At 65.3% G+C, this 113,364-nt stretch carries 101 protein-coding genes and 2 tRNA genes (2 of these 103 cut by a window edge); 54 read left to right on the top strand and 49 right to left on the bottom strand.

The window, feature by feature from the left end; all coding sequences use genetic code 11:
• Positions 1 to 32, top strand: the 3' portion of a protein-coding gene (ybaL, locus tag IHE46_RS01955; RefSeq protein ID WP_192162914.1) for a YbaL family putative K(+) efflux transporter. 1,651 nt of this gene lie to the left of the window's left edge; 32 of the gene's 1,683 nt are visible here — the last part of the coding sequence; the start codon falls outside the window, past its left edge; its stop codon occupies positions 30 to 32.
• A gap of 3 nt (positions 33 to 35) precedes the next feature.
• Here ybaL and IHE46_RS01950 read toward each other — a convergent pair whose 3' ends face one another.
• The gene (locus IHE46_RS01950) at positions 36 to 293 is read right to left on the bottom strand and encodes a hypothetical protein (RefSeq protein WP_192162913.1); all 258 of its coding nucleotides are present in this window, start codon (positions 291 to 293) and stop codon (positions 36 to 38) included.
• A 274-nt stretch (positions 294 to 567) separates the two neighbouring features.
• Between IHE46_RS01950 and IHE46_RS01945 the strand changes: the two genes are divergently transcribed.
• A complete protein-coding gene (locus IHE46_RS01945) occupies positions 568 to 1,758 on the top strand; it encodes an alginate export family protein (RefSeq protein ID WP_192162912.1) in 1,191 nt (396 codons plus the stop codon).
• A 256-nt stretch (positions 1,759 to 2,014) separates the two neighbouring features.
• On the top strand, positions 2,015 to 3,583 hold the full coding sequence (locus tag IHE46_RS01940) for an MASE1 domain-containing protein (protein WP_192162911.1): 1,569 nt from the start codon (positions 2,015 to 2,017) through the stop codon (positions 3,581 to 3,583).
• 20 nt (positions 3,584 to 3,603) lie between these two features.
• Here IHE46_RS01940 and IHE46_RS01935 read toward each other — a convergent pair whose 3' ends face one another.
• From IHE46_RS01935 to ftsY, 6 genes are all read right to left on the bottom strand, one after another.
• On the bottom strand, positions 3,604 to 4,389 hold the full coding sequence (locus IHE46_RS01935) for a hypothetical protein (protein ID WP_192162910.1): 786 nt from the start codon (positions 4,387 to 4,389) through the stop codon (positions 3,604 to 3,606).
• Positions 4,390 to 4,786: 397 nt separating this feature from the next.
• Positions 4,787 to 4,862 (bottom strand) — tRNA-Phe (locus IHE46_RS01930).
• A gap of 83 nt (positions 4,863 to 4,945) precedes the next feature.
• The gene (locus IHE46_RS01925; RefSeq protein ID WP_192162909.1) at positions 4,946 to 5,224 is read right to left on the bottom strand and encodes an oxidative damage protection protein; all 279 of its coding nucleotides are present in this window, start codon (positions 5,222 to 5,224) and stop codon (positions 4,946 to 4,948) included.
• Entirely contained in the window at positions 5,221 to 6,282 is a 1,062-nt protein-coding gene (mutY, locus tag IHE46_RS01920; protein ID WP_192162908.1) for an A/G-specific adenine glycosylase, read from the bottom strand. The genes IHE46_RS01925 and mutY overlap by 4 nt, the downstream gene beginning before the upstream one ends.
• The gene (locus IHE46_RS01915; RefSeq protein WP_192162907.1) at positions 6,279 to 7,355 is read right to left on the bottom strand and encodes an AsmA family protein; all 1,077 of its coding nucleotides are present in this window, start codon (positions 7,353 to 7,355) and stop codon (positions 6,279 to 6,281) included. The genes mutY and IHE46_RS01915 overlap by 4 nt, the downstream gene beginning before the upstream one ends.
• A gap of 12 nt (positions 7,356 to 7,367) precedes the next feature.
• Entirely contained in the window at positions 7,368 to 8,429 is a 1,062-nt protein-coding gene (gene ftsY, locus IHE46_RS01910) for a signal recognition particle-docking protein FtsY (protein ID WP_192162906.1), read from the bottom strand.
• Positions 8,430 to 8,506: 77 nt separating this feature from the next.
• On the opposite strand from ftsY, the gene rsmD reads away from it, so the two are divergent.
• From rsmD to bla, 8 genes are all read left to right on the top strand, one after another.
• Complete coding sequence (gene rsmD, locus IHE46_RS01905; RefSeq protein WP_192162905.1) at positions 8,507 to 9,067, top strand: 16S rRNA (guanine(966)-N(2))-methyltransferase RsmD; 561 nt, start codon at positions 8,507 to 8,509, stop codon at positions 9,065 to 9,067.
• Positions 9,068 to 9,094: 27 nt separating this feature from the next.
• The gene (coaD, locus tag IHE46_RS01900) at positions 9,095 to 9,652 is read left to right on the top strand and encodes a pantetheine-phosphate adenylyltransferase (protein WP_192162904.1); all 558 of its coding nucleotides are present in this window, start codon (positions 9,095 to 9,097) and stop codon (positions 9,650 to 9,652) included.
• On the top strand, positions 9,645 to 10,148 hold the full coding sequence (locus IHE46_RS01895) for a hypothetical protein (protein WP_192162903.1): 504 nt from the start codon (positions 9,645 to 9,647) through the stop codon (positions 10,146 to 10,148). The genes coaD and IHE46_RS01895 overlap by 8 nt, the downstream gene beginning before the upstream one ends.
• A 63-nt stretch (positions 10,149 to 10,211) precedes the next feature.
• Positions 10,212 to 10,472 (top strand): YfhL family 4Fe-4S dicluster ferredoxin, encoded by a 261-nt coding sequence (locus IHE46_RS01890; RefSeq protein ID WP_192163126.1) that lies wholly within the window; start codon positions 10,212 to 10,214, stop codon positions 10,470 to 10,472.
• On the top strand, positions 10,469 to 12,187 hold the full coding sequence (gene ggt / locus IHE46_RS01885; protein WP_192162902.1) for a gamma-glutamyltransferase: 1,719 nt from the start codon (positions 10,469 to 10,471) through the stop codon (positions 12,185 to 12,187). Before IHE46_RS01890 ends, ggt begins: the two co-directional genes overlap by 4 nt.
• 81 nt (positions 12,188 to 12,268) lie before the next feature.
• Entirely contained in the window at positions 12,269 to 13,135 is an 867-nt protein-coding gene (locus IHE46_RS01880) for an MBL fold metallo-hydrolase (protein ID WP_192162901.1), read from the top strand.
• Positions 13,135 to 14,166 (top strand): TMEM43 family protein, encoded by a 1,032-nt coding sequence (locus IHE46_RS01875; protein WP_192162900.1) that lies wholly within the window; start codon positions 13,135 to 13,137, stop codon positions 14,164 to 14,166. The genes IHE46_RS01880 and IHE46_RS01875 overlap by 1 nt, the downstream gene beginning before the upstream one ends.
• 86 nt (positions 14,167 to 14,252) lie before the next feature.
• Positions 14,253 to 15,149, top strand: coding sequence for a subclass B3 metallo-beta-lactamase (gene bla / locus IHE46_RS01870; RefSeq protein WP_192162899.1), 897 nt, complete (start codon positions 14,253 to 14,255; stop codon positions 15,147 to 15,149).
• Between the two features lies 1 nt (position 15,150).
• On the opposite strand, the gene IHE46_RS01865 is transcribed toward bla, so the two are convergent.
• Positions 15,151 to 15,558, bottom strand: coding sequence for a group III truncated hemoglobin (locus IHE46_RS01865; protein WP_192162898.1), 408 nt, complete (start codon positions 15,556 to 15,558; stop codon positions 15,151 to 15,153).
• Between the two features lie 268 nt (positions 15,559 to 15,826).
• On the bottom strand, positions 15,827 to 16,828 hold the full coding sequence (gene gap / locus IHE46_RS01860; RefSeq protein WP_192162897.1) for a type I glyceraldehyde-3-phosphate dehydrogenase: 1,002 nt from the start codon (positions 16,826 to 16,828) through the stop codon (positions 15,827 to 15,829).
• Between the two features lie 136 nt (positions 16,829 to 16,964).
• Between gap and IHE46_RS01855 the strand changes: the two genes are divergently transcribed.
• The 5 genes from IHE46_RS01855 (at position 16,965) to IHE46_RS01835 (ending at position 22,038) form a co-directional block, all read left to right on the top strand.
• Positions 16,965 to 17,843, top strand: a complete 879-nt coding sequence (locus IHE46_RS01855) for an MBL fold metallo-hydrolase (protein ID WP_192162896.1) — start codon at positions 16,965 to 16,967, stop codon at positions 17,841 to 17,843.
• A 164-nt stretch (positions 17,844 to 18,007) separates the two neighbouring features.
• Entirely contained in the window at positions 18,008 to 18,826 is an 819-nt protein-coding gene (locus IHE46_RS01850; protein ID WP_192162895.1) for a S1/P1 nuclease, read from the top strand.
• Positions 18,827 to 18,937: 111 nt separating this feature from the next.
• Positions 18,938 to 20,410: a pyruvate kinase gene (gene pyk, locus IHE46_RS01845; RefSeq protein ID WP_192162894.1), complete on the top strand. Its 1,473-nt coding sequence runs from the start codon at positions 18,938 to 18,940 to the stop codon at positions 20,408 to 20,410.
• A 72-nt stretch (positions 20,411 to 20,482) separates the two neighbouring features.
• A complete protein-coding gene (locus IHE46_RS01840) occupies positions 20,483 to 20,926 on the top strand; it encodes an energy transducer TonB (RefSeq protein ID WP_192162893.1) in 444 nt (147 codons plus the stop codon).
• 107 nt (positions 20,927 to 21,033) lie between these two features.
• Positions 21,034 to 22,038, top strand: coding sequence for a class I fructose-bisphosphate aldolase (locus tag IHE46_RS01835; RefSeq protein WP_192162892.1), 1,005 nt, complete (start codon positions 21,034 to 21,036; stop codon positions 22,036 to 22,038).
• A gap of 117 nt (positions 22,039 to 22,155) precedes the next feature.
• Here the strand turns inward: IHE46_RS01835 and IHE46_RS01830 are convergent, their stop codons facing one another.
• Positions 22,156 to 22,752, bottom strand: coding sequence for a porin family protein (locus IHE46_RS01830; protein WP_192162891.1), 597 nt, complete (start codon positions 22,750 to 22,752; stop codon positions 22,156 to 22,158).
• Positions 22,753 to 22,990: 238 nt separating this feature from the next.
• Positions 22,991 to 23,713, bottom strand: a complete 723-nt coding sequence (locus tag IHE46_RS01825; protein ID WP_192162890.1) for a porin family protein — start codon at positions 23,711 to 23,713, stop codon at positions 22,991 to 22,993.
• A gap of 237 nt (positions 23,714 to 23,950) precedes the next feature.
• Here IHE46_RS01825 and tkt point away from each other — a divergent pair, with 237 nt between their 5' ends.
• Positions 23,951 to 25,951, top strand: a complete 2,001-nt coding sequence (gene tkt / locus IHE46_RS01820; protein WP_192162889.1) for a transketolase — start codon at positions 23,951 to 23,953, stop codon at positions 25,949 to 25,951.
• A gap of 67 nt (positions 25,952 to 26,018) precedes the next feature.
• Here tkt and IHE46_RS01815 read toward each other — a convergent pair whose 3' ends face one another.
• Positions 26,019 to 26,654, bottom strand: a complete 636-nt coding sequence (locus tag IHE46_RS01815) for an HAD hydrolase-like protein (RefSeq protein WP_192162888.1) — start codon at positions 26,652 to 26,654, stop codon at positions 26,019 to 26,021.
• Entirely contained in the window at positions 26,651 to 27,832 is a 1,182-nt protein-coding gene (locus tag IHE46_RS01810) for a phosphoglycerate kinase (protein ID WP_192162887.1), read from the bottom strand. The genes IHE46_RS01815 and IHE46_RS01810 overlap by 4 nt, the downstream gene beginning before the upstream one ends.
• A gap of 115 nt (positions 27,833 to 27,947) precedes the next feature.
• On the opposite strand from IHE46_RS01810, the gene maiA reads away from it, so the two are divergent.
• On the top strand, positions 27,948 to 28,610 hold the full coding sequence (maiA, locus tag IHE46_RS01805; RefSeq protein ID WP_192162886.1) for a maleylacetoacetate isomerase: 663 nt from the start codon (positions 27,948 to 27,950) through the stop codon (positions 28,608 to 28,610).
• A 106-nt stretch (positions 28,611 to 28,716) separates the two neighbouring features.
• Here the strand turns inward: maiA and IHE46_RS01800 are convergent, their stop codons facing one another.
• A complete protein-coding gene (locus IHE46_RS01800) occupies positions 28,717 to 29,841 on the bottom strand; it encodes a PilT/PilU family type 4a pilus ATPase (protein WP_192162885.1) in 1,125 nt (374 codons plus the stop codon).
• 122 nt (positions 29,842 to 29,963) lie between these two features.
• Between IHE46_RS01800 and IHE46_RS01795 the strand changes: the two genes are divergently transcribed.
• The 5 genes from IHE46_RS01795 to glmS all read left to right on the top strand — a co-directional run bounded on the left by IHE46_RS01795 (position 29,964) and on the right by glmS (position 35,276).
• Positions 29,964 to 30,572 carry a DUF4398 domain-containing protein gene (locus IHE46_RS01795; protein WP_225562717.1) on the top strand — a complete coding sequence of 203 codons (609 nt, stop codon included), beginning with the start codon at positions 29,964 to 29,966 and terminating at the stop codon, positions 30,570 to 30,572.
• Positions 30,569 to 31,183 carry a hypothetical protein gene (locus IHE46_RS01790; protein ID WP_192162883.1) on the top strand — a complete coding sequence of 205 codons (615 nt, stop codon included), beginning with the start codon at positions 30,569 to 30,571 and terminating at the stop codon, positions 31,181 to 31,183. Before IHE46_RS01795 ends, IHE46_RS01790 begins: the two co-directional genes overlap by 4 nt.
• Positions 31,184 to 31,617: 434 nt before the next feature.
• Positions 31,618 to 31,845: a YdcH family protein gene (locus tag IHE46_RS01785; protein WP_192162882.1), complete on the top strand. Its 228-nt coding sequence runs from the start codon at positions 31,618 to 31,620 to the stop codon at positions 31,843 to 31,845.
• 141 nt (positions 31,846 to 31,986) lie between these two features.
• Positions 31,987 to 33,357 (top strand): pyridoxal-phosphate dependent enzyme, encoded by a 1,371-nt coding sequence (locus tag IHE46_RS01780; protein WP_192162881.1) that lies wholly within the window; start codon positions 31,987 to 31,989, stop codon positions 33,355 to 33,357.
• An 89-nt stretch (positions 33,358 to 33,446) separates the two neighbouring features.
• On the top strand, positions 33,447 to 35,276 hold the full coding sequence (gene glmS / locus IHE46_RS01775) for a glutamine--fructose-6-phosphate transaminase (isomerizing) (RefSeq protein ID WP_192162880.1): 1,830 nt from the start codon (positions 33,447 to 33,449) through the stop codon (positions 35,274 to 35,276).
• Positions 35,277 to 35,406: 130 nt separating this feature from the next.
• Here the strand turns inward: glmS and cyoD are convergent, their stop codons facing one another.
• The 4 genes from cyoD to cyoA all read right to left on the bottom strand — a co-directional run bounded on the left by cyoD (position 35,407) and on the right by cyoA (position 39,454).
• Positions 35,407 to 35,793 carry a cytochrome o ubiquinol oxidase subunit IV gene (gene cyoD / locus IHE46_RS01770; protein WP_192162879.1) on the bottom strand — a complete coding sequence of 129 codons (387 nt, stop codon included), beginning with the start codon at positions 35,791 to 35,793 and terminating at the stop codon, positions 35,407 to 35,409.
• The gene (gene cyoC, locus IHE46_RS01765; protein ID WP_225562757.1) at positions 35,790 to 36,398 is read right to left on the bottom strand and encodes a cytochrome o ubiquinol oxidase subunit III; all 609 of its coding nucleotides are present in this window, start codon (positions 36,396 to 36,398) and stop codon (positions 35,790 to 35,792) included. Before cyoC ends, cyoD begins: the two co-directional genes overlap by 4 nt.
• Before the next feature lie 5 nt (positions 36,399 to 36,403).
• On the bottom strand, positions 36,404 to 38,392 hold the full coding sequence (gene cyoB / locus IHE46_RS01760; RefSeq protein WP_225562756.1) for a cytochrome o ubiquinol oxidase subunit I: 1,989 nt from the start codon (positions 38,390 to 38,392) through the stop codon (positions 36,404 to 36,406).
• Between the two features lie 75 nt (positions 38,393 to 38,467).
• Positions 38,468 to 39,454, bottom strand: a complete 987-nt coding sequence (cyoA, locus tag IHE46_RS01755) for a ubiquinol oxidase subunit II (RefSeq protein ID WP_192162876.1) — start codon at positions 39,452 to 39,454, stop codon at positions 38,468 to 38,470.
• A 237-nt stretch (positions 39,455 to 39,691) separates the two neighbouring features.
• Between cyoA and IHE46_RS01750 the strand changes: the two genes are divergently transcribed.
• Both IHE46_RS01750 and IHE46_RS01745 read left to right on the top strand, forming a co-directional pair.
• Positions 39,692 to 41,017: an MFS transporter gene (locus tag IHE46_RS01750; protein WP_225562716.1), complete on the top strand. Its 1,326-nt coding sequence runs from the start codon at positions 39,692 to 39,694 to the stop codon at positions 41,015 to 41,017.
• A gap of 57 nt (positions 41,018 to 41,074) precedes the next feature.
• Positions 41,075 to 41,851, top strand: coding sequence for an SURF1 family protein (locus IHE46_RS01745; RefSeq protein WP_192162875.1), 777 nt, complete (start codon positions 41,075 to 41,077; stop codon positions 41,849 to 41,851).
• Between the two features lie 47 nt (positions 41,852 to 41,898).
• Here the strand turns inward: IHE46_RS01745 and IHE46_RS01740 are convergent, their stop codons facing one another.
• From IHE46_RS01740 to rfbB, 5 genes are read right to left on the bottom strand one after another with little or no spacing between them, the layout of a single operon-like run.
• Entirely contained in the window at positions 41,899 to 43,311 is a 1,413-nt protein-coding gene (locus IHE46_RS01740) for a mannose-1-phosphate guanylyltransferase/mannose-6-phosphate isomerase (RefSeq protein ID WP_192162874.1), read from the bottom strand.
• A 60-nt stretch (positions 43,312 to 43,371) separates the two neighbouring features.
• Positions 43,372 to 44,307: a dTDP-4-dehydrorhamnose reductase gene (gene rfbD / locus IHE46_RS01735; protein ID WP_192162873.1), complete on the bottom strand. Its 936-nt coding sequence runs from the start codon at positions 44,305 to 44,307 to the stop codon at positions 43,372 to 43,374.
• The gene (rfbC, locus tag IHE46_RS01730; RefSeq protein WP_192162872.1) at positions 44,304 to 44,861 is read right to left on the bottom strand and encodes a dTDP-4-dehydrorhamnose 3,5-epimerase; all 558 of its coding nucleotides are present in this window, start codon (positions 44,859 to 44,861) and stop codon (positions 44,304 to 44,306) included. The genes rfbD and rfbC overlap by 4 nt, the downstream gene beginning before the upstream one ends.
• Entirely contained in the window at positions 44,858 to 45,742 is an 885-nt protein-coding gene (gene rfbA / locus IHE46_RS01725) for a glucose-1-phosphate thymidylyltransferase RfbA (protein ID WP_192162871.1), read from the bottom strand. Before rfbA ends, rfbC begins: the two co-directional genes overlap by 4 nt.
• Positions 45,739 to 46,788, bottom strand: coding sequence for a dTDP-glucose 4,6-dehydratase (rfbB, locus tag IHE46_RS01720; RefSeq protein WP_192162870.1), 1,050 nt, complete (start codon positions 46,786 to 46,788; stop codon positions 45,739 to 45,741). Before rfbB ends, rfbA begins: the two co-directional genes overlap by 4 nt.
• Before the next feature lie 322 nt (positions 46,789 to 47,110).
• On the opposite strand from rfbB, the gene IHE46_RS01715 reads away from it, so the two are divergent.
• The 9 genes from IHE46_RS01715 to IHE46_RS01675 all read left to right on the top strand — a co-directional run bounded on the left by IHE46_RS01715 (position 47,111) and on the right by IHE46_RS01675 (position 61,606).
• Complete coding sequence (locus tag IHE46_RS01715; RefSeq protein ID WP_192162869.1) at positions 47,111 to 48,076, top strand: glycosyltransferase family 2 protein; 966 nt, start codon at positions 47,111 to 47,113, stop codon at positions 48,074 to 48,076.
• Between the two features lie 122 nt (positions 48,077 to 48,198).
• The gene (locus IHE46_RS01710) at positions 48,199 to 50,406 is read left to right on the top strand and encodes a YfhO family protein (RefSeq protein WP_192162868.1); all 2,208 of its coding nucleotides are present in this window, start codon (positions 48,199 to 48,201) and stop codon (positions 50,404 to 50,406) included.
• Positions 50,407 to 50,717: 311 nt separating this feature from the next.
• Positions 50,718 to 51,884 (top strand): PLP-dependent aspartate aminotransferase family protein, encoded by a 1,167-nt coding sequence (locus IHE46_RS01705; protein WP_192162867.1) that lies wholly within the window; start codon positions 50,718 to 50,720, stop codon positions 51,882 to 51,884.
• Between the two features lie 18 nt (positions 51,885 to 51,902).
• Entirely contained in the window at positions 51,903 to 52,739 is an 837-nt protein-coding gene (locus tag IHE46_RS01700) for an ABC transporter permease (RefSeq protein WP_343229972.1), read from the top strand.
• The gene (locus tag IHE46_RS01695) at positions 52,729 to 54,144 is read left to right on the top strand and encodes an ABC transporter ATP-binding protein (protein ID WP_192162866.1); all 1,416 of its coding nucleotides are present in this window, start codon (positions 52,729 to 52,731) and stop codon (positions 54,142 to 54,144) included. Before IHE46_RS01700 ends, IHE46_RS01695 begins: the two co-directional genes overlap by 11 nt.
• A complete protein-coding gene (locus IHE46_RS01690; protein ID WP_192162865.1) occupies positions 54,141 to 57,233 on the top strand; it encodes a sulfotransferase in 3,093 nt (1,030 codons plus the stop codon). The genes IHE46_RS01695 and IHE46_RS01690 overlap by 4 nt, the downstream gene beginning before the upstream one ends.
• 86 nt (positions 57,234 to 57,319) lie before the next feature.
• Positions 57,320 to 57,739, top strand: a complete 420-nt coding sequence (locus IHE46_RS01685; RefSeq protein WP_192162864.1) for a hypothetical protein — start codon at positions 57,320 to 57,322, stop codon at positions 57,737 to 57,739.
• Between the two features lie 167 nt (positions 57,740 to 57,906).
• Positions 57,907 to 59,367: a hypothetical protein gene (locus tag IHE46_RS01680; protein WP_192162863.1), complete on the top strand. Its 1,461-nt coding sequence runs from the start codon at positions 57,907 to 57,909 to the stop codon at positions 59,365 to 59,367.
• A gap of 31 nt (positions 59,368 to 59,398) precedes the next feature.
• Positions 59,399 to 61,606 (top strand): LTA synthase family protein, encoded by a 2,208-nt coding sequence (locus IHE46_RS01675; protein ID WP_192162862.1) that lies wholly within the window; start codon positions 59,399 to 59,401, stop codon positions 61,604 to 61,606.
• Between the two features lie 39 nt (positions 61,607 to 61,645).
• On the opposite strand, the gene IHE46_RS01670 is transcribed toward IHE46_RS01675, so the two are convergent.
• The 4 genes from IHE46_RS01670 to IHE46_RS01655 all read right to left on the bottom strand — a co-directional run bounded on the left by IHE46_RS01670 (position 61,646) and on the right by IHE46_RS01655 (position 67,253).
• Positions 61,646 to 62,590 carry an FAD-binding protein gene (locus IHE46_RS01670; RefSeq protein ID WP_192162861.1) on the bottom strand — a complete coding sequence of 315 codons (945 nt, stop codon included), beginning with the start codon at positions 62,588 to 62,590 and terminating at the stop codon, positions 61,646 to 61,648.
• Positions 62,591 to 62,670: 80 nt separating this feature from the next.
• Positions 62,671 to 63,417 carry an electron transfer flavoprotein subunit beta/FixA family protein gene (locus tag IHE46_RS01665; RefSeq protein ID WP_192162860.1) on the bottom strand — a complete coding sequence of 249 codons (747 nt, stop codon included), beginning with the start codon at positions 63,415 to 63,417 and terminating at the stop codon, positions 62,671 to 62,673.
• A 106-nt stretch (positions 63,418 to 63,523) separates the two neighbouring features.
• Positions 63,524 to 65,614: a glycosyltransferase gene (locus tag IHE46_RS01660; RefSeq protein ID WP_225562715.1), complete on the bottom strand. Its 2,091-nt coding sequence runs from the start codon at positions 65,612 to 65,614 to the stop codon at positions 63,524 to 63,526.
• A 34-nt stretch (positions 65,615 to 65,648) separates the two neighbouring features.
• Positions 65,649 to 67,253 carry an electron transfer flavoprotein-ubiquinone oxidoreductase gene (locus tag IHE46_RS01655; RefSeq protein ID WP_192162859.1) on the bottom strand — a complete coding sequence of 535 codons (1,605 nt, stop codon included), beginning with the start codon at positions 67,251 to 67,253 and terminating at the stop codon, positions 65,649 to 65,651.
• A 210-nt stretch (positions 67,254 to 67,463) separates the two neighbouring features.
• Here IHE46_RS01655 and IHE46_RS01650 point away from each other — a divergent pair, with 210 nt between their 5' ends.
• From IHE46_RS01650 to IHE46_RS01615, 8 genes are all read left to right on the top strand, one after another.
• Positions 67,464 to 68,861, top strand: coding sequence for an amidase (locus IHE46_RS01650; RefSeq protein WP_192162858.1), 1,398 nt, complete (start codon positions 67,464 to 67,466; stop codon positions 68,859 to 68,861).
• 145 nt (positions 68,862 to 69,006) lie between these two features.
• On the top strand, positions 69,007 to 69,924 hold the full coding sequence (gene cysD, locus IHE46_RS01645) for a sulfate adenylyltransferase subunit CysD (RefSeq protein ID WP_192162857.1): 918 nt from the start codon (positions 69,007 to 69,009) through the stop codon (positions 69,922 to 69,924).
• Positions 69,924 to 71,804 carry an adenylyl-sulfate kinase gene (cysC, locus tag IHE46_RS01640; protein ID WP_192162856.1) on the top strand — a complete coding sequence of 627 codons (1,881 nt, stop codon included), beginning with the start codon at positions 69,924 to 69,926 and terminating at the stop codon, positions 71,802 to 71,804. The genes cysD and cysC overlap by 1 nt, the downstream gene beginning before the upstream one ends.
• 3 nt (positions 71,805 to 71,807) lie before the next feature.
• On the top strand, positions 71,808 to 72,425 hold the full coding sequence (locus tag IHE46_RS01635; protein WP_192162855.1) for an alpha-ketoglutarate-dependent dioxygenase AlkB: 618 nt from the start codon (positions 71,808 to 71,810) through the stop codon (positions 72,423 to 72,425).
• Between the two features lie 72 nt (positions 72,426 to 72,497).
• The gene (gene gcvT, locus IHE46_RS01630) at positions 72,498 to 73,598 is read left to right on the top strand and encodes a glycine cleavage system aminomethyltransferase GcvT (RefSeq protein ID WP_192162854.1); all 1,101 of its coding nucleotides are present in this window, start codon (positions 72,498 to 72,500) and stop codon (positions 73,596 to 73,598) included.
• A gap of 71 nt (positions 73,599 to 73,669) precedes the next feature.
• Positions 73,670 to 74,065: a glycine cleavage system protein GcvH gene (gene gcvH / locus IHE46_RS01625; RefSeq protein ID WP_192162853.1), complete on the top strand. Its 396-nt coding sequence runs from the start codon at positions 73,670 to 73,672 to the stop codon at positions 74,063 to 74,065.
• Between the two features lie 581 nt (positions 74,066 to 74,646).
• Positions 74,647 to 75,150: a met regulon transcriptional regulator MetJ gene (gene metJ, locus IHE46_RS17130; RefSeq protein ID WP_192162852.1), complete on the top strand. Its 504-nt coding sequence runs from the start codon at positions 74,647 to 74,649 to the stop codon at positions 75,148 to 75,150.
• A gap of 316 nt (positions 75,151 to 75,466) precedes the next feature.
• Complete coding sequence (locus IHE46_RS01615) at positions 75,467 to 76,501, top strand: energy transducer TonB (protein ID WP_192162851.1); 1,035 nt, start codon at positions 75,467 to 75,469, stop codon at positions 76,499 to 76,501.
• Positions 76,502 to 76,570: 69 nt separating this feature from the next.
• On the opposite strand, the gene IHE46_RS01610 is transcribed toward IHE46_RS01615, so the two are convergent.
• On the bottom strand, positions 76,571 to 77,917 hold the full coding sequence (locus IHE46_RS01610; RefSeq protein ID WP_192162850.1) for a serine hydrolase domain-containing protein: 1,347 nt from the start codon (positions 77,915 to 77,917) through the stop codon (positions 76,571 to 76,573).
• Between the two features lie 283 nt (positions 77,918 to 78,200).
• Between IHE46_RS01610 and IHE46_RS01605 the strand changes: the two genes are divergently transcribed.
• On the top strand, positions 78,201 to 79,412 hold the full coding sequence (locus IHE46_RS01605; protein WP_225562755.1) for an MFS transporter: 1,212 nt from the start codon (positions 78,201 to 78,203) through the stop codon (positions 79,410 to 79,412).
• Positions 79,413 to 79,454: 42 nt separating this feature from the next.
• On the opposite strand, the gene IHE46_RS01600 is transcribed toward IHE46_RS01605, so the two are convergent.
• Together IHE46_RS01600 and mtgA are read right to left on the bottom strand one after the other, a co-directional pair.
• Positions 79,455 to 79,883: a CBS domain-containing protein gene (locus IHE46_RS01600; RefSeq protein ID WP_192162849.1), complete on the bottom strand. Its 429-nt coding sequence runs from the start codon at positions 79,881 to 79,883 to the stop codon at positions 79,455 to 79,457.
• A 94-nt stretch (positions 79,884 to 79,977) separates the two neighbouring features.
• Positions 79,978 to 80,688 (bottom strand): monofunctional biosynthetic peptidoglycan transglycosylase, encoded by a 711-nt coding sequence (gene mtgA / locus IHE46_RS01595; RefSeq protein WP_192162848.1) that lies wholly within the window; start codon positions 80,686 to 80,688, stop codon positions 79,978 to 79,980.
• 98 nt (positions 80,689 to 80,786) lie between these two features.
• Here mtgA and IHE46_RS01590 point away from each other — a divergent pair, with 98 nt between their 5' ends.
• A complete protein-coding gene (locus tag IHE46_RS01590) occupies positions 80,787 to 81,683 on the top strand; it encodes an Hsp33 family molecular chaperone HslO (RefSeq protein WP_192162847.1) in 897 nt (298 codons plus the stop codon).
• A 70-nt stretch (positions 81,684 to 81,753) separates the two neighbouring features.
• Here IHE46_RS01590 and IHE46_RS01585 read toward each other — a convergent pair whose 3' ends face one another.
• Positions 81,754 to 84,645 carry an EAL domain-containing protein gene (locus tag IHE46_RS01585; protein ID WP_192162846.1) on the bottom strand — a complete coding sequence of 964 codons (2,892 nt, stop codon included), beginning with the start codon at positions 84,643 to 84,645 and terminating at the stop codon, positions 81,754 to 81,756.
• Between the two features lie 230 nt (positions 84,646 to 84,875).
• Between IHE46_RS01585 and IHE46_RS01580 the strand changes: the two genes are divergently transcribed.
• Positions 84,876 to 85,790 carry a hypothetical protein gene (locus IHE46_RS01580; RefSeq protein WP_192162845.1) on the top strand — a complete coding sequence of 305 codons (915 nt, stop codon included), beginning with the start codon at positions 84,876 to 84,878 and terminating at the stop codon, positions 85,788 to 85,790.
• A gap of 317 nt (positions 85,791 to 86,107) precedes the next feature.
• Here IHE46_RS01580 and IHE46_RS01575 read toward each other — a convergent pair whose 3' ends face one another.
• From IHE46_RS01575 to IHE46_RS01555, 5 genes are all read right to left on the bottom strand, one after another.
• A complete protein-coding gene (locus tag IHE46_RS01575) occupies positions 86,108 to 87,013 on the bottom strand; it encodes a DUF4097 family beta strand repeat-containing protein (RefSeq protein WP_192163121.1) in 906 nt (301 codons plus the stop codon).
• 33 nt (positions 87,014 to 87,046) lie between these two features.
• Positions 87,047 to 87,490: a hypothetical protein gene (locus tag IHE46_RS01570; RefSeq protein ID WP_192162844.1), complete on the bottom strand. Its 444-nt coding sequence runs from the start codon at positions 87,488 to 87,490 to the stop codon at positions 87,047 to 87,049.
• Positions 87,487 to 88,035 carry a sigma-70 family RNA polymerase sigma factor gene (locus IHE46_RS01565; RefSeq protein WP_192163120.1) on the bottom strand — a complete coding sequence of 183 codons (549 nt, stop codon included), beginning with the start codon at positions 88,033 to 88,035 and terminating at the stop codon, positions 87,487 to 87,489. Before IHE46_RS01565 ends, IHE46_RS01570 begins: the two co-directional genes overlap by 4 nt.
• Positions 88,036 to 88,149: 114 nt before the next feature.
• Entirely contained in the window at positions 88,150 to 89,922 is a 1,773-nt protein-coding gene (locus IHE46_RS01560; RefSeq protein WP_192162843.1) for a phosphoenolpyruvate carboxykinase (GTP), read from the bottom strand.
• Between the two features lie 126 nt (positions 89,923 to 90,048).
• The gene (locus IHE46_RS01555) at positions 90,049 to 90,627 is read right to left on the bottom strand and encodes a TetR/AcrR family transcriptional regulator (RefSeq protein ID WP_192163119.1); all 579 of its coding nucleotides are present in this window, start codon (positions 90,625 to 90,627) and stop codon (positions 90,049 to 90,051) included.
• 105 nt (positions 90,628 to 90,732) lie between these two features.
• Between IHE46_RS01555 and IHE46_RS01550 the strand changes: the two genes are divergently transcribed.
• The 3 genes from IHE46_RS01550 to IHE46_RS01540 all read left to right on the top strand — a co-directional run bounded on the left by IHE46_RS01550 (position 90,733) and on the right by IHE46_RS01540 (position 94,649).
• A complete protein-coding gene (locus tag IHE46_RS01550) occupies positions 90,733 to 91,614 on the top strand; it encodes an alpha/beta hydrolase (RefSeq protein ID WP_192163118.1) in 882 nt (293 codons plus the stop codon).
• A 19-nt stretch (positions 91,615 to 91,633) separates the two neighbouring features.
• A complete protein-coding gene (locus tag IHE46_RS01545; RefSeq protein ID WP_192162842.1) occupies positions 91,634 to 94,108 on the top strand; it encodes an acyl-CoA dehydrogenase in 2,475 nt (824 codons plus the stop codon).
• Positions 94,109 to 94,178: 70 nt separating this feature from the next.
• Positions 94,179 to 94,649: a hotdog fold domain-containing protein gene (locus tag IHE46_RS01540; RefSeq protein WP_192162841.1), complete on the top strand. Its 471-nt coding sequence runs from the start codon at positions 94,179 to 94,181 to the stop codon at positions 94,647 to 94,649.
• Positions 94,650 to 94,653: 4 nt separating this feature from the next.
• Here IHE46_RS01540 and IHE46_RS01535 read toward each other — a convergent pair whose 3' ends face one another.
• From IHE46_RS01535 to IHE46_RS01505, 7 genes are all read right to left on the bottom strand, one after another.
• The gene (locus IHE46_RS01535; RefSeq protein ID WP_192162840.1) at positions 94,654 to 95,661 is read right to left on the bottom strand and encodes a diguanylate cyclase; all 1,008 of its coding nucleotides are present in this window, start codon (positions 95,659 to 95,661) and stop codon (positions 94,654 to 94,656) included.
• Positions 95,658 to 96,227: a chemotaxis protein CheB gene (locus IHE46_RS01530; RefSeq protein WP_192162839.1), complete on the bottom strand. Its 570-nt coding sequence runs from the start codon at positions 96,225 to 96,227 to the stop codon at positions 95,658 to 95,660. The genes IHE46_RS01535 and IHE46_RS01530 overlap by 4 nt, the downstream gene beginning before the upstream one ends.
• Entirely contained in the window at positions 96,224 to 97,081 is an 858-nt protein-coding gene (locus tag IHE46_RS01525) for a CheR family methyltransferase (RefSeq protein WP_192162838.1), read from the bottom strand. The genes IHE46_RS01530 and IHE46_RS01525 overlap by 4 nt, the downstream gene beginning before the upstream one ends.
• A gap of 2 nt (positions 97,082 to 97,083) precedes the next feature.
• A complete protein-coding gene (locus IHE46_RS01520) occupies positions 97,084 to 100,701 on the bottom strand; it encodes a response regulator (RefSeq protein WP_192162837.1) in 3,618 nt (1,205 codons plus the stop codon).
• Positions 100,702 to 100,819: 118 nt separating this feature from the next.
• A complete protein-coding gene (locus IHE46_RS01515) occupies positions 100,820 to 101,722 on the bottom strand; it encodes a type II CAAX endopeptidase family protein (RefSeq protein ID WP_192162836.1) in 903 nt (300 codons plus the stop codon).
• 87 nt (positions 101,723 to 101,809) lie between these two features.
• A complete protein-coding gene (locus IHE46_RS01510) occupies positions 101,810 to 103,411 on the bottom strand; it encodes a peptide chain release factor 3 (RefSeq protein WP_192162835.1) in 1,602 nt (533 codons plus the stop codon).
• Positions 103,412 to 103,562: 151 nt separating this feature from the next.
• On the bottom strand, positions 103,563 to 104,063 hold the full coding sequence (locus IHE46_RS01505) for a hypothetical protein (protein WP_192162834.1): 501 nt from the start codon (positions 104,061 to 104,063) through the stop codon (positions 103,563 to 103,565).
• 446 nt (positions 104,064 to 104,509) lie between these two features.
• On the opposite strand from IHE46_RS01505, the gene IHE46_RS01500 reads away from it, so the two are divergent.
• Positions 104,510 to 105,322, top strand: a complete 813-nt coding sequence (locus tag IHE46_RS01500) for a glucose 1-dehydrogenase (RefSeq protein WP_192162833.1) — start codon at positions 104,510 to 104,512, stop codon at positions 105,320 to 105,322.
• 30 nt (positions 105,323 to 105,352) lie between these two features.
• On the opposite strand, the gene dinG is transcribed toward IHE46_RS01500, so the two are convergent.
• Both dinG and crp read right to left on the bottom strand, forming a co-directional pair.
• The gene (gene dinG / locus IHE46_RS01495) at positions 105,353 to 107,449 is read right to left on the bottom strand and encodes an ATP-dependent DNA helicase DinG (RefSeq protein ID WP_192162832.1); all 2,097 of its coding nucleotides are present in this window, start codon (positions 107,447 to 107,449) and stop codon (positions 105,353 to 105,355) included.
• A gap of 44 nt (positions 107,450 to 107,493) precedes the next feature.
• Complete coding sequence (gene crp / locus IHE46_RS01490) at positions 107,494 to 108,189, bottom strand: cAMP-activated global transcriptional regulator CRP (protein WP_192162831.1); 696 nt, start codon at positions 108,187 to 108,189, stop codon at positions 107,494 to 107,496.
• A 249-nt stretch (positions 108,190 to 108,438) separates the two neighbouring features.
• Here crp and speD point away from each other — a divergent pair, with 249 nt between their 5' ends.
• Together speD and IHE46_RS01480 are read left to right on the top strand one after the other, a co-directional pair.
• Positions 108,439 to 109,224 (top strand): adenosylmethionine decarboxylase, encoded by a 786-nt coding sequence (gene speD, locus IHE46_RS01485; protein WP_192162830.1) that lies wholly within the window; start codon positions 108,439 to 108,441, stop codon positions 109,222 to 109,224.
• A 37-nt stretch (positions 109,225 to 109,261) separates the two neighbouring features.
• On the top strand, positions 109,262 to 109,591 hold the full coding sequence (locus IHE46_RS01480) for a low molecular weight protein tyrosine phosphatase family protein (RefSeq protein WP_192162829.1): 330 nt from the start codon (positions 109,262 to 109,264) through the stop codon (positions 109,589 to 109,591).
• Positions 109,592 to 109,601: 10 nt separating this feature from the next.
• On the opposite strand, the gene coq7 is transcribed toward IHE46_RS01480, so the two are convergent.
• Together coq7 and IHE46_RS01470 are read right to left on the bottom strand one after the other, a co-directional pair.
• Positions 109,602 to 110,243 (bottom strand): 2-polyprenyl-3-methyl-6-methoxy-1,4-benzoquinone monooxygenase, encoded by a 642-nt coding sequence (coq7, locus tag IHE46_RS01475; protein ID WP_192162828.1) that lies wholly within the window; start codon positions 110,241 to 110,243, stop codon positions 109,602 to 109,604.
• Positions 110,240 to 111,427, bottom strand: a complete 1,188-nt coding sequence (locus tag IHE46_RS01470; RefSeq protein ID WP_225562713.1) for a (Fe-S)-binding protein — start codon at positions 111,425 to 111,427, stop codon at positions 110,240 to 110,242. Before IHE46_RS01470 ends, coq7 begins: the two co-directional genes overlap by 4 nt.
• Positions 111,428 to 111,570: 143 nt before the next feature.
• On the opposite strand from IHE46_RS01470, the gene rplM reads away from it, so the two are divergent.
• From rplM to IHE46_RS01455, 3 genes are all read left to right on the top strand, one after another.
• Positions 111,571 to 111,999 (top strand): 50S ribosomal protein L13, encoded by a 429-nt coding sequence (gene rplM / locus IHE46_RS01465; RefSeq protein WP_192107329.1) that lies wholly within the window; start codon positions 111,571 to 111,573, stop codon positions 111,997 to 111,999.
• 9 nt (positions 112,000 to 112,008) lie between these two features.
• Complete coding sequence (rpsI, locus tag IHE46_RS01460; protein WP_192162826.1) at positions 112,009 to 112,401, top strand: 30S ribosomal protein S9; 393 nt, start codon at positions 112,009 to 112,011, stop codon at positions 112,399 to 112,401.
• Between the two features lie 54 nt (positions 112,402 to 112,455).
• A tRNA-Gln gene (locus tag IHE46_RS01455) sits at positions 112,456 to 112,529 on the top strand.
• 127 nt (positions 112,530 to 112,656) lie between these two features.
• Here the strand turns inward: IHE46_RS01455 and IHE46_RS01450 are convergent.
• Both IHE46_RS01450 and IHE46_RS01445 read right to left on the bottom strand, forming a co-directional pair.
• Entirely contained in the window at positions 112,657 to 113,064 is a 408-nt protein-coding gene (locus IHE46_RS01450) for a hypothetical protein (RefSeq protein WP_192162825.1), read from the bottom strand.
• Positions 113,061 to 113,364, bottom strand: the 3' portion of a protein-coding gene (locus IHE46_RS01445; protein WP_225562712.1) for an Mpo1-like protein. The gene runs 188 nt beyond the window's last position; the window shows 304 of its 492 coding nt (coding positions 189-492); its start codon lies off the right edge, out of view; the stop codon is at positions 113,061 to 113,063. The genes IHE46_RS01450 and IHE46_RS01445 overlap by 4 nt, the downstream gene beginning before the upstream one ends.

Genomic DNA, 113,364 nt, shown 5'->3' with positions numbered 1-113,364 from the left:
CCGCCGATGGAGCCGAAGCGGTTGCGGCCTGAGCTTCAACCGGTCTGCAGCCAACCCTCGTCGTTGATGCTGGCGTGCTCCAGCCGCGCCGGCGGCCCGGCCAGGTAGCGCCACTCGTCCAAGGCAGCCGGCAACCGCGCACGCGGGCAACTCGCCTGCAGATAGGCCAGCGCCGCGGCGGCATCGTCGTGCCGCGCCAGTTCGCAACCCTCCAGCAGGCTGCGCCAGCGTCCTCCATGCCGCACGATGCGAAACAGGCCGAATTTCGAGGGTGCAACGTATTGCGCAGGCATGGGTGCAGCACTCGCGGACAGTGCGCGGGAGTTTCGCCGGCGTGCGTGGCTCGCCGATGATCCGCGGGTGGCAGAGCGGTGACAGCGTGAACAGTCGTTCATCCGAGGCCGTTCATGGGACGCATCGCGCCACCCGAATCGCAGTCCCGACACTGCGATTCGCGCCCGACACGCCTGGATAAGCGGGTGTCATATCGACATGGCGAGGATTCATTTTTTTGGTCGCCCATTTGTCCCAACACTCGGAACTCCCTTTCACGAGGAGTGATTCTGAATGCGAAGACGCATCCTGTGGCTGCTCGCCGGCCTGCTGCTTGCGCCGCTCGCCCATGCCGACGACGGTACGCCCTACATCGACCTGCGTTACCGCGACAGCACCCTGCACCAGGCCAACATGGCGAATACCGGCCATGCCCATACCCTGCGCCTGCAATTGGGCTACCTGTGGGCATTCGCGCCCGGTTTCGCCGCGTACGCCGAAGGCACGACGGTGCATCCCTTGTTCGGACGCCAGTACAACGACACCACGGGCCGGCGTACGCCTTATCCGGCCGAACCCGATCCGCGTTCCACCGAAGTCAGCAGTGCATGGGTCGGCTATGCGAACGACGCGTTCGGCATCCGCGCCGGCAGGCAATACCTGAATCTCGACGACCGGCGCTTCTTCAGCTCCAACCCCTGGCGCCAGAACCCGCAATCGTTCGACGGCGTCACCGGTTACATAAGGCCGACCCCTACCACCACGATAGGCTGGGGCTGGGTAGGCCAGGTCAACCGCACCGTGGGCGCGGATTTTCCGGACATCGACCAGCGTCGCTGGAAACTCGACGGCAAGCTGCTGCACGTGACCCAGGCGCTACCGCTGGGCAGCCTGACCGGGTACGCCTATTTCATGAAGAACCTCACCCAGACAGCCGATTCCGTGCGTACCGAAGGCGCGCGCTGGGTCGGCAGCGCGCCTGCCGGGCAGACGAAGTTGAGCTGGACGGCGGAGGCCGCCCGCCAGTACGACTATGCCAACAACCCTGCGCGCTTCAGCCTGCCCTATCACCTCTACGAACTCGACTACGGCTTGCCCGCCATCTCCGCGCGTGCGGGCGAGGAACTGCTGGGCGGCAACGGCCGCAACGCTTTCAACATCGCCTACGGCGCGGGGCACAGCTTCGACGGCTGGGTCGGCGTGTTCAGCATCCCGCCGCACGGCTTGCGGGACCGCTACGTGGGCATCCATGGCCAGTTGCCGTGGCAGCGGCTGGGCTGGCAAGTCACCCAGCACGACTTCCAGCCCGCCAGCGGCAGCGGCGCGCGCTACGGTTACGAAACCGACGTCGGTCTGCTGGCCAGCATCAGCCCCCATCTCGGTCTGGAGCTGCAATACGGCGACTATCGCGCCGACGGCTTCACCGTGAACCAGCGCAAGCTGTGGCTGCTGGTGGAGTACCGCTACGGGAAGCAGGCGACTTAAGCGTCCGGTTTGCGCGGCATTTCCGCCAACAGGCGCTCGCGTAAAGAATTTCGATCCATCCCTCCACGCCCAATCTGACACGTGAGGTACCTCACAGTGTCACAAGCCCGGGTTCGCCCGGGAGCAGGCCGTAACCCAGCGCCGCGATTTTCAGGCTACGATTACAGGTGACTGTTTCGTGTCTGTCTTGCAGAGGCGGCTGTGTGATCTAGCTTTTGGGGGGAGCGTCATGCGCGGTGGGTCATGGTTGGGGACCATGTTGCGGCAAGCTCTGGTAGGCGGTGCCTACCTGGGGGCGCTGTACCTGTTTCGCGCGGTTTCAGTCCAACACTGGTTCATCCTGACCGGGCTTCACCTCGCGGTGTTGATGCTCGTGCCGTACCGCTACTGGCCGGCGCTGTTCATTGCGGATACCGGGCGCCTGGCCTTCATCAGCTACACCTGCTTCGATCGATACGGGGCGTGCTGGGCCTTGCTCAACACGATTCCCTCGCTGGCTTACGAGGCTCCCGTGGTGTGGTGGTTCCGGGAGCACCGGCAGCTGTTCCCGTCCAAAGGGACGGTCAACATGCCGGCCTTCGTCCTGTGCGCGTTGATCATTGCCATCATTTCGACGGTCGAAACGATCGTCGAACTGCAGTTCGCGTCGCTCCCGCCGGGCTATGTCATTCACTACGGCGAGGTGACGGCACGCATGGTGCTGGGCAACTTCATGGGCGTGCTCACGGTGGCGCCCATTGCACTGGTGATCTACCAGAGCTTCGCGGCCGCCAACTTCCGGTGGCGGCACTGGCTGCATGGGCTGCTGGGAAGCCGCTTCCTGCTGGAGAGCATGTTGGGAGTGCTCCCGCTCGTGGCATTCCTGGTCTGGCTGGGCCTGCGCGATCCCCAGATCCGCGCCATGGCACAGATGGCCATGTTCGTGCCGGTGATCTTCATGGCGTTCCGGTACGGTTGGCAGGGGGCGGCGGTGGCCGGCACCCTGGCCAGCCTGGGCATCGTGACGTTGATGCCCGCCACCAACGACCGCATCACCATGCAGGCCGAGACCCTGGTGGCCATGGCCGTTTCGACCATGCTGCTGGTGGGCGCGCGCATGGCTGCCCTGAACCGGTGGGTCGAGCAGGAGCGTTTCGATTCGCGCATGGCCATGGCGCTGGCGCAGCGCAATGCGGCCCTGGGCGAGGCCCAGCTGCAGATCACGGCGCAGGCCTTGAATCAATTCCGCAGCCTCTCGCATGGCATCTTCAACAAGATGCCCAAGAAGGAGCGTCAGACGCTGCACGTGGTGGACGGTTCGGGCTACCGCCGGGACGTCGAACAGGCCCAGGAACAGCTTTTTCTGCTGACGGACAGTCTGGATCCTTCCATGCTGCACGAGCGCGGCCTGGCCGGGGCTTTGAGCCAGGGCGCGCTGGCGCGGACGCTCCACGAGGGCGGCATCAAGTACTGGTGCGATTTGCGAGGGCCGGCGAGCGTTCTCTCGCAGACCATGAATCTGGCGGTTTACCGCGTGGTGTGCGAGGCCGTCGCGGAGGCTTGCATCAAGCATGAGCCTTCGGATGTCCTAGTGAAGGTCCGCTGCGGCGCCCGGGGACGTCCCTGGGTAGTGGTGATGATCGACGCCCGGCGGAACCTGGAGCGGACGATGCATGTCGACTGGCTGGCGTTGCGGCAGCGCCTGCGGATCAGCACCACCGGGCTGGGTCGCAAGGCGATCGAGGATCGTGCCGCCACGTTTGACGGCCAGGTGCGCGAACGCGTCATCCACGACGGCTGGCGGATGCTGGTTTCGTTCCTGGAGCCGAACCACCCCCGCGATTGACGCGGGGGTGGCTGCGAACCTTACTGGCCGGTGATGCCCTTCATGCTGCAGTCGACCGGGTCGTCGCACGGCTGGCTGGCTGCCGCGGGGGTCATGGTGCCACCAGTCATCGGCGCGGCCGTCACCGCCGTGGAGCGGTTGTTGTAGACCGTGGCGGGCGCAGCGGCGGAGGCGGCGTTCGACTGGCCGGTAACCCCCTTCATGCTGCAGTCGACCGGGTCGTCGCACGGCTGGCTGGTTGCCGCGGGGGTCATGGTGCCACCACTCATCGGTGCGGCCGTCATCGCCGTGGCGCGGTTGTTGTAGACCGTGGCGGGCGTAGTGGCGGAGATGGCGTTCGACTGGCCGGTAACCCCCTTCATGCTGCAGTCGACCGGGTCGTTGCACGGCTGGTTGGCTGCCGCGGCACTGAGGGCCATGGTGCCGTCAGTCATCGGCGTGGCCGTCACCGCGGTGGTGCCGTCGTTGTAGACCGTGGCGGGTGCGGCGGCGGGTGTGGCGTCCGTGGTCACGGCGGCCGGCTGGCTGGGCGTGGCGACCTGTTGAGCATAACGCCCGATCGGCAGCGTGATGAACTGGCCGCCGGCGGTGCCTACACTGCCGAGCACGTTGCCGTTCAGATCGTTGACCTGGATGTATTTGACGCCTCCAAGGGCAAATACGTAGACATGGAAGTTCGGGCTGGTGCTGACGTCGCTTGCATTCGGCCAGGACTGGCCGAGACCGGTGGCGGGCGTGGCCGCCAGGGCGGTGCCGGTGGCGATGGCGATGGACACGGCGAAGACTGCACGGGTGATCATGCGCATGATGAATTCCTCAAGTTGGTGAAAGAGCAACTCTTGCTCGAAATCAAGAATCCCCTTGGGGAAGCAGGCGCGGCACGAGCGGCTAACCATCCAGGATGAATGGTTCGTCGGCAGAAGCTTCCCTTGATCGCCACCCCGAGGGGGTCGGGCATCTGATCGCCTGATCGGCGCCCAGAACGCCGCCAGATCCGCATGAATCTGGCGCTTCAAATAGTACGATGAATGATGTTTCCTTGCGGTGCGTGCGGCAGGCCGCACACGGCGGAAACACGGGTTCTCGGTGCCATGGTTTTCGCGAGAATCGCGACGGCTGCGGTATGGCTGTGCCAGTACTGCAAGCAGGATGCCATCAACGAAAAAGCCCACTCGAGCGAGTGGGCTTTTTCGTTGGAATCGATGGTGGCCGGGGACGGAATCGAACCGCCGACACGGGGATTTTCAATCCCCTGCTCTACCAACTGAGCTACCCGGCCGAATTTGGGTCACTGCGGATGGGCCGTGAAGGGCGCCGTGCACCGCGTGGAGCCGTGCATTAGACCGAATGCACGGCTTGCCGTCAAGACTCGGAGCCGGGCAGGGTGTAGCCGACGGCCTGGTCCACGTCGCCGCCGAACAGGTATTTCTCCATCTGTTCGGCGAGGTATTTGCGCGCGTTCGGATCCAGCGGGTTGAGCCGGTTTTCGTTGATGAGCATGGTCTGGTGTGCCAGCCATTGCTGCCACGCCGGCTTGCTGATGCCGGCGTAGATGCGCTGGCCCAGCGGGCCGGGCCAGGGTGCGAAGTCGAGGCCTTCGGCGTCGATGCCGAGTTTGGCGCAATGGATGATGCGGCTCATGGGGCGGGTCCTTCGAGATTCTGCAGCAGCTTGCGCACGGGGGCGGGCAGGCCGAGCGCGGCGAGTTCGCCGGCATCGCACCAGCGCAGACCGGAATTATCGGCGATGCCGGGCACGGCTGTCGCACCGTCGAACAACAGGGGTTCGATGCGCAGCCGGTAATGGCTGAACACATGTACGAAAGGTGCGAGTGCCTGCGCATCGTCGATGCGTGCGTGCTGCCGCGCGTGCCGCCATGCGGCAGTCATGCCGGCGGCTTCGGGCAGGCTCCACAGGCCGGGCCATACGCCTTGCAGGCCGCGCCGTTCCAGCAGTACGCGGCCCAGTGTGTCGCGCAGTATCAGCATCACGGTTTCGCGCGTGGGCGCGGCCTTCGCCGGCTTCGGCGATGGCAATTGCGCGACGAGGCCATCGCGCAGGGCGACGCAATCCGCAGCCAGCGGGCACGCCTCGCAGCGCGGCCTGGCGCGCGTGCACACGGTGGCGCCCAGATCCATGATGGCTTGCGTGTAGTCGGCTGCGCGCAGGGCTGGCGTGTGTGCGTCGGCGTGTTGCCAGAGCTGCTTTTCCACCGCACTCCCGCCGGGATGGCCGTGGATGCCGTGGTAGCGCGTCAGCACGCGTTTCACGTTGCCGTCGAGGATGGGAAAGCACAGGCCATGCGCCTGCGCGAGTATCGCGCCTGCGGTGGAGCGGCCGATGCCTGGCAGCGCGGCCAGTGCGTCGAAATCGCGCGGCAGTTCACTGCCATGGCGTTCCACGCAGAGTTGCGCGGCGCGATGCAGGAAACGCGCACGGCGGTAGTAGCCCAGGCCGGCCCACAGCGCGAGCACCTGGTCTTCCGGCGCGGCGGCGAGGTCGCGCAGGGTGGGCAGCGCGGCGACGAAGCGCTCGAAGTAGCCGATCACGGTGACCACCTGCGTCTGCTGCAGCATGATCTCGGACAACCACACGCGATAGGCGTCGCGTTGGCCATGGTCCAGCGTGGCCTGCCAGGGCAGGTCGTGGCGGCCATGGTCGTCGAACCAGGCCAGCAGCGCATCGGCGAAGCGGTTCACTTGGCGGTGCCGTCGGCGTCGGGCTTGATCGCCGCGGTGCCGGCCGCGGCGGGGGCGCTGGCGCCGGTCTGCACGCTGAGGCCGGTGATGCCCAGGCTGCCGATCTGCAGCTTGGACACGCGCAACGTACCGTTGCCGGGCGGGAGTTCGGGTTGGGATGCCGTCTGCGGGTCGGGCGGTGTATTCAGCGTGCCCCACCAGTGCGCCAATGCCAGCGGCGGCAGGCTCAGGTCGGCGTGGTTGTCCTGGCCGTCCAGCTTGAGGTGCAGCAGCAGCGGATTGGTCTGGTCGGCGGGCGTGAGCGTGAGCGTGATGTCGTGGCTGCCGGCGTCGGCCTGGTCGAGTTTGCCGCCGAGTTGGGCTTCCGCGTTGGCCGCGCCGCGCCAGCGGGCATCGCCGCGCAGCGCAAGCGTGCTGTCGCCGCCTTGCGACAGGTGCAGCTGGACGTCGTTCAACTGCAGCGTGTTGCCCTGCATGTGCGGCGTGGCGGTGAGCCGCAACTGCAGCGGCGTGCCGGTGGCCGTGACGGCCGACATGTCGAGCGGGAACTGGCGATCGGGCACCAGCGTGCCCACGGTCAGCGTGACGTTGTTGAGCAGCGACTGGTCGCCGTGCACCACGCTGCCGCGCGTGATGCGGATGCCGGTGTCGATGCGTGGAATCGCCGGGGCGGCATCCGCCGGCTGCGACGGCTGGGCGGCCAGCCAGTTCTGCAGGGCGGCCAGGTCCACGCGCGGTTCGTCGACTTCCATCTGCGTGATGGCGACGGGGCCGCCGAGCAGGGTGCTCCACGGCAGCACCAGGCGGCCACGCGAGGCCAGCAGGATGGGGTCGTCCGAGCCTTCGGCAATCAGCGTGATGCCGCGCAGTTCCAGTGCGGGACGCGGAAACACGGTCGGACTGGCAGGGCTGCCCAGGCTCAGTTCGAGGCCGGCTTCATGTGCCTGCTGCTGCAGCATCACGGTGAAGCGGTCGGGCTGCAGCAGCAGGTAGACCGAGACGGCCATGGCCGACAGCACGACGAGCGCCAGCGCGCTCGCGGCCACCAGCAGGCGGCGCAGTCCGCGTGTCACGTCGGCTCCGCGTCAACCATGGCCGGCCGCGGGCAGCAGGCCGTCGACGAAGGCGGCGGCATCGAAGGTCCGCAGGTCGGTGGCGGTTTCGCCCAGGCCCACGAAGCGGATCGGCAGGCCGAACTCGCGCGCCAGCGCGAACACCACGCCACCCTTGGCGGTGCCATCGAGCTTGGTGACCACCAGGCCGGTGACGCCGACGATCTGGCGGAACTGGCGAACCTGGTTCACCGCGTTCTGGCCGGTGGTGCCGTCGATCACCATCAGCACCTCGTGCGGCGCCTCGGGGTCGAGCTTCTTCAGCACGCGGGCGATCTTGCCCAGCTCGTCCATCAGGCCGCCCTGGGTGTGCAGGCGGCCGGCGGTATCGGCGACCAGCACGTCGGCGCCGCGCGAACGCGCCGCCTGCAGCGCGTCGAAGATCACGCTGGCGGCGTCGGCGTCCTGGCCCTGCGAGATCACCGGCACGGCATTGCGCTCGCCCCAGGTCTTGAGCTGCTCCACGGCAGCGGCGCGGAAAGTGTCGCCCGCGGCCAACAGCACGTTGCGGCCTTCGTCGCGCCACCTGCGTGCGAGTTTGCCGATGGTCGTGGTCTTGCCCACGCCGTTGATGCCCACGGTGAGCACCACGAAGGGTTTGCGGCCGGAAGGATCCAGCGGCTGCTGCACCGGCTTGAGCAGCGCCACCAGTGCCTCGCGCAGTGCGTTGCGCAACTCGGCGGCGTCGGCGAACTCGCGCTTGTGCATGCGCCTGCGCAGGTCTTCCACCAGCGCGGTGCTGGCTTCCACGCCCACGTCGGCGGTGATCAGCGTGGTTTCCAGTTCGTCGAGCAGGTCGTCGTCGAGCTGGGGATTGCGGTTGAACAGCGAGCCCAGGCCGCGGCCCAGTGCGCTCCCGGCAAGACGCTCGCGCCAGCTGCGCTTGGCCGAAGCGGCTTCGGCCGGTTCGCTGGCGGCGATTTCGGCAGGCGCTTCGATCGGGGCGGCGGCTTCCGGGGGAGCGTCCGCCGCCGGCGCTTCGGGCGCGGCGACAGGCGGGGTTTCGGCGGGTTTCTTCTTCCAGAAATTGAGCATTGCGGGGGCGATTCAAAGACAATGGGCGGCATGCTAACACCCCCATCCGTACCGGCCGCTGAGCCGGGGCAGGCCGCGTGAGCGGCCGTATCCGCATCGTCGGCGGCAGCCTGCGCAACTCGCGGCTGGATGTCCCCGGGCTGCCGGGCCTGCGGCCCACGCCGGAGCGGGTGCGCGAAACGCTGTTCAACTGGCTGGCGCCGATGATCGAGGGCGCGCGCGTGTTGGACCTGTGCGCCGGCACGGGCGCGCTGGGCATCGAGGCGCTGTCGCGCGGCGCGGCGTCCGCCTGCTTCGTCGAGCCGGAAGCGCGGGCGGCGCGGGCAGTGCGCGACAACCTGCGGCGGCTGAAGGCCATGGGTGGCGAGGTGGCGGCGACGGATGCGCAGGGGTTCCTGCGCGGCACGGCGCGTCCGTTCGACCTGGCTTTCCTCGATCCGCCGTTCGCGCTCAACTTGTGGGGCGCCTTGGCGCAGGGCCTGGAGCAGGGCGGTTGGCTGGCCGCCCAGGCGTGGGTCTATGTGGAGTCGCCGCGCGATGTGGCGCCAACCCTGCCGGCGAGCTGGTCGCTGCACCGCGAGGGCCATGCCGGCGAGGTGCGCTTTGCGCTCTATCGGCGTGCGCTTCCGTTAAGCTAGGCCCGTTTCCGCAATCGCCGCGTCGCCGTGAACAAATCCTTCGGCAATCCCCGCCTGGCCGTCTATCCGGGCACGTTCGATCCGATCACCAACGGCCATGCCGACCTGGTGGCGCGTGCCGCGCCGCTGTTCGATCGCGTGGTGGTGGCGGTGGCCGAAAGCTCCAGCAAGGGGCCGGGCTTCAGCCTCAACGAGCGCATCGCGCTGGCGCGGCTGGCGCTGGCCGACCTGCGCAACGTCGAGGTGCGCGGCTTCGACAGCCTGCTGGCCGATTTCGTGGTGGAGATCGACGCGGGCGTGATCATCCGCGGTTTGCGCGCGGTGTCGGACTTCGAATACGAATTCCAGCTGGCCAGCATGAACCGGCATCTGATCCCGCGTGCGGAGACGCTGTTTCTCACGCCGGCGGAACAATACAGTTTCATTTCCTCGTCGCTGGTGCGCGAGATCGGCCGCCTTGGCGGCGATATCTCCGGTTTCGTGCATCCGGCGGTGCAACAGGCCATGCGTCAGCGCTGGCACAAGGGCCGCAGCGTCGGCCTCCCCAAGCAACCTGAAACAGAAGAAGGTGACCATCATGCGTAAGTTCGCTCTCATCGCCGCCATCGCGCTGACCGCCGGCATCGCCCTGGGCGGCTGCTCGCAGGGCTCCGACCAGGACCAGCAGGCCGCGCCGCAGGCCGCTGCCGCGACCAAGCCCACCAACATCAGCGATACCAAGGGCTGGGATACCTACCTGGGCCAGCTGGTGCAGAAGAACCTGCAGGGCATGGCCGCGCAGCAGCCCTATGCCTACCTGGTGACCCCGGGCCAGACCGACGATGACAAGGCGCAGAACGATCGTCAGCTGAAGAACGTGCAGGACACGGTGGCCCGCGGCGTCACCCCGGGCAACCTGCTGGCCTTCGCCGGCCCGGTGTCCGCCACCACCGCCGACCTGCTGGTGGCCGCGTTCAAGGATGCCCAGCCGGGTACCTTCAAGGACGTGATCGTGCTGTTCATCGGCGACAAGGCCGACGAGCAGCGCGTCGAGGACGCGGTCAAGCCGACTGGCGCCACCGTCCGTTTCGTGCAGATGTGATCGAACGGCCGGCCGTGCGACGGAGGCGCCATGCCTTCGCCGCACGCCGCGCCGCGTGAAACGATGTCTCTCAAGATCCTCGATACCTGCGTCAACTGCGACGTCTGCGAACCCGTCTGCCCGAACAAGGCGATCTCGCTGGGCGAGGAGTTCTACGTGATCGACCCCGCGCTGTGCACGGAATGCGTCGGTCACCATGACGAACCCCAATGCATCGAGGTGTGCCCGGTCGAATGCATCATCGTCGACCCTGCGCACACCGAGTCGCGCGACGCGCTCGAACTCAAGTACCGCCACCTCATGAGTCAGGAGCCCGGCGCATGAACTTCTCCCTGCGCAGCCGCGCCTTGCTGCTCGGCCTGTTGCTGGCCGGCGGCGGCGCGGCCATGGCGGCCGATGGCGCGCCCAAGGCCTCGCCATCCACCGCGATGGCGCAACGCCCCGGTCATGCCGGCATCGCCAGCGCCAACTTCATGGCCACCAACGCCGGTTTCGAAGTGCTGGCCAAGGGCGGCAACGCGTTCGACGCGGCGGTGGCGGTGGCTTCCACGCTGTCGGTGGTGGAGCCGGAGAGTTCGGGCATCGGCGGCGGCTTCATGGCCACGCTGCACATCGCCAAGGGCAACCGCAACGTGTTCATCGATGCGCGCGAAATGGCGCCGATGGCGGTGAACCCGAAAGATTACCTAAACCCCGACGGCACGCCGAACCGCGACACGGCGCTGAAGGGGCCGCTCTCCGCCGGCATTCCGGGCGAACCCGCGGGCCTGGCGCTGTTGGCCAAGCGCTACGGCAAGCTGCCGTTGAGCGTGTCGCTGGCGCCGGCCATCCGCATCGCGCGCGATGGCTTCAAGCCGGACCCGCGCCTGCTGGGTTCGATCAAGGAAGAGCAGAAGAACCTGGAACGCTGGCCCGCTTCCGCCGCCAAGTTCCTGCCGAACGGCCAGCCGCCCGCGACTGGCGAGATCTGGCGTGACCCGGACCAGGCGCATACCTGGGAGCTGATCGCCGAGCAGGGCGACGCGGGCTTCTACCGGGGCGAAACGGCGCAGAAGCTGGTCGATGCGGTGCATGCCGCCGGCGGCAACTGGACGCTGCAGGACCTGGCGAACTACCGCGCCAAGGAACGCACGCCCATCACCGTCGACTACCGGGGCTACCAGATCGTCACCGCGCCGCCGCCGTCCTCCGGCGGCGTGGCGATCGCCGAGATCCTCAACATCCTGCGCGGCTACGACCTCGCGCAGATGGACCAGGCGCACCGCGTGCACTACATCGTCGAGGCGATGCGCCGCGCGTTCCGCGACCACAACGACTACCTCGGCGATCCCGACTTCGTGAAGATGCCGCTGGACATGCTGCTGTCGCCGTACTACGCCGACGGCCTGCGCCAGAGCATCCTGCCCGACCAGGCCACGCCCTCGTCCATGCTGCCGCACGGCCCGGCGCAGGATCCGGGCATGCACACCACGCATTTCTCGATCATCGACAAGGACGGCAACATGGTGGGGATCACCTCCACCGTGAACTACATCCTCGGCTCCACCTTCGTCGCCAAGGGCACCGGCGTGCTGCTCAACGACGAGATGGACGACTTCGCCCTGGTGCCGAACAAGCCCAATGTCTATGGCCTGCTGGGCAGCAAGGCGAACGCGCCGGAGGGCGGCAAGCGCATGCTGTCCTCGATGTCGCCCAGCATCGTGATCGGCAAGGATCGCAGCGCGGTGATCGGTTCGCCCGGCGGCTCCACCATCATCACGCAGGTGCTGGAAGGCATCCTGCATTTCATCGACGGCCAGAGCGCCCAGCAGATCGCGGCGGACAAGCGCTTCCACCATCAGTTCCTGCCCGACGTGGTCGACGTGGAGGACGGCGTGTTCGACGCCGCCACCAGCGACTCGCTGCGGAAGATGGGCTACACGCTGAAGCCGCGCGAAGCCTGGGGCTTCATGAACGTGGTGACCTGGGACCATCGCGACAACAAGCTCGATGCCGCCAGCGATCCGCGCCGGCCGTCGGGTCTGGGCAAGGTGGAGTAACCCTTCGACATCCCGGCGCAAGCCGGGTCGGTGACTGAATCGTCACGGAGAAATCGCGACGATGCTCAGGTGGAGTCGGTAATGGAATTCTTCTCGATCCCAGGCAACTCGCAGAAGCTCGACGGCGGCGCGATGTTCGGCAACGCGCCCAAGGCGATGTGGTCGCGCTGGATCGCGCCCGATGAGCAGAACCGCATCCCGCTGGCCTGCCGCTGCCTGCTGGTGAAGGGCGTGACGGTGGACGGCGTGCCCGGCCGCAACGTGCTGTTCGAGACCGGCATCGGCGCGTTCTTCGAGCCGGCGCTGCGCGAACGCTATGGCGTGGTGGAGGAGCGTCACGTGCTGCTCGATTCGCTGGCTGCCGTGGGTCTTTCGCACGAGGACGTCCACGCCGTGGTGCTGTCGCACCTGCATTTCGACCATGCCGGCGGTTTGCTCGCCGCGTGGCAGGAAGGTCAGCCGCCGCGACTGCTGTTCCCCAATGCCACCTTCGTGGCGGGTGCGGCGCATTGGCAGCGCGCACTGAAGCCGCATCCGCGCGACCGCGCCTCGTTCATCCCGGAACTCACGCAGTTGCTGGTGGACAGCGGCCGGCTGGAATTGGTGGATGGCGAGTATTCGAAATCGCTGGGCGATGCCGTGCGTTTCAGCTATTCGGACGGCCATACACCAGGCCTGATGCTGGCGGAAATCGGCGGCGTGGTGTTCTGCGCCGACCTGATCCCCGGCCGGTCGTGGGTGCATCTGCCGATCACCATGGGCTACGACCGCTACCCCGAGAAGCTGATCGACGAGAAGCGCGTCTTCCTCGACGACAAGCTGGCACGCGACGTACGGCTGTTCTTCACCCACGACCACGCCTGCGCCTCGGCCCGCGTGGTGCGCGACGAGCGTGGCCGCTACGGTTGCGCGGACGAACGAACCGAATTGAGCGGGAGCCTGACCTGATGCGTACCGACACCTTGCCGCGCGGCCCGCTGCTCATCGTCGCCGGCGTGGTGTTGCTGGTTCTTGGCGTGGCGCTGGCGGTGAACACGGAGCGCAGCCTGGTGAGCTACCAGGCTGCGTTGCAGCAGCACGGTGGTGCGGTGCTGGATCTCGGTGCCGACGCGGAGCCGAACGCGGACCTGCAGGGCAAGACGGTGCGCATCAGCGGCACGCCGCGCGTGGTCGAGTCGCCTTATGACGCCGACTTCAACCAGCAGGCCGCCACGCCGGTGCTGACGCGCCACGTGCAGATGTTCCAGTGGCACGAGTTGCGCCTGGGCGGCAGCGTGACCTACGAATTGGACTGGGCGGACACGCCGCAGGACTCGAGCCGCTTCGCGCAACCGGCGGGACACGCCAATCCCGGGCCGTTCCCCATTGCCGGCAAGCGCTTCGATGCCGGCAGGGTGGAGCTGGACGGTTACAGACTGGATCCCGCTCTGGTGGATGCATTGCCGAGCAGCGAGCCGGTTGCGCCGAACATCAAGTCGCTGCCGTCCAACCTCGCCGCCAGCTTTGCCCTGCACGACGATGCCTTGGTGACCAGCTCCACACCGGCCGCTCCGCGCCTCGGCGATCTGCGCATCAGCTGGAGCGCGGTACCGCTGCAGGAAGTCACGGTGATCGCCCGCGTCGACGGCGACCGCCTGGTGGTGCCGCCGGAGACGGCCGACGGCAAAGGCTATGAAGTGGACGTGGGCAACAGCGCGCTGGTGGACATGCGTCCCGACATGGCGGAACGGCCCGCGATGGTCTGGCTGCGTCGCGTGTTTGCCGTGCTGCTGGCGGCTTTGGGTGCGGGCCTGTTGCTTGGACGCGGCGCGGCACGGATCGATGCGGCGTCCGCGCTTGGCGGCAGCCTGTTGGCGGTCGGCGTGCTTGCCGCTATCCCATGGTTGGGCAGCGGCACGTTGCCCGTCGTTGTATGGCTTGTCATCGCACTGCTCGGCTTCGGCCTGCTGCTGTGGCGCCGCCGCGCCCGGCATCGCTGAGCGCCATCCGCGAAATGCCAGCATTGCGCCCGCGGCGAGTCAGCTGCGGCGGCGATGCTGCGCAACCGTCGCCAAGGAGAGCCCCCATGCATTTGCGATTGCCCGTTGCCACCGCGCTGGCGTTTGGCCTGGCCCTGCCCGCGGCGCATGCCGGGCAGCCCGGGCCATCCGCGGACGGCATTCCACACAGCCAGTGGAATGCGCCGCAGAAGCCGTTTCGCATCTACGGCAACGTCTGGTACGTGGGGCCGTATGGACTGACGTCGTTGCTGGTGGATACCGGGCAAGGGCTGGCGCTGTTCGATGGAGACCTGGCGGAATCCGCGCCGGTGATCGAGGCGCACATCCGCCAGCTCAGTTTCCGCGTGCGCGATGTGAAGTGGATACTCAACTCGCACCCGCATGCCGACCACGCCGGCGGCATCGCCGCGCTGCAGGCGGCCACCGGTGCGCAGGTGCTGACCAGTATGGCCGGTGCGCGCGAACTCGCCCTGGGCGGTGCCGACCCCAGCGATCCGCAATTCGGTGCCATGCCCTATTTCCAGCCGGTGAAGCAGGTGCGGGTGGTGCGCGACGGCGAGGTCGTGCACTTGGGCAACGTGGCGATCACGGCGCACTACACGCCCGGCCACACGGCGGGCAGCACCTCGTGGACATGGGTTTCCTGCGAGCGCCGCCGCTGCCTGCGCATGGCCTATGCCGACAGCCTCAGCGCCTTCAGCGCGCCGGGTTATCGCTTCACCGACCATCCCGCCTACGTCGCCAATTTCCGCAAGGGCATCGCCGCCGTTGCCGCGCTGCCTTGCGACATCCTGCTCACGCCGCATCCCGACGCCAGCGGCTTCTGGGAAAAAGTGGCCCGGCGCAAATCGCCGACGGACGCGGCGCCGCTGATCGACCCGCAAGCCTGCCGAGACTATGCCGCCACCGCGACGCAGAACCTCGACGCGCGACTGGCGGAAGAGCACGCCAAGGCGCAGTGATTCAAGGCTTCGCGTTCACTACCGGAATGCCCAGCGGCCGCACGTCCAGCCGCTCGGGCAGGCCCATGCCCATGCGCAGGCTGCGGCCGATGCGGTCGGCAAAGTCCTGCATCCGCGCGGCATCGTCTTCGTCCAGCACTTCGCAGGTGGTTTCGCGCCACAGCTCCAGCCAGCGGGCGAAGTGGACGGCGCGGATCGCGGTCTGGCCGCGATGCACCGCCATCGGATTGCCGCGGTAACTCTGGGCGCCGAGCGCCACCGAGCACCAGAAACGGGTCAGCAGCGCCTTGTGTTCCGGCCAGTCATGCACGGCGGCATTGAAGATCGGGCCGATGGACGCGTCGGCACGCACCTTGTCGTAGAAGCAGTCGACCAGGGTGGCGATGCGGGTTTCGTCGAGCGTAGTCATGGCTTGCTTGTCTTCTGCTGGGGCAGCTCTGCGCCCCGTACGGGCATTTTCGCAAATGTGCGCATCAGGGTGACCACGGCCAGGCGCCTGCGGCAATCTGTCCGTGGGTGGCATGCCGGCTTGGCGGTCGTGGTTTCGGTGCCGACCGCTTGGGAGTGAAAGCAAAAAGCCCGCTGGCGCGGGCTTTTTGCTTGAGGGCACGGTCGCCATGAAGGGCGGTCGGTCCGGCTCCCGCGATCAAGGCCGATCGCAAGGGCGCCGCGTTGGCTTACTTCGCCACCACGCGCACCATTTCCAGGCACTTGTTGCTGTAGCCCCACTCGTTGTCGTACCAGCTCACCAGTTTCACGAAGGTGCTGTCCAGCGCGATACCGGCGTCGGCGTCGAACACCGAGGTGCAGGTTTCGCCGCGGAAATCGGTGGCGACCACCTTGTCTTCGGTGTAGCCCAGCACGCCCTTCAGCGCGCCCTGCGACTGCGCCTTCATTTCCGCGCAGATTTCCGCGTAGGTGGCGGGCTTTTCCAGTTCGCAGGTGAGGTCGACTACGGACACGTCCGAGGTCGGCACGCGGAAGCTCATGCCGGTGAGCTTCTTGTTGAGCTCGGGGATCACCACGCCCACGGCCTTGGCCGCGCCGGTGCTGGACGGGATGATGTTCTCGAGGATGCCGCGGCCGCCGCGCCAGTCCTTGTTGCTCGGGCCGTCCACGGTCTTCTGCGTGGCGGTGGCGGCGTGCACGGTGGTCATCAGGCCGCGCTTGATGCCCCACTTGTCGTTCATCACCTTGGCGATGGGCGCGAGGCAGTTGGTGGTGCAGCTGGCGTTGGAGATGATCGCCTCGCCCTTGTAGCTCTTGTCGTTCACGCCGTACACGAACATCGGCGTGTCGTCCTTCGACGGGGCGGACAGGATCACCTTCTTCGCGCCGGCGTCCAGGTGCTTCTGCGCGGTGACCTTGTCGAGGAACAGGCCGGTGGACTCGATCACCACGTCGGCCTGCACTTCGTTCCATTTCAGCGCGGCGGGATCGCGCTCCTGGGTGAGGCGGATCGTCTTGCCGTTGACCACCAGCTGGCCGCCCTCGATCGCCACGTCGCCCTTGAAGCGGCCGTGCACGGAGTCGTAGCGCAGCATGTAGGCGAGGTAGTCCGGTTCCAGCAGGTCGTTGATCGCGACGATCTCGATGTCCTTGCCGAAGTTCTGCACCGCAGCGCGCAGCACGTTGCGACCGATGCGGCCGAAGCCGTTGATGCCGACCTTGATGGCCATGGGACAGCGTCCTCCGATTACAGGGAAAGGCGGCCGCGCGGCGCGGCCGGAAAACCGCGATTTTAGCGGGAAACCGGCACGGCTGCCTGCGCCGCGGCGGCTATCATCGGCGCATGCATTCCACGGGTGCCCTGCCATGCCTGCCAATGTCGCCTCCTTCTTCCATGCGGCCACCAGCACCTGGACGCACGTGGCCAGCGATCCCGCGGCCCGCGAGGCGGTGGTGATCGACCCGGTGCTGGATTTCGATCCGGTCAGCGGCCGGATCGGCACGGAGGCAGCGCACGCGGTGCTCGACCATCTGCATGCGCAAGGGCTGCGCCTGAAATGGATACTGGAAACCCATGCGCATGCGGACCATCTCACCGCCGCGGCATGGCTGCGCGCGCAGACCGGCGCGCCGCTGGCAGCCGGCGCGGGCATCGTCGAGGTGCAGGCCGGGTTCAAGCGCCGGCTGGGGCTTGGGGAAGAGTTCGTGGCCGACGGCTCGGCATTCGACCGCCTGCTGCACGACGGCGACACGCTGCCGCTCGGCGAATTGACGATCGAAGTGCTGGCCACGCCCGGCCATACCGCGGATGGCGTGAGCTATCGCGTCGGCGCGGCGGTGTTCATCGGGGACACGCTGTTCTCGCCGGCGGCGGGCACCGCGCGTTGCGATTTCCCCGGCGGCAGCGCAGCGGCGTTGCATGCCTCGGTACGCCGGCTGTACGCATTGCCGGACGACACGCAGCTATACCTCTGCCATGACTATCCCGCCGGCGGCGCTGCACCGCGCGACAGGGTGTCTGTGCACGAGCAACGCGAGCGCAACGTGCATCTTTCCGCCGACACCAGCGAGGCGGATTTCGTTGAACTGCGCGAACGCCGCGACGCCACGCTGTCGCTGCCGCGGCTGTTCTGGCCGGCGCTGCAGGTGAACATCCGTGCAGGCGAATTGCCGCCGGCGGACGGCGATGGGCGGCGCTTCCTGAAACTGCCGCTGGATGCGGGGGCGCTGGAAGCGCAGTCGTGATTCATCAAAGCTGGCCGCGGAACGCACCGGCTGGCGGAATTCCGGTGGGCTGACCGCGCTGGCCACGCGGCAGCTCTCCGCCCCAGCCTAGCTGGGGCCGGCCGCGCTGATGATCCCGGCACGCTGTGGCACACTCCCGGATCCCTTTGTTCGAAGTGTCTGCCATGAAGTTCTCCCGCCGCCTGTTGGTCACCTCGCTGGCCGTGTTCGCCGTCGTTCCCGCCGCACAGGCCTGGGGGCCGCTGGGGCACAGCATCGTCGCCGCCCTGGCGCAGAAGCACCTGAGCCCGGCCGCCGAGGCCGAGGTGGAACACCTGCTCGCGGCCGACCACACCACCCAGCTCGCCGACATCGCCAGCTGGCCCGACCAGATCCAGGACGATCCGGCGATGGCCACGCTGTGGCAGCAGACGCGCAAGCTTCACTACATCAACTTCCGTGGCGGTCCGGATTGCGACTACGTGCCGCCGCGCGATTGTGCCGGTGGCGAATGCGTGGTGGACGGGCTGGCGCATTACGTGGCGATCCTCGGCGACAAGTCGCAGCCGGATGCGGCGCGCCTCGCGGCGCTGAAGTTCGTGGTGCATTTCGTGGGCGACGAGCACCAGCCGCTGCACGACGGCTATCGCGACGATCTCGGCGGCAACAAGTACCAGGTGCAGTTCGAAGGCAAAGGCAGCAACCTGCACAAGGTTTGGGATTCGGGCATGCTGAAGACGCGCGGGCTCGAGTGGCAGGCCTATGCCCAGAAGCTGGACGCGGAAGGCCCGGTGGCGCTGCCGCCGAACAGCGCGCCGCTGGACAACCCCTATGCGCAGTGGGCCGAGGAGTCCTGCCGCATCACGGCCGCGCCGGGGTTCTATCCGGATGGCCACAAGATCGATCAGGCCTACGTCGACGCCGAACTGCCGGTGGCCGAGAACCAGCTGCGCATCGCCGGGCGTCGCCTGGCCGAAGTGCTGAACCTCGCGCTGACCCAGTGAGCGCATCGCAGGGGAGCTGCATACGAATGCAGGCTGGCATCGCGCCGGGCATCTGTTAGCCTCCACGGCAATCCATCGGATTTAGACGTCCATAGTCCACCAGGCCACAGCATGACCAACACACCGCTCCGCCGCACCAAGATCGTCGCCACCCTCGGACCCGCCACCGACGCGCCGGGCATGCTCGAAAGCATCATCGCCAACGGCGTCGATGTGGTTCGGCTCAACCTCTCGCATGGCCAGCCGGACGACCACCGTGCACGTGCTGCCGCGGTGAAGGCGGCGGCAGCCGCCGCGGGCCGCGAAGTAGGCGTGCTGGCCGACCTGCAGGGTCCGAAGATCCGCGTGGAGAAATTCGCGAACGGCCCGATCCAGCTCGAGGTCGGCCGGCCCTTCGTGCTGGATTGCCGCGTTGATGCGCCACCCGGCGACATCGACCGCGTGGGCGTGAGCTACCTTGGTCTGCCGCAAGACGTGCGCCCCGGCGACGTGTTGCTGCTGGACGACGGCCTGGTGGCGCTCACCGTCAACGAAGTCGTCGGCGCCGAGGTGCGCTGCACCGTGCTGGTGGGCGGCAAGCTGTCGGACCGCAAGGGCCTCAACCGCCAGGGCGGCGGCCTCTCCGTCTCGGCGCTGTCGGACAAGGACAAGGCCGACATCAAGCTTGCCGCCGAGATCGGCGCGGATTTCCTTGCCGTCTCCTTCGTGCGCTCGGCCGATGACATGCACCTTGCGCGGCGGTTGCTGGAAGAGGCCGGCGGCAGCGCGGCGCTGGTGTCCAAGATCGAGCGCGCCGATGCCATCCCCGTGCTGGGCGAGATCATCGACGCCTCCGACGTGGTGATGGTGGCGCGCGGCGACCTGGGCGTGGAGATCGGCGATGCCGAGCTGCCCGGCCTGCAGAAGAAGATCATCCGCGAGACGGTGCTGCGCAATCGCGCCGTCATCACCGCCACCCAGATGCTGCAGTCGATGGTGCGCTCGCCCATCCCCACCCGCGCCGAAGTGCTGGACGTGGCGAACGCGGTGATCGACGGCACCGATGCGGTGATGCTGTCCGAGGAAACCGCCGCCGGCGCCCATCCCGACAAGGCGGTGGCGGCGATGGCGCGCATCTGCCTCGGTGCCGAGCGCCAGTTCGAGCCGAAGGAAGACCTGGCCAGCGCCGGCCACCACCTCAGCCGCACCGACCAGGCGATCGCCCTGGCCGCCATGGTGCTGGCCGCCCAGTTGGGCGTGCGCGCGATCGTGGCGCTCACCGAATCCGGCGCCACCGCGCAATGGCTGTCGCGCTACCGCAGCGCGGTGCCGATCTATGGCCTGTCGCCGTTCGCCGCCGCGCGCCGCCGCATGCAGGTGCTGCGCGACGTGCGCGCGGTGGAGTTCAGCCATGGCGAGAACCAGAGCATGGCTTCCTCCACCCGTGCCGCGGTGCGCCTGCTGTTCGGGCAGGGCAAGCTGCTCGAGGGCGACAGCGTGGTCATCACCTATGGCGACCGCGTGGGCCACGTCGGCGGCACCAACACGCTGAAGCTGCTTTCGGTAGGGGCCGGCGGCGCTGTGGACAGCATGCGCGATCTCTGAGTGGTAGGGGACGCCAACAGGACGTCGCGCGACTAGACTGTTGTCGTCCCCAACCCCACCGGAGCATCCGCCATGAACCCGCGCGCCCCCCGTCTGATCCGTTCCCTGTTGTTGGTACCGGCACTGGCTTGCGCCGCATCCGCGTGGGCGCAGTCGGCCCATCGGGTGGGGCCGGAGAACCTGTATCACTACTGGATTCGCCTCAATACCCAGGTGAATACGGATCTGCCCAACTCGGGTCTCAACCTGGACAAGCCCGGCTGCGCGGCGGTGACCTACACCATAGGTTCCGATGGCGTGCCGATGAACGTGCAGCTGGTCAAACTGGTCCCCAAGAGCGACCTGGGCAACGCCGCAGTGACCGCGGTGAAGAACTTCCGTTACGGCCCCTCCCTCACCAATCGCATCGGCCAGCCCATCGACACCTATTACATCGTGCCGTTCAACGCGCCCGACGGTGCGGATGGCATGCAGAAGGTCATGGAGCCCTGCAAACTGCCCGGTTACGGGCAGTAATCGGCGCCCCTCAGGCGGTTTCGCTATAATTCGAGGCCTTTCATCCTGCCGCCCCGGGGCGGCATCACCCTCGAACGGGCGATTACGCCTCGTTGTATGGAGCCGTCATGAGTATCGAAGATCTCGAAAGCGTTGCCCTGGCCATGGTCGCCCCCGGCAAGGGCATCATCGCCATCGACGAGTCGACCAACACCATCAAGAAGCGCTTCGAGGCCGTCGGCATCGAGAACTCGGAAGAGAACCGCCGCGCCTACCGTGAGCTGCTGCTCACCACGCCGGGCCTGGGCGAGCACATCTCCGGCGCGATCCTGTACGACGAGACCATCCGCCAGTCCACCAAGGACGGCGTGCCGTTCACCCAGGTGATGAAGAAGGCCGGCATCATCCCCGGCATCAAGGTCGACAAGGGCCCGGTGCCGCTGGCCGGCTTCCCGGGCGACGTGGTCACCGAAGGCCTCGACGGGCTGCGCGAGCGCCTCGCCGAATACGTGAAGCTGGGCGCGCAGTTCGCCAAGTGGCGCGCCGTCATCAATATCAGCGAGGACAACCCGTCCTCCACCGCCATCGAGGCCAACTGCCACGCGCTGGCCCGCTACGCTGCGCTGTGCCAGGAAGCCGGCCTGGTGCCGATGGTCGAGCCGGAAGTGATCATGGACGGCGACCACAGCATCGAAGTCAGCTATGAAGTGCACGAAGCCGTGCTGCGTAGCCTGTTCAACGCGCTGTACGAGCAGAACGTGATGCTGGAAGGCACCATCCTCAAGGTCAGCATGGTGATCCCGGGCAAGGAATCGTCCGAGCAGGCCGACGTCGAGGAAGTGGCCGAAGCCACCGTGCGCGTGCTCAAGACCTGCGTGCCGGCTTCGCTGCCGGGCATCGTGTTCCTCTCCGGCGGTCAGACCGACGAGCAGAGCACCGCGCACCTCAACGCGATGAACCGCATCGGGCCGCACCCGTGGCCGCTGTCGTTCTCCTACGGCCGTGCCATGCAGCAGGCCGCGCTCAAGCTGTGGGCCAAGGACATGAAGGCCAACTACGCCGAGGCGCAGAAGACTGTGCACGCACGCGCCAAGGACAACGGCCTGGCCGCGCTGGGTCGCTGGAACGGGTGAACTTTGCGGTCGCCTGCGATCGCAAAGTCGAACGGGTAGCCGCCGCTGGCGGTACCGCTCAAAGAAACGGGCGCCTCGCGGCGCCCGTTTCGTTTTTCACGGCTATCGACGATCCGATCAGAAGCGGAATTCCGCGCTGGCCGAGATCATGTCGGTGCTGAGGTCGACGTTGTGCTTCTTGGCGTCGAAATAGTCGTAGTTCAGGCCGACGCTCACGTTCTGCGTGATGTTGTAGCCGACGCCCGCACCGGCGTACCAGCTGTTGTCGCTCAGGCCCTTGTTGACGGGATTGACGTCGTTGCTCATGCCGTGGCCGGTCCAGCTGTAGAGGCCGGCGCGACCGCTGAGGTACCAGCTCGGGCTCAGATCCAGGTGGGCGTTGGCACCGGCGGTCCAGCCGTGCAGCTGCGACTTGCCGGGGGCGATCACCGGCTGGCTGTTGAAGATGTTCTTGGCGCGGATGTTGCCCAGGTCGTTGTAGCCCACTTCCGCACCCAGCTGGAAGTTCGGCGACAGCGCCCAGCGGTAGCCGCCATTCAGGGCGTAACCGGTGTCGTGGCCATTGTCGTACGGACCCTGGTTGATAGCGGTGCGGCCGACGTTGCCGTTGATGAACCAATTGCCGCTGTCGTTCGGCGCGGTCTGCGCGAAGGCGGCGGGGACGGCCAGCAGGCCGGTGGTGGCGAGGGCAAGGGCGAGCAAAGTCTTTTTCATGGAGATTCTCCTGTTATGGGAAGCGGCGCCGGAGCCTGCAGGAGGGCGGTGCCGCATGCCGGAGGTTGGGGATACGTCAGGCACATACCGTTAGATGGGTGCCTCCCAAAAAGATTCAATACTGATTAGTTCATTATTAAGTAACGGTTAATCCGCCATTTCTGTCCGCACAAATAGAACGGGCGCCTTGCGGCGCCCGCTTGTCGTACGTTGTCCTGCCGGACCAAGACAAAATGGTTCAGAAGCGGTACTCGGCATCGAGCGACACGATGCCCGTCGAGCGACGCACCGCAAGGTCCGAATCAGACGCCACGTTGTGCAGGTTGCCAGCCGAGGCGTGGTAGTAGTCGTACTTCAGGCCCAGACCGAAATGGTTGTTGATGTCCCAACCGGTGCCCACGCCGCCGTAGTAGCCGCCGCTGTCGCCACCGTGAAAGAGAACCTGGTGCAGGCTGTCGTTGTAAGCGCCGCCATTGTTGTTGGCATGGAAGTAACCGGCGTGCGCGCTGATGTACCACTGCGGCAGCAGGTTGATGCGACCGTTGGCACCCAGCGTCCAGCCGCGCAGGGCATTCACCGTGCTGCTCTGGTTGACTGAATTGCCGCTGCCGATATTGCTCAGCTTGTAGTTGCCCAGGTCGGCATAACCCGCCTCAAGGCCCAGGCCCAGATCCGGACCGACCTTCCAGCGATAGCCGGCGAGCACGTTGTAGCCGGTGCGGCGGCCATTCTTGTTGCTGAACAGGTTGCCGGAGCCATTGCCGAAGCCGCTGCCGAAGCCGCTGTTCTTGTTGTAGTTGTCTGTGCGGCCTACGCCAAGATCGATCAGCCAGTTGCCGCTACCGATGGGCTGGCTGGACTGGTAGTTGCCATCGCTGGGCTGCGTGTCTTGCGCGAACGCCGCGGGAGCCAATGCCAAGCCGGCGGAAATACAAGCAATCGCGAACAAATTCTTTTTCATGAGGGGAGTACTCCTGTTTTTTTGAATCCATCAGCGCTCCGCGGGGACGGTTGAACGCCAAAGGGCACCCAATGGGATGCGGTGCCGTGTCATTACATCGCCCCCCACCTGAAGGAATTCAATACCTGTAAGTACAGAATTAAGTTCCAGTTAATGTCGAGGCGACAGGCGCCGTCGCGACAGCACCGGCGGGATCGGCGACAATGCGCGTTTTCCGTCGCCGCCCGGAGCTTCCCCATGACCACCCGCCGCCAACTCGCCAACGCCGTGCGAGCCCTTGCCATGGATGCCGTGCAGAAGGCCAATTCCGGCCATCCGGGCATGCCGATGGGTATGGCCGACATCGCCGAGGTGTTGTGGAACGACTTCCATCGCCACAACCCGGCCAATCCGCACTGGTTCAACCGCGACCGTTTCATGCTCTCCAACGGTCACGGCTCGATGCTGCAGTACGCCGTGCTTCACCTGTCCGGCTATGACCTGCCGATGAGCGAGCTGGAGCGTTTCCGCCAGCTGCATTCGAAGACCCCGGGTCACCCCGAGGCGCACCACACGGTAGGTATTGAAACCACCACCGGCCCGCTGGGCCAGGGCATCGCCAACGGCGTGGGCTTCGCGCTGGCCGAGAAGGTGCTGGCCGAGCGCTTCAACCGTCCGGGCTTCGACGTCGTCGACCATCACACCTGGGTGTTCTGCGGCGACGGCTGCCTGATGGAAGGCATCTCCCAGGAAGCGATCTCGCTGGCCGGCACTTGGAAGCTCGGCAAGCTCACCCTGGTCTACGACGACAACAACATCTCCATCGACGGCGAAGTGCCGGGCTGGTTCACCGACGACACCGCGATGCGCTTCGAGGCCTGCGGCTGGCACGTGATCCGCGACGTGGACGGCCACAACGCCGACAAGATCAAGGCCGCCCTGACCGCCGCCAAGGCGGAAACCGCCAAGCCCACGCTGGTGATGTGCAAGACCATCATCGGCTTCGGCGCCCCGCACAAGGAGGGCACCGAAGCCTGCCACGGCTCGGCGCTGGGCAAGGACGAAGTGGCCGCCGCACGCGACATGCTGGACTGGCGTTCCCCGCCGTTCGAGATTCCCGCCGAAACCTATGCCGGCTGGGACGCGAAGCCGGCCGGCGCGAAGCGCGAGGCCGAGTGGAATGCCCTGTTCGATGCCTACGCCAAGGCGCACCCCGACCTGGCGGCCGAACTGAAGCGCCGCCTTGCCGCCGAGCTGCCTGCGGACTGGGCTGCGAAGTCGCAGGCCTGGATCGACAAGCTGCAGGCCGAAGGCCCCGACGTGGCCAGCCGCAAGGCGTCGCAGATGACGCTGGACGCCTATGGCCCGCTGCTGCCGGAACTGATCGGCGGTTCGGCCGACCTCGCCGGCTCCAACCTTACGATCTGGAAGGGCTCGGTGAGCGTCACCGAAACCAGCCCCAACGCCAACTACATCCATTCCGGCGTGCGCGAGTTCGGCATGACCGCGATCGGCAACGGCTTGGCACTGCACGGTGGCTTCATCCCCTACGACGCCACCTTCCTGGTGTTCTCCGACTACGCGCGCAACGCGGTGCGCATGAGCGCGCTGATCCCGGCGCACTCCATCCACGTCTATACCCACGACTCGATCGGCCTGGGCGAAGACGGCCCGACCCATCAGCCGGTGGAGCACCTGGCCAGCCTGCGCTACATCCCGAACAACCGTGTGTGGCGTCCCTGCGACGCGGTGGAATCGGCGGTGTCGTGGAAGGCGGCGATCGAGCGCAAGGACGGTCCGTCCTGCCTGGTGTTCTCGCGCCAGACGCTGAAGCACCAGCAGCGCAGCGCACAGCAGCTGGCCGACATCGCGCGCGGCGCTTACGTGCTGTCGGACCCGGCGGATACGAAGTTCAAGGCCATTCTGATCGCCACCGGTTCCGAAGTGGAGCTGGCGATGGAGGCGATGCGCACGCTGGCGCAGCAGGGTGTGCCGGTGCGCGTGGTGTCGATGCCGTGCACCGAGATCTTCGATGCCGAGCCGCTGGAATACCGCGAAGGCGTGCTGCCCGGCTGGTGCCGCGCACGCGTGGCGGTGGAAGCCGCCATCACCGATTTCTGGCGCAAGTACGTGGGCCTGGACGGCGAAGTGATCGGCATGACCACCTTCGGCGCCTCGGCTCCGGCCGAGCAGCTGTTCGACTACTTCGGCATCACCACGACCAAGGTGGTCGATGCGGTGAAGCGCGTCGTCGGCTGATACGCAGGCTGTTCCCGAACAAAAGCGCCGCGGAAATTCCGCGGCGCTTTTGTTTGCTGCGAAGACGTCACGCCGCCAGCAATTCGGCGAGATGTTCCGGATCGCGCGCCAACGCCTGTGCGCCGGCCAGCTCCAGCTCCTCGCGGCTGCCGAAGCCCCACAGCACGCCGATGGCATGCACGCGGTTGGCCAGGGCGCCTTCGATGTCGAAGCGGCGGTCGCCGATCATCGCGGTCTGCTGCGGCTGGATGCCGAAATCGGCCAGGGCCGCGGCGATCATCGACGCCTTCTCGCTGTGCGGGCTGGACGGGTCGGGGCCGTAGAGGCGCGTGAATGCCTGGCCGAACGGAAGGTGTTCGACGATCGGCCGCGCATGGTGTTCGGGCTTGCTGGTGACCACGGCCAGGGTGTGCCCGGCCGCCTGCAGGCGCTCGATGGTCGCCGCGATGCCGGGGTAGACCGCGTGCTCGCGCCAGCCCAGTGTGGCGAAGCGTTCGTGGTAGTAATCCACGGCAGCCTCGACGCGCTCGGCGTCATGCTCCAGCAGCGGCGCGAAGCCGTGCCGCAGCGGGGGACCGATCCACGGGCGCAGGTCGGCGGGCGCCGGTACGCCCAGCTTGTCGAAGGCGTAGCGGATGCATGCGGTGATCCCGGGTTCGGAATCGATCAGCGTGCCGTCGAGGTCGAACAGGCAGAGCGTCACTGGCCGGCACGCGCCTTGAGCGCGGCCACCGCGGGCAACTCCTTGCCTTCGAGGAACTCGAGGAACGCGCCGCCGCCGGTGGAGATGTAGGAGACGTCGTTCTCGATGCCGTACTTGTCCACCGCGGCCAGCGTGTCGCCGCCGCCAGCGATGGAGAACGCCTTGGAGGCGGCGATGGCGCGCGCCAGCGTTTCGGTGCCCTTGCCGAAGGCATCGAACTCGAACACGCCGACCGGGCCGTTCCACACCACGGTGCCGGCCTTGGCGATCAGCGCGGCGTACTGCTTCGCTGTCTCCGGGCCGATGTCGAGGATCATCTCGCCCTCGCGCACCTGGTCCACCGCCTTCACCGTGGCAGGTGCGTTGGCAGAGAACTCCGGCGCCACCACCACGTCCACCGGCAGCGGCACTTCGGCGCCGCGGCGCTTGGCGTCGGCCAGCACTTTCTTCGCGGCATCGAGCAGGTCGGGTTCGACCAGCGAGTTGCCCACCGAATGGCCCAGCGCGGCGATGAAGGTGTTGGCGATGCCGCCGCCCACGATCAACTGGTCGACCTTGCCGATCAGGTTGTCGAGCAGGGTGAGCTTGGTGGAAACCTTGGAGCCGGCCACGATCGCCAGCAGCGGGTGCGCGGGGTTTTCCAGCGCCTTGCCCAGCGCATCCAATTCGGCGCATAGCAGCGGGCCGGCGGCAGCCACCGGCGCGTACTTGATCACGCCGTGGGTGGAAGCCTGTGCGCGGTGCGCGGTGCCGAAGGCGTCCATCACGAAGATGTCGCACAGCGCGGCGTACTTCTTCGACAGGGTTTCGTCGTCCTTGCCTTCGCCGACGTTCATGCGGCAGTTCTCCAGCACCACCACCTCGCCGTCGGCCACGTCCACGCCGTCCAGGTAGTCGCGCACGAGACGCACCGGCTTGCCCAGCTTCGCGCCCAGCCACGTGGCCACCGGCGCGAGCGAAGACGCTTCGTCGAACTGGCCTTCCTTCGGACGCCCCAGGTGTGAGAGCACCATGACCTTCGCGCCGGCATCGCGCGCGGCCTTGATCGTCGGCAGCGCGGCGTCGAGGCGCTGGGTGGAAGTGATGTGGCCGTGATCGTCGATCGGCACGTTGAGGTCTTCGCGGATCAGCACGCGCTGGCCGTGGAGGTCGAGGTCGCTCATGCGCAGGACGGTCACATCAAGGCTCCGGTGGTAACGATGGGCCGCGGCGGCGGCTGGAATCGCCCATTTTCCCGCCCGCCGGGAGGGGATGCAAATTACACTGCAGGTTTTCCGCAATGGGCAGGCGCCAATGGCTTCCGGACTCGTGCTGTATGGGTACTGGCGCTCCAGCGCCGCCTATCGCGTGCGCATCGCGCTCAACCTCAAGGGGCTGGGCTATGAGAACCGCCCCGTACACCTGGTGAAGGACGGCGGCGAGCAGCACGCCCCGGCCTACGCCGCGATGAACCCGCAAGAGCTGGTGCCCAGCCTGCGTGACGGCGAGCAGGTGCTGACCCAGTCGCTGGCGATCATGGAATACCTCGATGAAACGCGCCCGCAGTCGCCGCTGCTGCCGGCCGATGCGCAAGGCCGGGCGCGGGTGCGGGCGTTGGCGCAGCTGGTCGCCTGCGACATCCATCCACTGGGCAACCTGCGTGTGCTGCAGTACCTGGAACGCGAACTGGGAGCCGACGAGGCGCAGCGTGGCGGCTGGTCGCGGCACTGGATCGCTGCCGGCTTCGCGGCAATGGAGGCGATGCTGGCAAGCGATGCGGCCACCGGCCGCTATTGCCATGGCGACGCGCCAGGCCTGGCCGACGCCTGCCTGGTGCCTCAGGTGTACAACGCACGGCGCTGGAAGCTGTCGCTGGACGACTACCCGACCATCCGCCGCATCGATGCGGCATGCAATGCGTTGGAGGCGTTCCGGGCGGCCGCACCGGAGGCGCAGCCGGATGCACCGGTGGGCTAGGCGGCGCAGCCTGGTCGCTGGAGTGCCGCAAACGGGAGCGGGTTGCCGGTGATCTTGAGAGTGCGGTGTCCCGCACCCTCAAGATTCGCCGTGCTCCGGTGATCGGCTAGAAGCCCATCCCATACGGATCGTTGCTGCCGCCGATCAGGGCATTGCCGGTTGAATTTCCGCCGCCTTCGGCGAGGCGGATCTTCAGCGACAGGCCGTCGCGGGAATCGGCCTTGTTGAGCGCCTCTTCCAGGTCGATGCGGCCTTCCTTGTAGAGCCGGTACAGCGACTGGTCGAAGGTCTGCATGCCTTCCTGCAGGCTGCGATCCATCGCTTCCTTCACCTCGTGGATCTGGCCGCGGCGGATCATGTCGCGGATCAGCGGGGTGTTAAGCAGCACTTCCACCGCGGGTATGCGGCGGTTGTCCTTGCCGATCACCAGGCGCTGGCTGATGACGGCCTTGAGGTTCAAGGCCAGGTTCATCAAGACGTTCTTGTGCGCCGATTCGGGGAAGAAGTTCAGGATGCGCTCCAGCGTCTGGTCGGCGCTGTTGGAGTGCAGGGTGGCCAGGCAGAGATGGCCGGTTTCGGAGAAGGCGATCGCCGCTTCCATCGTGTCGGTGTCGCGGATCTCGCCGATCATGATCACGTCCGGCGCCTCGCGCATCGCGTTCTTCAGCGCCTCGTGGTAGGTGTGGGTGTCCAGCCCCACCTCGCGCTGGTTGACGATGGAGCGTTTGTGCCGGTGCAGGTATTCGATCGGATCCTCGATGGTGAGGATGTGGCCCGCCGAGTTGGTATTCCGATGATCGATCATCGAAGCCAGCGTGGTGGACTTGCCTGAACCGGTGGCGCCCACCACCAGGATCAATCCGCGCGGCTCCATGATCAGGTCGCGGAAGATCGACGGCAGCTGCAACTGCTCGACGTTGGGGATCTCGCTCTTGATCGCGCGGATCACCATGCCCACTTCGCCGCGTTGCTTGAACACGTTGATGCGGAAGCGCCCGGCCTCCTTCACCGCCAGCGCCATGTTGAGCTCGAGATCGCGCTCGAACTGCGGCACCTGACCCTCGTCCATCAGCGAGTAGGCGATCTTTTTCACCATGCCGCCGGGCAAACCGGTGTTGCCCAACGGGTAAAGCTTGCCCTCGACCTTGATGTTCACCGGGGCGCCGGTGGACAGGAACATGTCCGAGGCACCCTTGTCGACCATCAATTTGAGGAAGTAACCAATATCCACACCAAAATCCCCCTGGTTGCGCTCGTTGCAATGACCTATTGCGCACGCACACAATACGCGCAGAGCTTAATCAGGAATGCGTGATGGTGCACATCTCTCTTTTTTCAACCCGGCGGGCGGCCATGGCCGGCTTGCTGGCCGGCCTGCTGGCCTTGGCCGGGTGCGCCAGCGTGCCCCCGCCGAACGACGCGATGAATCAGGCGCAGACACGGTTGCAGGCGGCGCACGACGCCGGCGCGGCCGATTACGACCCGGTGGACCTGGGCTTTGCCCAGGACAAGTTCCAGCAGGCGCAGGCGGCGATGGCCGACCGCAAGTACGCGCTGGCCGCCGATCTGGCCGCCGAGTCGGGAGCCGATGCCGACCTGGCGCGGACCAAGGCCAACCTCGGTGCGGCCCGCTCGAAGATCCAGTCCAAGATGAACACCAACGCCGAACTGCGCCAGCAGGGTGCCGAGGCCGCTGCGGCCGCCGCCGCCGAGTTCGCCAAGCCTCTGCCGGTGCCGTCCTACGGCAGTTCGGCGCCGGCGCCGGCTAGTTCCGCTGCGATGCCGGCCCCCAACCAGGGAATCTTGCCGCCTGCCGCGCCGGTGGAAGACATGCCGGCACCTTCGGCTTCGGCATTGGCGCCGCCGCCCGGTCAGGGCTTCCAGACCACGCCGCAGGCGCCGTCGCAGAACCAGGATTCCAACGCCACACAGGGCTTCCAGCCCGCAGGAGGCCAGCCATGAAGCGCGTCTCCACCGTGTTTGTCACCAGCCTGCTGGCGCTGGGCATGGTCGGTACCGCCCAGGCGCGGCGCGGTGACGACATCGACGTCAGCCGGTTGACCAACAACCTCAACCAGCTGGCCAGTGACCCGGTGCTGGGCAACTATGCCCAGGCCGAGCAGTCGCTGGCCCGCAACGCCATCGCCCAGCTGGCGCAGGCCGATTCGCACGATCGACCGCATGCCCTGTACATGGCCGATCGGCAGGTTGACCTGGCCCGGGCCTCCGCCCAGTTGCAGGATGCCCAGCAGAAGCTGGCCCAGCTCGACCGCGAACACGACCAGATCCAGCTGGAAAACACCCGTCGCGAGGCGGAGACGGCGCAGCGCGAGCTGGAACGCCAGAAGCTGCTGAACCAGATGGCGCAGGAAGAGGCGCAGCGCCTGCAGGAACAGGGTCAGGCCTATTCGCAGGCGGCCCAGCAGGCGCAGGAAGAGGCGGCCAAGGCCAAGAAGCTGGCCGAGGCGCAGAGCCGGGTGGCGCGCTCCGCCAAGCGCGAGGCCGATTTGGCTGCCAAGGCTGCCAAGGCCATGCGTGCCCAGATGCAGCAGGAAAGCAGCGGCAATCCCTGAGCTATTGCGAGCATCCCGGATGGTGAAGATCAAAAGGGCGGCCATTCATGGCCGCCCTTTTCAATAAAAGCCGTTAGCGATCCACCTCCGAGGCAACGCGATTAAAGCAACGCGGCGTCGTGGGAGCAGTGCCGCGTTGCCGTGGGCAAAACAAGCTGTTTCGGCGGTTTTCATGCGGATTTCACGCCGCTTCGGCTCCCCGTGACTGCCGCCATCGGGAAGGCTTGCGGCACTTTTCGCGGGGGAGTAGGGTCGAACCCATGGAGCCGTTCCGCTCCATGCCTGCCGATCACCGAACCATGCCCACTTTCTTGCCAGTTTCCGCCCGCCAACCGGTCTGCCGGTGCGGGCGGGCGGGAGCGTGCGCCTGTGTCACTGGTCGGTAGATGGGCGCGCCCGTGCGCCCGCATGCTCACTCACGAGGAGGTTGAATCATGTTCGAAAACCAGCAGCGTGATGACGTCGAGGCATTGATGAAGGCCAATGCGGAGTTCCGCCGCCTTTATCAGCACCACCGGGAACTCGACAGCAAGGTGCACGATGCCGAAATCGGCGTGCTCCCGCTCGATGACTTCACCCTTGCCAGCATGAAGAAGGAAAAGCTGCACGCCAAGGCGCGCCTCGAGCGCATGTGGGAAGGGCGCCGGCAATTGTCCAGTTGATCCGCTGATTCCCTGATTCCGCGCCACGACGGCCCCGGCAGCTTCCGCCATGGAAGCCGACCGGGGCCATGACGTTTCTGGCCAGCTGATTCGTTGCGCTCGGCTATCATTGGCCTCTTTCCGGTGATGGAAGTAGCGTCCATGGCGGTGCAGAAAAGCGTCCTCGAACTGATCGGCCATACGCCGATGCTGCGCGCGCAGCGCCTCGACACCGGGCCGTGCGAACTGTTCCTGAAGCTGGAGAGCGCCAATCCCGGCGGCTCGATCAAGGACCGCATCGGCCTGTCGATGATCGAAGGCGCGGAAAAGGCCGGCAAGATCAAGCCCGGCGCGATCCTGGTCGAAGGCACCGCCGGCAACACGGGCCTGGGCCTGGCGCTGGTGGCGCAGGCCAAGGGTTACCGCTTGATCCTCGTGGTGCCGGACAAGATGAGCCGCGAGAAGATCTTCAACCTCAAGGCGATGGGTGCCGAAGTGGTGCTCACGCGCTCGGACGTGGCCAAGGGCCATCCCGAGTATTACCAGGACATGGCCGAGCGCATCGCTCGCGAAACGCCCGGGGCGTATTTCATCAACCAGTTCGGCAACCCGGACAACCCGCGCGCGCACATCGAGACCACCGGGCCGGAGATCCTCGAGCAGATGGACGGCCGGATCGACGCGGTGGTGGTGGGCTGCGGCTCGTCCGGCACGATGACCGGCCTGTCGCAGTACTTCGCCAAGGCTTCGCCGCAGACCGAGATCGTGCTGGCCGATCCGGTGGGTTCCATCCTGGCCCAGTACATCAACGAAGGTACGCTCTCCACCAAGTCGTCCAGTTGGCTGGTGGAAGGCATCGGCGAGGATTTCCTGCCGTCGATCAGCGATTTCAGCCGGGTGAAGAAGGCCTACGCGATCTCCGACAAGGAGAGCTTCTTGGCTGCGCGCGAACTGCTGGCGAAAGAGGGTGTGCTGGGCGGCTCCTCCACCGGCACCCTGCTGGCCGCGGCGCTGAAGTATTGCCGCGAGCAGACCAGCCCGAAACGCGTGGTTACCCTGGTCTGCGACACCGGCAACAAGTATCTGTCCAAGCTCTACAACGACTACTGGATGCTGGACAACGGCTTCCTGGAACGCGAGCAGCACGGCGATCTGCGCGACCTCTTGCTGCGTCCATTCGCCAAGCGCGACACCGTGGTGATCGGTCCGAACGAACTACTGATCACCGCCTACACGCGCATGAAGCTTTACGACGTGTCGCAACTGCCGGTGATGGATGGCAACAAGCTGGTGGGCATCGTCGACGAGTCCGATGTGCTGCTGCACGTGCATGCCGACGAGTCGCGCTTCCGCGACCCGGTGTCCGTGGCGATGATCTCGGATTTGCAGATGCTCGACATGCGCTCGCCCATCGAATCGCTGCTGCCGGTGTTCGAACGTGGCCACGTGGCCATCGTGATGGACGGTGAACAATTCCTGGGCCTGATCACCCGCATCGACTTGCTGAACTGGCTGCGGCGCAAGGTGAACTGACCGGCTGACAACGGTGTCGAAAGACGGTTGAAACGAACAGGCGGCACAGTCTCCGCCTTTACTTGCCGCAATCGACAAGGAGTTTGGCCATGTGTGGAATCGTTGCCGCCGCTGCCCAGCGTGATGTGGCCCCCTTGCTGATCGCAGGCCTCAAGGCGTTGGAATACCGCGGATACGATTCGGCCGGCCTGGCCGTGCTGGAAGGCGGCGAGATCCGCCGCGTGCGCGCCAAGGGCAAGGTGCGCGAGATGGAGGCGCAGTACCTGGCCGCGCCGTTCCCCGGCGGCACCGGCATCGCGCACACGCGCTGGGCCACCCATGGCGTGCCGAACGAGGCGAACGCGCATCCGCACGTCGCCGGCCGCGTCGCCATCGTGCACAACGGCATCATCGAGAACTACGCCAGCCTGCGCGAGGAAATGAAGGCGCTGGGCCACGTGTTCACTTCCGAAACCGATACCGAGGTCATCGCGGCGCTGATCGAGCAACGCCTCGCGGGCGGCCTCGGCCTGCGCGAAGCCGTGCTGGCGGTGGTGCGCGGGCTGGAAGGCGCGTATGCGATCGCCGCGATCAGCCGCGACGAGCCGGGCCGCGTGGTCGGCGCGCGCCGCGGCGCGCCGCTGCTGGTGGGCGTGGGCATCGGCGAGCATTTCCTGGGATCGGACGCGCAGGCGCTGATCCAGGTCACCAACCGGATGATGTACCTCGAAGAGGACGACGTCGTCGAGATCACCCGCGAGCGCGCACAGGTGTTCGGCCTCGACGGCCAGCCGGTGGAGCGCACGGTACACGAGAGCGAGCTGTCCGCCGATGCGGTGGAGCGCGGCGAATACCGCCACTACATGCAGAAGGAAATCTTCGAACAGCCGCGTGCGGTGGCCGACACGCTGGAATCGCGGCTCGGCCCGCACGGCGTGCTGCCCAACATCTTCGGCGTCGGCGGCGACGAGCTGCTGGCGAAGGTGCGCGGCGTGCATATCGTCGCCTGCGGCACCAGCTACCACGCCGGCATGGTGGCGAAGTACTGGATCGAGGATTACGCGCGCCTGCCGGTGAGCGTGGAAGTGGCCAGCGAATACCGTTACCGCGAGGCGGTGGTGCCGGAAGGCACCCTGTTCGTGGCGATCTCCCAGTCCGGCGAAACCGCCGACACGCTGGCCGCGATGCGCGAGTCGCGTCGCCGCGGCTACCTCGGCACGCTGGCGATCTGCAACGTGCCGGAATCCTCGGTGGTGCGCGAGGCCGACCTCAAGCTGATGACGCGCGCCGGTCCCGAGATCGGCGTGGCCTCCACCAAGGCGTTCACCACTCAGCTCACCGCGCTGGCGTTGTTCGCGCTGCAGCTGGCGCAGCAGCGCGGCCTGGAGTCGGCACGCCATGCGGAGCTGTGCGCGCAACTGCAGAGCCTGCCGCGCGTGATCGAGCAGGCGCTGAAGCTGGAACCGGCGATCGTGGAGCTGGCCGAGCACTTCATCCACCGCCATCATGCGCTGTTCCTGGGGCGTGGCGCGCAGTACCCGGTGGCGCTGGAGGGTTCGCTCAAGCTCAAGGAAATCTCCTACATCCACGCCGAGGCCTATCCGGCAGGCGAACTCAAGCACGGTCCGCTGGCGCTGGTGGACGAGGACATGCCGGTGGTGGCGGTGGCGCCGAACGGTCCGCTGCTGGACAAGCTGAAATCCAATCTGCAGGAAGTGCGCGCACGCGGCGGCGAATTGATCGTGTTCGCCGACAGCGCCGCGCCGATGGACGGCAACGCTGCGCGCGGCCACCTGCTGCGTATCGATGCCGGCGGCGACTTCATCGCCCCGGCGGTGTTCACCGTGCCGCTGCAACTGCTGGCTTATCACGTGGCCGTGCTGCGCGGCACCGATGTGGACCAGCCGCGCAATCTCGCCAAGTCGGTGACGGTGGAGTAAGTCGCCGATTCGCGACAAGCCCATCGAAATCGAAGAAACGAAAAAGCCGGCTATTGCCGGCTTTTTCCTGAGAAGTGCAGCCATGGATGGCTGCCCGTGTGATCTTCGCGATCAAGGATGATCGCAAAAGTCACTCGTTGTGCTGATACTGCGGCGACATCGGCATCATGTTGGCGTTTTCGTTGTACATCACCCAGATGGATGCGCCCAGCACGATCACCACCAGCACGATGGTGAAGACGAAGGACAGCATGTTCCAGCCGCCCTCCGAACGCGTGTCGAGGTGCAGGAAGTACACGACGTGCACCAGGATCTGCACCACCGCCAGCAGCAGCACGAGAGTGATGGTCACCCAGTGGCTCTGGAACACGTGGCCCATCACCAGCCAGAACGGGATGATAGTGAGGATGCTCGCCAGCACGAAGCCGGTCAGGTAGCTGCGCAGGCTGCCGTGGTTTGCGTGCTCGTCATGGCCGTGCTCGTGGCCATGCGCAGCGTGGTCGTTGGAGTTGCTCATCGCAGCACACCTGTCAGATAGACGAAGCTGAAAACGCCGACCCACACCAGGTCGAGGAAGTGCCAGAACATGCTCAGGCACTGCATGCGCCGGATGTTGGCATCGGTCAGGCCGAACTTGCCCAGCTGCGTCATCAGCACGATCAGCCACAGGATGCCGACGGACACGTGCAGGCCGTGCGTGCCGACCAGGGTGAAGAACGAGGACAGGAAGGCGCTGCGGCCGGGGCCGGCGCCGTCGGCGATCATGCCGAGGAACTCGTGGATTTCCAGCGTCACGAAGCCCGCCGCCAGCAGGCCGGACACGGCCAGCCACAGCATCACGGCGCCCTTGTTCTTGCGCGCCATTTCCAGCATGGCGAAGCCGAAGGTCACCGACGAAACCAGCAGCAGGGCCGTGTTGATCGCGAGGCCGTGCAGGTCGAGCACCTGCGCCGCCGTCGGACCGCCCGCGGTGCTGGTGCCCAGCACGGCGTAGCAGGCGAACAGCGACGCGAAGATGAAGCAGTCGCTCATCAGGTAGATCCAGAACCCGAGCAGGGTTCCGTTGTGCGCGTGCGGCTCCTTCAGGCAGAGGAATCGCGACTGTGCGGTATCGACAGCCATGCTGCTCATGCGTTTGCTCCCTGGGCTGCGTCCTGCCAGTTGCCGCTGTGTTCGAACGAGTCCACCTCAGCCTTGGGGATGTGGTAGTCGCGGTGGTAGTTGTAGGTGTGGGCGATGCTCGCGACGATGACGCCGACGAAGCACACCGCGGCCAGCCACCAGATGTACCAGACCAGGCCGAAGCAGCAGGCGAAGGACAGCACGCCGATGACCACGCCCGTGGCGGTGTTCTTCGGCATGTGAATGTCGTTGAAGCCCGTCAGCGGGCGCTGGTAGCCGTGCTTCTTCATGTCCATCCAGGCGTCGCGCTCGTGCACGTTAGGGACGAACGCGAAGTTGTAATCCGGCGGCGGCGACGAGGTGGCCCATTCCAGCGTGCGGCCGTTCCACGGATCGCCGCCCACTGCGTACTGCTTGCGGCGCAGGATGCTGATGCCGATCTGGATGATGAAGCTGCCGATGCCCAGCGCGATCAGCGCGGCACCGATACCGGCGACGATGAAGTACGGCTGCAGCGCCGGGTTGTCGAAGTGGCTCAGGCGGCGGGTCACGCCCATCAGGCCCATGATGTACAGCGGGCCGAACGCGAGCCAGAAGCCGATCTGCCAGAACCAGAAGCTGGCCTTGCCCCAGAACTCGTCGAGCTTGAAGCCGAACGCCTTGGGGAACCAGTAGTTGACGCCCGCGAACACGCCGAACACCACGCCGCCGATGATCACGTTGTGGAAGTGCGCGATCAGGAACAGGCTGTTGTGCAGCAGGAAGTCCGCCGGCGCCACCGACAGCATCACGCCGGTCATGCCGCCGATGGTGAAGGTGAACAGGAAACCCATCGTCCACAGCATCGGCACGGTGAAGTGCACGCGGCCGCGGTACATGGTGAACAGCCAGTTGAAGATCTTCACGCCCGTGGGGATGGAGATGATCATCGTGGTCAGCGAGAAGAACGAGTTGACGTCCGCACCCGAGCCCATCGTGAAGAAGTGGTGCAGCCACACCAGGTACGACAGGATCATGATCGCGCAGGTGGCGTACACCATCGACGAGTAGCCGAACAGCGGCTTGCCCGAGAAGGTGGGCACGATCTCCGAGTAGATGCCGAAGATCGGCAGGATCAGGATGTACACCTCCGGGTGGCCCCACACCCAGATCAGGTTGATGTACATCATCACGTTGCCGCCGAAGTCGCTGGTGAAGAAGTGCGTGCCGATGTAGCGGTCCAGCGAGAGCAGGAGCAGGGTGGCGGTGAGTACCGGGAAGGTGGCGATGATCAGGCCGCTGGTGCACAGCGAGGTCCAGGTGAACACCGGCATCTTCATCATCGTCATGCCGGGCGCGCGCATCTTGATGATGGTGACCACGAAGTTGACGCCGCTGAGCAGGGTGCCCACGCCGGACAGCTGCAGGCCCCAGATGTAGTAGTCGACGCCGGGGCCCTGCTGCAGCTCGGAGACGGGCGGATAGCCCAGCCAGCCGGCGGTGGAGAAGTCGCCCACGAACAGCGACACCATGAAGGTGATCGCGCCCCAGAACGTGAACCAGAAGCTCAGGTTGTTGAGGAACGGGAACGCCACGTCGCGCGAGCCGATCTGCAGCGGCATCACGTAGTTGATCAACCCCACGATGTAGGCCATCGCCACGAAGAAGATCATGATCGAGCCGTGCGCCGTGAAGATCTGGTCGTAGTGCTCGGGCGGCAGGTAGCCCATGTTCGGGCCGAAGGCGATCGCCTGCTGCGCACGCATCATGATCGCGTCGGCGAAGCCGCGCAGCAGCATCACCGTGCCGAGAATCATGTACATGATGCCGAGCTTCTTATGGTCCACGCTGGTGAACCACTCGTTCCACAGGTAGCCCCAAAGGCGCTTCTTGGTGATGAGGCCGAGCACGGCGAGGCCGCCGAGCATCACCGCGCAGAGGGTGACGAGGACGATGCGGCCTTCGAGGTCGGGTTGCAGGAACGGCAACGAGTCGAGCGTTAGCCGGCCGAACAGGAAACTCCTGGCGGCGGGGTGGTTGGTCGGTTCAAGCATGGTGTGGATCCCGGAAAACAGATCGGTGTGCGCAGGTCAGTGCGTCTCGGCAGCCTGCATGGCGGCAGGCTTGGCGGCATGGTCGTCGTGCATGCCGGGCATGTCCTGCATGGCGTCACCGGCATGGGTGTCGGCGGACATGGTCTGGCTCATGCACGTCTGGCTGGCGTCGACGCAGCGTTCGAGGATGCGCGTATAGAGGTCGGGCTCGAAACTGGCCCAGGCATGCGTGCCGGCATCGCGCTCCGGCTGGCGCAGCTGCTCGTAGGCCTGCAGGTCGAGTGTGCCGCCGGCGGCACGGGCCTTGGCGATCCAGCTGTCGAAGTCCTGCGGGCTCATGCCTTCGAAGGTGAAGCGCATGTCGGTGAAGCCGGCGCCGCTGTAGTTGGCCGAAAAGCCCTGGTACTGCCCGGGCTTGTTGATGACCGCGTGCAGCATCGTCTGCATGCCGGGCATGGTGTAGATCATGCCCGCCAGCTCCGGAATGGAGAACGCATCCATCATTTCGTCCGAGGTGAGCTTGAAGCGGATCGGCCGGTCCACCGGGGCCGCCAGCTGGTTCACCGTGGCGATGCCGTACTGCGGATAGAAGAACAGCCACTTCCAGCGCAGCGACACCACGTCCACTTCGAGCGGCTTGACGTCCGCCGCCACGGGCTGGCCGGGCGCGACGCGGGTGAGCGGGCGGTAGGGGTCGACCTGATGGGTGCCGATCCAGCTGATGGCGCCGACGGCGATGATGATGACCAGCGGCGCGGCCCACACCAGCAGTTCCAGGCTGGGCGAGTGATCCCAATGGGCGTCGTAATGGGCCTGCTTGTTGGAGGCGCGGTAGCGCCAGCCGATGATGCCAATGGCGACCAGCACCGGCACCACGATCAGCAGGGTGATCAGCGTGGTGACGATCATGATGTCGCTTTGCTGGCGGGCGACGTCGCCGGAGGGATCGAGCAGCGCGAGGTGACAGCCCGAAAGCAGCACGAGAGGGAGCAGCAGCAAGCCGCGGAGGCGTTTCACTGTCATGGACACATGTATCTATGTAGGGAGGCAACGGGGAGCTGCTTACACTGCTCCCGCAGGGAGCGCCTATAATACTCCCTATGTCGTCGAGTTTCCCCGGCTGGACGGGTTCGTCCAGGTGTGGTTCGGTGCCGTGAAGGGATTTGGATGGCCGTATGGAGCCGGCCAGCCGCGTTCCGCCACGCCGACACCGGTTTTGTTCGACAATCCCCGTTGCACGCGCTTTTCCACGGAATCCCCATGTCAATCAGCAACGTCCAGTCGGCCGGCCACCCGGCTTCCCTAGCGCACGGCGCGAATCCCCACGACCAGCTCACCTCGGGCGACCTCGCCATCGGTGTGGTGATTGGTCGCATCTGCCAGTCCTTCGATCTGTTCGTGTTCGGCCTGGGCTGCGTGCTGGCGTTCCCGGAAGTGTTCTTCCCGTTCGCCAGCCACATGGACGGCGTGTTCTATTCGTTCGTGTTGTTTGCGCTGGCCTTCGTCGCGCGCCCGCTGGGCTCGATGTTTTTCGTGGTGCTGCAGCGCCAGTTCGGTGCCGCCGCCAAGCTGACCATCTCGCTGTTCCTGCTTGGTATGGCCACTGCCGGCACGGCCTTCCTGCCCGGATACACGACGCTGGGTTGGGCGGCCATCCTTGCCTTGGCGATATTGCGCTTCGGCCAGGGTTTTGCGCTGGGTGGCAGCTGGAACGGCCTGGCTTCGCTGGCCGCGCTCAAGGCGCCGAAGAACAAGCGCGGCTGGTACGCCATGCTGCCGCAGCTGGCCGATCCGATCGGCTTCATTCTTGCCGCCGCCCTGTTCGCCTACATCTGGTCCGCGCTCACGCCGCAGGAGTTCATCGACTGGGGCTGGCGCTATCCGTTCTTCGCGGCGTTCGCCATCAACGTGGTGTCGCTGTTCGCCAGCCTGCGCATGGTGGTCGCGCCGCGCTACGCCGAGCAGCTCAAGGAGCGCGATCTGGAGCCCACCTCGATGCGTCTGCTGATGCGCGAGCAGGGCCGCAACGTCGCCCTGGGCACCTTCGCTCCGTTGGCGAGCTACGCGCTGTTCCACCTGGTGACCATCTTCGCGCTGTCGTGGGCGCTGCTCTATACGCAGCAGTCGGTGACCAGCTTCCTGCTGGTGCAGGTGGTCGGCGCCTTCGTGGCGATGCCCTGCATGATCATCTCGGGCAAGGTGGCGAACCGCTTCGGCCGTCGCACCACGCTCGGTGTGGGCGGTGTGTTGATCGCCGTCTACAGCGGCTGGACCGCGTTGCTGCTTTCGGGCGGCGTGGTGAACAGCTACCTGTTCGTCATCGTCGGTTATGCCTTGCTCGGTTTCACGCATGCGCAGGCGGCCGGTGCGGTGAGCGCGAACTTCCTTCCGGAATTCCGCTACTCCGGCGCCATGATCACTTCGGATTTTGGCTGGCTGATCGGCGCGGGCTTCGCGCCCCTGGTTGCGCTGTCGCTCGCCATCTATGCGGGTGTGCCGTACGTGGGCCTGTACCTGCTGACGGGTGCCGTGGGCACGCTGGCGGCCTTGTGGTTCAGCCGCCAATCCGGCCTGCCCAACGACTGACGAACGATGTCGTCCATCGCCTGCCGCACATCACGCGGCAGGCGATCATGCCGCGCCATGCCTGACACCTCTCTTTCCTTCGAAGGCAACGAACGCCACGTGCGCGGCCCGGTGGCGCTCACGCTGCTGGCCTTGCTCGGCGTCGCGCTGTTTTCCGCCTTCGTGGCGCTGGGCTCCTGGCAGGTGCATCGGCTGGCGTGGAAGACCGCGCTGATCGCGCACGTCGACGAGCGCGTGCATGCGCCGCCGGTACCTGCGCCCGGGCCGGCGGAGTGGCCACGCATCACCGAAGCCGATGACGCCTACCGCCATGTGCTGCTCACCGGCACATGGCTGCCCGGACGCCAGGTGCGGGTATGGACCGCTACCGCCGCCGGCAGCGGCTACTGGATACTCGCGCCGTTGCGCCGCGATGACGGCAGCATCGTCCTGGTGAACCGCGGTTTCGCGCCGGAGGGCTGGTGCAACTTCAAGGGCGATTGCCCTGCCGCGCCGAGCGGCGAAGTCACGGTGACGGGGCTGCTGCGCATCAGCGAACCCTCCGGCTGGATTCCCCACAACGATGCCGCCACCGATACCTGGTACACCCGCGACGTGCCGGTCATCGCCAAGGCACGCGGCCTGGCCAACGTGGCGCCGTACTTCGTGGATGCGGATGCAGGTGCGGACGCATCGGCATGGCCGCGTGGCGGCCTGACGGTGGTCCAGTTTCCCAACCATCACCTCAATTACCTGATCACCTGGTACTTGCTGGCGCTGATGGTGCTGGGTGCAGCAGGTTACGTGGCGCGCGACGAGTACCGGCTGCGCAAGCGACTGAAATCACGGCGGTAGCGGGCTGCTACCTGGCCAGCGCCTGAGGAGGGGAGCGGAGGCGTTTCCTACGCTCGCCCGTACACGTCGTCGTAGCGCACGATGTCGTCCTCGCCAAGATAGCTGCCCGACTGCACTTCGATCAGTTCCACCGGCACCTTGCCGGGGTTGCGCAGGCGGTGCGTGCTGCCCAGCGGGATGTAGGTGCTCTGGTTTTCCCCGAGCAGGAACACCTTGTTGTCGCAGGTGACCTCGGCGGTGCCGGAGACCACGATCCAGTGTTCGGCACGATGGTGGTGCATCTGCAGGCTGAGGCTGGCGCCGGGCTTCACCACGATGCGCTTCACCTGGAAGCGTTCGCCTGCTTCCAGCGAGTCGTAGCTGCCCCAGGGGCGATGCACCACGCGATGGAAGGAATGTTCGCTGCGGCCGCCGGCCTTGAGCTGGTCGACGATCTTCTTCACGTCCTGCGCGGCGTCGCGATGCGCGACGAGGGTGGCGTCGGGCGTGGTGACCACGACCAGATCCTCCACGCCCACGGCGGCCACGAGATGGCGGCCATGCGAACGCAGCAGCGAGTTGCGCGTGTTCACGGTGAGCGTGTCGCCCTCGCGCAGGTTGCCATCCGCGTCGCGTTCGCCGGCCAGCCACAGCGCCGACCAGGAGCCGATGTCGCTCCAGCCGCAGGAGACGGGCACCACCGCGGCGCGTGCGGTCTTTTCCATCACGGCGTAGTCGATGGAATCTTCCGGCACCTTGGCGAAGGCTTCCCTGTCCACGCGCACGAAGTCGAGGTCGGCGTGCGCGGCGGCGTGCGCGGCGCGCACGGCGGCCAGCATCGCGGGCGCGTGCTGGCCGAGCTCTTCCAGGTAGCGGTCGGCGCGGAACAGGAACATGCCGGAATTCCAGTCGTAGCCGCCGTCGGCGAGATAGCGTTCGGCGGTAGCGAGGTCGGGCTTCTCCACGAAGCGTTCGACCTGGAACGTGGCATTGCCCAGCGCCTCGCCGCGGCGGATGTAGCCGAAGCCGGTCTCCGCGCGATCAGGTCGGATGCCGAAGGTGGCCAGCCAGCCCTGCTTCGCCAGCGGGAGCGCCTGTGCGACCGCGGCGGTGAAGGTATCGGTATCGCCGATCAGATGATCTGCCGGCAGTACCAGCAGCAATGCATCCGGGTCGCGCTTCAGCGCTTCCAGCGCTCCCAGCGCGATCGCCGGCGCGGTGTTGCGTGCCAGCGGTTCCAGCACGATGGCGGCGCCTTCGACACCAGCCTCCTGCAACTGCTCCGCAGCGAGGAAACGGTGATCCTCGCTGGCCACCACGATGGGCGCGGCGATCTCGGGCAAGGAGCGCGTGCGTTCGACGGTCTGCTGGAACAGCGTGCCGTGGCCGGTCAGCGACAGGAACTGCTTGGGCAGGTTCCTGCGCGAGACGGGCCATAACCGGGTGCCGCTGCCGCCGCTGAGGATCAGGGGAATGAGCATGGTGCATCAGCCTGCAAGTGTGCGTTTGCCTGCGGCATCGCGGCCTGGTTGTTGGATGTGTCAGGCGCGCTCGCGCGCGAGCACATCCAGCACGTCGTCCAGGCCGGTCTGCCAATCGCCAAGAGCATAGCCGAAGCCCTGCTGAAACCCTGCGTTGTCCAGCACCGACCAGGCGGGTCTCTGCGCCGGCGTGGGGTAATCGGAGGTGCCGATGGCAGCCACGTGTGGTGCACGGGCGATCAGGCCGCGTTCCACGGCACCGGCGAAGATCGCGTTGGCAAAGCCATGCCAGCTGGTATGGCCGCTGGCGACGAGGTGGTGCGTGCCGATGAATGCTTGACGTTGTCCGGCATCCGCGGCTTGCCACGCATCCAGTGCGGCCAGCGTGCCGGCCACGATCAGTGCGGTGCTGGTAGGTGCGCCCAACTGATCGGCCACCACTCGCAACTCGTCGCGCTCGGCACCCACGCGCAGCATGGTGCGCAGGAAATTGTGGCCGTGCGGCGCGTACACCCATGCGGTACGGAAGATGAAATGTGCGGCGCCGCTGTCACGCAGCGTCTGCTCGCCCGCCAGCTTGCTGCGACCGTAGGCGCCGAGCGGCGCGGTGGGCGCATCGACCGGGTAGGGTGCAGCGGCTGCCCCGTCGAACACGTAGTCAGTGGAATAGTGGACCACCAGCGCGCCATGCGTGGCGGCCCAGCGGCCCAGTATGCCGACCGCCTCGCCATTGACGCGGGTTGCCAAGGCCTCTTCCTGCTCGGCGCGATCCACGGCCGTGTAGGCGGCGGCGTTGACGATCACGTCGGGGCGCACGCGGTCGAGCAGGGCGGGCAGGCTGTCCGGTGCGGCAAGGTCGGCGATTTCGATACTGGTGCCGTCGTAACGCTGTCCGTCACGAGTGGCGGCGACCAGTGCGCCGCGCGCGGCGAGACCACCGTCCTCAATGAAACTGCGGCCCAGCTGACCGTTGGCGCCCAATAGCAGGATCTTCATGCCGTATACGTCGGCAGTCGATCGGCGGGTACGTCGGCCAGTAACGGCGCCTTGCCATCCTTATCGGAAAGCAACGGTTCGCCTATCGGCCAGTCGATGCCCAGCGCCGCATCGTTCCAACGGATGCCGGCATCGGCCTTGGCGTCGTATAGCGCAGTGCACTGGTAGGCGAAGGTGGCGAATTCGGAAACCACGCAGAAGCCGTGCGCGAAACCTTCCGGTATCCAGAAGTGGCGGTGGTTCTCCGCGGTGAGCATCACGCCGGCGCACTGGCCGAAGGTGGGTGAGCCATGGCGGATGTCCACCGCCACGTCGTACACCTCGCCTTCCAGCACGCTGACCAACTTGCCTTGCGGGTTCGGCCACTGATAATGCAGGCCGCGCAGCACGCCGCGCGCGGAGCGCGACACGTTGGATTGCACAAAGCGGCGGTCGATGCCGGCTTCGCGGTACTTGGCCTCGTTGTAGCTCTCGTAGAAGAAGCCACGCGTGTCGCCGAACACCTGCGGTTCGATCACCACGGCGCCCGGCAGGCGCGTCTCGATCACCTTCATCGGGCCACGCCCTCCTTTGCGACTTGTTGCAGATACTGGCCGTAGCCGGTCTTGGCCAAGGGTGCGGCCAATGCCAGCAGCTGCTCCGTGTTGATCCAGCCGTTGAGGAAGGCGATCTCCTCGGGGCAGCAGACCTTGAGGCCTTGGCGGTTCTCGATGGTCTGGATGTAGTTGCCCGCTTCCATCAGCGACTCGTGCGTGCCGGTGTCCAGCCAAGCGAAGCCACGGCCGAGCTGCTCCAGATGCAGCGAGCCGTCGTCGAGGTAGCAGCGGTTGAGGTCGGTGATTTCCAATTCGCCGCGCGGGGACGGCTTGAGCGATGCGGCGTAGTCACAGACGCGGCCGTCATAGAAATACAGGCCGGTGACGGCGTAGTGCGACTTCGGCTTTGCTGGCTTTTCTTCCAGTCCGACGACCTTGCCTGCGGCATCGAACTCGGCCACGCCGTAGCGTTCCGGGTCCTTCACCCAGTAGCCGAATACGGTGGCGCCATGCTCGCGCGAAGCGGCGCGCGTCAGCCGCTTGGTGAAACCGTGGCCGTAGAAGATGTTGTCGCCCAGCACCAGGCAGCTCGGCTGGCCATTGACGAACTCGCGGCCGATGGTGAAAGCCTGTGCCAGGCCGTCTGGCGAGGGCTGCACCGCATATTGGATATCGATGCCCCATTGCGAGCCATCACCCAGCAGGCGCTGGAACATGGCCTGCTCGTGCGGCGTGTTGATGACCAGGATCTCGCGGATGCCGGCCAGCATCAGCGTGGCCAGCGGGTAATAGATCATTGGCTTGTCGTACACCGGCAGCAGCTGCTTGCTCACTGCACGGGTGATCGGATGCAGGCGGGTGCCGGAGCCGCCGGCGAGGATGATGCCCTTGGTGGTCATTGGCCTAGCCTCTCCATGCGGTAGCTGCCGTCCAGCACGCGCTGTACCCATGGCTGGTTCGCAAGGTACCAGTCGACGGTAGCGGCGATGCCGCTCTCGAAGGTCTGCGAAGGTTTCCAACCCAGCTCGCGCTGCAGCTTGGAGGAATCGATGGCGTAGCGGCGGTCGTGGCCGGGGCGGTCCTTCACGTAGGTGATGAGCGACTCGCGCTTGCGGCCATCGGCCAGCGGGCGACGCTCGTCCAGCAGGGCGCAGATCGTCTTGACCACGGTGATATTGGTGCGTTCGGCGTTGCCGCCTACGTTGTAGGTTTCGCCGACGCGGCCGGCTTCCAGCACGCGGCGGATCGCGCTGCAGTGGTCGCCCACGAACAGCCAGTCGCGGATGTTCAGGCCGTCGCCGTACACCGGCAGCGCCTCGCCGGCCAGCGCCTTGGCGGTCACCAGCGGGATCAACTTCTCGGGGAACTGGAACGGCCCGTAGTTGTTCGAGCAGTTGGTGGTGAGCACCGGCAAGCCGTAGGTGTGGTGGAAGGCGCGCACCAGATGGTCAGAGGCGGCCTTCGACGCGGAATAGGGCGAATTCGGAGCGTAGGGCGTAGTCTCGGTGAACATGCCGGTCTCGCCCAGCGAGCCGTAGACCTCGTCGGTGGAGACATGTAGGAAGCGGAAATTTTCGCGCGTGTCTCCCTCAAGACTGCGCCAGTAGTCGCGGGCGCATTCCAGCAGGCCCAGCGTCCCCACCACGTTGGTCTGCACGAACTCGGCAGGGCCGTCGATGGAGCGGTCCACGTGCGACTCGGCGGCGAAATTCACGATGGCATCAGGCTTGTGCTCTGCAAGCAGGGTGGCCACCAGGTTGCGGTCGCCGATGTCGCCCTGCACAAAAACATGGCGGTTGTTGCCTTCGAGCGAGGTCAGCGTGTCGAGGTTGCCAGCGTAGGTGAGCTTGTCGAGATTCACTACGGTGAGGCCGTCGGCCACCGCCTGCAGCACGAAATTCGCGCCGATGAAACCGGCGCCGCCGGTGACGAGGAGGGTTTCCATGGAGGCACGTGGTCCGTGTGACTGGTAGAGAGCCAATTGTCGCACGAGGCTGTCGACATCCGGGGACGTGCATAGCCCCGATAGCAGTGTGTTGTTAAGGGAGGCGCCCCATGCAAGTACAATGCTGCATCGTTCGCCCGCGCTTGGCCTCATGGTCCATCATGGTTTTCTGGGGCGCGGAGAGTGGGGTGATTTGGGGTGTGCGCGGTGCTGGGTGAGTGGTGTATCGAGCATGGGAGGCGGGGGCGAGGCTGGCAGAGGGCTGCTGTTGTGCCGCCCCGGTCGAGTGGTCGGGTCGCGGCAGGTAAATCTGGGAGTTTTCATGGAAGCACAAGCACGGCATTCAACGCGGCTGATTTCATTGGTTGTGCCCTTTTACAACGAGTCCGCCGTCATCGAGGATTTCTTTCACGCGGTTCCTCCGGTATTGGCATCGATCGAGCGCGTCGACTACGAAATTGTCTGTGTGAACGATGGCAGCAAGGACGATACGCTCGCGCTGCTGTGCGCCGCAGCGCACACGGATTCGCGGATCAGGGTTGTCGACCTGTCGCGCAACTTCGGCAAGGAGGCCGCGATGACTGCCGGAATCGACATTGCGAAAGGTGATGCCGTGATTCCGTTCGACGCGGACCTACAAGATCCGCCGGAGTTGATACCCGAACTCGTGCGAAAGTGGCAGGAGGGGTTCGATGTCGTCATCGCCCGTCGCATCGAGCGCAGCAGCGATACCTATGCGAAACGGTTGACCGCGGCTCTGTTTTACCGTTTCCACAATGCGATAGCTGACGTCAAGATTCCCGAAAATGCCGGCGATTTCAGGCTCATGGCGCGCCAGGTAGTGGACGAATTGAAGCGATTGCCGGAGAGTCGACGCTTCATGAAGGGGTTGTTTGCCTGGGTAGGCTTCACCCAGACCTATGTGGATTACGTCAGGCAGCCACGCGTGGCCGGAAAAACGAAATTTTCGGGTTGGCGGTTGTGGAATTTCGCGCTTGAAGGCGTCACCAGCTTCAGCACCTTGCCTTTGCGTGTCTGGACATACCTCGGCACAGTGAGTGCATTGGTGTCGATGCTGTATGCCATATACCTGGTGGCCAGAACCGTTGTACATGGCCGAGATCTTCCCGGCTACGCATCTATCATAACGGCCGTGCTTTTCCTGGGGGGTATCCAGTTGATTGGCATTGGGGTCATCGGCGAATACATCGGACGTATCTACATTGAATCCAAGCGCAGGCCCGTATACGTCATCAGGCATGTTTTCCAGAAGCCAGAAAAATCGTGACGGGGCTCGTACCGATCGAGTTCAGACCGATCGCGCGCGAAGGCAATAACACAGCCAATTGATGCATCCAGCCTGCGAAGATTGAACGACGCCGGCTTCGACACGAATTCAATGAGAAGCGCTTGAATACCGAAACATTATCTTACCGTCGATTGTTCTTCGTTCTTTGCGTCATTTGGTTCGCATTGAACGCCACCGTTTTGCTCGGTTACAGGGCGCTGCCTTGGGATGCCATCGACGAATTCTATCCGACCGTCTATTTCAACGCCCATAGCCTCAGGCTGGGCCTTGCTCCATGGTGGAATCCATATATCTATAGCGGGACGCCGGCCATCGCCGATCCGCAAGGGATGATGTTTTCGCCGTTGTTGATGGCATGGATGCTGTTGAAGAAATCGCCAGGGCCCGTGTGGTTCGATTGGGGTGTCTTGCTGCATTTGCTGATGGGCGGCGCTGCCATGCTTGGTGTTCTGCGCCGGTATCGTGCCAATGCAGTGGGGGCTCTGCTTGGTGCCATGGTTTTCATGGCAGGAGGTGTCGCCGCCTCCCGCCTGGAACATACGCCAATTGTGGTGGCGTATGCGTATGTCCCCGTGGTTATGTTGTCCCTGCAGTGCTTTCTTGCGTCGCCGACCTTGCGCGGCGGCTGTCTAGTTGGTATCGCTGCGGGTGTCATGGCTGCGAACCTGGTGCAGGTCACTTATCTGTTTGTCCTGATGTTCGTCGCCTACGCAATCGTTGGTACGTCGGCACGGTGGGCTGCCTACACTAAGAAAGATCGGTTGTGCTGGCTTGTTGGTATGGTTTTGGCTGGAGGTATCGCTGCCGTCATTGCCGTGCCGCAACTGCTGTTCAGCTCGGCTTTCATGGCGATATCCAATCGCACCGCCGTACCTCTGGATGCCGCGGGAGGGGCTTCGCTGGATTTGCGTGCCTTCCTGATCATGTTGGCTCCGAACGTGTATCACACATTCCAAGGTGGCGGTTTTACGGGGCCAGTCGACTTTATCGAGTCGTACATGTACATCGGTATCATCCCGTTGCTGATGCTTGCCCTGCTCTGGCGGGCTTGGCAGCAACCTGTAAATCGTGGTCCGCTGGCATTTTTTGCCGTGGTCGGTGTTTTTTCCACGTTATACATGATGGGTATTCACACGCGATTCTATCCGTGGCTTTATTCATGGCTTCCTGGTTTGACGCACTTCAGGCGGCCGGCAGATGCAGCCTATCTCGTCAATTATGTCTTTGCGATTGGAGTCGGTATCTGCGCCAGCCAACTCAATCTACAATCTCGTCGCGAGCCAGTGGTTATTCTTGCAGTGGCTGCGATTTGGCTGGCGCTTGCCGCGGTACAAATGCACGATCCACACGGATTGCCGCTGCTTGCTGCTGCGGCGGCTGTGGTAGCCCTTTGGGGGGTGTGGAAAAAGCAGGGCGTGTGGCGTGTGGCAGTGTGGCTGTCTCTGGTGCTGGCTGTGGACTACGCCTGTTACAACCTCAATGGACATTTCAATGAAACGGACATATCACACGTAAGTCGTTTCCACGCGCGGCCCTCGGCCAGATATTTAACAAGCCATCTCGATGACGTGGATGGGGGTCTTTCGTATCGATTCACCACGCATGCCGCTGATCCCGTATGGGACAACGGCGGGATGCTGCTCGGAGTCGCATCGACGCAGGGCTACAATCCGCTTCGATTGGACACGTATGCAGAATTATACAAGCCGCGCCAAAGCAGCAATGATCCCAATCCCGAGAATCCGTTAAACGCAGCTCCGACGTACACGCTTGATCGGTTGCTGAGCGTGCGCCTTGTAGTCGTTGGACACCGCAAGGATGTCCCGGCTTGGTCGCCACCATCGGATTACGCGCATGTCTATAGCGACGGTGATGTGGACATTTGGCGCAACGATGGCGCTTACCCTCGTGTATTGACCCCACGCAAGGTGATACAGCTCCGTATCAATGAGGTGCCTGATCCCGCTGCATTCAACGCAACTGATTTTCGTGATGTGATGTGGCTGACACCTAGGGACGAGCGTGATGCAGAGGGTGCCAAGGTTTCGGCCTGCAGTGGCAAAGCTGCAGTCATGGCGTATGCCACGCTCACAAAAACCACCATCACTACGCGGGCTGATAGCCCGGGCTGGATTGTCCTCGGCGATTTGGATGCGCCGGGGTGGCGCGCATCAATTGACGGGAAAAATGTGCCGATCCATCGCGCCAACGTTCTCTTTCGCGCGGTTTGCGTACCTGCTGGAACCCACCAGCTGATATTTGCCTTTCACCCGATGCTCATGATTTCGGATGCTCTGGCCCGGCGCTGAATCCGTGGAGGCTCTTGTTCTGTGGTCTGAAGACTTATCTGTAGATAATCAGTTCGAATCAAGTGGTTGGTACAACAAGTGGCTGGCGTAACTCGAAGCGAGTCACCATCTTTTGTAGCGGACGTGCGGTCCGGCTAGTTTTCGCCATTCGCCCCCTTTATCACCATAGGATCTAGCTGTACCTCTAGTCGCGAGTTCTTGGGCTTGTGCACATCTCTTCGTTAAGGCAAGCAGAGGTGGCGTAGGTACAATGCACGATCCCTGACACTGCGGTGGCCGATTTCGGCGAACCGCCCAGCACGGTTCCCAACATGCCCAAGAAGACGCCTGTCGCAAGCCTCGGACTCGGTACCCGTGCCATCCACGCCGGCCAGCACCCCGATCCCTCGACCGGCGCGATCATGACGCCGATCTACGCCACGTCCACCTATGTGCAGGAAAGCCCTGGCAAGCACAAGGGCTACGAGTACTCGCGCACGCAAAATCCCACGCGCATGGCCTACGAGCGCTGCGTGGCGGATCTCGAAGGCGGCGTGGCCGGGTTTGCTTTTGCCTCGGGCCTGGCCGCGGCAGCCACTACGCTGGATCTGCTGGATTCCGGCAGCCACGTGATCGCGATGGATGACCTCTACGGTGGCAGCTACCGCCTGTTCGAGCGGGTTCGCCGGCGTTCGGCAGGGCTGGATTTCAGCTTCATCGACCTCAACGATGGCACAGCGCTGAAAGCGGCGCTGAGGCCGAATACGCGGATGATATGGGCGGAAACGCCCACCAATCCGATGCTCAAGCTGGTCGACCTGGCAAAGGTCGCTGCGTTCGCGAGGAAGCATGGTTTGACCCTGGTGGTGGACAACACCTTTTGTTCGCCGATGGTGCAGCGGCCGCTGGAACTTGGTGCGGACCTGGTGCTGCATTCGGCTACCAAATACCTCAATGGCCACTCTGACATGGTTGGTGGCATCGTGGTGGCGGCCAACGCGGAGCTGGCCGAACGTATGGCCTTCCTGCAGAACTCGGTGGGTGCGGTGGCCGGCCCGTTCGACGCCTTCCTGGCCATGCGTGGCCTGAAGACGCTGCATCTGCGCATGCGCCAGCACTGTGTCAGTGCGCTGGAGCTGGCGACCTGGCTGGAAAAGCATCCGGCCGTCGAGCGCGTGATTTACCCGGGCCTCAAGAGCCACCCGCAACACGCGCTGGCCAAGCGCCAGATGCAAGGCTTCGGCGGCATCATCAGCATCGAGGTCAAGGGGGGGCTGAAGAAGGCGCGACGCATGCTGGAGCGCTGCGAACTGTTCGCGCTGGCCGAATCGCTGGGCGGTGTGGAAAGCCTGATCGAGCACCCGGCCATCATGACCCACGCCTCTGTGCCGGCAGTCAACCGCAAACGACTGGGGATCAGCGATGGACTGGTGCGGCTGTCGGTGGGTGTGGAGGACGTGCGGGATCTACGCGATGAGTTGGCGGTGGCACTTGGTTAAGTTGGCGAAATGGAGCGCATGAACATGGGACTTCCTGCCGCAACGGGGGCACTACCGACGCCTGGCCCATTCAGCGCCCTGACCCGCCATCGCTCCTTGACCATCGAGCTGGCCAAGCGCGATGTGCTTGGCCGCTATCGGGGAGCCAGTTTCGGACTGCTGTGGTCGCTGATCAGTCCGTTCTTGATGCTAATGGTGTATTCGTTTTCCTTCGGTTTCGTCATGAAGGCGCGTTGGCCGCAAGGCAATCACGGACCTGCCAATTATTCGGTGATTTTGTTCATGGGCCTCATCGTCCATGGTTTTTTTGCGGAATGCATAAACCGTTCCCCGTACTTGGTGACGGGCAATGTGAATTTCGTGAAAAAGGTCATATTTCCGCTGGAGATACTGCCTTGGCCCATGGTGGCCTCGGCGCTGTTTCATGCCTTGATGAACATCATCGTGTTTCTGGCATTGCATGCCTATTTTGACCACACCTTGGCCTGGACCACGATCTTCATGCCCTTGGTGATGCTGCCGCTCGTGCTGCTTGCGCTGGGCGTTGCATGGTTTCTTGCAGCCATTGGTGTCTATTTTCGCGACATCGGGCAGATCACGGGGGTGCTGACAACGGCGTTGTTGTTCCTGTCCACGGCATTGTTCCCGATTGACTCGTTGCCGCAACAATATCGTTGGCTTTTGCTCGTGAATCCGCTCACTTTCATCATCGATCAGGCGCGTGCCGTCGCCTTGTGGGGCGAGCTTCCCGACTGGACTGGCCTGGGCATTTATACGGTGATTTCGCTGGTCGCGGTGTATTTGGGCTATAGCGTGTTCCGCTTGACGCGACGGGGATTCGCCGATGTCGTCTGATCCGATCATCCGTCTGGATGGGCTGAACAAATCGTTCCCGATCTATGAAAAGCCCATGCACCGCCTCTACCAGATGCTGTCGCCACAGGCGCACAAGCAGCGCTGGTTCAGGCAGTTCCAGGCGCTCAAGAACATCAGCTTGACGATTCGAAAGGGCGAAACGTTGGGCGTAGTGGGGCGCAATGGTTCCGGCAAGTCCACCTTGTTGCAGGTTATCTGCGGCACCTTGACGCCGTCATCCGGCGAAGTACGGGTCGATGGCCGCATCGCGGCTTTGCTGGAGCTGGGCTCTGGGTTCAATCCGGAGTTTACCGGTCGCGAGAACGTGTTCCTGTATGGCACGGTGCTGGGCCTGACGCGACAGCAAGTACAGGAACGTTTTGACGATATTGCCGCGTTCGCCGATATCGGCGAGTTCATCGATCAGCCGGTGAAAAACTATTCCAGTGGCATGTATGTGCGCCTTGCGTTTGCCGTTGCTATCAACGTGACGCCGGATATCCTCGTGGTGGACGAGGCATTGTCGGTGGGGGACGAAGCTTTTCAGCGCAAGTGTTTTGCGCGTATCAATCGCATCCGTGACGATGGCGCCACGGTGCTGTTTGTCTCGCATTCCGCGGGTATCGTCACCCAGTTGTGCGATCGGGCGGTGCTGCTGGATCGCGGGGAGCTGCTTCTGGATGGCTCGCCGAAGTTCGTGGTCTCGCGCTACCACAAGATGCTGTATGCCCCACCGGGTCGCATCGACGCGATCAGGGACGAGATCCGCAATGATCGCGATGATGGAGGCGTCCCCACTGCCAAGCCTGTGCTCAGCATGTCGTCGGTCAATCAGGATGACGAGCGGCTGGTAGCCTCGGCAACGGCGTTGCCGAGTCCGTGCGCGACCGGCCTTTCACAAGGCTGGTTCGACGAGGGGCTGGTTCCCCAGAGCACCGTGCGTTACGACAAGCGGGGTGCCACCATCTCCATGCCTTGCGTCGAGACACCGGATGGACGCAGGGTGAACGTGCTGCGCGCAGGCGACGATTACGTCTACGTGTACCGGGTGAGCTTCCAGGAAAATGCGGTAGGCGTGCGCTTCGGTATGCTGATCAAGACCTTGACGGGGGTTGAACTTGGTGGCGCCGCGAGCAGCCTGCCGCAGGATTCGTTGCCGTTGGTCGAGGCGGGGCAGACCATCGAGGTGCGTTTCCGCTTTCGTTGCCTGCTCGATGGAGGGACCTATTTCTGCAATGCGGGTGTGCTCGCGCACATTGCGGAGGAGGAAACCTACATCGACAGGTTGATCGACGCGGCCATGTTCCGCGTCATGCCCCAGCCGGAGCGTCTAGCCACGGGCGTGATCGATTTCTGTGTGAGTTCAGAAGTCGCTGTGGCGAGCGGCAGCGAGGCGCGTGCATGACGCAGGGGCGTCGCGATGGCGGGCAGGCGTTACTGGTCGTCGGGATGCACCGCAGCGGCACCTCGGCGCTGACCAGAGTGCTCAATCTGCATGGCGTGGCCCTTGGAGGAGATTTGCTGGATGCAGCAGCTGACAACCAGGCTGGCTTCTGGGAGAACCGGCGAATAGTGGATTTCCACGAGCGATTGCTTGCCGTGCTGGATTCGAGTTGGGACGACCCGCGCGAGCTGCGTGGTGACTGGCTTGAGATGGCAATTGCCGGTGGCTTTCTTGATGAGCTTGTTGCACTCCTGGAGGTGGAGTTCGGCGCGTCCGGACTTTGGGCGGTCAAAGATCCGCGTCTTTGCCGATTGCTGCCTCTCTGGCTTCGCGCCCTTGCTTCCTTGCGTATCGAGCCCAAGCTGATCTTTGCCTTGCGCGATCCGGGAGAGGTCGTCGGTTCGCTGATGCGGCGCAATGGGCTGTCGGCGGCGACAGGGTCGTTGTTGTGGCTGCGGCATCTGGCCGAGCCCGTGCATGCAGCGCATGGCCTGCGCCGGTGCGCCATCGATTATGACGAGCTTCTGGGGAACTGGAAGTCGTGCATGGATCGCATTGCCGCCAATCTAGGGGTGGCATGGCCCAAGCTGTCGTCGGAGTGTGCAGCGGAGGTTGGGGCCCATTTGCAGAATGATCTGCAGCATCAACATGCAACGGTAGCCCGGGATTTGCTGCCCGTAGCATGGCGCAACATGCTGCTCGAAGTCCATGGTGAGGCACGGACTTTGGTATGCGATGCCCATGACTGGGGCGGCCTTGAAACGACATTGCAGGAGGCGCTGGCGCGCTTTGCGTTCGCAGAACCGATCATTGCGGATTTGCAACCAGCATCACTCACGGAGCGGGTAATGGGACAACTGGTCGAAACGGAACGGGCCAAGATGGCTTATCAGGCCGAGGTCGAGCGTCTGCAGGGAGAAGGGGAGACGGCACAACACCGGTTGACAGAGGCAGAAGCCCGATGGCAGGGGGCCGAACAACGATTGGCCGATGCTGCGCGCCAACAAGATGAGCTTCGGCAATCCATGAAAATGGCGCTGGAGGCGAGCAGCCTGCTCGTCGACTACAAAAACCGCGAGATCGAACAGCTCGGTGCCCGGATTCAATCCGTGGAGGAGCAGCGCCAGGTTGCCAATGCGCGAACGGGCGACCTGGAATCGCATATCGGTCAATTGAACGCGCTGATCGCCGAGCGGGACGAGCAAATCAGGCAGATGTTGTCCTCCCATTCCTGGCGATCCACGGCGTTGTTGCGTATGACGAGTACATCGGCGCGCCGTGCCGCACGCGGGATGCGCCGCGCGGCGTCTTCCGCGTGGCGGGTGCTATCGGATGGTCAGGCGCGTAGCCGCTATTGGGTATTGGCCAAGCAGCTCGGTCCATGGGGTGCATTGCGCCAGATGCTACGTTTCATGCGCCGAGGCGGTCCCTCGCCAACCCCGGGCGGTGGTTTGCTCGCTTGCGTATTCAACCTGCGCATTGCGGGCGACGTGCCCGTGGTGATCCTGAGCACCCTGCATTGCCGCTTTGTGGCCGAGGCCATTGCGCATGCGCTCGAACGCGTGGGCATCGCCAGCAGCATCATCCATGAGCGGCCGGTCGGTGGGTATGCGAACGTTCCTCACTTCGTGATTTGCCCACAGATGTTCGACAGCATGCCTGGGTTGTATGTTTCCTTCCAGATGGAGCAGTCGGTCAGCTCGCGCTGGTTCACCAAGGAATACGTCAATCGCCTGGAAAACTCGTATGCCGTTTTCGATTACTCGATCGAGAACATCGCAAAACTGGTATCGATGGGCCTCTATTCGAAGCAGTTCTACTATTTGCCGATCAGCTATCTGCCGGATTATGGGCGTGAGCTGCCGCTGGTAGATGAGTGTTACGACGTACTTTTCTATGGCGACATCAACAATGAGAGACGTCGTGCCTGTATCCATGAGCTGGAGAAGGTGTGCAAGGTCAAGGTAGTCAGCAACCTTTTTGGCCAGGACATGCTCAACGAGCTGCGCAAGGCCAAGGTCATCGTGAACATCCATTACTACCCGGGTGCGCTGCTGGAATCGACGCGCTTGTGGGAGTGCCTGTCGCTGGGGCGGCTGGTGGTGTCGGAGGGGGCTTCAGACATGCCGCGGCACGAGGAATTACTGCCGCTGGTGGATTTTGTTGACGAAGGCGATTTCGTCGGCATGGCGAATCGCGTGCGGTACTGGCTTGAGCATGAGGACCTGCGGCAGGAGAAGTTGGCAGGGAACGCAGCTCGCATGGCGTTGATGTTCAACCGGTTCGACTACTTCTTCTACCGGTTCCTGCTGGCCACTGACAACATTGGCTTCGAGGATTTCTGGCAGTTGGTGGGCTCGGCGTACCCATTGGAATGCGAGCGGTTATGTCTCAACCTGCCCGAATACGTGGATCGCTCAGCAAGTTTCGATCGCGATAACCGTTACGGCTTCCAGCGCTTTCCGGGGCTGCGTCACGAAAAGGGTTGGCTGGGCGCAGCCATGAGTTACAAATACATCCTGCGCCTGGCGCGTCAATGTGGCGCGCCCTCGATGGTCATATGCGAAGACGATGTGGAGTTTCCAGAAGGTTTCGAAAGGATATGGGCGCAGGTGTGGGAAATCCTGTCGAAAGACCCGTTACGCTGGGATGTTTTTTCCGGTGTACTCGCCGATCTACATGAGGATACGCGCGTGATTGCCGCGGAGCGTGTCGGCGAGAGGGAGCTGATATTGATCGATCGCCTGATAAGCATGGTCTTCAATGTCTACAACGCGTCATGTTACGACTTGATCGATGGTTGGGACGAACGTAATCGGGACGTCACGACCAACACCATTGACCGCTATCTGGAGCGGCATAGCCGGCTTCGTGTGATGACGACGTCCCCTTTCATGGTTGGACACAAGGAGGATCTACATTCCACGCTCTGGGGTGGGCAGAACACTATCTATTCGGCGCTTATTTCCAAAAGCGAAGCGCTGATGCGTGAAAAGGTTGATGCTTGGTATGCCAAGCATAATCGATGGCGCAAACGCCAAGCAAAGTGATCACCCGATAGTGCTAGTGAATGCAGGGCGTGAATGTTTCTATGTTACGCATGGACTCGTTCTGTGACTTAAATCGAGGAAGGACCATGAAAAGACAAGCTTTGATTGCCGTAATGACAATTGTCTCGTTTTCAGTCGCGGGGTGTGGTGGTTCGCAGCAGTCGGGGCGGCAGGCGTCTGCGTCAGATAGCGGCGGGGCATCTGTTCAAAAGGGGGCACGGGCTACGCTCACCGTGACGCCAAGTGGGGTGAGTACCTGCAATGCAGGCGCGCATGTCAATCCCGAGGTTACGTGGCAACGGATTGACGTCGCGATTAAAAATACCAAGGTGACAGTTAGTACACCCGGTAGTTCCGATGAAAAATTGTTCGCGACTGGTGGGTTTGGCGGGTCGGCGAAAGCTGGCGACTGGGTTGTGCCTGGCGTGACCTTCCATTTGTACGACGCCGATACAGGAGGCGTGCTCGCAAGTTACACAGAGGCGGCATTGCCTTGTAATAATTGATCTAAACGGATGCGCGATTGTGCACTCATTCGAATCCATGCTACACCGATATGCGATGTTAAGGCGGTTTCTATGCATGCATCCTGTTGGTGGGCGGTACTTGGTGATGAAAATGGTTGATGGCGCAGTCGCGAGAGCGGTAAGGGTCTGAATTGTGCAATTTGACGATGGGTGCGGTCGTGAAAGTTAAAGGCGATATTCGCAGGGCTCCAAATTTTGGGGGCGCCCTTGCCAAAGGATTGACTGCCGTACTGTTTGTTGCCTCGGCCTGCCTGCCTGGTCTCGGGGGCGCGTATTCGAGGACGGTAACTTCTGCGCAACCGGGTGTGGGATTCTTTACACCGGAAGGTTCACACGCCGAACTCGTCAGCAAGACCCAGTTCGGCATGGTGAATGTGCACAGCCCGGATGAACTTGCCGCAAATCTCCGGATGGCCAAGGGGACGCCATTCAAGGTCAACGTGGATTTCGGCCCGGTCATCGCCAGGCCATCTGACAAGTCCATCATCAAGACGACCTACCGGGATCTGGCTGGCGTGCTGCGTACAAAGGCATTTGCTCCGCTTTCGCAGACAAAGTTGCGCCAGTTTCCGGTGAACGATCAACTCAAGACGCTACTGGCTCCGTATTTCGATGTACTCAAGCGTTATGCGCCCAACGTTGGGATCGTTTTCCTGGCCGACGAGCCATATCTGAACGGCATCCCGAAGTCCGAAATGGAACGAGTCGGCGTCGTCGCCCGGCATGAGCTCGATGTGCGTGGGTTGAAGTCAGTCAAGCTCGGTGTCATTTTCGCGAGTGGCATGTTCGACTCTGACTTCGCGACGATGATCGATCGCCAGGCCGGTGAATATGCGAAGCGCATCGACGATTACTACCGTACCGGCCAAGCTCCGGCGCAGTGGGTCGAGACGATGAGGACTTCGCGTCTCTCCACCTATGATTCCGCCGGGAACATGTATACCGGCGGCGGCATTCCGAAAGGGTTTGATGTCGTCGGCTTCGATTTCTATTTGTCGACCATGCTCCTCGACGGGCTTCATCAGGACACTCTGTCTTGGTTCGCTGCTCACTATCCCGGCGCAGGTTGCGATCGCTTTGCGAATCAGACGATGACGCAGATACATTCGAAATTGTCATTCTTCGATCATAGGTCCATGCAGCCTGGCACACAGGATGCCGATCGTGCGTTGCTTGACGCCATCTATGAATGCCGGATGCAGGCGACTACGACAATGCTGCAGCGCGATCTTCCGCAGGGGCGCCCGCTTCAGTTGCTTATGATTTCCGAATCGAGCAATAACGGTGTCTTGGAGTTCTATTCCGATGGCAGCCCCAAACAGAAGCAGCCGTCGTTGCTCGTCGAGGCGAGGGTGCTGGATGAAGTGCACCGTGCCGAGAAATTCTTCACGGCACATCGGTCTTCCTATACTGCGGGCCTAATGTTCTTCACCTATCAGAATACCTACGACAAAACGATCAGCCTCAACATCGGCGGCGCATCGGGAATGCCCAGCGTGATGAGATCGATCTTCGATTTCAGCGCAGCGGCCGCACCTGGGCATGGATCGAATCCATCTGATCAAACGAAGGGGAGAAATGCCGGCTCGGCAGGAATTGCCTACTGACGGATCCCGTTGGCGACGGTTATGGTTGGAATTGGCCTTTCCACTGCTGCTGGCCATTCTGCTTCCCACCGTGCTCGATCCCGCCCTGGGCTTCCGCAGCCCAATCGCTGCGCAAGCCGTGAATGCGGCTTTGCCGCTGATCCTGATGCTGCTGGCATGGGGATTCAGCGGCAGGTGGTGGGTGGCGCTTGGTTGTGAAGTGATGTTGCTTGGCGTATTGCGCTATGCCGACCATGTGAAACTGATCTATCTAAACACGGGAGTGGTATACGCGGATTTCGCGGTAATTCCCGGCCTTTTGCGCGAGCCCCGCTTGATTCTCGGGTTCATCCGCCCGGATGCCAGGGAGGCAGTGGGCATCGCTGTCGTATTGTTCTTCGCTGGTCTGGCGGCGTGGTGGTTCCGGCGCAGCCGCCCTGTCGGGGTACGCTTCCGTGTGGGTTGCATTGTCTTGGCCGCCGCTTTGCTGGTGTTGATCGGTCGCGTGCACATTCAGGCCAACGTGCCGGGCTTGGCTTGGAGCATCTGGAACCAGCAGACCGGAGAAAAAAGCGTGGGGGTGGCCGGCAACATCGTGCTTGGCCGGATGGCCGCCCACAATGTCTCCCGTTTCGCCGATCCGGCAACTGAGCAGGCGTTCTGGCGCGAGCCGCTGGTGCAGAACGCGATGCAAAAAGCCGCTGCTGACGTACATGACCGGCGACCGGACATCGTGATCGTACAAAGCGAGTCCTTGTTCGAGCCATCCATGCTGCGCGGTTTTTCCGATACGCCCGTATTGCGGCGTATCGCCCAGGAAAAGCCTGACGCACCTAGCAATCTGCACGTTCCGGTGTTTGGTGGCCGGACCTTGCAGACCGAGTTCGAGGTGCTGACCGGTACGCCGACTTCGTTCTATCCGGGGTCGATGTTCGCGTATTTCGAATTGATGGGACGGCATTCGATCGATGCCCTGCCGCGCGTGCTGGCTGACCAGGGCTACGCCACAACCCTGATACACCCCAACCAGCGTGGATTCTGGAGCCGGGCCACGGTCATACCTGAAATGGGCTTCGCCACGTTCCAGGACATCGGCAGTTTTCTGAAGCCCCAGGACTACTCGGACCGCATCTATTACGTCAGCGACATGGCGATGACGAATGCGGTCCTGGCCGAACTCGATGCCTCGAACCGTCCGGCGTTCGTCGATGCAATCAGTATCGAGAATCACGGTCCCTGGGGGGAGTCCCCGCCTGCGGACGAAAGTGCCCTGGGCCTACCTGTCGAGCTGCACGGCAAAGCACGTAGTGAGCTCGCGGACTACGTGCAGCATGCGATCGCTGCGGATCAGGCCTATGCGTACTTACTTGATGCGTTGCGGGCCAGCGGTCGTCCCACCATCGTGCTGATTTATGGCGATCACCTGCCCGGTCTGGCGGATGTGTACCGGAAGCTGGGTTTCAAGGACGGCAAGCCGGCTCAGGAGCACAATCCGCCATACAGGGTCTGGGCCAATTTTCCGATTCCCGAGCCACCGCCCACCACCTCGGCTTATCTGTTGCAAGGGTGGCTGCTGCATGCCGCCGGGTTGCCGCTGAAGGGGCATGAGCTGGCCAACTACCTAGCCGGAGCGGTTGCCGTCGACGCCACGGTGTCAGCCGCCGACAAGCGGCGTGTGCTGGACGAATACGCAAACATCGCTGCCGCAAATGTGGCGAAACCCGTACCTCCACGCGGCATCAATGCGGGCACGATCTTCATCGGTCACGATCATCTGGCTGGCGTCGTGCGTCAGCTTGCTGCGCCGGACAACAGGCAGGCTACGGGCATCACGGGGGACAGGGATCTGTTCATGCGCGCGGTGCCAGGGCAGCCGGCACAATTCGATTTCGATGTCGGCTTGGGGGTGGCCTCGATCAGCCTGCGCCCCTATCTGGCCCCTGGATGCCTGGCCACGGCTACTGATCCACTGCGCTTCACCGTATCCGGTGATGGTCGCGTGCTTTACCGGACATCACTGCAGGCGAGTGCCTTGCGGTTGGCTACGCTCGATCTGCGTGGCACGCGCAGGCTGGTTCTCCGCGCCGAGGGGGCGTCCAGCCAGACTTGCGATGGCGTGCATGTGCGCATCGCTCAATTGCTTTGCTATGCGGCCGAGTGCGACAGCCCAGGGCCGTCCACACCCCCCGCGACTGCCATGTTGCCTTCGCGCACCTTGGCGCATGCCCAGGCTGGGGAAACCAAGTCCGCCTGGCCTTGATGGCGGCAGGTTTGGCGAATGGCGGTCTGGCCGCTGGTTTCAGCCCAGCGCCTGTTCCAGCTCCGGGATGATCTTGAACAGGTCGCCCACCAGACCAAAGTCCGCAATCTCAAAGATCGGCGCCTCGCCATCCTTGTTGATGGCGACGATGGTGCCCGCATCCTTGATGCCGGTGAGATGCTGGATGGCACCGGAGATGCCGATGGCCATGTACAGCTCGGGGGCGATGATCTTGCCGGTCTGGCCTACCTGCAGGTCGCTGGGCACATAGCCGGCATCCACCGCGGCGCGCGAGGCGCCCACTGCGGCGCCGAGCTTGTCGGCAAGCTTGAAGATGATGTCGAAGTTTTCCTTCGAGCCCACGCCGCGGCCGCCGGAAACCACCTTGCTGGCGCTCTGCAGGTCAGGGCGGTCGCTCTTGCCCGACTGCAGACCGACGTAGCGGGTGTGGCTGGGCAACGTCACATCGAGCGCAAGCGCTTCAACCGGTGCGCTGTTTGCGCCGGCCGAGGCTGCCGGCCACGACGCGGTGCGCACGGTGGCGACCACGGTATGCGAGGGCTCGGCTTCGACGGTAACGATGGCGTTGCCGGCGTAAATCGGGCGCTTGAAGGTGTGCGCGCTTTCCACGCTCATCACGTCGCTGACCTGGGCCACGCCAAGCAACGCGGCGACGCGCGGCGTCACGTCCTTGCCGAAGGTGGTGGAGGGCGCGAACACATGGCTGTAGTCCGCAGCGGCCTTGGCGATCTGCGGAGCCAGCACGGCGGCGAGCGGGTGCGCGTTTTCGGCGCGCTCCACGGTGAGCACGCGGCTCACGCCGTCGATCTTGGCGGCTTCGGCGGCGAGGGTGGCGACATTGTCGGCCAGCACCAGCACGTCGACGGCGTCAGGTTTCACCGCAACGGCGGCGCTCACGGCGCGGGCGGTGGAAGAGTTCAGCTTGCCGTCCAGATGTTCGGCGATGACGAGGATCTTGCTCATGTCATGTTTCCTCAAAACTTGGTGCAGAGGGTTTTATTTGGATGTCCGGCCGCAGGCGGCCGTGGTTCGATCAGAAACGATCACAAAAGTCCCTTCTGCTTCAGCGCCGCGACCAGCTCGGCCGCGTCCTTCACCATCACGCCCTTGCTGCGCTTGGCCGGCGCGGCGTAGTGGGTGGTCTTGAGATGGTCGCCGCTGTCCACGCCGAGCGAAGCCAGTTCCACCACGTCGATGGGCTTGCTCTTGGCCTTCATGATGTCCGGCAGCTTGATGAAGCGCGGTTCGTTGAGGCGCAGGTCGCTGGTGACGACCGCGGGCAGTTCCACTTCGATGGTTTCGAGGCCGGCGTCCACTTCACGCGTCACGGTGGCCTTGCCGTCGGCGATCTCTACTTTGCTGGCGAAGGTGGCCTGCGGGCGATCCCACAGCGCGGCCAGCATCTGGCCGGTCTGGTTGGCGTCGTCGTCGATGGCTTGCTTGCCCAGCAGCACCAGCCCCGGCTGTTCCTTCTCGACCAGCTTGAGGAAGGCGCGCGCGGCGGTGAGCGGCTGTACGGCGTCCGTGGTGGTGACGTGGATGGCGCGATTGGCGCCCATCGCCAAGCCATTGCGCAGGTGCGCGGTGAGGTCGGCCGGGCCGATGCCCACCACCACCACTTCTTCGGCGATGCCTTTTTCGCGCAGGCGCAGGGCTTCTTCCAGCGCGATGTCGTCGAAGGGATTGGCGGACAGCTTCACACCGTCGGTCACCACGCCTGTGCCATCGGACTTCACCTGGATGCGCACGTTGTAGTCCACGACGCGCTTGTAGCCGACCAGAATCTTCATGTGGGTTCCTCTACCAGGCGCCTTCAGGCGCGGGGAATAGCGGTGCAATCTGCGATTGTAACCTGTCCCGGCAAGCCATGCGGATGCGTATGGTCTGGGCGGTATTTCATCGCGACTGCGCGTGCATAGGGACGATGCCGGCGGACATCACACGACGCAGCGTTTCACTTGCCGCATCGAACGAGAAATGTTCGCGGACGTTCGCAAGGCCGCGTTCAGACAGCCTGAACCATAGCGCCTCATCGCCATACAGGCGAAGGACGGTGGAGGCGAAGCCTTCCGCGTCATCGGCCAGCAGCACATCGCGCCCGTCGATGAGTTGCATTCCTTCGGCAGCAAGCAGCGTGGCTATCACCGGTACGCCATGGCTCATCGCCATATTCACCTTGCCCTTCACACCGGCGCCGAAGCGCAGCGGGGCAAGCGAGGCGAGGCAACTTTCCAGCCATGGGCCAAGGTCGGGTACGCGGCCATGGAACTCGAGGCCGGGCGTGGCCAGTTCGTGGCGTACAGCATCGGGAACGTCGCCCAGCACATGCAGTTGCATGTCGGGCAGGGAGCGCCGTATCCGGGGCAGGATTTCGTGGGCGATCCAGCGCATCGCGTCGCTGTTCGGCGGATGGCCGTAGCCGCCGATGAAGACCAGGTCGCGGCGTTCCGCGTGCGGACGATGGCAGGCATGCACTTCATGGATGTTGGAAAGCAGCTCCACGCGCGCCGCGGGCAACAGCTGTCTCAGCAGCGCCTGTTCGTGCGCGCTGACCACGAAGCTGATGTCGGCCTGTTCGATCAGTTTCAATTCGCTGCGGCGCGAGCTTTCGGCCTGTTGCCGCATGGCGTCGCTGTCGGCCAATTCCGCGGCGCGCTGCTCGCGCAGGAAGTGCAGATCGACGGTGTCGAACAGCAGGATCGCCTGCGGCGCATGGCGGCGCACCAGTGCCTCGTACTGGCCGGCCACGGTGTGCCGGCAGAGCATCACGGCATGCAGCTCGCTGCCGTGAAGGCGCAGCCAATCGGGCAAGTTGGCGGTTTCCGGTTTGCACAGCACTTCGCAACCCAGTGCGCCCAACGCGGCGATTTCGCTGGCCGAGGCGCGGCCGTCGTCGGGGCAGAAGGTCACGCTCCAGCCTTGCTCGTCGAGTATGCGCAGGATCGCGGTGAGGCGCAGCGAGCCGGAGTCGCGGCTCGGATCCGGGGTCATGGCATCCACTACCAGCACGCGGCCGCGGCGACGCCAGCGGATCGCACGCTCCAGTGGCGTACCGGAGGGTGGCTGCCTGTCGAGCTCGACCTTCCATTTGTCGGCGAACTTCGCCTGGTTGATGCACTGGAAGCGCTTCATGCCGCTGTCGGTGTCGGTGCCGGCGCTGATGCCTTCGCAGTGGATCACCGTGCTGGCCGGTTCGTAGTACACACGCAGGCTAAGTTGGCGCACGGCGAAGGCGAGGTCGGTGTCTTCGTAGTAGGCCGGTGCATAGCGCATGTCGAATCCGCCGACGCGCTGGAATACCTCGCGGCGGATCATCAGGGCCGCACCGGAAACGTAGTCGGTTTCGCGGCGATAGCGGAAGGCCGCGGCGTTGCGCGACTCGAAGCGCCCGGTGTTCCACCCGCTGCCGTCGGAAAACACCAGGGCGCCGGCTTCCTGCAGACGGCCATCCGGATAGACCAGCCGGCTGCCGGCGATGCCGCAATCGGTGCGCTCGGCGAAACAGGCGAGCAGCGCGTCGAGCCAGTCGGGCGTCACCTGGGTGTCGTTGTTGAGGAACACCAGGAACTCGCCGTGCGCCGCCGCCGCGCCGGCGTTGCAGCTGCCCACGAAGCCAAGGTTCTCCGTATTGCGCAGCAGGCGCAGGCCGCCGATCTGCGCCAGCGTCTCGGCGCTTTCGTCAGGCGAGGCGTCGTCCATCACGATGACTTCGAACGGTGCCTGCGCACCGTGCCGCGCCAGCGAGCGCAGGCAGGCCAAGGTATACGCCAGCTTGCCGTGTATCGGGATCACGATGGAGACGTACGGCGTGTCCGATACGGGCAACGCGAACGGCGCGAACGCTTCGTCCAGCGGCAGCAGTTCCAGCGTGTCGTCGTGCTCGGGACGCGACTGGAATTCCTGCCGCATGCGCGCCAGGGTGCCGCGCCATCCGCGCAATGCCACGCTGGCGCGGGTGCGCTGCGCCAGATAACCGAGGCGCTTCATTCGCCATGAGAGCTTGCCGATCAGCGAGGCATCCTCACAGGTTCTGGTAATTCGGCCCCGAACCGCCTTCCGGCGTCACCCAGTTGATGATCTGGTACGGGTCCTTGATGTCGCAGGTCTTGCAGTGCACGCAGTTGGCGGCGTTGATCTGCAGGCGCTTGCCCGCTTCGTCCTGCACGATCTCGTAGACGTTGGCGGGGCAGAAGCGGGTGCAGGGATTGCCGTATTCCGTGGCGCACTTGTCCACGCACACGCTGGTGTCGGCCACGTGCAGGTGGATGGGTTGGTCCTCGTCGTGCTCGGTGGCGGCGAAGTAGACCGCGGCGAGACGATCGCGCGGCTGCAGTTCGCGCGGCTGCACATAGTCGCGCTTCGGTTCCTCGCACTGGCCGAGCTTGTGCAGCGACGACCAGTCGGCCTTGTTCTTCAGCGTCCACGGCGAACGGCCGCCGGTGACGGTTTCCCACGCGGCGTTGAACAGGCCGAACCACAGGCCCTTCTTGAAGGCGGGTTTGATGTTGCGCACTTTCTTCAGTTCGGCCATCGCCTCGGAGTCGCGCAGCTTGGCGTCGAAGCCGGCCGGGGCGAGTCCGCTCGTGGCGAGGTGCTCGGCGGCCAGCATGCCGCTGCGGATGGCCTGGTGGGTGCCCTTCACCTTCGGCACGTTGAGCAGGCCGGCGCTGTCGCCGATCAGCAGGGCGCCCGGCATGTCCACCTTCGGCAGCGATTGCCAGCCGCCGGTGACGATGGCGCGCGCGCCGGCGGAAAGTATCGTGCCGCCTTCGAGCAGGTCCTTCACGTGCGGATGGTTCTTCCACTGCTGGAAGGCTTCCCACGGCTGGTAGTTCGGGTCGCTGTAGTCGAGGCCGCTGACGTAGCCCAGCGCGATCCGGTCCTTGTCCAGGTGGTAGAGGAAGCTGCCGCCGTAGGTGTGGTTGTCGGCGGGCCAGCCGAAGCTGTGCACGATCTTGCCGGGCGTGACGCGGCCGGCCGGTACCTGCCACAGCTCCTTGATGCCGATGGAATAGGACTGCGGGTCGCTGTCCTTGTCCAGCCCGAAGCGCTTGACCAGCTGCTTGGTGAGGCTGCCGCGCGCGCCCTCGGCCAGCACGGTGACCTTGGCCTTGATGTCGATGCCCTGGGTGTAGCCGGCCTTGTGCGTGCCGTCCTTCGCCACGCCCATGTCGCCGATGCGCACGCCGGCGACGGAACCGTCGTCATTGAAGATGGTGTCGGCGGCGGCGAAGCCGGGGAACACGTCCACGCCCAGCGCCTCGGCCTGCGGCGCCAGCCACGCGCACATCGCCCCCAGCGAGACGATGAAGTTGCCGTGGTTGTGCATGCCCGGCGGCACCGGCAGCTTGCGGCCGCCGGTCTTGCTCAGCAGCCAGAATTCGTCCTCGGTGGCGGGTACGCAGATCGGGGGCGGATTGTCGCGCCAGCCGGGCAGCAGGGCGTCCAGCGGGCCGGGTTCGATCACCGCGCCGGAGAGGATCTGCGCGCCGATGGTCGAGGCCTTCTCGATCACGCACACCGTGGTGTCGGGCTGCAGCTGCTTCAGCCGTATCGCGAACGACAGGCCGGCCGGCCCGGCGCCGACCACGACGACGTCGTATTCCATGGTTTCGCGTTCGCTCATGGCTTCCCCGTCATTCCAGTGATGGTGTCGACAATGCGACACATGCGTTGCGGTATTGTCCGTTTTCGCGCGCTGCGCGGCAAACTTGCTTGCACCGGCTTCACGGGGGATGGCAATAATCCGCCCATGCTTACTTGAAGAGTGTGGCTATGGATGGCCGCTGCTTGATTCATGCGTTCATGGAGGAACGCACAAACTTAAGGAGTGCCGATGAGTTCGCTGCCGCCGATCACCGACCTGGACCTGCGCCGCGCCACCGTATGCCAGCTGTTGCACTGGATGGCCATCGGGCGCACCAACCCGCAGGCCGTGGCCGAGGCTTATGCCGAGGCGATCGAGCGGATCAACCCGCAACTCAATGCCTACGTGGGCCTGAGCCCGGGGCTGCTGCAGGAGCAGGCGCGCACGGCCGGGCACCGCCGCCGCGACGGCGTGATCGGCCGGCTGGACGGCATTCCGGTGGCGATCAAGGACAACCTCGACATCGCCGGCTGGCCCACCCGCGCCGGCCTGCCGGGTCGAAGCACGCCCGCGAAGGACGATGCGCACGTGGTGGCGCGGCTGCGCGCCTCCGGTGCGGTGCTGGTGGGCAAGACCAACATGGACGAAGGCGCGCTGGGGGCGGCCACCGACAACCCGCATTACGGGCCTACCCACAACCCGTGGAAGCCTGGCTTCAGCGCGGGCGGTTCTTCGGGCGGGGCCGCGGCGGCGGTGGCCGCCGGTCTGACCGCGGCGGCCGTCGGTTCGGACAGCCTCGGTTCCATCCGCATTCCCGCCAGCTATTGCGGCGTCTACGCGCTCAAGCCCACCCACGGCGAAATCTCCGCGCGCGGACTGGTGCCGGCGGCGCGGCGGCTGGACGCGGTGGGCCTGCTCGCGCGCAGCGTGGCCGATCTTACTGTGCTGCTGCAGGTGCTGGCCGGCTACGACGCCGACGACGCGCGCTCGCGCCGCCGCCGCGTGGCGCTGGACCTGCCGGACTGGGAGCCGGGCAAGCTGCGCAGCGGCGTGCTGCCCGACCTCGCTGCGATCGGCGTGCAGCCGGACGTGGCGGCGCTGTTCGGTTCGGCTCTGGAAAAGCTCGCGCATGCGCTGGGGAGCCGCCGCACCGTGGACTTCGCCGACTGGGATTTCGCGCGCACGCGCCGTGCGGGCCTGCTGCTGATGGAGGCCGAGATGCTGGGCACTTTTGCCGAGGATCTGGCCGATACCGCACACCCGGTGTCGCCGCGTTTCCGCGAATGGTTGGGCTACGCCGGGCGCAAGTGCGCGGCCGATTACGCCAAGGCCGATCGCGTGCTGGACGCGGCCACGCTGAAGATGCGCCGCCTGTTCGCGCAGATCGACGTGCTGGTGCTGCCCACCACGCCATGCGGCGCCTTCCCGCTGGGCGGAACGGAGCCGGACAACCACGCCGACCTCACCAGTTTTGCCAGCCTCGCCGGCTGCCCTGCGGTGAGCATCCCGATGGGCACGCTGCCGAACGGCCTGCCGGTGGGCCTGCAACTGGTGGGTGCGCGCGGTTCGGATCTGCGTCTGCTGGAGCTGGCGGCGGTATGCGCGGCCACGCTGGACGCCGATCCGGCCTATCCCGCGACCGCTTGAGCCGGACGATTCCAGTCCGGACCATATGCCGTGCGGCGCGTTCGCCTGGCGGCATGGTTGTTTGGGCAATCGGCCATGCTCGCGTAGGATGCCCGTTCGGCCCGGCGGTCAGCGGGTCCGGCACCGTTTCCGAAGTCGGCAATCCATGAACGCACGTTTCGCTCCGCGCACCGATCACCTCGACGAACTCGAGGCTGAAAGCATCCACATCTTCCGCGAGGTGGCCGCCAGCTTCCGTCGGCCGGTGATGCTCTATTCCATCGGCAAGGACTCCTCGGTGCTGCTGCACCTGTTGCGCAAGGCGTTCTATCCCGCGAAATCGCCGATTCCGCTGCTGCACGTGGACACCACCTGGAAGTTCCGCGAGATGATCGCCTTCCGCGACCAGGTGGCCGCGCAGGGCGACGTCGAGGTGCTGGTGCACATCAACGAGGACGGCCTCCGGCAGGGCATCTCGCCGCTCACCCACGGCGCCACCGTGCACACCGACGTGATGAAGACGCAGGGGCTGAAGCAGGCGCTGGACAAGTACCAGTTCGACGCGGCCATCGGCGGCGCACGGCGCGACGAGGAGAAATCCCGCGCCAAGGAGCGCGTGTTCTCGTTCCGCAATGCGCAGCACCGCTGGGACCCCAAGCATCAGCGTCCCGAGTTCTGGCACACCTACAACACGCAGATCCGCAAGGGCGAGAGCGTGCGCGTGTTTCCGATCTCCAACTGGACCGAAATGGATGTGTGGCAGTACATCCGCCGCGAAAACATCCCGGTGGTGCCGCTGTACTTCGCCAAGCCGCGCCCGGTGGTGGCGCGCGACGGCGCGCTGATCATGGTGGACGACGAACGCTTCACCCTGCGCGAAGGCGAGCAGGTGGAAACGCGCATGGTGCGCTTCCGCACGCTGGGCTGCTACCCGCTCACCGGCGCGGTGGAATCCACCGCGGGCACGCTGGACGAAATCATCGACGAGATGGTCGAGTCGCGCAGTTCCGAGCGGCAGGGGCGGGTGATCGACCACGATCCCACGGCCTCGATGGAGCGCAAGAAGCAGGAGGGCTACTTCTGATGGCCGCCCTCGACGCCAACCAGGGTCTGCTGCGTTTCATCACTTGCGGCAGCGTGGACGACGGCAAGAGCACCCTGCTCGGGCGCCTGCTGTACGACGCCGGCATGGTGCCGGACGACCAGCTCGCCGCGCTCGAGCGCGACAGCCGCAAGCTGCATGCCGAGGCGGATGGCGGGCTGGATTTCGCCCTGCTCACCGACGGCCTCGACGCCGAGCGCGAGCAGGGCATCACCATCGACGTGGCGTGGCGCTATTTCCATACCGCGCGGCGCAGCTTCATCGTGGCCGACTGCCCCGGCCACGAGCAGTACACGCGCAACATGGCCACCGGCGCCTCCAATGCCGACCTGGCCGTGGTGCTGGTGGACGCGCGCAAGGGCCTGCTGCCGCAGACCCGCCGCCATACCTATATCTGCAGCCTGCTCGGCATCCGCCAGGTGGTGGTGGCGGTGAACAAGATGGATCTGGTCGGTTGCGACGAGGCTGTCTACCGCGGGATCACCGAGGCCTATCGCGAGCTGGCGCGGACGCTGGGCATCGCCAAGGTCGACTGCCTGCCGGTGATCGCGCCGGGCGGCGACAACGTGGGCACGCGTTCGGCACGCCTGCCGTGGTACCAGGGGCCGACCCTGCTCGAACTGCTGGAAAGCGCCGACGCCACGCCGGCGCGTGCGGAGGATTTCCGCATGCCCGTGCAATGGGTGAACCGGCCCGACCAGAGCTTCCGCGGCTACGCCGGCACGATCTGCGGCGGCCGCGTGTCGCGCGGCGATGAAGTGGTGGTGCAGCCGGGCGTGCAGCGTGCGCGCATCGAACGCATCGCCGTCGCCGGCGGCGACCTGGAAAGCGCGGGCGAAGGGCAGGCGGTGACGCTGTGCTTCGACCGCGAGCTGGACGCCAGCCGCGGCGACGTGATCGCCGATGCACTGCGCCCCGCGCCGGTGGCCGACCAGTTCGCCTGCCACATCGTCTGGCTGGGCGACAACGCGCTGCTGCCCAACCGTACCTACTGGCTGAAGATCGGCACGCGCACGGTCAATGCGCGGGTGATGTCGATCAAGCACAAGGTGGACGTGAACACGCAGGCCAAGCTGGCCGCGCGCCACCTCTCGCTCAACGAGGTGGGTTACTGCACGGTGGGCCTGGACGAAACGATCGCGTTCGAGCCTTACGCCACCAACCGCACGCTGGGCGGGTTCATCCTGGTCGACCGTCAGAGCAACGCCACCGTGGCCTGCGGCATGCTCGACTTCGCGCTGACGCGCGCCGCCAACGTGCATTGGCAGCACGTGGACGTGGACAAATCGGTGCGCGGCGCCAGCATGGGCCAGCGTCCCCTGTGCCTGTGGTTCACCGGCCTCTCCGGCGCGGGCAAGTCCACCATCGCGAACCTGGTGGAAAAGCGGTTGCACGCGCTTGGCCATCACACTTACCTGCTCGACGGCGACAACGTGCGCCACGGCATCAACAAAGACCTGGGCTTTACCCCCGAGGACCGCGTGGAGAACATCCGCCGCATCGGCGAGGTGGCGCACCTGATGGTGGACGCCGGCCTGATCGTGCTGGTGAGCGCGATTTCGCCCTACCGCAGCGAGCGGCGTTCGGTGCGCGAACTGTTCGACGAAGGCGAGTTCGTGGAGGTGTTCGTGGACACGCCGCTGGCGGAATGCGAGCAGCGCGACCCCAAGGGCCTGTACCGCAAGGCGCGCGCCGGCGAGATCCGCAACTTCACCGGCATCGACGCTCCCTACGAGCAGCCGGAGTCGCCCGAAGTGCACCTGCAAACCGCGGGCCTGCGCGCCGAGCAATTGGCCGAGCAGGTGACCGCGCAGCTGCTGGAACGGATCGTCGAGCCGGCGGACGACGATTACCCCGTCTGAGCCATGAGCGGTTGGCAGCCCATCGCCCTGCCGGGTGCCGAGGTGGATCTGTGGCCGCAGTGGCTGGACACGGCGGAGGCGGATGCGCTGCTCGACGAGCTGCGGCGTGCCATCGCGTGGGAGGTTCATCGCATCAGCCTGTTCGGCCGCGAGGTCGCGTCGCCGCGCCTGAGTTGCTGGATCGGCGATCCGGACGCCGCCTATACCTATTCGCGCCGCCGCTTCGAACCCCGGCCGTGGCCGGTGGCGCTGGCCGCTTTGCGGCCGCGCATCGAGCGAGCCTGCGGGACGCGCTTCAACAGCGTGCTGGCCAACCTGTACCGCGATGGCAGCGACGCGATGGGCTGGCACAGCGACGACGAGCCGGAATTGGGTGCGCGCCCGGTCATCGCTTCGCTGAGCTTGGGGGCGGAGCGGCGCTTCCGCTTTCGCCGCCGCCGAGCGCGCGGCGAAGGCGTGCAGCCTGGCGACACCACCGAACTGATGCTGCCGCACGGCAGCCTGTTGCGCATGGCCGGCGATACTCAGCGGTTGTGCCGACATGACTTGCCGCGCATGCGCAATCTGGCGGAAGCCCGCATCAACCTCACTTTCCGCCATATCGATACGGCCGCGCACTGAGCCCATGGCTTGGAATGCCTCGTGCGGGCAGGGGATAATGGCCGTCTCTTTCCCCCGCAGGGCGCCATCGCGATGACCGAGAAGACCGTACTCAACGCCACCCATCGCGCGCTGGGCGCCCGCATGGTCGATTTCGGCGGCTGGGACATGCCGATCAACTACGGCTCGCAGATCGAAGAGCACCACGCCGTGCGCCGCGACGCCGGCATGTTCGACGTCTCGCACATGACGGTGGTCGACCTGCACGGTGCGCGCAGCAAGGATTTCCTGCGCCACCTCGTGGCCAACAGCGTGGAAAAGCTCAAGGCGCACGGCAAGGCGCTGTACACCTGCATGCTGAACGAGCAGGGCGGCGTGATCGACGACCTGATCGTCTACTTCCTCGGCGACGAGCATTACCGCCTGGTGGTGAATGCCGCCACCCGTGCCAAGGACCTGGCATGGATCGAGAAGCAGGCCGCGGCCTTCGGCGTGGAAGTGAAGGAGCGCCCCGAGTTCGCGATGATCGCGGTGCAGGGCCCGAACGCCCGCGCCAAGGTGCTCGGCCTGTTGCACGAGGTGGATCGCCCGCGCATCGAAAAGCTCGGCAAATTCGCCGCCGCCGCCGCGCAGGGCCCACATGGCATGCCGCTGTTCGTGGCGCGTACCGGCTATACCGGCGAGGACGGCTTCGAAATCATCGTGCCGGCCAACCACGCCGTGGCGCTGTGGGAAGCGTTGGCCGCGGCAGGCGTCGTGCCGGCCGGCCTCGGTGCCCGCGACACGCTGCGTCTCGAAGCCGGCATGAACCTCTACGGCCAGGACATGGACGAAACCGTTTCGCCGTGGGAGGCCAACCTTGGCTGGACCATCGCGCTGGACGAAGGCCGCGACTTCATCGGCCGCGCCGCGCTGGAAAAGCAGAAGGCCGACGGCGTGAAGCGCGTGATGGTGGGCCTGGTGCTGGACGAAAAGGGCGTGCTGCGCCACGGCCAGAAAGTGCTCACCGCCAACGGCGAGGGCGAGATCCTCTCCGGCAGCTTTGCGCCCACGCTGGAGAAGGCCGTCGCCTTCGCCCGCATTCCCGCCGGCGAACCCGGTGCGGTACGCGTCGACATCCGCGGCCGCGAATTGCCGGTTCGCCTGGTGAAATATCCCTTCGTGCGCGACGGCAAGCCCTGCGAAGGCATCTGACCGCGCATTCCCTTGCGGCTAGAATGGCCGCCCGACTCCGACCCTTTCCAGCCCCGATATAGGACCCGACCATGAGCGAGATCCCCGGCGACCTGAAGTTCAACAAATCCCACGAGTGGGCGCGCATCGAAGACGGCGGCCTGGTGCGCGTGGGCATCTCCGACCACGCCCAGGGCCAGCTCGGCGACCTGGTTTACGTCGAGCTGCCGGAAATCGGCTCGAGCGTGAAGGCCGGCGGCGCCGCCGCGGTGGTCGAGTCGGTGAAAGCTGCCTCGGACATCTATTCGCCGGTGTCCGGCGAGGTGGTCGAAGTCAACGAGACGCTCAACGACAAGCCCGAGACGATCAACGAGGATGCCTGGGGCGAAGGCTGGATCTATGTCGTGCGCATAAGCGATCGCGCCGAACTGGACCAGTTGCTCGATGCCGGCGCCTACGAGGAGCTGGTCGAGAACGAAGACCACTGAGTTTCCGTTCCGCGTGTTGGACGACGGCCGCCTAGTGCGGTCGTCGTCGTTTGGGGCATCCGTCGCGTCGCTTCGCCATTTCAAATAGACGTCTATTTGCACAGGTCGATCGGTCGAATTGGACGATCGATTCGGGGTTGCCCGGGTCTCGCTCGGGGTGGCGTCGAGGCGTCGACGACGCTCGTTCGGCGTCCGTTCGGGTCCGAAAACCTCCCCGCGGCAGTCATCCGGCGAAGTGGCCGGTCGCGTCCCGTTCATCTCCATGACGAGCCCTGGTCGGGCGCTTCGCGCGCATTGCGTCGCGTTGCATTGAATTCGGTGCGTTTTCGTTGCGACATGGCGTCGATAAACGAAAAACCCCTTGTTTCATGTGATTTCCAGTGGTTGAACATGAATATATGCAAATAAACGTTTGGATGTATAGACGTCCAAATATAAAAGTCGGAGAAAACCGTTTGATGGCTCCTTCCGCGTGCGCGTCCGTCGCCTCTCGGCAAAAGGGTTTGATTCGCCAAACAAAATCGATTGACAGGTGAATTCTTACGGAATAGCTTTCGCCCAAGTTCACGGGGAACGGCAACATGGCGACAACGAAATTCATAACGCCTTATGTGGAGCACGGTGAGAAAGCGAATGCGGTACGCAAGATCACTGTTTCGATTCCGCTCCATGTGTTGCGAACGCTGTCCGACCTGCGCACTGAGCGTCAGGTGAAAAATTTGAGGCACGCCACCAACAGCGATTTGTTGGTCGAGGCGTTCCTCCATGCTTTTACTGGGCAACCACTGCCAACCGATGAGGAGCTAAGACGAACCATGGCCACTGCCAAGAAATCCGCTGCAAAGAAGCCGGCTGCCAAGAAGGCCGCCAAGAAGTCCACCGCTAAGAAGCCGGTCGCCAAGAAGGCTGCCGTGAAGAAGGTCGCCAAGAAGCCGGCGGCGAAGAAGGCTGCCGCCAAGAAGCCGGCGGCTGCGAAGAAGTCCACTGCTAAGAAGGTTGCCAAGAAGCCGGCAGCCAAGAAAGCTGCTGCGAAGAAGCCTGCCGCCGCCAAGGTGGTGAAGGCCGTCAAGACCGCGAAGAAGTAAGCGTCACACAACTAAGCATCACCGACTTGCCTCCCCGCGGTGCCCAGCGCGGGGAGATCGATTCGAAATTTCGTCCCGGCATTGCCGGGACGTTTCGTTTCCGGGCCCCGGAAATGCCCTGGCTGCCCCTGGCACGGTGCTGCCCGCGGCGCCGCGAAGCACGTCACGGCTTGCGACGGGAACCTGCGCGATTTGCACGCTCCGTCGCATGCGGTTACCTTTCCCACATCCGCGCCGCAGCGTAGTCGGTGACTTGCTGCTCCTGGATGCACAGGGGGAAAAAGCGCGGGTATCTGTCGACACTCGGTGAGAGACCATGGATACCCGATACTCATACATCGCGCACCGTCGTGTGCGCGGGGCCGCCAGGCCCGTTGTCATTGCCATTGTTGCCATCGTCGTTGCGCTTGCCGCCGCGGCGTGGTTCCTGATCGTTCGCCCGTACCGGGAGCAGATGCAGCTGGATGCCGGCGGCGTGCCGACGGTGCCCGCAGCGGGCAACACGCAGGCTGCCACTTCTGCCGCGCCCGCCAATTTGCAGGCGCTGGACGTCAACCAGCTGCTGGACGAGGCGAGCAAGGCGCTGAAGCAGCAGCGCTATCTTGCGCCGGCGGGAAACAACGCGTTCGAGTTCTACCTGCGCGTGCTCGCCAAGCAGCCGGGCAACCCGGTGGCGACCAGCGCCCTGCGCGAGACGTTCCCGTATGCGGCCTCCGATGCCGAGCAGGCGGTCAATTCGCGCAGCTTCGACGAGGCCCAGCGCGAGATCGACTTGCTGGCCAAGGCCGATCCCGCGAACTTCACGCTGACCATCCTGCGTTCCAAGCTCGATGCGCAGCGCAAGCTGGCCGACCAGCAGCAGGAGCAGGCGCAGAACCAGCAGAAGGCGGCGCAGCTTGCCGCCGAGAAGGCTGCCGCCGACAAGGCCGAGGCCGCCAAGCAGGCCGAACAGCAGCAGGCGCAGCAGGCGCAGGTTGCCGAGCAGGCCAAGGCCAAGCAGCAGAAGGTTGCCGAGCAGCCGCAGTCGACGCAACCGCAGTCGACGCAGGCTGCGACGCCAGCCGCCGCCACCGGCCAGACCACGGGCGCCGTGCTGGTCAAGCGGGCCCAGGCGAACTACCCGACGGCGGCGCTGCGCGCAAACCAGAGCGGTTGGGTGCTGGTGGGCTTCACGGTTACGGCGGATGGGCGAACCTCCGACGTGCACGTGGTGGATGCGCAGCCGCGCCACGTGTTCGACCGCGCGGCCACGGAGGCGGTGAGCCGCTACCGCTTCACGCCGGCGATGCGCGATGGCAATCCGGTGGAAAGCACCAGCCAGCAGCGGATCGAGTTCAGCACCGGGCATTGATCCAGCCGGCTGACATCCTTGCGGCATGAAAACGGCGCCCGTAACGCGGGCGCCGTTTTCGTTCCGGTGTCAGCGATGCTTGGCCTTGCGCGGCTTCTTCTTTCGCGGCGGCGCGGCCTTGGCCGGTGCATCGCTTTCGACGCCGGCCCAGTCGACGTGCTGCAGCCCGAGCAGGTCATCGAACACCATGGGCATCAAGCCGCTGGGCATGGCCCCGCTGGAATTCCATAGCGTCACCACGCCGGCGTGGTATTTCGGGAAGAAGCCGATCATGGTGCGGTAGCCGGCCACGGCACCGGCGTGGAAGATCAGCGTCTCGCCGTTGTAGGTGTAGACGCGCCAGCCCAGTGCGTATTGCGCATCGCTTAGCCTGGCATGCCGCCACGGCGTGGCGCGCACTTCGGTGGGCGTGGCCACGCCCGGCGCGTGCAGCACGTCCAGGAGCACGGTGGGCAGGACATCCTGGCGGCCGCCCATCTGTGCGATCAGCCACAGCTCCATGTCGCGGATGCTGGCGTTGACGCCGGCTGCCGGCGCCACGCGGTAATAGGTTTCCTTGGGCTCGAACGGGACCCAGGTATGGCCCTTGCCGGCGTGGTGCGGGCGCGCCCAGTTCTTGCTGGACTCCAGCGCGGAAAGTCCGTAGCTGGCGGTCTGCATCTGCAGCGGCTTGAAGAGGTTTCGTTCGACGAGCTTGTCGAAGAAGTCGCCGGTGCGCGCGAACAGCACGTCGCCGATCAGGCTGAAGGCCACGTTCTGATACCCGTAGCACTGACCCGGCGCGCAGGTGTTGTCCACTTCGGCCAGCTTTCGCACCAGCTCGTCGTAGGGCACATCGTCTTCGAGCAGGTTGTCGTAGGTGTTGTGCGGCAGGCCCACGCGCTGGCCGAGGATATCGGCCACGGTAGCTTGCTCGGTGTCCTGCACGTCCTTGAGCTTGAAGTAGGGAAGCACGTCCACCAGGCGGGTATTCCAGCGCAGCTTGCCGCGATCCACCATGAGCCCCGTCACCGCGGTGGCGAAGGCCTTGGAGAGCGACGCGAGGCGAAACACGGTGGTGGGCGATACCGGCGTCCTGGCGGCGGCATCGGCATAGCCCAGGGTATGTTCGTACACCACCTTGTCGTCGACCACCACGGCCGTGGCCAGGCCGGCGGCACCGTGGCGCGCATCGAGCTGATCCAGCCAGCGCTGGTAATCCACGAGTGTGGCCTGTACGCGCGCCTGCGGGAGTTCTTCCGTACTGATGAGACCACTAGCTGGTGGCAGGGTCTTCGCAGGGACAGCCTGGGCTTGGGCGGGAGCTGGAGCTGGAGCTGGAGCTGGAGCGTGAGGCTGTGCCTGTATCTGCGCGGCAGCGAGGTTGGTGCAAGCCAGGCTGATGGCGCAGGCAACGGTCAGGTATCGAATCCGCATCTTCTTCGCAAGGCTGATCGACGCGGGGCGTCGCCACGGAGTGCGCGGACAGGATGCCTTGGCCGCACGGAAGCGTCGATTCTCCGGTACTTCGTCCCCAGGAACAATGCGGCCGCCTTGCGGTTCAGCCACGCACGCGACGCGCTGTCGGCGGGGGTGCGTGCTAGCCTTGCAGCCCTTCCGGGCGTTGCCCGCGCTGGATGTCCCCGTGAGTCCGATCCGTGCCGCCGCGATCCGTGAGGGTGCCGAGCCCGCGCTGTCCGCACTGGCGTTCTTCTTCGTGATGACGTCGTACTACATCATCCGGCCGGTGCGCGACCAGTTGATCGGTGCGGTGGGATCGGCGTCGCTGCCGCTGTTCTACGGCGTGGTGTTCGTCATGATGCTGCTGCTTACGCCGGCATTCGGCTGGCTGGTGGCGCGCTTCCAGCGACGGCGCCTGCTGGGCTGGAGCTACAGCTTCTTCGTCGCCTGCCTGCTGGCCTTCGTGCCGGCCTTCGCGGCGCAGGACCGCATCGGTGCGCGCCTGCTGGGCGTGATGTTTTTCGCCTGGGGCAGCGTATTCAACCTGTTCGTGGTGTCGCTGTTCTGGAGTTTCATGGCCGACATCTTCACGAGCGGGCGCGCGCGGCGGGTGTTTTCGCTGATCGCATTGGGCGGCATGGCCGGGGCGATCTTCGGCCCTCTCGTGACGAAGCTTCTGGTGAGGCTGGTGGGCGTAGCACCGCTGCTGGTGGTGTCGGCACTGGCATTGGGCTGCGCAATGGCGTTGCTGTTGAGCCTGTCTGCGCGGAACGAACAGGCAAGGCCCGGGGTGGGTGGCGGCGATGCGGTCGGCGGCTCGATGTGGGCAGGCGTGCGCGAGCTGTGGACGCGCCCCTTCCTGCGGTACATGGCGCTGCTGATGCTGTTCGGCGACGGCATCGGCACGCTGGCCTATGCCCTGGTGGCCGATTATGCGAAGGCGAACTTCGTCGGCAACGTGGCGCGCACCGAGTTCTACAACAATCTCGACCTGGCCACCAATACGCTGGGCGCGTTGCTGCAGCTCACGTTGACCCGGTGGTTGCTGATCCGCCGTGGCGCAGGGTGGGCGCTGGTTCTTCCTGCGCTGGTCAACGTATCGCTGCTGGTGATGGTGGCGATGAGCGACCACGGCGCCGTGGTGATATCCGGTTACGGCGTGTCGCTGCTGGCGGTGATGATGGCGACCACGCGCGGTTTCGCCTACGGCATGACCAAACCGGCGTCGGATGCGCTGTATACGCGGGTGCCGCGCGAAACTCGCTACAAGGGCAAGAACTTCGTGGAGACGGCGGTGTGGCGCTTCGGCGATCTCGCCGTGACCAGCGCCGTGAGCGGCCTGCGCCTGCTCGGCGTGGGCGTGAGCGGCCTTGCCTTGGCGGGCGCCGGCGTGGCCGCGCTGGCTACCTGGGTGTCCGCCCGTGCCGGATGGTCGCCCGATCTCGCGCCGGAGGAAAAGCGCATCGCCTGAGGCGGCTTCGGCGCTTTTCCGTTTCCCGGTTGCCGGCTCGGCTCACCCCGTGATGTAGCGCTCCAGATGCTCGATCTGCTCGGCCTGCGCGTCGATTACCGCCTTCACCAGATCGCCGATCGAGATGACTCCCACCACCTTGCCTTCTTCGACCACCGGCAGATGGCGGACGCGGCTGTCGGTGCACAGGCGCATGCAGTCGAGCACGTCGGTCTGCGGTCCCACGGTGAGCGGGTCGGGGCGCATGATCTCGCTCACCGTCGCTTGCGACGAGGAACGGCCCTGCAGGATCACCTTGCGCGCGTAGTCGCGTTCGGACACGACGCCCAGCAGTTGCGCGCCGCGCATCACCAGCAAGGCGCCGATGCGGTGTTCGGCCATCAGCTTGATCGCGTTCAGCACGGGGGCGTCCGGCGCGATGGTGTAGAGGCTGCCGCCCTTGCTTTCCAACAGATGCCTGACCTGCTGCATATCCAGTTCCCCGATTGAACCCGGAATGAGGGCGCAGCCAGTCTAGCGCTGCAGTGCGCGGCGGGTGTTGCGGTGTCGTGAAGCGGCGACGGGGTCAGCGTTTCCCGATGTAGGACGGGCCGCCGAGCTGGCGCATCTGCCGTTCGATCCAGGCCGCCCGACGCTGCACGTAGGCGCTGGGATGGTCGGCACGCAGGCGCCTCGGATTGGGCAGTACTGCAGCCAGCTGCGCCGCCTGCGTGGGGCCGAGTTGCGCGGGCGGCTCGTGGAAATAGGCGTCGCTGGCCGCGCCCACGCCGTAGATGCCATCGCCCAGCTCGGCGATGTTCATGTACACCTCGAGAATGCGTTGCTTCGGCCAGGTCAGTTCGATCAGCACGGTGAAGTACGCCTCCAGCCCCTTGCGCACGAAGCTGCGGCCGTTCCACAGGAACAGGTTCTTTGCGGTCTGCTGGCTGATCGTGCTGGCGCCGCGCAGGCGTGCGCCATCGTCGGCCGCATCGATGGCCTGGTGGATGGAGTCGAAGTCGAAACCGTGGTGGTAGGGGAATTTCTGGTCCTCGCCGGCCACCATCGCCAGCGGTACCCACGGCGACACCTGCGACCACGGCACCCAGCGCTGGTGCAGGTGGAAGTCGTGCTCGCCGTGCACCCATGCGCCGACGTGGCGCTCCAGCATGACCGCCGAGGTGACGGGAGGCACGAAACGCAGCACCAGCACCATCAGCCAGGTGAGACCCAGCCAGGCCAGCACGGCGAACATGATCCAGCGCAGCAGGCGGCGAAAGGGTGGGCGACGGAACATGGCGGGCGGATGGCGGATACTGGCGGCAGTATAGGCCGTACCTATTGCGCGGCGGTCGTTCGTCCCCATCTCCCGGGTTTGCTTTGCGAGGTGTTCGCGTGGAAACCGTACTTGTCGAAGATGTGCTGCACCGCTTCCTGCTCGAGCGTGCCGGCGTGCGTGGCGCGCTGGTCCGGCTGGGGCCGGCTTGGCGTGAAGTGGCCGGCCGCGACGACTATCCCGCCGACCTGCGCAACCTGCTCGGGCAGGCGCTGGCCGCCAGCGCGCTGCTGACTGCCAACATCAAGCTCGACGGCGAGCTGTCGGTGCAGCTGAAGAGTGCGGGTGCGCTACGCCTGCTGTTCGCCGAATGCACCGATCAGGGCCGCCTGCGCGGCCTGGCACGCTGGGAATCGCCGTTTCCCGAGTCGTTGTCGCTGGATGCGCTGCCGCAGGCGGTGATGGCGATCACCATCGGCAACGTGGAGCGCGGCCAGCGTTACCAGGGCCTGGTGGAATTGCGCGCGCCGCATCTGGCCGGCGTGCTGGAAAACTACTTCGCGCAATCCGAGCAATTGCCGGCGCGTCTGCTGCTGGCCGCCGACGGCGAACATGCGGTGGGCCTGATGCTGCAGAAGCTGCCGGACGAAGGTGGCCACGCTGCGGTGCAGGACGAGGATGCATGGACGCGCGTGATGCATCTCACCGCCACGCTGGGTGCGGCCGAGTTGCTGGCCACCCCGCCGGAGCAGCTGCTGTATCGCCTCTACCACGAAGAGTCCGTGCGCCTGTTCGAGCCGCGGCCGCTGGCCTTCGGCTGCAGCTGCACACGCGACCGCGTGGCGGCGATGCTGCGCTCGCTGGGTCGCGAGGAATTGGAGACCACGTTGGCGGAACAGAGCGAGCGCATCGAGGTGAACTGCGAGTTCTGTGCGCAGCGCTACGAGTTCGACCGCATCGACGTGGAGCACCTGCTGCGCGACGCGGGGGCAGGCGGCGTCTCCGGCACCGCGTAAAAGTGTCTGGCTTGCGCGCGCTGCTTTCGCCTCGGTCGGAGCGTGCGCGGCTCGCGCACAAGCCGCGTTCCTAGGGCAGCCGGTTTTCCGGGCGCAGCCAGAATTCGGCGGTCTGCGCTTGTCCGAACAGAAAGCCCTGGCCGTAGCGGCATCCCATGTCGAGCAGGGCTTCCCGCTGGGAGGTCTGTTCGATGCCTTCGGCGATCACCTGCATGCCCAGCGAGTCGGCCAGCGCCTGGATCGCGCGGACCACGGCGGTACCTTGGTCGCCGCGGTCGCTGCCGAGCTCGGTGACGAAGGAGCGGTCGATCTTCAGCGTGTCGAACGGATACTGGTGCAGGTAGCTCAGCGAAGAGTAGCCGGTGCCGAAATCGTCCAGCGCGATACCCACGCCCTCGAGCCGCAGGTTCTGCAGGATCTGCTTCACCTGGGTGGGGTTGTCCAGCAGGGTGCGCTCGATCACTTCGATGCGGATGTTGGACGGCGGCACGCGATGTTTTTCGAGCAGCGTCAACAGGCGTGTATCGAAATCCGCATAGCGGAAATGCAGGCCGGAGACGTTGATGCTGATGGTGCCCTTGTCGCCGATCAGGTGCGTGGCCTGGGCGCAGGCTTGTTCGAAGATCATCCAGTCGATCGTTTCGGCGCAGCCGGCCTCTTCGGCGATCAGCAGGAAATCCTGCGGATGCAGCAGACCTCGTTCGGGGTGGTTCCAGCGCAGCAGCGCCTCGTAGCCGGAGACCCGGCCATCGGCCAACGAGACGATGGGCTGGTAGAACGGCACGAACTCGCGGCGCGCCAGCGCGTGGCGCAGGTCGCCTTCCATGCGCAGCAGGGACAGCGCTTCGCGGCGCAGGCCGTCGTCGAACAGCGAGGCGCGGTGACGGCCGCCGTCCTTGGCGTGGTACATCGCCGAGTCGGCATCGCGGAGAAGTTCCTCGGGCTGGCGGTAGTGCGAGTCGGCCATCGCGATGCCGATCGATGCGGAGGTGAATATCTCGCGCGTTCCCAGGCGGAATGGCGTCTGCAGCTCCCTCAGCACGCGCTCGGCCGTGAGCCGTACGGCGGCGACGTCGGGTACGTGCTCCAGCAGCACGGCGAACTCGTCGCCGCCCAGTCGCGCCACCACGTCTCGGGTCTTCAGGCAGGCGCGTATGCGGCCGCCGACCTGGAACAGCAGGTCGTCGCCGACCAGGTGGCCGACCGAGTCGTTGATCACCTTGAAACGATCCAGATCGACGAACAGCACGGCAAACTGGTCTTTCGGATTCGCGCGATAGCGCTGCAGCGACTGTTCCAGCCGCTGCAGCAGCAAGGTGCGGTTGGGTAGGCCGGTGAGCGAGTCGTGCAGGGTTTCGTACTTCAGCCGGCGTTCGATGCGTTCGCGCTCGGCGATCTGTTCGCGCAGGTCGCGGTTGGCCAGGCCCAATGCGCGGGTACGTTCCACCACGCGCCGTTCCATGCCGGCATAGGCTTGCTTGAGCGCGGCCTCGGCGTGTTTGCGTTGCAGCGCGTTGGCGACGTGGTAGCTGACGAAGGTCAGCAATTCCTGGTCGCGTTCGGTGTAGGTGTGTTCGGGACTATAGCTCTGCACCGCCAGCACGCCGCGCACCCGATCGCCCCAGTTCAGCGGCACGCCCAGCCAGCACACCGAGCGCGAGCCGAAACGGGTGATCTCGCCGCATTCGAGCAGGCGGTCGATCGTCGCCGCGTCGGCGAGCAGCGGGCGTCCGGTGCGTTGCACGTATTCGGTGGCACCGCCGCCATGGCTGCGTGGAGGGCGTTCGCTTTCCACCTCGTCCACCGAATAGGGGAAGCTGATGAACTGGCTTTCCTCGTCGCTCAACGCGATGTAGAAGTTGCGCGCGTAGAGCAGGCCGCCGATCACGCGATGGAGGGCGGGATAGAAATCCTCGAGGCTTTCGGTGGTGCTGGCCAGTTCGGCAATGCGGAACAGCGCCGCCTGCAAGCGTTCGCCGCGCTGGCGCTGCAGCACCTGCTGGCGCAGCACGCGGTTGGCCTCGCGCAGCGCGGTGGTGCGGTCGGCAACGCGGCGCTCCAGTTCGACGTGGGCGCTGCGCCGCTCGATCGCCGTCTGTACATGCTGCGCCACGTAGCTCAGCAGATCGAGATCGTGCCGCGTGTAGCGGATGTTGCTGCGATAGCTCTGCACGACGATGCAACCGACGGCTCGTCCGGCGCGGAACAGCGGCACGCCGATGCAGTGCTCGCAGCGCGGGCCATGCAGCTGGAATTGCCCGGGCATCTCCCGCGCCAGGTCTTCGATGGCGCCAAACAGCGGGCGGGCGTGACGCAACAGATTCCAGGTGAGCCCGTGCAGCAACTCGTGCAGGGGAACGCTCTGTTCGGGCGTGGGTGGAGCGACGTCGAGCGTGTCGACGTAGTACGGGAAGCGCACGCTGTCGCTGGCGGCGTCGTACAGCGCAATGTAGAAATTTTCCGCATACATCAGGCTGCCGATGATGGTGTGCAGCGAACGCATCAGGGCGGGCATTTCACGTTCGTTGCTGGCCTGCTCGGCAATGGCGTAGAGCGCGCGCTGCAACCGTTCGGCCAGAGCCAGTCGCGAGACCGCTTCGTATAGCCGGCTGGATTGACCCAGCTGGCGCAGGCGGGTGTCGGCGAGTCGCCCCAGCCAGGCCAGGTTGTCGTGCTGGTCTGCGGCTACCGGTTCTTCGCGGCTCAACGTGAGGGCTTGATGGTGTTGCGCGTCTTCCGCCAGATCGAAGTGCCAGCCTGAAGGTTCGGCGGCCTGGGCGTCCACGGGTCGCCAATGCAGGCGGCCGGTGATCCCGAGTTCCTTCAGGATGCACTCACAGGCTTCCAGCACACTCGAGCCGTCGTGCGCCCTGAGCAACTGCTCGATCGCCGCCGGCACATCCGCCGGCGCGCCGGTCGAAGCAGGCGCGGACGGCAGGTGCGAGGGAGTGGCTGCATTCATGGAAGGAAAAGGTGGCCCGATGGCCCGCAGGCGGCGAGGCCCCCGTTATATCGTGCGTATCGACGTGCCGCCAGCAGGAACCAGGCAAGGAGGAATGGCTCTACTGTAAACAGGGGCGACACGGCATTCATTTACTGTACCGGGGCTTGTTTCAGTGTTAGTTAAATGTAAAATGCGCTATACTTTTGCCACCAATTCCGTGTGATCTCAAGGGATCAAGCCTGATTCTTATGCGCCGCCTGCTCGCTCCATTGCTGTTGTGCCTGTTGCCGTTCGCGGCGGCAGGCCAAGCTGTGGGCGATGCCGATGGCCAAGTGGCTGCGCAACTGCTGAAGCAGCCGCCCGCGCAGATGGCCCAGGTGAAACCGGGCTTGGTGGTGCCGCTGTGGCGGGGTACGGACGGTCGCCTGCTCGCACTCAAGGCGGACAACAACAACGGCGCTCAGGCCTTGCGCAGTTCGCCGCTATCCTTCCACGCGGTGGATGCAGCCAGTGTGATGAGCACCGGTCTGCAGTACAACCTGTCGCCGAATTGGCAGACGAATGCCGGCGTCAACCAGCAATCCTGGGTCAACAGCCCGCTGCAGGTGGTTGGCAGCGAAGTGGGTGCCACTTATTTGAACGGCCCCTACAGCCTTGGCGTGAGCGTGGGTACCAACACTACGCCCAACAACAGCCCCAGCTTGCCGCGAGTGCTGCCTGGCGTGACCCCCAGCGTGGATGGCCTTTCCGGTTTCGACAGCAGCTCGCAATTCAACGCCCGCGGACGTTTGGCGCTCGGTACCAACAGCGGCGTCGATCTGGGCGCCAGTGTCGGCCGCATCCACCTGTTGCCTGGCAACCTGCTGGGTATAAGCACCCTGGACCAGAAGGCGATCAGCTTCGGCGTCGACCATGGCCCGGTCAGCGGCACCCTGGTCGGCCGCACCATGCAGCCTCTGGCCGGTTTGCCGGGCAACGGCTATGCCCCGGATCGTCGCTGGAACAGCGTCGACCTCGGCGTGACCTGGCACTTGCCGTGGCAAGGGTCGTTGAGCGTGGGTGCGCAGAACCTGTGGTCGTCCGGCACGCAGACGAACACGCCGGCAGGTCCCGAGCCGGATCAGTCCCGTACGCCATACGTGCAATACCACCAAGATCTCTGATCTTTTGAGATGTTGAACAAAAGCGCCGCCGCTTTTGTTTGTGCGAAAGGATTCCGTGCTCGCGAGCATGTACGGTCGACCGCCAGCCCGCATCCAATGCATCTGCTTTCGGTAAGCCTGGAAATGCTGCGTTACGACGAGCTCAGCGTGAAGTACGACTGGTAAGCCGCATGCTTCAATCTCATGCCGCTGCGACAAGCGACATGAGGGAAGATGAAACGAACAAGGCCGCCGGTTACCCGGCGGCCTTGTTCGTGAGGCGGGAAAATTTCGAAACGACAGGTCTACCGTGAGGGATCAGGCCCGACCCGACAGCATCAATTCGATACGCGGATGCGCAGGTCGCCGCTGAAGGTCTCGACGTTGACGGTCCCGCCGCCATTGCCAAGCGTCGCATCCAGCTTGCTGCCGGGACCGTGTTCGGATTTCTGCACGCTGCCGGCATCGCTGCGCAGGTCGCCGCTGAAGCTGCTGCCATGCACGGTGGCATTGGTTCCTGTGGGCAGCTGCAGTTGCACGTTGCCGCTCATGCTGTCGATGCCGATCTTGCCGCCTGGCGCAATGCCGCCGGCGATCTGCACGTCGCCTGACACCGTGCTCAGCGTGAGCTGGCGCCATGGGCCGCCGCTGGCCTGGATGCGGCCGGAGACGGTCTGCATCTTTGCCTGATCGCCCAGCACGGGCGCGAGGATGTCGCCGCTCACCGTCTGCAGGTTGGCCTGCGTGGCATGGCCGGCCAGTTCGATGTTGCCGCTCACGCTCTGGACATCGAGCGAAGGGCTGTTGGCGTTGATGCGGGCGCGGCCGCTTACCGCGTTGACGGAGATCGTGCCGCCGTTCAGGCCGTCCACCGTCAGCGGCGCGCTGACTACGCGCACATCCAGCGTGGCGCCGCGTGGCACGTGCAGGTCCAGCAGGGTCGGTCCCATGTGGTTGTCGCTGCCCCAGTCGAACCAGCCGCTGCCCTTGTTTTGTGGCTGCACGTCGATGGAGAGCTTGTCGTCGCTGCCGGTGATCGCCAGGGGTTTGGCGCCGTCGCCGAGCTGGCCGCCGACCTGCACGGTCGGACGATCCCAAGCGGTGACGCGCACCTCGCCGGAAATGTTGCTGATGCTGATGCGCGCCGTGGGCGTGGCGGCGTGCTGCAGGTTGATCGGTGTGTCGGCCAGGGTCTGGCCGACACATAGGCACAGCAGCAGGGGAGCGTAGCGGATGGTCTTCATGGTCATATCTTTCATGGTCATGTACGGCTGCGGTCAGCCGGCCTCCTGGGCAAGATGGCGCAATTGCGTCTGTTGTTGCTCGGTGCGCGCCAGCAGGCGTTGCAGCGAGGGGGAATTCGGGGATTGCTGCATGGCCTGCTGCAGTTCGACGCGGGCGGCATCCAGCTCGATCGCCGCGCCGCTGAGGCGCGGGTCGGTCGGTTTCCATGGCGTGCTGGCCAGCGCCGGCGCGTTGTTCGGCGCGACATGGGCGTCGCGGCTCAGGTGCCAGCCGATGCTGCCTGCCAGAAGGAATGCGCCGGCCAGCGCGGCAGCCAGCAGCCAGGGCCGCGGCGATACATGGCGCTTGGGCGGTGCCGCTGCCGTGTCGCCGGCGCGGTCGTCCAGCGCGGCATCGATCGCGTCCCACAGGTCGCGGCGCGGTGCGACCGGCTCGCGCAGCTTGCGCATCTGCTGGCGCCATTCGAATTCGTTCATGCGTTTTCTCCCAAAGCACGGCGCAGCAGTTGCCGCGCGCGGTGCAATTGCGCTTTGGACGTGCCGACGGCCATGTCCATTTCCTCGCCGATTTCCTCGTGCCGCCAACCTTCGACGTCGTGCAGCACAAGCACGGCGCGTGCTCGCGGCGGCAGTTTGCCGATGGCGCGCTCCAGTTCTTCGCGTTCGGCGGCGCAGAACGGCGTTTCGCCCTGGTCGGGCAGATGCTCCTCGTCCACGAAGCCGACCGGATCGGCGCGGCGGGCGCGGATTTCCATCAACGCCACGTTGACGGCGAGGCGGTACAGCCAGGTGCCGAACGCGCTCTCGTGCCGGAAGCCCGGCAGTTTCTGCCAGGCGCGCACGAAGGCTTCCTGCGTGAGGTCTTCGGCACGGGCGTGGTCGTAGCCTGCCAGTCGATAGACCGCGCCGTGGATGCGTTCGGCGTGCCGGCGGTACAGCCGCTGGAACGCACGGCGGTCACCGTCGGCAGCGGCGCGCGCATCATCAGTGTCGTTGTCGGCGGCAGCGGAGGCTGGCGGCATCGAGCGGTCGGTGGCTGGGCAGGCGGCGATCATCTTGCCAGCTTGGATGCCGGTCGTGCCGAAAGGGTTTGCATCGCCGCGGACGCGAAGTCCGCGGCGATGCCGGGCAGGTGCTCAGGCCGTGGCGACCTTGCGTTCGGTGGTGTCCAGGGCACGGGCCACGCGTTGCTGTTCCGCGTGCAGCTTTGCCGGCATGCGCGGGGAGAAGCTGTCCAGGTATTCGCCGATGGCGGCGAGTTCGGCCTGCCAGCCGGCATGGTCCACTTCGAGCAATCCCGTCAGCGTGGCCTTGTCGAGGCTCAGCCCCTCCAGCTTCAGTTCGCCGGTGGCCGGCAGGGTACCGATGGGGGTTTCCTCGCCACGCGCCTTGCCTTCCACGCGCGCGATCATCCACTCCAGCACCCGCAGGTTTTCGCCGAAGCCCGGCCACAGGAACTTGCCATCCTTGCCCTTGCGGAACCAATTGACGTGGAAGACCTTCGGCAGCTGCGCGCCCGGCTTGTCGAAGCTCAGCCAGTGCGCGAAGTAATCGCCGTAGTGGTAGCCGCAGAATGGCTTCATCGCCATCGAGTCACGGCGCAGCACGCCCACCGCACCGGTGGCGGCAGCCGTGGTTTCCGAGCCCATGGCCGCGCCCATCAGCACGCCGTGCGTCCAGTCGCGCGCTTCCATGACCAGCGGCAGCAGCGAAGGACGGCGGCCGCCGAACACGATGGCGCTGATCGGCACGCCTTGCGCGTCCTCGGCCTTGGGCGACCACGTGGGGCACTGCTTGGCGCTGACGGTGAAGCGCGAGTTGGGGTGCGCGGCAGGACCGTTGGCGGCGTCGTAAGGCCGTCCCTGCCAGTCGGTGACCGGCGTGCCGGGCAGGCCTTCCCACCACGGCTGGTTGTCGGCGGTGACGGCGACGTTGGTGAAGATGGTGTCGCGTGCGATGGTCGAGAGCGCGTTCGGGTTGCTGTTGTCGCTGGTACCCGGCGCCACGCCGAAGAAGCCGGCTTCGGGGTTGATGGCGTACAGACGTCCATCTGCGCCGGGACGCATCCAGCAGATGTCGTCGCCCACCGTCCACACCTTCCAGCCGTCCTTGCGGTAGCCCTCGGGCGGAATCAGCATGGCGAGGTTGGTCTTGCCGCAGGCGGAAGGGAAGGCGGCGGCGATGTAGTGCGTTTCGCCCTGCGGGTTCTCGATGCCGACGATCAGCATGTGCTCGGCCAGCCAGCCTTCGGTGCGTGCCTGGTGGCTGGCGATGCGCAGCGCGTGGCACTTCTTGCCCAGCAGCGCATTGCCGCCGTAGCCCGAGCCGTAGGATTGGATGCTCAGCTCGTCGGGGAAATGCACGATGAAGCGGCGCTCGGGGTCGAGTTCGCCGGTGGAATGCAGGCCCTTCACGAAGCGGCCCTCGCGCTCGATGCGTTCCTGCGCCGCCTTGCCCATGCGGGTCATGATCTTCATGTTGGCGACCACGTACGGGCTGTCGGTGATCTCCACGCCGCAGCGCGACAGCGGCGAATCGATGGGACCCATGCAATACGGGATCACGTACATGGTGCGGCCCTGCATGCAGCCGTCGAACAGCGCGTCCATCTTCGCGTGCGCCGCGGTCACATCCATCGTGTGGTTGTTCGGGCCGGCATCCTGTTCGTCTCGATGGCAGACCAGGGTGAGATGCTCCACGCGCGCCACGTCGGACGGGTGGGAGCGGTGCAGATAGCAGCCCGGATGGGTCTGCTGGTTGAGCTCGACCAGGGTGCCGTCGGCCAGCATCTGGCGCACCAGGGCCTGGTATTCGGCTTCGGAGCCGTCGCACCAATGGATCTTGGCGGGTCGTGTGAGTGTCGCAACGTCGCTGACCCAGCGTTCGAGCGCTTCCAACGTGCTTGCCATCGTGTCCTCACTGGTCTTTAGAAAAAAGGGTGAAAGAACCGTAGTTTGCGGACACTGGCATTGCAAGGACGAATGCAACAAAAACGGCGCCAGTTGGCGCCGTTATGCGAAAACCGGTGTTGCCGGTCAGGCTGGAATCAGCGTGGCGATCATGTGTTCCACGTAGGCGTCGAACTCCTCGTGGTTGATGCGCGGGAGGCCCAGCGTGAAATTCAGTTGCAGGAAGCCGACGTAGGCGGCGTAGGTGAGCCGCGCGCGGTTCAGCGCTTCGCGCGGCGGCAGGCCGGCTTCGCGGTAGGCGGTGTGCAGGAATTCAGTGCGCCGCTGCGACACGCGCGCCATCACCGGCACCACCAGCGGGTGATCCAGGGCCTTCAGCAGGGCGGCATACACGCGATGCGGCTGTATTTCATGCGCCACGCGGCGGAACAGTTCGGGCAGGCGCTGGCGCGGATCGGCGATCTGCTCGATCTGGCCCAGTACCTCGTTCTCGCCGTACTGCTCCCATCGCTCCAGCGTGGCCTGCAGCAAGGCTTCGCGGGTACGGAAATGCCAGTAGAAGCTGCCCTTGGTGACACCCAACTGGCGGGCCAGGGCTTCCACGGCCAATGCGCCTACGCCCTGGTCGGCGATCAGCTGCATGGCGGCGACTTCCCAGTCTTCCGCGGTGAGGCGGGTGCGTTCAGGTTTCTGGCTTGAATCCATGACCGTATGGTAGCCGCTGCGCCGGGCTTTGTAATCCATGGAGGCAGGTTGACGAGGCCAGATGGCGCATCCATACTCACCCGTATGGATGCGCCCGTGCCGCTGATGATCCGCTCCAAGAGCGAGCCTGTCGCTACCCGCGACGGCCTGCGCCTGGCCGTGGAAACCTATCGTGGCGACGGTGCGCCGACCCTGCTGTTCGCCCACGGCTTCGGCCAGACGCGTGGAGCGTGGAACGGCGCGGCCGCCGCGTTGGCGGCACAGGGCTATCGCTGCATCAGCTTCGACTCGCGCGGCCACGGCGAGAGTGGGCGTGCATCGGATGGCGACTACCACATGCAGCAGTTCGTGGATGATCTGCTGACCCTCGCCCGCGCGCAGCCCGAACCGCCGGTGCTGGTGGGGGCCTCGATGGGTGGCCTGCTGGGCCTGGTGGTGGCGGGCGAGACACGGCCTTCGCCGTTCTGTGCGCTAGTGCTGGTGGACATCACGCCACGCTGGGAAACCAAAGGCGTGGAACGCATCCTCGCCTTCATGCAGGCGCATCCGGACGGCTTTGCCGACTACGCCGAGGCGGCCGAGCAGATCGCCGCCTACCTGCCGCACCGTCCCGGCCGCAAGAGCGAGGAGCAACTGCGTCCGCTGATGCGCGCCGGCAGCGACGGCCGCCTGCGCTGGCACTGGGATCCGGCCTTGCTGGCTGGCGACCTGATTGCCGAGAGCGAGCGTTACCAGCCCCGCCTGTTCGCCGCCGCTGCGCAGGTGGACGTGCCGGTGCTGCTGCTTTCCGGCGAACGCAGCGACGTGGTGTCGCACTCCACCGTCGAGGAATTCCTGCAGCTGGTGCCGCACGCACGCCACGTCGAGGTGGCCGGCGCCACGCACATGCTGGCGGGCGACGCCAACGACGCATTCACCCGCGAGATCGCACATTTCATCCAATCACTGGACGACGCGCCTGCCCGACCGGGCGGGCGTGCCGCTTAACTGCAACGAGGAAGTCGAGATGGCCGTGATAATCACCTTGCTGGCGGCACTCATCGCCGCCGGCGCCTGTGCCTACCACCGCAGCAGCCTGCGCACGTTCGCCATCGCCGCACCGGTGACCACACTGGTCGTCGGCTTCATCACCGGCGCGTACTGGACGACCTTCCTGCTGCTGGTCGTCGAGCTGGGTATCGCGGTGCCGCTGCTGATGGACGGCTTCCGTCGCAAGCAGATCACCGCGCCGTTGCTGAAGATGTTCGCCAAGGTGACGCCGAAGCTTTCGGAGACCGAGCAGACCGCGCTGGAAGCGGGCACCGTCGGCTTCGAGGGCGAGCTGTTCTCGGGCAAGCCGGAATGGCACGAACTGCTGAAGCAGCCCAAGCCCGAACTGAGCGTGGAAGAGCAGGCTTTCCTCGACGGTCCCGTGGAAGAACTCTGCGGGATGATCGACGACTGGCAGATCACCCACGAACTGGCCGACCTGCCGCCCGAAATCTGGGACTTCATCAAGAAGAACCGTTTCTTCGGCATGATCATCCCCAGGCAGTACGGCGGCCTGCAGTTCTCCGCGCTGGCGCATTCGGCGGTGCTGCAGAAGCTCTCCACCATGTCCGCCACGGTGGCGTCCACGGTGGCGGTGCCGAACTCGCTGGGCCCGGCCGAGCTGCTGCTGCACTACGGCTCGGACGAGCAGAAGAACTACTATCTGCCGCGCCTCGCGGTGGGCGAGGAAATCCCCTGCTTCGCGCTCACCGGCCCCTACGCTGGTTCCGACGCCACCTCGATTCCCGACGTGGGCATCGTGTGCAAGCAGGTCGTCGACGGCGTCGAGACGCTGGGCATCCGTCTCACCTTCGACAAGCGCTACATCACGCTGGCGCCGATCGCCACGGTGGTGGGCCTGGCCTTCCGCATGTACGACCCGGAGCATCTGCTGGGCGACAAGGAAGACCTCGGCATCACCCTGGCGCTGCTGCCGCGCTCTACGCCGGGGCTGCAGATCGGCCGCCGCCACTTTCCGCTCAACATCCCGTTCCAGAACGGCCCGATCCACGGCAAGGACGTGTTCGCGCCGCTCGATACGCTGATCGGCGGCCCGCACATGGCCGGCCATGGCTGGCGCATGCTGGTGGAATGCCTGTCGGTGGGTCGCGCGATCTCGCTGCCGTCCAACGCCACCGGCGCGATGCGCGGCTCGGCCGCGGCCACCGGTGCGTATGCGCGCATGCGCAAGCAGTTCGGCCTCGCCATCGCCCGCTTCGAAGGCGTGGAAGAAGCACTGGGCCGCATCGGCGGCCTCACCTACGCCACCACGGCGCTGTCGCGTGCCACCGCGGCGGCGGTGGATCGCGGCGAGAAGCCCGCGGTGCCCTCGGCCATCGCCAAGTACCACGCCACCGAGTGGGCGCGCGTGGTGGCCGGCGACACCATGGACGTACACGGCGGCAAGGCCGTGCAGCTGGGTCCGAAGAACTACGCCGGACGCGGCTGGTCCAGCGTGCCGATCGCGATCACGGTGGAAGGCGCCAACATCATGACGCGCAGCCTGATGATCTTCGGTCAGGGCGCGATCCGCTGCCATCCCTACGTGCTGAAGGAGATGCAGGCGCTGTCCATCGCCGATTACGGCGACCGCCTGCGCAGCTTCGACAAGGCGCTGTTCGGCCACATCGGCTTCGGCATTTCCAATGCCGTGCGCAGTTTCGCGATGGGCCTTTCCGGCGGCCGCATGGGCGATGCCGCGGGCGATGCCTACACGCGCCGTTACTACCGCAAGCTCAACCGTTACTCCGCGGCGCTGGCGCTGTGCGCCGATACCTTCATGGGCGTGCTGGGCGGCAAGCTGAAGTTCAAGGAAAAGCTCTCCGCGCGTCTGGGCGACGTGCTGAGCTACCTCTACATCGCCAGCAGCATGCTGAAGCGCTACGAGGACACCGGCCGGCCGGAAGCGGATCGCCCATTCCTCGCCTGGGGTTTCCACGAGTGCATGTGGCTGATCCAGAACGCGCTGGACGGCGCGATCCGCAACTTCCCGGTGCGCCCGGTGGCCTGGCTGCTGCGCGCGCTGGTGTTTCCGTTCGGCCGCCGCGAAGTGCCGCCGTCGGATCGCCTGGGCCGTCGCGTCGCCGCGCTGCTCACGGCGCCGAACGAGGCGCGCGCCCGCCTCACCGAGTGGGTCTACCTCACGCCCACGGCGAACAACACGGTGGGCCGCATGAATGCGCTGCTGCCCGACGTGATCGCCGCCGAGCCGGTGGAGCGCAAGTTCCTCAAGGGCCTGAAGGCCGGGCAGTTCAAGGCGCACGACTACGACGGTCAGCTGGGCGAGGCCTTGGCCGCCAACGTCATCAGCCAGGCCGAACATGATCTCCTGAAGCGGGTGCACACGGCGGTATTCGAGTTCATCTCGGTGGACGACTTCGATCCGTCTGAGCTGGGCGCGGCGGTGACTCGCGCGGACGAGCGTCGCAAGCAACTGGCCGACGCGGCATAAACCGCTCCTCGGAGCAACCAAGAACGAACGGAGCGCATGTCGCTCCGTTCGTTCATCAGGAGCCAAGGGCATGAGCGATGCGCTGAAACTTTGGAGCAGCCTTTCCAGGGTGCCCGCTGGCCGTTGGCTCTACGGCCGGCTGCTCTGCCTCAAGGCACCGTACTTCGGCACCATCGCGCCGCATTTCACGGTGCTGGAGCCGGGGCGCTGCGAGATCGCCATCCGCGATCGCCGCCGGGTGCACAACCACATCGGCACTGTGCATGCGATCGCGCTGTGTAATCTTGCCGAGCTGTGCGCCGGCATGATGACCGAGGTCACGATCCCCGCCGCCATGCGCTGGATCCCGAAGGGCATGACGGTCGAATACCTCGCCAGGGCAAAGGGTCGTATGCATGCGACAGCCACGCCGGAGCATCCCGTTGCCAAGTCCACCAGCGGCTATGCGTGGCCGGTAGCGGTACAGGTGCATGACGATGCGGGAGCCGAGGTGTTCCGCGCACGCATCGATATGTGGCTGTCACCCCGGCGTCGGGATTGAGCGCTCAGGCAGCGCTCGCCATGTCGAGCAGGCAGCGGTTCTTGCCTGCCCGCTTGGCTTCGTAGAGCGCCCGGTCGGCGGCCTGGATCAGTGCTTCGTCCGATGGCGTTTCGGGACGCCACACCGCGATGCCGATGCTGGCGCTGACTCGGGCCACTACTTCTCCAGACGGGCCGGGTAAGGGGTAGGGCAGTGCGAGCATGTCGCACAATTCCTGGCAGCGCTGGAGCAGCAAGGGCAGCTCGGTGGCGTCTTCGAGGATCAGCGCGAATTCGTCGCCGCCCAGCCGCGCCAGCGTATCGCCGGCGCGCACGTGCCCCCGCAGGCGGCCGCCGATCGCCTTGAGCAGCGTATCGCCGACGGGGTGGCCGTGGGTGTCGTTGACCGCCTTGAACCCGTCGATGTCGAGCATGGCCAGCGCAAAACCGTGCCCAAGCGCCGTGGCCTGCGCGATGGCATCGCGCAGGCGGTCGTGGAAAAGCGCGCGGTTCGGCAGGCCGGTGAGCATGTCGTGGGTCGCCTGGTGGCGCACCTGGATCTCGATGCGCTGGCGTTCGGCGATCTCTTCCTGCAACTGGAGGTTGCGTTCGGACAGCTCCCCCATCGCCTGCTGCAACTGCATGCGCGCGTTGTAGAGGTCGAGGAACACGCGCACTTTCGAAAGCAGGATGGTGTCGTTGATCGGCTTGGCGATGTAGTCCACTGCGCCGGAGCGGTAACCCTTCAACCGGTTGAGGTCGTCGGCGTAGGCGGCGGTGACGAAGATGATCGGCGTATCGCGCAGCTGCTCGACTTCGCCGAGCAGGGTGGCTACTTCGAAGCCGTCCATGTCGGGCATGTTCACGTCGAGCAGGATCAGCGCAAACGCATGCTCCAGGCACAGTGCCAGCGCCTCGTTGCCGCTCGTTGCCTCGACCAGTTCGGCGCCGCAGTCGCCGAGCAGGTGACGCATCGCCACCAGGTTGGCGTGGGTGTCGTCGACGATCAGGAGCTTGGGGCGCGTATCGTTCATGGCAGGCACAGCCGGTTGAGCAGGGGAGCGATCGCATCCAGCGGTACGCAGTGGTCGGCACCGGCACGGTCTAGGGTCGCCTGCGGCATCGTGTGCGCCGACGCAGTGTCCGGCGCTTGCACAATGGCGCAGCCGCCCAATCGACGCAACTCCCGCATGCCCTCGGCGCCGTCCGCATTCGCACCGCTGAGCACCACGCCGATCAGGGCGCCGCGCCATGCGGCAGCGGCGGAAGCGAAGAGGACATCGATCGAGGGGCGCGAAAGATTGACGCGTGGATCGACCGACAGCGTGAAATGCAGATCGCGCTCCACCAGCAGGTGGTAGCCGGCGGGAGCGACCTGCACCACGCCGCCGCGCACCGGTTCGCGTTCGGCGGCTTCGATCACCGGCAGCCGCGAGGCGCGCCCCAGCAGGTCGCACAGCAGTTCCACCGTCTCCGAGCCGGTGTGGCAGCAGACGAGTACCGTTTGCGGCAGGTGCGGATCGAGGCCGCCCAGCACCGTCTTCAGCGCCTCGGGGCCGCCGGCCGAACAGCCCAGCACGATCGCGGCCGGATGTTTCACGAACGCTTCATCGCAGCTGCGCTGCGGCGCCGGTAGACGCGAAGATCGGCGTTTACGGGTACGAAGTCGGCGGCGGCCTCGGCGGAATCCGGCCGCTCGCGCAGCCCCAGGCAGAGAAAGCCGCCGCGCACCAGCGAGTCGCGGAACAGCGTGAGGCAATGTTGCTGCAGCGGGTTGGTGAAATAGATCAGCACGTTGCGGCACAGCACCAGCTGCGCCTCGCAGAACACCTGGTCGACTGCCAGATTGTGCTGGGCGAACGTGACGTTGCGACGCAGCTGCCGGTCCAGCTTGAGCAGGCCGTAGCGCGCGCTGTAGTAGTCGGCCAGCGAATGACTGCCACCTGCCGCCAGGTAGTTGCGCGACCACTGTTGCGCGGACCGCAGCGGGTAGATGCCTTCGCGTGCGCGCTCCAGTGCGCGGGCGCTGAGATCGGTGGCGAAGATCTGGCTGCGTTCGTACAGGCCTGCTTCCTCCAGCAGAATGGCCAGCGAATAGACTTCCTCGCCGTGGGCGCAGCCCGCCTGCCAGATGGTGATGTGCGGGTACGAGGCGAGCAGCGGCAGTACCTGTTCGCGCAGCGTGCGAAACACGGGGGGGTCGCGGAACATGTCCGAAGCCGGTACCGACAATCCTTCCAGCAGTTGCGGCAGCAGCTCCGGTTCGTGCAGCAGGCGCCGGGTGAGCACGCTGATCACGCCGTCGCCGTGGCGCTCGGCCAGGAGGCGCACGCGGCGCAGCAGCGAGGCCGGCGCATACTGGCCGAAGTCGTAACCGTGGCGTCGCCGCATCGCCTCGACGAATAGGTCCAGTTCGATGCCTTCCAGCTCGATGTCGTCCGGCGCACGATCCATGGTCAGCGGCGCAGCCAGACACGAATCATCGAGTTGAGCTTGTCGAGATCCACCGGTTTGGAGAGATAGTCGTTTGCGCCGGCGGCGAGGCATTGCTCGCGATCGCCGCGCATCGCCTTGGCGGTGAGGGCGATGATGGGCAGCTGCGCAAGCCGAGGCTGGGCGCGGATCTGCCGGATCGCCTCGTAGCCGTCCATGCCAGGCATCATGATGTCCATCAGCACAAGCTCCGGTGCGTCGTCCTCGTCCAGCATGCGCAGCGCCTTGGGACCATCCTGCGCCATGCTGACCTTGAGGCCCCAACCGCGCAGCACCTTCGACAGCGCGAACAGATTGCGCATGTCGTCGTCCACCAGCAGCAGGTGATGGCCCTGCAACCCGTCGGCGACGTCGGCCGCACTCGCGGAAGGTTGCTGGCGGATGCGGTGCAGGAACAGGCTGACTTCGTCCAGCAGCCGATCCGGCGAGCGCGCACCCTTGATGACGATGCTGTCGGTGTACTGGCGGATGCGCAGGTTCTCCTCGCGGCTGAGGTCGCGGCCGGAGTAGATCACCACCGGCGGCACGCTGCCGCCGGCAGCGAGACGTTCCAGCAGCTCCATGCCGGAGAGGCCGGGCAGGCCGAGGTCCAGCACGATGCAGTCGTAGGCGTTGGCGGCGATCCGTTCCAGGGCCTGCTCGGCGGAACCCGCCTCGTCGATCTCGACACGATCCTGCCGCAGCAGATTGCGCAGGGCCGTGCGCTCGGCGGCATCGTCGTCCACCACCAGCAGGCGGTGGATGCGGTCCTGGGCCACATGCAGCAGGCGATCGACTGCCGCGTTGATCTGCTCGCGGCTGACCGGCTTGGTAAGAAAGCCCACCGCGCCCAGCTCGCGGCTGTGCTCCGCGCCGTCGACAGCGGAGAGGAAATGCACCGGGATCGAGCGGGTGGCAGGATCGGCCTGCAGCCGTTCGATCACCGTCCAGCCATCGATGCCCGGCAACATCACGTCGAGCAGGATGCCCAGCGGGCGATAGCGGCGCGCCAGCTCCAGTCCGCTCTCGCCCTCGTTGGCCAGCAACATGGGGTAGCCCTTCTGGCGCACCATGTCGGCGAGGATGCGTGCGAAGGCCGGATCGTCCTCGATGATCAGGATGGGCGCTTCGTTCGAAGCGAGGCGTTCGCGATCGTCGGGCAGGCTGCCCGGCAGCAGCACCGGAACCGGCGCTGACCGCACCGGCATCACGGATGGCATCGGCGTGGCGGCTTCGCTTTGTTCGGGCAGCAGCAGCGTGAACTCGCTACCGCGGCCGCTTTCGCTGCGCAACGCGATGTCGCCGCCCAGCAGCTCGGCCATGCGCCGCGAGATGCTCAGGCCCAGGCCGGTGCCGCCGTAGTGGCGGCTGGTGCTGGAATCGACCTGCTCGAACGCGGCGAAGACTTTTTCCAGCTTGTCGGCGGGAATGCCGATGCCGGTGTCGATCACGCTGATCGCCAGCAGGGGCACGCCAGCCAGCGCCGCGGGCAGCGGCAGATCCGCGGCCGGGCGTTCGATGCGCACCTGCACCGAGCCGGAGGCGGTGAACTTGAATGCATTGGCCAGCAGGTTGTTGACGATCTGTTCGAGCTTGCCGAGATCGGTATGGATGCGCGAGGGCAGGCCATCGCCCACCTGCACGCTGAAGTTCAGGCCCTTGTTGAGGGCGACGTGGTCGAAGTTGCGGCGCAGGTTGCGCGCAAAGTCCTCCAGCGCATAGTCGTCCAGCGCCAGCTCCATCTTGCCGGCCTCGATCTTGGAAAGGTCGAGGATGTCGTTGATCAGACGCAGCAGGCTGCTGCCCGCGTCGTGGATGATCTGCGCCGATTCGACTTCTTCGGCATCCAGCCGGCCACCCGAGTTTTCCGCCAGGCTGCGCGAAAGGATCAGCAGGCTGTTCAGCGGCGTGCGCAGCTCGTGCGACATGTTGGCGAGAAACTCGCTCTTGTACTGGCTGGCGCGCGCCAGCTCGCGCGCCTTTTCGGCGGTCTCGGATTGCAGCGCTTCGAGCGTCTGCTTCTGTTCGTGCAGAGTGTCGCTCTGCAGTCGCAGCTCCTCGTTCGAGGCCTGCAGTTCCTCCGCCTGCACCCGCAGTTCCTCTTCGGAGACCAGCAGGCGTTGCGACTGTTCCTCCAGCTCCAGAGTCTTTGTGTGCAGGGTGTCGTTCGAATTGCGCAGCGCTTCCTGCTGCTGGCGCATGGTTATGCTGCTGACGCGCAGTTGGTCGGCCTGCTCCTGGGTCTGTTCCAGCAGATCCTGCGTGCGGACGGCTCGGCTGAGGTTGTCCAGCGACAGGGCGACCATCGGCAGCAACTGCTCCAGCAATTGCCGATGCAGTGCGGTGGGAGCTTCGAAGCCGGCGAACTCCAGCACGCCGATCAGGCGGTCGCGTAAGAGCACGGGGAGGATCAGCAGGTGGCGAGGCAATGCGCTGCCGCTGCCGGAAGCAACTCGCAGGTAGTCGTCCGGAAGCCGATCCAACTCGATCGGCTGGTGGCTCTGCGCGCACTGGCCTGCCAGCCCTTCGCCGGGCAGGTAGCGGACCGCGGGATCGGTACCCAGCTGCAAGCCGTAGCTGCCGATCAGGTCGAGTCGTCCGCTGGCCTCGTCGTGCAGGTAGAACAGGCCGACGCCGGCCTTCAGCAGGGGCATCAGCTCGCCGGTCAGCCGTTCGGCGAACGCACGGTGGCTGGCGGCCTCCTGCAATTGCCGCGCGATGGCCGCAACCTGGCTCTTCAGCTGTGCGTTGTCTTGCGTCGCGATCGACATCTCCTTGAACACCTGCAGCGCCCGGGCGATTTCACCGATCTCGTCGCGCCGCTCCACCTGGCGTATCTCGACGTTGTGATCGTGTTCCGCGAGCCGGTTCATCTGATCCGTGATGCGGCGCAGGGGGCGAGTGATCAGGCGGAAACACAGCGAAATCACCGACAGGCCCAGCAGGAGCATGAGCAGGGTGAACACCCCGTCGAGCACGCGGGTGCGCGTCATCAGGCTGTCCAGGCGTGCGGTGCGGCTGGACAGCAGATCCTGCTCGGTGGTGCCCATCAGGTCGAGCAGGGTGAGGACGTTGGTGGCCCCCGTACTGCGGCGCTCTATGTAGTCGGTCTGGAGGCTGTGCCGCTCCGTCGCCTGTTGCGCCGGATCGAGCGCGCCCAGTTTCGCCATTGGGGTGAGCACGCCGGCGTCCACTTCCTGGCGCCATTGCGTCGCCAGGTTTCCGAGTCGGTCGATGCGTATCTGCTGCAACGGATTGTCGGAAGTCAGTGTGCGCAGCTGGTTGGCGAGCGCGTCGAACTTCTGCATGCTGGCGAGGTAGGTATCGCGTCCCTCGACGCGCTGATCCAGCAGGTAGCCGCGGATGCCCACTTGGGCGGTCTTGGTCGCCTGCCGGATTCCGTCGATCTCCTGCAGCACCGAATAGGTATGCACATACCAGCGCCGCGCCACATCCTGCTGGCGCAGCGAATCCAGCGTGAGCAGGTTGGTGGCGAGCGATACGCCCAGCAGGAGCACGATGGCCAGCTGGATCTTGCGCTGGATCGGCTGGTTCGCCAGCCAGGAATACTTTCGATGATTCGTGCGGGTCGTCGCGGGCATGGTCGTCTCGCCGAACGTTTCGAAGAACTGGACGCCGCATGCCCCTGCCGAGTGCAGGGCTGCGGCTGTGCACAGGGTAACCGTTGCGGGCACCCGGCCATAGCGGGTGCCCGTTTGGTCAGCGCTTCCAGCTGGGCGGCACCAGCGTATGCCGCCGCAGCGCCACCGCCAGCAGGGCGATCGAGCACAGGGTGCACAGCGTCAGCGCCACCACGGAGGCCTCGGCGCCGAATGCGCCTCCGCTCAGCCAGGCGGGGCCGCTGCGCGTGGAGACCAGCCAGCCGTCGGCCTTCAGGCCGGAGACCGGGATGCCGTAGACCGTGCCCTGGCAGAAGTTCCAGGCCGCGTGCAGACCCATGCAGAGCGGCAGCGAACGGGTCACGTTGTACAGCAGGCCGAACAGCAGGCCGGCCTCGACCGTGATCGCCAGCGAACTCCAGAGCGTGGCACCCGGGTTGAAGATGTGCGCCACGCCGAAGAAGAGTGCCGACACGATCAGCGCCGCCCACGTGCCCAGCCCTTCCTCCACGAAACGGAACAGCACGCCGCGGAACATGATTTCCTCGCCCACGCCCGCTCCGACGCCCACCATCAGCAACGGCGTCACCCAATTGACCTGCGGATTGATGCCGGCGACGTGGTAGGCGCCCAGCAGCCACAGCACGCCGACCACGGCACTGAACAAGGCGGTGCCCGCCGCCAGACCGGCGAGGGCGCGCGACGGCGCGTTACGCGACAGCAGTTCGCTCGGCCTACGGCGTTCGATCAGGCAGGCCACCACCAGGTAGGCGACGAGGGCCGGCGCGATGCGGCCGACCATCTGGCCCAGTCCTGCCTGCAGCGGCGTGCCTTTGCTGGTCCATCCCAGTGCGTGCATGGCGAATTCCGCCAGCTTCACACCGGGGATGAACACGATCACGTAGGCCAGCAGCCGCGCGAACGGCGAAAACACCACCCAGCGTTGCCAACCCGGCGCGTCCGCGGGCGTGGTGAAGGCGACCTGCTGGCCGGAGACGATCATGGAAACCCCCTGTGGTTTTGGATGCGTGCGAGTCTGGCGATCGCCGCAGGCGGGCGACCAGTGACCTCAGTCATGCCCTGTCGGAGGTCACGCTTCGATGGCGGCGGCATGCTCGCGCGTGGCCGAGAAGCGCACCGCGGGCGAGCGCTCCTGCGCCAGCTGAAGGTTCACACGCGAAGGCGCGAGGTAGACCAGTTCGCCGGCGGCGTCGATGGCCAGGTTCATCGCGTTCTTCTCGCGGAACTCCTCCAGCTTCTTCGCGTCGTCGCAGTGCACCCAGCGCGCGGTGGACACGGTCACCGGCTCGAACGCGGCGTCCACGCCGTATTCGTCCTTGAGGCGGTAGGCCACCACGTCGAACTGCAGCACGCCCACTGCGCCGAGGATCAGGTCGTTCGACATCAGCGGGCGGAAGAACTGCGTGGCGCCCTCCTCGGACAGCTGCGCCAGGCCCTTCTGCAGCGCCTTCATCTTCAGCGGATCGCGCAGGCGCGCGCGGCGGAACAGTTCCGGCGCGAAGTTGGGAATGCCGGTGAACGACACCGGCTCGCCCTCGGTAAAGGTGTCGCCGATGGAGATGGTGCCGTGATTGTGCAGGCCGATCACGTCGCCCGGGTAGGCGGTTTCCACGATCTCGCGGTCGCTGGCCATGAAGGTGAGCGCATTGGCGATGCGCACGTCCTTGCCGGTGCGCGTCTGGATCATCTTCATGCCGGCGCTGTAGGTGCCCGAGCAGACGCGCATGAAGGCCACGCGGTCGCGGTGCGCGGGATCCATGTTCGCCTGGATCTTGAACACGAAGCCGGTGAGCTTCTCCTCTTCCGGCTGCACTTCGCGCGTGGTAGTGGTGCGGGCGCGCGGCGCGGGCGCGTGTTCGACGAAGAAGTCCAGCAGCAGCTGCACGCCGAAGTTGTTCACCGCCGAGCCGAAGAACACCGGCGTGAGCTTGCCGGCGAGGTAGTCATCGAGATCGAACGAGGGCGCGGCGCCCTGCACCAGCTCCAGCTCCTCGCGCAGCTCGGCCAGCGCCTCGCTGCCGAGGGCTTCTTCAAGACCCGGGGCGTCCAGGCCCTTGAAGATGGTGGAGTCCTGCCGCGTGAAGTTCTTGCCCTGCTCGAACAGGTGCACCTCGTCGAGCAGCAGGTGGTACACGCCCTTCAGCCGCTTGCCCATGCCGATGGGCCAGGTCAGCGGCGCGCAGGCGATGCCGAGTACGGATTCCACTTCGTCCAGCAGTTCGATCGGCGATTTGCCTTCACGGTCGAGCTTGTTGATGAAGGTCATGATGGGCGTGTCGCGCAAACGGCACACTTCCATCAGCTTGATCGTGCGTTCCTCCACGCCCTTGGCGCAGTCGATCACCATCAGCGCCGAGTCCACCGCGGTGAGCACGCGGTAGGTGTCCTCGGAGAAGTCCGCGTGGCCGGGCGTGTCGAGCAGGTTGACGATCTTGCCCTCGTACGGGAACTGCATCACCGACGAGGTCACCGAGATGCCGCGCTCCTTTTCCAGCGCCATCCAGTCCGAGGTGGCATGGCGCGCGGCCTTGCGGCCCTTCACCGAGCCGGCCATCTGGATCGCGCCGCCGAACAGCAGCAGCTTTTCCGTCAGCGTGGTCTTGCCCGCGTCGGGATGGCTGACGATGGCGAAGGTGCGGCGGCGGCGGGTTTCGGAGAGGTGGGTGGACATGGCGGCAATTCAGCTGGAGCGCAAACCGGCAATTGTAGCTTGGTTTGGCTCATGGCCCGGAAACACCCGAGCCGTCTATGTCCGTTATTCGCCAAGGGCAAACACTGCGGTGCGCTTTATCCAGAGTGCGATTCCGTATGGAATTCCTGCTTCAGCTTTGTTGATTCTTTGCAGCGCAGGAGATCATCGTCTGTGCCAAAGAATCGAAGTCGGCCAGCATGCCGGAAAGCAAAATTTTTCGCCCGGCGCGGATGGATAGAGTCAACTCTGCACTCCTGCTGCCTCTCTTGAGGTTTGCGGCAACGATGTCACGCAGATCAATTTGGCGCTTGAAGTAGGCTCCGGCAGACAGGTGTCCATCGTTGATCACGACCCTGTATTTCAGCAGATAGAATCCGAATGCGACGACTAGCGCCGCAATGATCCAAAAGAAGCTTGCGAAAGTGAGGAAATCCATGTCCCCTTTTGCACCAGGCAAGAATGGGGCGCCCAGGAAAAGCACGGCTATGCCGAACATCATGTAACCGAGGGCAGCCGGGAACTTGTAAATCTCGGCGTTTCCAACCTTGAGATGATGCTCTCTTGCGCCGATCAACATGACGCCAGTGAGCGTCAGTCCCGTGAAAAAAGGGACAAGTGGACTCAGACTCATTGTCTAGACCTCCTTTTCATGTCGAGTGGTTCGATCCGCAGTTGGTTACACACGTGCTGGATATGGTTGTTAATGGGTGCTTCGGGTGGCAGAAATCTTTGGCCCCTTAATTCTTCTGCCCAGATTTTAGTTCAGTGTAGTAGCGGCTTTCGACCGGCATGATCTTGCCCATGTCGGGATGTCTGGCGGTAGCGAAGGTGCGGCGATGGCAGACTCCGGCGAAATGGATAGACACAAAAGGGCACCAATCGATGTATCAGCCTCTCTGGCCTGAACAGGCCCGATGGCACTGACCCTGTGGGATTGCATCATTCGAGTCATCTTTGGGACTATCGGAATCTCCATCGAAGCTGCGGAGCAGCGTGCCATGAACACGTCCAGGCAATAAGCGAATGGCAGGCGCTCATGCGCCTCGCTTTCCATGACTTTTTGCTGGGGACGCAACCATGGGTCGTCTGAAGGGCAAGATCGCGCTGGTGACTGGCGCGGCAAGGGGAATCGGTGCCGCCATCGCAGCGGCTTTCGTCAATGAAGGTGCGTCGGTCTACGTGACCGACATCGATGTCGTGCGCGGCGGCGCCGAGGCGTCGCGGCTTGGCGGGGCGGCGGCGTTCCTGCCGCTGGACGTGCGCGAGGAGACGCATTGGCGGCAAGCGGTCGACCGGGTGCTGGCGCGCTCGGGCCGACTCGACGTGCTGGTGAACAATGCCGGCATCACCGGATTCGAGACCGGTTTCGTGCCGCACGACCCGGAACATGCCAGCCTCGCCGAATGGCGGCGCGTGCACGCGACCAACCTGGATGGCGTGTTCCTTGGCTGTCGCGAGGCGATCCGCGCCATGCGCGCGACTGGCTCGGGTTCGATCATCAACATCTCGTCGCGCTCCGGCGTGGTCGGCATCCCGGCCGCCGCCGCGTACGCATCTAGCAAGGCGGCGGTGCGCAACCACACCAAGAGCGTGGCGCTTTACTGCGCCGAACAAGGGCTGCGCGTGCGCTGCAACGCCATCCACCCGGCCGCGGTGCTCACGCCGATGTGGGAGCCGATGCTTGGCAGTGGCCTGGAGCGCGAAGCCAACATGGCGGTCTTCGTCAAAGACACGCCATTGCGGCGCTTTGGGAGGCCGGAGGAAGTGGCGGCCATCGCCGTCCTGCTCGCTTCGGACGAGGCGACCTACATGACCGGCAGCGAACTGCACATCGACGGCGGCATCCTGGCCGGTTCCGCCGCCTCGCCGGGAGGCAGGGCGGGAACCTGATCTTCGGCAAGCTGTGGCCGCAGTCCGTGGCTATCTCTCGATCACCCGCCTGAACGGCGGCAACGCCCGCAACATCCCCGCCCCATAGCGCTTGGTCACCACCCGCCGGTCCAGCAGCACGATGCGGCCGCTGTCGCTCTCGTTGCGGATCAGGCGGCCGCAGTACTGGGTGAGCAGGCGCGTGGCTTCGGGGATGCTCACCTCGATGAAGGGGTTGCGGCCGCGCGATTCCAGCCACTCGGCGTAGGTGGCGCCCACCGGGTCGGTGGGTACGGCGAACGGCAGTTGGGTGATGACCACGGTTTCGCACAGCTTGCCGGGCAGGTCGAGGCCTTCGCCGAAGCTGGCGAGGCCGAACAGGGTGCTGCCCTTGCCGGCCTCTACGTCGCCGATGTGTTCGGCGATCAGCTGCGTCTTGCCCAGCGAACCCTGCGCACGCACCTTGCGCACCTTGTCGATCGGCAGGCGCTGCAGCACGCGGTCGAGCTTGGCGCGCGAAGTGAACAGCACGAGGTTGCCGGCGTTCCAGTCGAGGTGTTCGGCCAGCCAGTCGCTGATCGCCTGCGCATGCTCCTCGCGCGCGTCGGGCAGCGCGTCCATGGCCGGCACTTCGAGCTGCGCCTGCGCGGCGAGATCGAAGGGCGAAGGCAGGCTGAGCGTGGCCGCGTCGTCGGGCAGGCCCACCGCATCGGCATAGCCGCGGAAGTTGCCGCCCGCACTCAACGTGGCCGAAGTGAGCACCACACCGCTGGCATTGCCCCACAGCACGCTGCGGAGCAGGCCCGCAGCGGACACCGCCGATGCGTGGCAGACCAGCTGCTGATCGCCGGTGAGGGTGACCCAGCGCGCCAGCGGCGGCATCTGGTCGGGATCTTCCATGGCCCATGCCTGCCAGCACCCGGCCTGCTTGCCTATGCGTTCCAGCGCGATGCCGAGCTCGCGCGACAGCGCCTCCTGCGTGGGGCCGCCGTCGGTCATCTCCACCACCGCACGGCGCACGGCGGCCAGCCAGCGCTGCACTTCGCTGGCCTGCAGGCTGAGCATGCGTGCGTGTTCGACCCATGCCTCGGGCAGGCGGCCCAGCGAGCCGCGGTACATCGGCTCGGTCTCGGCGTGATCGGGCAGCCAGCCGAGGCGGATTTCTTTTTCCAGCGACTCGAGCGCGTCGCTCAGCTCCTGCAGTTTCGCGTCGCCGGCATCCAGGGTGAGCTTGCCGAGGCTTTCCTTGTCGGTGAGCGAATAGGCCGCGTGCACCTGCCGCCCGAGTCGGCTCAGCTGGCGCACGGTGGCGGCCATGTGCACGTCGGAGGCGCCGCGGTCGATGGCCTTGCCGGGGATGTGGTGGGCTTCGTCGAACACGTACAGCGTTTCGTCCGGGCGCGGCAGGATCACGCCGCCCCAGTTGTCGTCGTCGCCCGGCATGGTGAGGTCGGCCAGCACCAGGTCCTGGTTGGCCACGATGACGTCGGCGTCGTCCACCGCGCGGCGCGCCGCGAAGAACGGGCAGATCATGAAGTGGCCGCACTTGCGGTTGGTGCAGCCGCCGGCGCTGGTGGTGAGCATGGGGCGCAGCAGGTCGCTCACGGGCTCGGGTGCGGCATCCATGTCGCCGTTCCATTGGCCCTCGTCGAAGGCCTGCGCGAGCTTGGACAAGGCCTGCTTGTCGCGTTCGGCGGGCGGCTTGCTCCACAGCGCGAGGTCGGCATCGAAACCGAAGCCCGATTGCGCCGGGCCGGCGAGGCTGTTGCGTGCCATGGCCAGGTTGCGCGGGCACAGGTAGCGGCCGCGACCCTTGGCCAGCGCCACCTTGGCCGTGTGGCCGGAGAGCTGCAGATAGAGCGGAATGTCGCGTTCGACCAGCTGTTCCTGCAGAGCCACCGTGGCGGTGGCGATCAGCAGCTTCTTCTTCTGCGCACGGGCCACTTCATGGCCGGCGATCAGGTAGGCCATGGACTTGCCGGTGCCAGTGGGCGCCTCGATGGCGGCGACGCCGCCTTCGCTGGCCAGCGCCTTGGCCACTTCGGCGATCATCTTTCCCTGCGAGGCGCGCGGGCGGAAGCCCGGCAGGCCGTCTTTCAGGCGCGCATAGGCGGCGCGGATGGCGTCCTTGGTGGTGTCGGCGAGCATGGGCCGGCCATGATACAGGCAGGCCGCATGCCGCCGGTGCGGATTCAGCGCGTGCCGCGCACCACGATGGTCTTGCCCGAGACGTCGATCATGCCCTGCTCTTCGAGCTGCTTGAGCACGCGGCCGACCATCTCGCGCGAGCAGCCCACGATGCGGCTCACTTCCTGCCGCGAAATGCGGATCTGGGTGCCGTCGGGATGGCTCATCGCGTCCGGCTCCTCGCACAGGTCGAGCAGGGTGCGCGAGATGCGGTTGGTGACGTCCATGAAGGCCATGCGGCTCACCTGGCGCGAGGTGCGCAGCAGGCGATGGGTGAGCTGGGAGCCGATGGCGAACAGGATCTTGGGGCATTCCTCCGCCAGCGGACCCTTCAGCAGCGTGAACAGGCGCTCATAGCTGACTTCGGCCATCTCGCACACGCTGCGCGTGCGCACCACCGATTCGCGCTGCGCCTGTTCCACGAACAGGCCCATCTCGCCGATGAACTGGCCCCGGCTGATGTAGGCCAGGATCAGCTCGCGGCCCTGTTCGTCCTCGGTGCACACGGCCAGCGAGCCGTCGATGACGTAATACAGCGTGTTGGCCGGGTCACCGGGACGGATGATCGCGGTCTTGCCGGGATAGCGGCGGCGATGGCACAACGCCAGGAAGCGCTCCATCGAAGCCGGGTCCGGTGCAAACGCGAGCGGTGCCTGCGAACGTTCGAAGGCCTGCTGAAGCTGATATTTGAGTAGCGCCACGTTGTTTTGTACCCCTTGGATGGTGCCCGCACCCCATCATCCCATTATGTCAAAGCCGGATGGATTGACGGAGGTTCTGTTTTTCAAGATTTTGCCGCATACTTCGCAGTCTTTCGCTCATGGCGGGTAGCCGTGGGTGTTCGCCGGATCGTGGGAGACAAGGGTCCCCATCGTCCGAATTCCCGCGGGGACCCTTGGTGCTAACCCGCCTCATCTGCTGATCGTTAGATTCGGTCATGGAGAGTCGTCGTGGTCAAGCCTTTGCCCCGCCTGCGCCTGCAGGGTTTCAACAACCTCACCAAGGCCCTGAGCTTCAATATTTATGACATCTGCTATGCGGTGTCGGAAGAGCAGCGCCAGCGCTATATCGAATACATCGACGAGCAGTATGACGCCGATCGCCTCACCCAGATCCTCACCGACGTGGCCGAGATCATCGGCGCGAACATCCTCAACGTGGCCCGCCAGGACTACGACCCGCAGGGTGCCTCGGTCACCATCCTGATCTCCGAGGAGCCCATCGTCGAGAAGCTCGGTCGCGATTCGATCGCCGGTGCGGTGGTGGCGCACATGGACAAGAGCCACATCACCGTCCACACCTATCCCGAAACGCACCCGCACAACGGCATCGCCACCTTCCGTGCGGACATCGACGTGGCCACCTGCGGCGTGATCTCGCCGCTGAAGGCGCTGAACTACCTGATCGACAGCTTCGAGTCGGACATCGTGGTGTGCGACTACCGCGTGCGCGGCTTCACCCGCGACGTGAAGGGCAAGAAGCACTTCATCGACCACAAGATCAACTCGGTGCAGGACTACCTGGCGCGCCACATCCGCCAGAAGTACGAGATGTTCGACGTCAACGTGTACCAGGAAAACATGTTCCACACGAAGATGCACGTGAAGGACTTCGACCTCGATACCTACCTGTTCGACGCCCACGCGGACGACCTCTCGTTCAAGGAGCGCCAGCGCATCGAGTCGCTGCTGCGCCGGGAGATCGAGGAGCTGTTCCACGGCCGCAACCTGATGTGACGAAAGACCCGCCGCAAGGCGGGTTTTTTCTTTGCCCATGACGCTACACGTGCTCTTCGTCTGCAGCCGCAACCGCCTGCGCAGTCCCACGGCGGAGGCGGTATTCGCCGGCGTGCGTGGCGTGGAAACGGATTCCGCGGGCTTGGCGCCGGATGCGCAGACGGTGCTCGACGCGGCGCAGGTGGACTGGGCCGATCTCGTCGTGGTCATGGAGCGCCAGCACAAGGCGCGGCTGGTGCAGAAGTTCGGTGCCCGGCTCAGGGGCAAGCGCGTGGTGTGCGCGGATATCCCGGATCGCTACGACTGCATGCAGCCCGAACTGGTGGCATTGCTGGAACGGAAGATCGGTCCGCTGCTCACCGGTTGAGGCAGCGGGCTCAGACCCGGTACGCCACCGTCTTCATCACCATCGAGCTGGCCTGCATCAGCTGCGGGATCGGGAACGGCAGGTCGATGCCGCCGCGCGCCTGCGCATCCTGCCCGTGGCGCACTTCGTCGGCCTGCATCTGCGCCAGCACGGCGCGTGAGCGTTCGTCCTGCGCTGGGAGGCGATCCAGGTGCTCGGCCAGGTGTGCTTCCACCTGGCGCTCGGTTTCCACCACGAAACCCAGGCTCACCGCGTCGCCAACCAGCGCGGCCAGCGCGCCGATGGCGTAGCTGCCGGCGTACCACAGCGGGTTGAGCAGGCTGGGGCGGCTGTCCAGTTCCTTCAGGCGTTCGGCGCACCACGCGAGGTGGTCGGTTTCCTCGGCGGCGGCGTGCAGCAGGTGTTCGCGGTTCGCCTCGTTGCGGGCCAGGGCGGCCTGGCCGTCGTACAGCGCCTGCGCGCAGACCTCGCCAGTGTGGTTGATGCGCATCAGGCCGGCGGCATGGCGACGTTCGGCGTCGTCCAGCTCCGCATCGGCGGTGCCGCGGGCGGGCGAGGGACGGTTCGCCTCCGGTGCGCCGGACACGGTCTCCAGCGCGCGTTCGATGCCGGCGAGCAGGCGGTCCAGCGGGCCGAGCGTGCGTGCGTTCATGGGCGATCCTCCAGTTGCTGCGCCAACAGGCTCAGCGGGTGCTGCGTGGTCCAGTGCTTTGCGTCGTCGCCGGCGGCGAGATGCAGGCGGCAGCCGATATTGGACGACAGCAGCCGCGCCGGCGCCAGCGCGGCGAGCGGCTGCAGCGCGGCTTCGCGCAACTGCGCCGCGCGTTCGGGAAATTCCAGCAGATGGCTGCCGGCCGCGCCGCAGCAGCTTGGCGGCCGCGGCAGCGACGCGACTTCGAGCTGCGGCACGCGGTGCAGCAGCTTCAGCATCGCGGTCTCGCTGCGCGCCACGTTGGCCTGGGTGCAGGGCAGGTGCACCGCCACGCGCAGCGGCAGTGGACGGAAGCGCAGGCGTTCGGCGCGTTCGGCCAACAGGGTCAGCGGATCGAGCACGGGGACATTGGGCAGTGCCTGGCGCAGCGTACCGAGACAGCCGGACGTCACGCTCAACAGGCGCGTGGCGCCGCTCGCCTCCCATGCTTGCCGCACGCGCCGGGCGGCTTGCTCCGCCCCCGCGGTTTCGCCGCCGTGCAGATCCATCGCGCCACAACAGAACGCGGGCAGCACGTGGATGCGGTAGCCGGCGGCGCGCAGCAGAGTCAGCGCCGCCTGTTGCGCCTCGGCATCCTCGACGCTGGCCACGCAGCCGGGGAACAGGGCGAGTTCGGCGCCGGCCGCATCGCCTCGCGGCAACGGCAACGGTGACGTGGCGGGCAACAATCCAAGCGCGGTGCGCCACGGCGAATAGGGCGGCAGGTGGCGGGCCAGTGCACGACTCCAGCGCGTTGCACCGAGCGCCGCGCCGATCCGGCGCAGTGCGCGCAGCAGGCGTGGGCGCTGCAGCAGGCCCAGCAGGCCCAGCAGGAGCCGGGGGCGCTGCGGTGCGGGGCCAAGCAGGGCGCGCGTTCCGATCAGCAGTTCGTCGTAGCGCACTTCGGCGGGGCAGGCCCGCTGGCAGCTCAGGCAGCCCAGGCAATGGTCCAGATGGGCGCGCAGTTCCGCCGTGGGCTCCGCCGCGCCGCGGGCCAGCGCGGCGGCGATGGCGATGCGTCCGCGCGGCGATTCCGACTCGCTGCGGTCCAGCGCGTAAGTAGGGCAGGCGGGCAGGCACAGGCCGCATTGCACGCATTGATCAGCCAGTTCCGAGATGCGTGTAGGGGGCTGTTCAAGTGCCATGTCGGGCATGCTATCATCGCCGGCCCACAGCCCACCCACTCGGTGGACTTGCGCAGGCGGTGACAGCTTCGCTATCATTCCGCCTCTTTGCTTCACCGATTAATGTGCAACCGCCCTCGCTGGCGGCATACGGGTATCTCGAAATGAAAACTTTCAGCGCCAAGGCAGAAAGCGTCAAGCGCGACTGGTTCGTGGTGGACGCCACCAACAAGACGCTCGGTCGCCTGTCGACCGAAATCGCGCGTCGCCTGCGCGGCAAGCACAAGCCTGAGTTCACCCCGCACGTGGACACCGGCGACTACATCGTCGTGGTCAACGCACAGAAGGTGGCGGTCACCGGCGCCAAGCTGGACGACAAGATGTATCACCGCTTCACCGGCTACGTCGGCAACCTCAAGACCACCAGTCTGAAGGACATGCTGGCCACCCACCCGGAGCGCGTGATCGAGATCGCCGTCAAGGGCATGCTGCCGAAGAACGCACTGGGCCGCGAGATGTATCGCAAGCTCAAGGTGTACGGCGGCGCCGAGCACCCGCACACCGCGCAGCAGCCGCAGGCGCTGGAAGTTTAAGGAACCATCATGGCGATTCAGCAGAATTACGGCACCGGCCGCCGCAAGACCTCCGCCGCCCGCGTGTTCCTGCGCAAGGGCACCGGCGCGATCGAAGTCAACGGCAAGACCCTCGACCAGTTCTTCGGTCGCGAGACCTCGCGCATGATCGTGCGCCAGCCGCTCGAACTGACCCAGAACACCGACAAGTTCGACATCAAGGTCACCGTTGAAGGCGGCGGCATCACCGGCCAGGCCGGCGCGATCCGCCTCGGCATCGCCCGCGCGCTGATCGAGTACGACGAAACCCTGAAGTCGCCGCTCCGCAAGGCCGGCTTCGTGACCCGCGACGCTCGCGAGGTCGAGCGCAAGAAGGTCGGTCTGCACAAGGCCCGCCGCGCCACCCAGTTCTCGAAGCGCTAATCGCGCTTCGACGTGCGGCGCTCCAGGTCAGAGCGCGCCGACACGCAAGGGTTTTGGGAGATCGTCTAACGGTAGGACAACAGACTCTGACTCTGTTTATCTAGGTTCGAATCCTAGTCTCCCAGCCAAACAAAAAACCCCGCCGATGGCGGGGTTTTTTGTTTGGCTGGGAGATACGAGGCATCGATCTGCAGGAACAAATTGGATCGCTGCGGCAAGCCCGTCCGGGGTGCGCACAACACGAGTCCGTATCCCTCAGACCAAACTGGTCGCCACCCCAAACCCCACCGCCATCACCACGCCCACCGCCAGGCATGCGCTCCCCGGTCGCACGCGATGCGCATCCGTCCGCGGCGTCAACCGCCACACCAACACCACGCCCACCAGCATGTCCGCCACCAGCGCCCAGCGCAGCAGGCCGGAAGCGAGCAGGGCGCGGAACGGAGGATGCAGGTGGCCTTCGTATGCGGCCACGCCCACGACCAGCAGCATGCCGAGCAGCGTCCACAGCAGGCAGGCGAGGTAGACGCGGTTGAACACCACGTTGCAGCGTTCGGTCCAGCGCAGCACGACCCAGGCGATCAGTGCGCAGAACAGCGCGGCGATGCTGCCGTAGAGCACCCACCACACCAGGCTGCTGAGGACGGTGAGCAGGGCATTCATGCGACGTGCTTGAAGCCGAGCCGGCGCAGCAGCTTGGACATCAGCCAGGCCGGGCCGATCAGCAGGTAGGCGAGGTCGGTGAGGAAGCTGGGCTTGCGGCCTTCGAATTTGTGGCCGATGAACTGGCCGATCCACGCCACCACGAACACGCCGACGGCGAGCCAGCAGAGGTCGGTCGCGCCCAGTTGCGCATACAGGAAGTTGGTGAGCAGGCCGAGCGCGGCGAATGCGACCAGCAGCGCCAGCGCCAGCGTGCGCGAACGCTTCCAGTACCAGTAGAACGCCAGCACCATCACCGCC

Origin of the sequence: Rhodanobacter sp. DHG33 (assembly GCF_014843005.1) — a bacterium.
Taxonomy (GTDB): Bacteria; Pseudomonadota; Gammaproteobacteria; order Xanthomonadales; family Rhodanobacteraceae; genus Rhodanobacter_A.
The sequence above is the reverse complement of the archived record's forward strand: the minus strand, read 5'-3'. Positions and strand labels throughout refer to the sequence as shown.

Bases quoted from the DNA above. Each gene is read 5' to 3' on its own strand.
- IHE46_RS01950 (WP_192162913.1), bottom strand. From the start codon at position 293: ATGCCTGCGCAATACGTTGCACCCTCGAAATTCGGCCTGTTTCGCATC.
- IHE46_RS01945 (WP_192162912.1), top strand. From the start codon at position 568: ATGCGAAGACGCATCCTGTGGCTGCTCGCCGGCCTGCTGCTTGCGCCG.
- IHE46_RS01940 (WP_192162911.1), top strand. From the start codon at position 2,015: ATGTTGCGGCAAGCTCTGGTAGGCGGTGCCTACCTGGGGGCGCTGTAC.
- IHE46_RS01935 (WP_192162910.1), bottom strand. From the start codon at position 4,389: ATGCGCATGATCACCCGTGCAGTCTTCGCCGTGTCCATCGCCATCGCC.
- IHE46_RS01925 (WP_192162909.1), bottom strand. From the start codon at position 5,224: ATGAGCCGCATCATCCATTGCGCCAAACTCGGCATCGACGCCGAAGGC.
- ftsY (WP_192162906.1), bottom strand. From the start codon at position 8,429: ATGCTCAATTTCTGGAAGAAGAAACCCGCCGAAACCCCGCCTGTCGCC.
- IHE46_RS01895 (WP_192162903.1), top strand. From the start codon at position 9,645: ATGCGTAAGTTCGCTCTCATCGCCGCCATCGCGCTGACCGCCGGCATC.
- IHE46_RS01890 (WP_192163126.1), top strand. From the start codon at position 10,212: ATGTCTCTCAAGATCCTCGATACCTGCGTCAACTGCGACGTCTGCGAA.
- ggt (WP_192162902.1), top strand. From the start codon at position 10,469: ATGAACTTCTCCCTGCGCAGCCGCGCCTTGCTGCTCGGCCTGTTGCTG.
- IHE46_RS01880 (WP_192162901.1), top strand. From the start codon at position 12,269: ATGGAATTCTTCTCGATCCCAGGCAACTCGCAGAAGCTCGACGGCGGC.
- IHE46_RS01875 (WP_192162900.1), top strand. From the start codon at position 13,135: ATGCGTACCGACACCTTGCCGCGCGGCCCGCTGCTCATCGTCGCCGGC.
- bla (WP_192162899.1), top strand. From the start codon at position 14,253: ATGCATTTGCGATTGCCCGTTGCCACCGCGCTGGCGTTTGGCCTGGCC.
- IHE46_RS01865 (WP_192162898.1), bottom strand. From the start codon at position 15,558: ATGACTACGCTCGACGAAACCCGCATCGCCACCCTGGTCGACTGCTTC.
- gap (WP_192162897.1), bottom strand. From the start codon at position 16,828: ATGGCCATCAAGGTCGGCATCAACGGCTTCGGCCGCATCGGTCGCAAC.
- IHE46_RS01855 (WP_192162896.1), top strand. From the start codon at position 16,965: ATGCCTGCCAATGTCGCCTCCTTCTTCCATGCGGCCACCAGCACCTGG.
- IHE46_RS01850 (WP_192162895.1), top strand. From the start codon at position 18,008: ATGAAGTTCTCCCGCCGCCTGTTGGTCACCTCGCTGGCCGTGTTCGCC.
- pyk (WP_192162894.1), top strand. From the start codon at position 18,938: ATGACCAACACACCGCTCCGCCGCACCAAGATCGTCGCCACCCTCGGA.
- IHE46_RS01840 (WP_192162893.1), top strand. From the start codon at position 20,483: ATGAACCCGCGCGCCCCCCGTCTGATCCGTTCCCTGTTGTTGGTACCG.
- IHE46_RS01835 (WP_192162892.1), top strand. From the start codon at position 21,034: ATGAGTATCGAAGATCTCGAAAGCGTTGCCCTGGCCATGGTCGCCCCC.
- IHE46_RS01830 (WP_192162891.1), bottom strand. From the start codon at position 22,752: ATGAAAAAGACTTTGCTCGCCCTTGCCCTCGCCACCACCGGCCTGCTG.
- IHE46_RS01825 (WP_192162890.1), bottom strand. From the start codon at position 23,713: ATGAAAAAGAATTTGTTCGCGATTGCTTGTATTTCCGCCGGCTTGGCA.
- tkt (WP_192162889.1), top strand. From the start codon at position 23,951: ATGACCACCCGCCGCCAACTCGCCAACGCCGTGCGAGCCCTTGCCATG.
- maiA (WP_192162886.1), top strand. From the start codon at position 27,948: ATGGCTTCCGGACTCGTGCTGTATGGGTACTGGCGCTCCAGCGCCGCC.
- IHE46_RS01795 (WP_225562717.1), top strand. From the start codon at position 29,964: ATGGCCGGCTTGCTGGCCGGCCTGCTGGCCTTGGCCGGGTGCGCCAGC.
- IHE46_RS01790 (WP_192162883.1), top strand. From the start codon at position 30,569: ATGAAGCGCGTCTCCACCGTGTTTGTCACCAGCCTGCTGGCGCTGGGC.
- IHE46_RS01785 (WP_192162882.1), top strand. From the start codon at position 31,618: ATGTTCGAAAACCAGCAGCGTGATGACGTCGAGGCATTGATGAAGGCC.
- IHE46_RS01780 (WP_192162881.1), top strand. From the start codon at position 31,987: ATGGCGGTGCAGAAAAGCGTCCTCGAACTGATCGGCCATACGCCGATG.
- glmS (WP_192162880.1), top strand. From the start codon at position 33,447: ATGTGTGGAATCGTTGCCGCCGCTGCCCAGCGTGATGTGGCCCCCTTG.
- cyoD (WP_192162879.1), bottom strand. From the start codon at position 35,793: ATGAGCAACTCCAACGACCACGCTGCGCATGGCCACGAGCACGGCCAT.
- cyoC (WP_225562757.1), bottom strand. From the start codon at position 36,398: ATGGCTGTCGATACCGCACAGTCGCGATTCCTCTGCCTGAAGGAGCCG.
- cyoA (WP_192162876.1), bottom strand. From the start codon at position 39,454: ATGACAGTGAAACGCCTCCGCGGCTTGCTGCTGCTCCCTCTCGTGCTG.
- IHE46_RS01750 (WP_225562716.1), top strand. From the start codon at position 39,692: ATGTCAATCAGCAACGTCCAGTCGGCCGGCCACCCGGCTTCCCTAGCG.
- IHE46_RS01745 (WP_192162875.1), top strand. From the start codon at position 41,075: ATGCCTGACACCTCTCTTTCCTTCGAAGGCAACGAACGCCACGTGCGC.
- IHE46_RS01740 (WP_192162874.1), bottom strand. From the start codon at position 43,311: ATGCTCATTCCCCTGATCCTCAGCGGCGGCAGCGGCACCCGGTTATGG.
- rfbD (WP_192162873.1), bottom strand. From the start codon at position 44,307: ATGAAGATCCTGCTATTGGGCGCCAACGGTCAGCTGGGCCGCAGTTTC.
- rfbC (WP_192162872.1), bottom strand. From the start codon at position 44,861: ATGAAGGTGATCGAGACGCGCCTGCCGGGCGCCGTGGTGATCGAACCG.
- rfbA (WP_192162871.1), bottom strand. From the start codon at position 45,742: ATGACCACCAAGGGCATCATCCTCGCCGGCGGCTCCGGCACCCGCCTG.
- rfbB (WP_192162870.1), bottom strand. From the start codon at position 46,788: ATGGAAACCCTCCTCGTCACCGGCGGCGCCGGTTTCATCGGCGCGAAT.
- IHE46_RS01715 (WP_192162869.1), top strand. From the start codon at position 47,111: ATGGAAGCACAAGCACGGCATTCAACGCGGCTGATTTCATTGGTTGTG.
- IHE46_RS01705 (WP_192162867.1), top strand. From the start codon at position 50,718: ATGCCCAAGAAGACGCCTGTCGCAAGCCTCGGACTCGGTACCCGTGCC.
- IHE46_RS01700 (WP_343229972.1), top strand. From the start codon at position 51,903: ATGAACATGGGACTTCCTGCCGCAACGGGGGCACTACCGACGCCTGGC.
- IHE46_RS01695 (WP_192162866.1), top strand. From the start codon at position 52,729: ATGTCGTCTGATCCGATCATCCGTCTGGATGGGCTGAACAAATCGTTC.
- IHE46_RS01690 (WP_192162865.1), top strand. From the start codon at position 54,141: ATGACGCAGGGGCGTCGCGATGGCGGGCAGGCGTTACTGGTCGTCGGG.
- IHE46_RS01685 (WP_192162864.1), top strand. From the start codon at position 57,320: ATGAAAAGACAAGCTTTGATTGCCGTAATGACAATTGTCTCGTTTTCA.
- IHE46_RS01680 (WP_192162863.1), top strand. From the start codon at position 57,907: ATGGGTGCGGTCGTGAAAGTTAAAGGCGATATTCGCAGGGCTCCAAAT.
- IHE46_RS01670 (WP_192162861.1), bottom strand. From the start codon at position 62,590: ATGAGCAAGATCCTCGTCATCGCCGAACATCTGGACGGCAAGCTGAAC.
- IHE46_RS01665 (WP_192162860.1), bottom strand. From the start codon at position 63,417: ATGAAGATTCTGGTCGGCTACAAGCGCGTCGTGGACTACAACGTGCGC.
- IHE46_RS01660 (WP_225562715.1), bottom strand. From the start codon at position 65,614: ATGAAGCGCCTCGGTTATCTGGCGCAGCGCACCCGCGCCAGCGTGGCA.
- IHE46_RS01655 (WP_192162859.1), bottom strand. From the start codon at position 67,253: ATGAGCGAACGCGAAACCATGGAATACGACGTCGTCGTGGTCGGCGCC.
- IHE46_RS01650 (WP_192162858.1), top strand. From the start codon at position 67,464: ATGAGTTCGCTGCCGCCGATCACCGACCTGGACCTGCGCCGCGCCACC.
- cysD (WP_192162857.1), top strand. From the start codon at position 69,007: ATGAACGCACGTTTCGCTCCGCGCACCGATCACCTCGACGAACTCGAG.
- cysC (WP_192162856.1), top strand. From the start codon at position 69,924: ATGGCCGCCCTCGACGCCAACCAGGGTCTGCTGCGTTTCATCACTTGC.
- IHE46_RS01635 (WP_192162855.1), top strand. From the start codon at position 71,808: ATGAGCGGTTGGCAGCCCATCGCCCTGCCGGGTGCCGAGGTGGATCTG.
- gcvT (WP_192162854.1), top strand. From the start codon at position 72,498: ATGACCGAGAAGACCGTACTCAACGCCACCCATCGCGCGCTGGGCGCC.
- gcvH (WP_192162853.1), top strand. From the start codon at position 73,670: ATGAGCGAGATCCCCGGCGACCTGAAGTTCAACAAATCCCACGAGTGG.
- metJ (WP_192162852.1), top strand. From the start codon at position 74,647: ATGGCGACAACGAAATTCATAACGCCTTATGTGGAGCACGGTGAGAAA.
- IHE46_RS01615 (WP_192162851.1), top strand. From the start codon at position 75,467: ATGGATACCCGATACTCATACATCGCGCACCGTCGTGTGCGCGGGGCC.
- IHE46_RS01610 (WP_192162850.1), bottom strand. From the start codon at position 77,917: ATGCGGATTCGATACCTGACCGTTGCCTGCGCCATCAGCCTGGCTTGC.
- IHE46_RS01605 (WP_225562755.1), top strand. From the start codon at position 78,201: ATGACGTCGTACTACATCATCCGGCCGGTGCGCGACCAGTTGATCGGT.
- IHE46_RS01600 (WP_192162849.1), bottom strand. From the start codon at position 79,883: ATGCAGCAGGTCAGGCATCTGTTGGAAAGCAAGGGCGGCAGCCTCTAC.
- mtgA (WP_192162848.1), bottom strand. From the start codon at position 80,688: ATGTTCCGTCGCCCACCCTTTCGCCGCCTGCTGCGCTGGATCATGTTC.
- IHE46_RS01585 (WP_192162846.1), bottom strand. From the start codon at position 84,645: ATGAATGCAGCCACTCCCTCGCACCTGCCGTCCGCGCCTGCTTCGACC.
- IHE46_RS01580 (WP_192162845.1), top strand. From the start codon at position 84,876: ATGCGCCGCCTGCTCGCTCCATTGCTGTTGTGCCTGTTGCCGTTCGCG.
- IHE46_RS01575 (WP_192163121.1), bottom strand. From the start codon at position 87,013: ATGAAGACCATCCGCTACGCTCCCCTGCTGCTGTGCCTATGTGTCGGC.
- IHE46_RS01570 (WP_192162844.1), bottom strand. From the start codon at position 87,490: ATGAACGAATTCGAATGGCGCCAGCAGATGCGCAAGCTGCGCGAGCCG.
- IHE46_RS01565 (WP_192163120.1), bottom strand. From the start codon at position 88,035: ATGCCGCCAGCCTCCGCTGCCGCCGACAACGACACTGATGATGCGCGC.
- IHE46_RS01560 (WP_192162843.1), bottom strand. From the start codon at position 89,922: ATGGCAAGCACGTTGGAAGCGCTCGAACGCTGGGTCAGCGACGTTGCG.
- IHE46_RS01555 (WP_192163119.1), bottom strand. From the start codon at position 90,627: ATGGATTCAAGCCAGAAACCTGAACGCACCCGCCTCACCGCGGAAGAC.
- IHE46_RS01550 (WP_192163118.1), top strand. From the start codon at position 90,733: ATGATCCGCTCCAAGAGCGAGCCTGTCGCTACCCGCGACGGCCTGCGC.
- IHE46_RS01545 (WP_192162842.1), top strand. From the start codon at position 91,634: ATGGCCGTGATAATCACCTTGCTGGCGGCACTCATCGCCGCCGGCGCC.
- IHE46_RS01540 (WP_192162841.1), top strand. From the start codon at position 94,179: ATGAGCGATGCGCTGAAACTTTGGAGCAGCCTTTCCAGGGTGCCCGCT.
- IHE46_RS01535 (WP_192162840.1), bottom strand. From the start codon at position 95,661: ATGAACGATACGCGCCCCAAGCTCCTGATCGTCGACGACACCCACGCC.
- IHE46_RS01525 (WP_192162838.1), bottom strand. From the start codon at position 97,081: ATGGATCGTGCGCCGGACGACATCGAGCTGGAAGGCATCGAACTGGAC.
- IHE46_RS01520 (WP_192162837.1), bottom strand. From the start codon at position 100,701: ATGCCCGCGACGACCCGCACGAATCATCGAAAGTATTCCTGGCTGGCG.
- IHE46_RS01515 (WP_192162836.1), bottom strand. From the start codon at position 101,722: ATGATCGTCTCCGGCCAGCAGGTCGCCTTCACCACGCCCGCGGACGCG.
- IHE46_RS01510 (WP_192162835.1), bottom strand. From the start codon at position 103,411: ATGTCCACCCACCTCTCCGAAACCCGCCGCCGCCGCACCTTCGCCATC.
- IHE46_RS01505 (WP_192162834.1), bottom strand. From the start codon at position 104,063: ATGAGTCTGAGTCCACTTGTCCCTTTTTTCACGGGACTGACGCTCACT.
- IHE46_RS01500 (WP_192162833.1), top strand. From the start codon at position 104,510: ATGGGTCGTCTGAAGGGCAAGATCGCGCTGGTGACTGGCGCGGCAAGG.
- dinG (WP_192162832.1), bottom strand. From the start codon at position 107,449: ATGCTCGCCGACACCACCAAGGACGCCATCCGCGCCGCCTATGCGCGC.
- IHE46_RS01480 (WP_192162829.1), top strand. From the start codon at position 109,262: ATGACGCTACACGTGCTCTTCGTCTGCAGCCGCAACCGCCTGCGCAGT.
- coq7 (WP_192162828.1), bottom strand. From the start codon at position 110,243: ATGAACGCACGCACGCTCGGCCCGCTGGACCGCCTGCTCGCCGGCATC.
- IHE46_RS01470 (WP_225562713.1), bottom strand. From the start codon at position 111,427: ATGGCACTTGAACAGCCCCCTACACGCATCTCGGAACTGGCTGATCAA.
- rplM (WP_192107329.1), top strand. From the start codon at position 111,571: ATGAAAACTTTCAGCGCCAAGGCAGAAAGCGTCAAGCGCGACTGGTTC.
- rpsI (WP_192162826.1), top strand. From the start codon at position 112,009: ATGGCGATTCAGCAGAATTACGGCACCGGCCGCCGCAAGACCTCCGCC.
- IHE46_RS01450 (WP_192162825.1), bottom strand. From the start codon at position 113,064: ATGAATGCCCTGCTCACCGTCCTCAGCAGCCTGGTGTGGTGGGTGCTC.